The sequence below is a fragment of the Seleniivibrio woodruffii genome (assembly GCF_029267515.1).
Lineage (GTDB): Bacteria > Chrysiogenota > Deferribacteres > Deferribacterales > Geovibrionaceae > Seleniivibrio > Seleniivibrio woodruffii_A.
In genome coordinates, this window is the sequence record NZ_JAJUIS010000005.1 from 57672 (window position 1) to 173014 (window position 115343).

At 48.8% G+C, this 115343-nt stretch carries 99 protein-coding genes (1 of these 99 only partly in view); 26 read left to right on the plus strand and 73 right to left on the minus strand.

What is annotated here, in order from left to right; all coding sequences use genetic code 11:
• The 6 genes from Q7P67_RS06770 to Q7P67_RS06795 all read right to left on the minus strand — a co-directional run.
• Positions 1 to 207 carry the 5' portion of an RNA-binding S4 domain-containing protein gene (locus Q7P67_RS06770; RefSeq protein WP_303851193.1) on the minus strand. 63 nt of this gene lie to the left of the window's left edge, so 207 of the gene's 270 nt are visible here — the first part of the coding sequence; the start codon lies at positions 205 to 207; its stop codon lies off the left edge, out of view.
• A complete protein-coding gene (locus Q7P67_RS06775) occupies positions 197 to 1129 on the minus strand; it encodes a SurA N-terminal domain-containing protein (protein WP_303851194.1) in 933 nt (310 codons plus the stop codon). Before Q7P67_RS06775 ends, Q7P67_RS06770 begins: the two co-directional genes overlap by 11 nt.
• A complete protein-coding gene (locus Q7P67_RS06780) occupies positions 1071 to 2042 on the minus strand; it encodes a peptidyl-prolyl cis-trans isomerase (RefSeq protein ID WP_303851195.1) in 972 nt (323 codons plus the stop codon). The genes Q7P67_RS06775 and Q7P67_RS06780 overlap by 59 nt, the downstream gene beginning before the upstream one ends.
• Before the next feature lie 41 nt (positions 2043 to 2083).
• Positions 2084 to 5392, minus strand: a complete 3309-nt coding sequence (gene mfd, locus Q7P67_RS06785) for a transcription-repair coupling factor (RefSeq protein WP_303851196.1) — start codon at positions 5390 to 5392, stop codon at positions 2084 to 2086.
• Positions 5392 to 5970, minus strand: coding sequence for a D-sedoheptulose 7-phosphate isomerase (gene gmhA, locus Q7P67_RS06790; protein ID WP_303851197.1), 579 nt, complete (start codon positions 5968 to 5970; stop codon positions 5392 to 5394). Before gmhA ends, mfd begins: the two co-directional genes overlap by 1 nt.
• Before the next feature lie 70 nt (positions 5971 to 6040).
• Positions 6041 to 6517: a rhodanese-like domain-containing protein gene (locus Q7P67_RS06795; protein ID WP_303851198.1), complete on the minus strand. Its 477-nt coding sequence runs from the start codon at positions 6515 to 6517 to the stop codon at positions 6041 to 6043.
• A gap of 108 nt (positions 6518 to 6625) precedes the next feature.
• Between Q7P67_RS06795 and Q7P67_RS06800 the strand changes: the two genes are divergently transcribed.
• On the plus strand, positions 6626 to 8611 hold the full coding sequence (locus Q7P67_RS06800) for a cache domain-containing protein (RefSeq protein WP_303851199.1): 1986 nt from the start codon (positions 6626 to 6628) through the stop codon (positions 8609 to 8611).
• On the opposite strand, the gene Q7P67_RS06805 is transcribed toward Q7P67_RS06800, so the two are convergent.
• On the minus strand, positions 8602 to 8919 hold the full coding sequence (locus Q7P67_RS06805) for a cupin domain-containing protein (protein ID WP_303851201.1): 318 nt from the start codon (positions 8917 to 8919) through the stop codon (positions 8602 to 8604). The two genes, Q7P67_RS06800 and Q7P67_RS06805, sit on opposite strands and share 10 nt — an antisense overlap.
• Before the next feature lie 168 nt (positions 8920 to 9087).
• On the opposite strand from Q7P67_RS06805, the gene Q7P67_RS06810 reads away from it, so the two are divergent.
• Positions 9088 to 10734 (plus strand): bacteriohemerythrin, encoded by a 1647-nt coding sequence (locus Q7P67_RS06810; protein WP_303851202.1) that lies wholly within the window; start codon positions 9088 to 9090, stop codon positions 10732 to 10734.
• A gap of 278 nt (positions 10735 to 11012) precedes the next feature.
• Here Q7P67_RS06810 and Q7P67_RS06815 read toward each other — a convergent pair whose 3' ends face one another.
• Genes Q7P67_RS06815 through selA form a run of 5 tightly spaced genes read right to left on the minus strand, consistent with a single transcriptional unit; the run spans position 11013 to position 19409 of the window.
• Positions 11013 to 11957 (minus strand): nitrogen regulation protein NR(II), encoded by a 945-nt coding sequence (locus Q7P67_RS06815; RefSeq protein WP_303851203.1) that lies wholly within the window; start codon positions 11955 to 11957, stop codon positions 11013 to 11015.
• 7 nt (positions 11958 to 11964) lie between these two features.
• On the minus strand, positions 11965 to 14244 hold the full coding sequence (locus Q7P67_RS06820) for a penicillin-binding protein 1A (protein ID WP_303851204.1): 2280 nt from the start codon (positions 14242 to 14244) through the stop codon (positions 11965 to 11967).
• A 13-nt stretch (positions 14245 to 14257) separates the two neighbouring features.
• A complete protein-coding gene (gene uvrB / locus Q7P67_RS06825) occupies positions 14258 to 16228 on the minus strand; it encodes an excinuclease ABC subunit UvrB (RefSeq protein WP_303851205.1) in 1971 nt (656 codons plus the stop codon).
• On the minus strand, positions 16225 to 18075 hold the full coding sequence (gene selB, locus Q7P67_RS06830; protein ID WP_303851206.1) for a selenocysteine-specific translation elongation factor: 1851 nt from the start codon (positions 18073 to 18075) through the stop codon (positions 16225 to 16227). The genes uvrB and selB overlap by 4 nt, the downstream gene beginning before the upstream one ends.
• The gene (gene selA / locus Q7P67_RS06835) at positions 18072 to 19409 is read right to left on the minus strand and encodes an L-seryl-tRNA(Sec) selenium transferase (RefSeq protein ID WP_303851207.1); all 1338 of its coding nucleotides are present in this window, start codon (positions 19407 to 19409) and stop codon (positions 18072 to 18074) included. Before selA ends, selB begins: the two co-directional genes overlap by 4 nt.
• A 147-nt stretch (positions 19410 to 19556) precedes the next feature.
• Here selA and Q7P67_RS06840 point away from each other — a divergent pair, with 147 nt between their 5' ends.
• From Q7P67_RS06840 to Q7P67_RS06865, 6 genes are read left to right on the plus strand one after another with little or no spacing between them, the layout of a single operon-like run.
• Positions 19557 to 20657 carry a M20 family metallopeptidase gene (locus Q7P67_RS06840; protein ID WP_303851209.1) on the plus strand — a complete coding sequence of 367 codons (1101 nt, stop codon included), beginning with the start codon at positions 19557 to 19559 and terminating at the stop codon, positions 20655 to 20657.
• 4 nt (positions 20658 to 20661) lie between these two features.
• Entirely contained in the window at positions 20662 to 21789 is a 1128-nt protein-coding gene (gene dprA, locus Q7P67_RS06845) for a DNA-processing protein DprA (protein WP_303851210.1), read from the plus strand.
• On the plus strand, positions 21764 to 22180 hold the full coding sequence (locus tag Q7P67_RS06850; protein WP_303851211.1) for a DUF494 family protein: 417 nt from the start codon (positions 21764 to 21766) through the stop codon (positions 22178 to 22180). The genes dprA and Q7P67_RS06850 overlap by 26 nt, the downstream gene beginning before the upstream one ends.
• A gap of 13 nt (positions 22181 to 22193) precedes the next feature.
• Entirely contained in the window at positions 22194 to 24539 is a 2346-nt protein-coding gene (topA, locus tag Q7P67_RS06855; protein WP_303851213.1) for a type I DNA topoisomerase, read from the plus strand.
• On the plus strand, positions 24539 to 25837 hold the full coding sequence (trmFO, locus tag Q7P67_RS06860; protein ID WP_303851215.1) for a methylenetetrahydrofolate--tRNA-(uracil(54)-C(5))-methyltransferase (FADH(2)-oxidizing) TrmFO: 1299 nt from the start codon (positions 24539 to 24541) through the stop codon (positions 25835 to 25837). The genes topA and trmFO overlap by 1 nt, the downstream gene beginning before the upstream one ends.
• Before the next feature lie 59 nt (positions 25838 to 25896).
• Complete coding sequence (locus Q7P67_RS06865) at positions 25897 to 27684, plus strand: diguanylate cyclase (RefSeq protein WP_303851216.1); 1788 nt, start codon at positions 25897 to 25899, stop codon at positions 27682 to 27684.
• Here Q7P67_RS06865 and Q7P67_RS06870 read toward each other — a convergent pair.
• The 5 genes from Q7P67_RS06870 to mtaB form a co-directional block, all read right to left on the minus strand.
• Positions 27659 to 28207, minus strand: a complete 549-nt coding sequence (locus Q7P67_RS06870) for a flavodoxin domain-containing protein (RefSeq protein WP_303851217.1) — start codon at positions 28205 to 28207, stop codon at positions 27659 to 27661. The genes Q7P67_RS06865 and Q7P67_RS06870 overlap by 26 nt on opposite strands.
• Positions 28204 to 30315, minus strand: coding sequence for a sensor domain-containing diguanylate cyclase (locus tag Q7P67_RS06875; RefSeq protein ID WP_303851218.1), 2112 nt, complete (start codon positions 30313 to 30315; stop codon positions 28204 to 28206). Before Q7P67_RS06875 ends, Q7P67_RS06870 begins: the two co-directional genes overlap by 4 nt.
• Positions 30316 to 30471: 156 nt before the next feature.
• Positions 30472 to 31350 (minus strand): phosphoribosylaminoimidazolesuccinocarboxamide synthase, encoded by an 879-nt coding sequence (locus Q7P67_RS06880; RefSeq protein WP_303851219.1) that lies wholly within the window; start codon positions 31348 to 31350, stop codon positions 30472 to 30474.
• Between the two features lie 17 nt (positions 31351 to 31367).
• Positions 31368 to 33020 carry an FAD-dependent oxidoreductase gene (locus Q7P67_RS06885; RefSeq protein WP_303851220.1) on the minus strand — a complete coding sequence of 551 codons (1653 nt, stop codon included), beginning with the start codon at positions 33018 to 33020 and terminating at the stop codon, positions 31368 to 31370.
• Positions 33010 to 34284, minus strand: coding sequence for a tRNA (N(6)-L-threonylcarbamoyladenosine(37)-C(2))-methylthiotransferase MtaB (gene mtaB / locus Q7P67_RS06890; protein ID WP_303851221.1), 1275 nt, complete (start codon positions 34282 to 34284; stop codon positions 33010 to 33012). The genes Q7P67_RS06885 and mtaB overlap by 11 nt, the downstream gene beginning before the upstream one ends.
• Positions 34285 to 34431: 147 nt before the next feature.
• Between mtaB and fliL the strand changes: the two genes are divergently transcribed.
• The 3 genes from fliL to Q7P67_RS06905 all read left to right on the plus strand — a co-directional run bounded on the left by fliL (position 34432) and on the right by Q7P67_RS06905 (position 39010).
• Positions 34432 to 34890, plus strand: a complete 459-nt coding sequence (fliL, locus tag Q7P67_RS06895) for a flagellar basal body-associated protein FliL (protein ID WP_303851222.1) — start codon at positions 34432 to 34434, stop codon at positions 34888 to 34890.
• Between the two features lie 120 nt (positions 34891 to 35010).
• Positions 35011 to 37590, plus strand: a complete 2580-nt coding sequence (gene glnD / locus Q7P67_RS06900) for a [protein-PII] uridylyltransferase (RefSeq protein ID WP_303851223.1) — start codon at positions 35011 to 35013, stop codon at positions 37588 to 37590.
• The gene (locus Q7P67_RS06905; protein ID WP_303851224.1) at positions 37583 to 39010 is read left to right on the plus strand and encodes a PAS domain-containing protein; all 1428 of its coding nucleotides are present in this window, start codon (positions 37583 to 37585) and stop codon (positions 39008 to 39010) included. The genes glnD and Q7P67_RS06905 overlap by 8 nt, the downstream gene beginning before the upstream one ends.
• Before the next feature lie 60 nt (positions 39011 to 39070).
• Here Q7P67_RS06905 and Q7P67_RS06910 read toward each other — a convergent pair whose 3' ends face one another.
• From Q7P67_RS06910 to Q7P67_RS06960, 11 genes are all read right to left on the minus strand, one after another.
• The gene (locus tag Q7P67_RS06910; protein WP_303851225.1) at positions 39071 to 39820 is read right to left on the minus strand and encodes a TerC family protein; all 750 of its coding nucleotides are present in this window, start codon (positions 39818 to 39820) and stop codon (positions 39071 to 39073) included.
• A gap of 119 nt (positions 39821 to 39939) precedes the next feature.
• Positions 39940 to 40620: a hypothetical protein gene (locus Q7P67_RS06915; RefSeq protein WP_303851226.1), complete on the minus strand. Its 681-nt coding sequence runs from the start codon at positions 40618 to 40620 to the stop codon at positions 39940 to 39942.
• A gap of 85 nt (positions 40621 to 40705) precedes the next feature.
• Positions 40706 to 41014: an addiction module antidote protein gene (locus tag Q7P67_RS06920; RefSeq protein ID WP_277656522.1), complete on the minus strand. Its 309-nt coding sequence runs from the start codon at positions 41012 to 41014 to the stop codon at positions 40706 to 40708.
• Positions 41001 to 41321, minus strand: coding sequence for a type II toxin-antitoxin system RelE/ParE family toxin (locus Q7P67_RS06925; protein WP_303851227.1), 321 nt, complete (start codon positions 41319 to 41321; stop codon positions 41001 to 41003). Before Q7P67_RS06925 ends, Q7P67_RS06920 begins: the two co-directional genes overlap by 14 nt.
• Positions 41322 to 41611: 290 nt before the next feature.
• Positions 41612 to 42319, minus strand: coding sequence for a succinate dehydrogenase iron-sulfur subunit (locus tag Q7P67_RS06930; RefSeq protein ID WP_303851228.1), 708 nt, complete (start codon positions 42317 to 42319; stop codon positions 41612 to 41614).
• 14 nt (positions 42320 to 42333) lie between these two features.
• A complete protein-coding gene (sdhA, locus tag Q7P67_RS06935; protein WP_303851229.1) occupies positions 42334 to 44103 on the minus strand; it encodes a succinate dehydrogenase flavoprotein subunit in 1770 nt (589 codons plus the stop codon).
• 14 nt (positions 44104 to 44117) lie between these two features.
• Entirely contained in the window at positions 44118 to 44423 is a 306-nt protein-coding gene (locus Q7P67_RS06940; protein WP_303851230.1) for a succinate dehydrogenase, hydrophobic membrane anchor protein, read from the minus strand.
• 12 nt (positions 44424 to 44435) lie between these two features.
• Entirely contained in the window at positions 44436 to 44792 is a 357-nt protein-coding gene (locus Q7P67_RS06945; protein WP_303851231.1) for a succinate dehydrogenase, read from the minus strand.
• A 319-nt stretch (positions 44793 to 45111) separates the two neighbouring features.
• Positions 45112 to 46215 carry a DUF935 family protein gene (locus Q7P67_RS06950; protein WP_303851232.1) on the minus strand — a complete coding sequence of 368 codons (1104 nt, stop codon included), beginning with the start codon at positions 46213 to 46215 and terminating at the stop codon, positions 45112 to 45114.
• Positions 46216 to 46225: 10 nt separating this feature from the next.
• A complete protein-coding gene (gene terL, locus Q7P67_RS06955; protein ID WP_303851233.1) occupies positions 46226 to 47626 on the minus strand; it encodes a phage terminase large subunit in 1401 nt (466 codons plus the stop codon).
• Entirely contained in the window at positions 47604 to 48044 is a 441-nt protein-coding gene (locus Q7P67_RS06960) for a hypothetical protein (RefSeq protein ID WP_303851234.1), read from the minus strand. Before Q7P67_RS06960 ends, terL begins: the two co-directional genes overlap by 23 nt.
• A 188-nt stretch (positions 48045 to 48232) precedes the next feature.
• Here Q7P67_RS06960 and Q7P67_RS06965 point away from each other — a divergent pair, with 188 nt between their 5' ends.
• The gene (locus tag Q7P67_RS06965) at positions 48233 to 49324 is read left to right on the plus strand and encodes a Fic family protein (protein ID WP_303851235.1); all 1092 of its coding nucleotides are present in this window, start codon (positions 48233 to 48235) and stop codon (positions 49322 to 49324) included.
• Between the two features lie 2 nt (positions 49325 to 49326).
• Entirely contained in the window at positions 49327 to 50217 is an 891-nt protein-coding gene (locus Q7P67_RS06970; protein WP_303851236.1) for an ROK family protein, read from the plus strand.
• Here Q7P67_RS06970 and Q7P67_RS06975 read toward each other — a convergent pair.
• From Q7P67_RS06975 to Q7P67_RS07035, 13 genes are all read right to left on the minus strand, one after another.
• A complete protein-coding gene (locus tag Q7P67_RS06975; protein ID WP_303851237.1) occupies positions 50201 to 50518 on the minus strand; it encodes a helix-turn-helix domain-containing protein in 318 nt (105 codons plus the stop codon). The genes Q7P67_RS06970 and Q7P67_RS06975 overlap by 17 nt on opposite strands.
• A gap of 298 nt (positions 50519 to 50816) precedes the next feature.
• Complete coding sequence (locus Q7P67_RS06980) at positions 50817 to 51410, minus strand: lysine exporter LysO family protein (protein ID WP_303851239.1); 594 nt, start codon at positions 51408 to 51410, stop codon at positions 50817 to 50819.
• Positions 51407 to 51643, minus strand: coding sequence for a LysO family transporter (locus Q7P67_RS06985; RefSeq protein ID WP_303851240.1), 237 nt, complete (start codon positions 51641 to 51643; stop codon positions 51407 to 51409). Before Q7P67_RS06985 ends, Q7P67_RS06980 begins: the two co-directional genes overlap by 4 nt.
• Positions 51600 to 52238, minus strand: a complete 639-nt coding sequence (locus tag Q7P67_RS06990; protein ID WP_303851241.1) for a phosphoribosyltransferase family protein — start codon at positions 52236 to 52238, stop codon at positions 51600 to 51602. The genes Q7P67_RS06985 and Q7P67_RS06990 overlap by 44 nt, the downstream gene beginning before the upstream one ends.
• Complete coding sequence (locus Q7P67_RS06995; protein WP_303851242.1) at positions 52235 to 53155, minus strand: ABC transporter permease; 921 nt, start codon at positions 53153 to 53155, stop codon at positions 52235 to 52237. Before Q7P67_RS06995 ends, Q7P67_RS06990 begins: the two co-directional genes overlap by 4 nt.
• Positions 53152 to 54210, minus strand: coding sequence for an ABC transporter permease (locus Q7P67_RS07000; RefSeq protein ID WP_303851243.1), 1059 nt, complete (start codon positions 54208 to 54210; stop codon positions 53152 to 53154). Before Q7P67_RS07000 ends, Q7P67_RS06995 begins: the two co-directional genes overlap by 4 nt.
• The gene (locus tag Q7P67_RS07005; protein ID WP_303851244.1) at positions 54207 to 55715 is read right to left on the minus strand and encodes an ABC transporter ATP-binding protein; all 1509 of its coding nucleotides are present in this window, start codon (positions 55713 to 55715) and stop codon (positions 54207 to 54209) included. The genes Q7P67_RS07000 and Q7P67_RS07005 overlap by 4 nt, the downstream gene beginning before the upstream one ends.
• Before the next feature lie 72 nt (positions 55716 to 55787).
• On the minus strand, positions 55788 to 56912 hold the full coding sequence (locus Q7P67_RS07010; protein ID WP_303851245.1) for a BMP family ABC transporter substrate-binding protein: 1125 nt from the start codon (positions 56910 to 56912) through the stop codon (positions 55788 to 55790).
• Positions 56913 to 56974: 62 nt separating this feature from the next.
• The gene (locus Q7P67_RS07015) at positions 56975 to 57481 is read right to left on the minus strand and encodes a hypothetical protein (protein ID WP_303851246.1); all 507 of its coding nucleotides are present in this window, start codon (positions 57479 to 57481) and stop codon (positions 56975 to 56977) included.
• Between the two features lie 57 nt (positions 57482 to 57538).
• Positions 57539 to 59020, minus strand: coding sequence for an iron chelate uptake ABC transporter family permease subunit (locus Q7P67_RS07020; protein WP_303851247.1), 1482 nt, complete (start codon positions 59018 to 59020; stop codon positions 57539 to 57541).
• A 4-nt stretch (positions 59021 to 59024) separates the two neighbouring features.
• Positions 59025 to 59774: a metal ABC transporter ATP-binding protein gene (locus Q7P67_RS07025; RefSeq protein ID WP_369696011.1), complete on the minus strand. Its 750-nt coding sequence runs from the start codon at positions 59772 to 59774 to the stop codon at positions 59025 to 59027.
• The gene (locus Q7P67_RS07030) at positions 59761 to 60237 is read right to left on the minus strand and encodes a hypothetical protein (protein WP_303851249.1); all 477 of its coding nucleotides are present in this window, start codon (positions 60235 to 60237) and stop codon (positions 59761 to 59763) included. Before Q7P67_RS07030 ends, Q7P67_RS07025 begins: the two co-directional genes overlap by 14 nt.
• Positions 60234 to 61118, minus strand: a complete 885-nt coding sequence (locus Q7P67_RS07035) for a metal ABC transporter solute-binding protein, Zn/Mn family (protein WP_303851250.1) — start codon at positions 61116 to 61118, stop codon at positions 60234 to 60236. Before Q7P67_RS07035 ends, Q7P67_RS07030 begins: the two co-directional genes overlap by 4 nt.
• A 123-nt stretch (positions 61119 to 61241) precedes the next feature.
• Here Q7P67_RS07035 and Q7P67_RS07040 point away from each other — a divergent pair, with 123 nt between their 5' ends.
• Positions 61242 to 61643, plus strand: a complete 402-nt coding sequence (locus tag Q7P67_RS07040) for a Fur family transcriptional regulator (protein WP_303851251.1) — start codon at positions 61242 to 61244, stop codon at positions 61641 to 61643.
• 57 nt (positions 61644 to 61700) lie between these two features.
• Here Q7P67_RS07040 and Q7P67_RS07045 read toward each other — a convergent pair whose 3' ends face one another.
• The 11 genes from Q7P67_RS07045 to Q7P67_RS07095 all read right to left on the minus strand — a co-directional run bounded on the left by Q7P67_RS07045 (position 61701) and on the right by Q7P67_RS07095 (position 75822).
• Positions 61701 to 63065: a diguanylate cyclase gene (locus tag Q7P67_RS07045; RefSeq protein WP_303851252.1), complete on the minus strand. Its 1365-nt coding sequence runs from the start codon at positions 63063 to 63065 to the stop codon at positions 61701 to 61703.
• A gap of 59 nt (positions 63066 to 63124) precedes the next feature.
• Positions 63125 to 64072 carry a biotin synthase BioB gene (gene bioB / locus Q7P67_RS07050; protein ID WP_303851253.1) on the minus strand — a complete coding sequence of 316 codons (948 nt, stop codon included), beginning with the start codon at positions 64070 to 64072 and terminating at the stop codon, positions 63125 to 63127.
• Complete coding sequence (locus tag Q7P67_RS07055) at positions 64069 to 65235, minus strand: PLP-dependent aspartate aminotransferase family protein (protein WP_303851255.1); 1167 nt, start codon at positions 65233 to 65235, stop codon at positions 64069 to 64071. The genes bioB and Q7P67_RS07055 overlap by 4 nt, the downstream gene beginning before the upstream one ends.
• Positions 65228 to 66379: a PLP-dependent aspartate aminotransferase family protein gene (locus Q7P67_RS07060; RefSeq protein ID WP_303851256.1), complete on the minus strand. Its 1152-nt coding sequence runs from the start codon at positions 66377 to 66379 to the stop codon at positions 65228 to 65230. The genes Q7P67_RS07055 and Q7P67_RS07060 overlap by 8 nt, the downstream gene beginning before the upstream one ends.
• A gap of 25 nt (positions 66380 to 66404) precedes the next feature.
• On the minus strand, positions 66405 to 67340 hold the full coding sequence (cysK, locus tag Q7P67_RS07065; RefSeq protein WP_303851257.1) for a cysteine synthase A: 936 nt from the start codon (positions 67338 to 67340) through the stop codon (positions 66405 to 66407).
• A 135-nt stretch (positions 67341 to 67475) separates the two neighbouring features.
• The gene (locus Q7P67_RS07070; protein WP_303851258.1) at positions 67476 to 70604 is read right to left on the minus strand and encodes an efflux RND transporter permease subunit; all 3129 of its coding nucleotides are present in this window, start codon (positions 70602 to 70604) and stop codon (positions 67476 to 67478) included.
• On the minus strand, positions 70604 to 71725 hold the full coding sequence (locus tag Q7P67_RS07075; RefSeq protein ID WP_303851259.1) for an efflux RND transporter periplasmic adaptor subunit: 1122 nt from the start codon (positions 71723 to 71725) through the stop codon (positions 70604 to 70606). Before Q7P67_RS07075 ends, Q7P67_RS07070 begins: the two co-directional genes overlap by 1 nt.
• Entirely contained in the window at positions 71703 to 72959 is a 1257-nt protein-coding gene (locus Q7P67_RS07080; RefSeq protein WP_303851260.1) for a TolC family protein, read from the minus strand. The genes Q7P67_RS07075 and Q7P67_RS07080 overlap by 23 nt, the downstream gene beginning before the upstream one ends.
• Before the next feature lie 52 nt (positions 72960 to 73011).
• Positions 73012 to 73404 carry a FixH family protein gene (locus Q7P67_RS07085; protein ID WP_303851261.1) on the minus strand — a complete coding sequence of 131 codons (393 nt, stop codon included), beginning with the start codon at positions 73402 to 73404 and terminating at the stop codon, positions 73012 to 73014.
• Between the two features lie 227 nt (positions 73405 to 73631).
• Positions 73632 to 74708 (minus strand): tRNA 2-thiouridine(34) synthase MnmA, encoded by a 1077-nt coding sequence (mnmA, locus tag Q7P67_RS07090; protein WP_303851262.1) that lies wholly within the window; start codon positions 74706 to 74708, stop codon positions 73632 to 73634.
• Positions 74698 to 75822, minus strand: a complete 1125-nt coding sequence (locus Q7P67_RS07095) for a cysteine desulfurase family protein (protein ID WP_369696008.1) — start codon at positions 75820 to 75822, stop codon at positions 74698 to 74700. The genes mnmA and Q7P67_RS07095 overlap by 11 nt, the downstream gene beginning before the upstream one ends.
• Before the next feature lie 135 nt (positions 75823 to 75957).
• Between Q7P67_RS07095 and Q7P67_RS07100 the strand changes: the two genes are divergently transcribed.
• A complete protein-coding gene (locus Q7P67_RS07100; RefSeq protein ID WP_303851263.1) occupies positions 75958 to 76434 on the plus strand; it encodes a hypothetical protein in 477 nt (158 codons plus the stop codon).
• Here the strand turns inward: Q7P67_RS07100 and Q7P67_RS07105 are convergent.
• On the minus strand, positions 76427 to 76888 hold the full coding sequence (locus Q7P67_RS07105) for an Rrf2 family transcriptional regulator (RefSeq protein WP_303851264.1): 462 nt from the start codon (positions 76886 to 76888) through the stop codon (positions 76427 to 76429). The genes Q7P67_RS07100 and Q7P67_RS07105 overlap by 8 nt on opposite strands.
• Before the next feature lie 209 nt (positions 76889 to 77097).
• Between Q7P67_RS07105 and Q7P67_RS07110 the strand changes: the two genes are divergently transcribed.
• The 4 genes from Q7P67_RS07110 to Q7P67_RS07125 all read left to right on the plus strand — a co-directional run bounded on the left by Q7P67_RS07110 (position 77098) and on the right by Q7P67_RS07125 (position 85533).
• Positions 77098 to 78135 (plus strand): hypothetical protein, encoded by a 1038-nt coding sequence (locus tag Q7P67_RS07110; RefSeq protein ID WP_303851265.1) that lies wholly within the window; start codon positions 77098 to 77100, stop codon positions 78133 to 78135.
• A 67-nt stretch (positions 78136 to 78202) separates the two neighbouring features.
• Positions 78203 to 79885: a PAS domain S-box protein gene (locus Q7P67_RS07115; RefSeq protein ID WP_303851266.1), complete on the plus strand. Its 1683-nt coding sequence runs from the start codon at positions 78203 to 78205 to the stop codon at positions 79883 to 79885.
• An 89-nt stretch (positions 79886 to 79974) separates the two neighbouring features.
• Positions 79975 to 81165: an efflux RND transporter periplasmic adaptor subunit gene (locus tag Q7P67_RS07120; RefSeq protein ID WP_303851268.1), complete on the plus strand. Its 1191-nt coding sequence runs from the start codon at positions 79975 to 79977 to the stop codon at positions 81163 to 81165.
• 9 nt (positions 81166 to 81174) lie between these two features.
• Positions 81175 to 85533, plus strand: a complete 4359-nt coding sequence (locus tag Q7P67_RS07125) for an efflux RND transporter permease subunit (protein WP_303851269.1) — start codon at positions 81175 to 81177, stop codon at positions 85531 to 85533.
• 1 nt (position 85534) lies between these two features.
• Here Q7P67_RS07125 and Q7P67_RS07130 read toward each other — a convergent pair whose 3' ends face one another.
• From Q7P67_RS07130 to Q7P67_RS07160, 7 genes are all read right to left on the minus strand, one after another.
• Positions 85535 to 86383 (minus strand): AraC family transcriptional regulator, encoded by an 849-nt coding sequence (locus tag Q7P67_RS07130; RefSeq protein WP_303851270.1) that lies wholly within the window; start codon positions 86381 to 86383, stop codon positions 85535 to 85537.
• Positions 86384 to 86385: 2 nt separating this feature from the next.
• The gene (locus Q7P67_RS07135; RefSeq protein WP_303851271.1) at positions 86386 to 87282 is read right to left on the minus strand and encodes an alpha/beta hydrolase; all 897 of its coding nucleotides are present in this window, start codon (positions 87280 to 87282) and stop codon (positions 86386 to 86388) included.
• A gap of 54 nt (positions 87283 to 87336) precedes the next feature.
• Positions 87337 to 89385 (minus strand): TonB-dependent receptor domain-containing protein, encoded by a 2049-nt coding sequence (locus Q7P67_RS07140; RefSeq protein WP_303851272.1) that lies wholly within the window; start codon positions 89383 to 89385, stop codon positions 87337 to 87339.
• 133 nt (positions 89386 to 89518) lie between these two features.
• Positions 89519 to 90433, minus strand: coding sequence for a siderophore ABC transporter substrate-binding protein (locus Q7P67_RS07145; RefSeq protein ID WP_303851273.1), 915 nt, complete (start codon positions 90431 to 90433; stop codon positions 89519 to 89521).
• Positions 90434 to 90446: 13 nt separating this feature from the next.
• Complete coding sequence (locus tag Q7P67_RS07150; RefSeq protein WP_303851274.1) at positions 90447 to 91205, minus strand: ABC transporter ATP-binding protein; 759 nt, start codon at positions 91203 to 91205, stop codon at positions 90447 to 90449.
• The gene (locus tag Q7P67_RS07155; protein WP_303851275.1) at positions 91202 to 92146 is read right to left on the minus strand and encodes an iron chelate uptake ABC transporter family permease subunit; all 945 of its coding nucleotides are present in this window, start codon (positions 92144 to 92146) and stop codon (positions 91202 to 91204) included. The genes Q7P67_RS07150 and Q7P67_RS07155 overlap by 4 nt, the downstream gene beginning before the upstream one ends.
• Positions 92136 to 93089 carry an ABC transporter permease gene (locus Q7P67_RS07160; RefSeq protein WP_303851276.1) on the minus strand — a complete coding sequence of 318 codons (954 nt, stop codon included), beginning with the start codon at positions 93087 to 93089 and terminating at the stop codon, positions 92136 to 92138. Before Q7P67_RS07160 ends, Q7P67_RS07155 begins: the two co-directional genes overlap by 11 nt.
• 156 nt (positions 93090 to 93245) lie before the next feature.
• On the opposite strand from Q7P67_RS07160, the gene exbB (Q7P67_RS07165) reads away from it, so the two are divergent.
• The 6 genes from exbB (Q7P67_RS07165) (at position 93246) to Q7P67_RS07190 (ending at position 96413) form a co-directional block, all read left to right on the plus strand.
• A complete protein-coding gene (exbB, locus tag Q7P67_RS07165) occupies positions 93246 to 93680 on the plus strand; it encodes a TonB-system energizer ExbB (protein ID WP_303851277.1) in 435 nt (144 codons plus the stop codon).
• A complete protein-coding gene (locus Q7P67_RS07170; protein ID WP_303851278.1) occupies positions 93661 to 94035 on the plus strand; it encodes a biopolymer transporter ExbD in 375 nt (124 codons plus the stop codon). Before exbB (Q7P67_RS07165) ends, Q7P67_RS07170 begins: the two co-directional genes overlap by 20 nt.
• 3 nt (positions 94036 to 94038) lie before the next feature.
• The gene (locus Q7P67_RS07175) at positions 94039 to 94770 is read left to right on the plus strand and encodes an energy transducer TonB (RefSeq protein ID WP_303851279.1); all 732 of its coding nucleotides are present in this window, start codon (positions 94039 to 94041) and stop codon (positions 94768 to 94770) included.
• 110 nt (positions 94771 to 94880) lie between these two features.
• Complete coding sequence (exbB, locus tag Q7P67_RS07180) at positions 94881 to 95306, plus strand: TonB-system energizer ExbB (protein ID WP_303851280.1); 426 nt, start codon at positions 94881 to 94883, stop codon at positions 95304 to 95306.
• A complete protein-coding gene (locus Q7P67_RS07185; protein WP_303851281.1) occupies positions 95296 to 95667 on the plus strand; it encodes a biopolymer transporter ExbD in 372 nt (123 codons plus the stop codon). Before exbB (Q7P67_RS07180) ends, Q7P67_RS07185 begins: the two co-directional genes overlap by 11 nt.
• Positions 95668 to 95669: 2 nt before the next feature.
• The gene (locus Q7P67_RS07190) at positions 95670 to 96413 is read left to right on the plus strand and encodes an energy transducer TonB (protein ID WP_303851282.1); all 744 of its coding nucleotides are present in this window, start codon (positions 95670 to 95672) and stop codon (positions 96411 to 96413) included.
• Here Q7P67_RS07190 and Q7P67_RS07195 read toward each other — a convergent pair whose 3' ends face one another.
• The 10 genes from Q7P67_RS07195 to Q7P67_RS07240 form a co-directional block, all read right to left on the minus strand.
• Positions 96414 to 98405 carry a TonB-dependent receptor gene (locus Q7P67_RS07195; RefSeq protein ID WP_303851283.1) on the minus strand — a complete coding sequence of 664 codons (1992 nt, stop codon included), beginning with the start codon at positions 98403 to 98405 and terminating at the stop codon, positions 96414 to 96416.
• 116 nt (positions 98406 to 98521) lie between these two features.
• On the minus strand, positions 98522 to 100411 hold the full coding sequence (locus Q7P67_RS07200) for a 5'-nucleotidase C-terminal domain-containing protein (protein WP_303851284.1): 1890 nt from the start codon (positions 100409 to 100411) through the stop codon (positions 98522 to 98524).
• Positions 100412 to 100617: 206 nt separating this feature from the next.
• Positions 100618 to 101151: a chemotaxis protein CheD gene (locus tag Q7P67_RS07205; protein WP_303851285.1), complete on the minus strand. Its 534-nt coding sequence runs from the start codon at positions 101149 to 101151 to the stop codon at positions 100618 to 100620.
• A 1-nt stretch (position 101152) separates the two neighbouring features.
• Positions 101153 to 102016, minus strand: a complete 864-nt coding sequence (locus tag Q7P67_RS07210; RefSeq protein WP_303851286.1) for a protein-glutamate O-methyltransferase CheR — start codon at positions 102014 to 102016, stop codon at positions 101153 to 101155.
• Between the two features lie 9 nt (positions 102017 to 102025).
• Positions 102026 to 102532: a chemotaxis protein CheW gene (locus Q7P67_RS07215; RefSeq protein WP_303851287.1), complete on the minus strand. Its 507-nt coding sequence runs from the start codon at positions 102530 to 102532 to the stop codon at positions 102026 to 102028.
• 11 nt (positions 102533 to 102543) lie between these two features.
• Positions 102544 to 104421 (minus strand): methyl-accepting chemotaxis protein, encoded by a 1878-nt coding sequence (locus Q7P67_RS07220; RefSeq protein ID WP_303851288.1) that lies wholly within the window; start codon positions 104419 to 104421, stop codon positions 102544 to 102546.
• 11 nt (positions 104422 to 104432) lie between these two features.
• Positions 104433 to 106496 (minus strand): chemotaxis protein CheA, encoded by a 2064-nt coding sequence (locus Q7P67_RS07225; protein WP_303851289.1) that lies wholly within the window; start codon positions 106494 to 106496, stop codon positions 104433 to 104435.
• Positions 106497 to 106499: 3 nt separating this feature from the next.
• On the minus strand, positions 106500 to 106865 hold the full coding sequence (locus Q7P67_RS07230; RefSeq protein WP_303851290.1) for a response regulator: 366 nt from the start codon (positions 106863 to 106865) through the stop codon (positions 106500 to 106502).
• Positions 106858 to 107205, minus strand: coding sequence for a lipid asymmetry maintenance protein MlaB (locus Q7P67_RS07235; RefSeq protein ID WP_303851291.1), 348 nt, complete (start codon positions 107203 to 107205; stop codon positions 106858 to 106860). The genes Q7P67_RS07230 and Q7P67_RS07235 overlap by 8 nt, the downstream gene beginning before the upstream one ends.
• Positions 107206 to 107223: 18 nt before the next feature.
• Positions 107224 to 108429 (minus strand): methyl-accepting chemotaxis protein, encoded by a 1206-nt coding sequence (locus Q7P67_RS07240; protein WP_303851292.1) that lies wholly within the window; start codon positions 108427 to 108429, stop codon positions 107224 to 107226.
• 1056 nt (positions 108430 to 109485) lie between these two features.
• Between Q7P67_RS07240 and Q7P67_RS07245 the strand changes: the two genes are divergently transcribed.
• On the plus strand, positions 109486 to 110880 hold the full coding sequence (locus tag Q7P67_RS07245) for a sigma-54 dependent transcriptional regulator (RefSeq protein ID WP_303851293.1): 1395 nt from the start codon (positions 109486 to 109488) through the stop codon (positions 110878 to 110880).
• Positions 110881 to 110917: 37 nt separating this feature from the next.
• On the opposite strand, the gene Q7P67_RS07250 is transcribed toward Q7P67_RS07245, so the two are convergent.
• From Q7P67_RS07250 to Q7P67_RS07260, 3 genes are read right to left on the minus strand one after another with little or no spacing between them, the layout of a single operon-like run.
• Positions 110918 to 112837 (minus strand): methyl-accepting chemotaxis protein, encoded by a 1920-nt coding sequence (locus Q7P67_RS07250; protein ID WP_303851294.1) that lies wholly within the window; start codon positions 112835 to 112837, stop codon positions 110918 to 110920.
• Complete coding sequence (locus Q7P67_RS07255; protein WP_303851295.1) at positions 112834 to 113793, minus strand: hydrogenase small subunit; 960 nt, start codon at positions 113791 to 113793, stop codon at positions 112834 to 112836. Before Q7P67_RS07255 ends, Q7P67_RS07250 begins: the two co-directional genes overlap by 4 nt.
• 9 nt (positions 113794 to 113802) lie before the next feature.
• On the minus strand, positions 113803 to 115242 hold the full coding sequence (locus tag Q7P67_RS07260) for a nickel-dependent hydrogenase large subunit (RefSeq protein ID WP_303851296.1): 1440 nt from the start codon (positions 115240 to 115242) through the stop codon (positions 113803 to 113805).
• Positions 115243 to 115343: the final 101 nt, after the last annotated feature.

Consider the following 115343-nt stretch of genomic DNA (forward strand, 5'->3'; position numbering starts at 1 on the left):
AACACTGCCCTTATCCGGCAGAGCGGTTATTTCCAGCTTTTTATACATGTTCCATGTGTCAATTTCAAGAATATCGCCTGTTTTAAGCTGAGCAGAGGGCTTTGCGATGCGTCCGTTGAGCTTAACAAACCCCTCGTCCGCCATCTCGTTTGCCACAGAGCGGCGCTTTATAAGCATCATCACCTTGAGAAACTTATCAACCCGCATATTTCCTCTGTATGAAAATCTCGTCTTTTTTATCAGCGAGCCACTGTTCGAAAGCCTCTTTAGCTTTCTTATCTTTCATTGCTTTGATGATGTTCTCTTTTTTATCGCTTTCAACTTCGGATTTGTCTCTGTATCCCTCAACGTAAAAAACTCTGAAGCCGTCCACGTCCTCTATGGGTTTTGTGATTCCCTGTTTCATATCGCCGATAAGCCCGCGTATCTTGGGGTCAAGGAAACCGAGTTCAACCCAGCCCAGATAGCCGCCGTTTTCAGCCAGCTTGTCCTCTGAATATTTCATAGCTGTATCACGGAAGCTCTTGTGTTCTTCATAATCCTTCATAGCCTCGTCCAGCTTCTCCTTTGATGTGAATTTCATCATGCGAAGCTCGTACATATCGGACAGATCAAGAGTTTTTTCGTGTTCTGCAACATAGTTCTTAAAATCATCATCAGTAACGACAACTTTCGGACGGAAAACAGAGGACATCAGTCTTGTTGTAAGGATATCCACTTTGATTTTCCATTTATACTGCTCATATGTCTGGTGCTGAGCAGCGAGAAGTTCTTCCAGTTGCTCTTTGTTGACGTTGTTTCTGTGCATGATATCCTGAAGCGCGCCTTCAACCTCCGCATCGGAAACCCGAACGCCCTCTTCTGCGGCGGCAATTTCAACAACGTAGTTATCGATGAGATTTTCCAGATTATCGCGGTAGAAATCGTTGAGCTGCTGCTTTCTCTCGTCACCTTTAAACTTGGTGTAGATGAGTTTAAGACGCTGAGGGTTCAGCGATTCAACATCGTACTGTGTGATTGCCTTATCTCCGACAACTGCGAAGACGCGGTTTATGACCTCCGCGCTTGCGCTACTGTAAGCCAGAACCGAGAGAAGAGCCGTCAGCAAAAACAATTTCAGATTTTTCATATAAGCCATCGATATAGTCCTTTAATTTTTTTTCCTGTTTTATTCCGTAAAGCTCGTCTTTCAACTGAGCCTTATAATAGTCGAACGAATTTACCTTTCCTTTAATATCAACCAGGCGGAAGATATGGTATCCGAACTCGGATTTAAGAACGCCGCTGGTCTGCCCCGGTTTCAGTTTAAGCGCCTCGGAAAAGACATCCGGATAGGAAGAAACGTCAATATACCCAAGATCGCCGCCCTGTTCCGCTTCCGGTGCGATGGAATATTTCTGCGCAACCTCCGCAAAACTTATACCTTTATTCATCATAGTGAGGGCTTCGCGTGCTTTCTTCTCATCTGCGGTAACTATATGGAGTATATGAGCAAGCGCGACATCCGAAAGTTCACTTTTGCGTTTTTCATAGTATTCTTTCAGTTCCCTGTCGGAAACGGTTATATTGCCGGTTTCGTCGCTGAGCAGTTCCGTAACGATAACCCTCTGACGCAGCAGTTCCTCAATTTTGCCGAAATCAAGGTCATACTGTTTCTGCATCTCTGTTATGGTCTGTTCGCCCTGTTCTTTTTTAAAAGTATCAAGAAGCTCTTTGAATTTCTTTTCGTCAATCTTTACGCCCTCTTTCTTCGCCTGCTGCAAAAGAAGCCTGTGGCGTATGAAATCTTCTTTAAGAGAATCCAGCACAGCCTTATTGTCTCTGTTTTCAGGATCCATCATGGCGTTTGTATAGGATATGAAATCTTTGAAATCCCCTTTGGTAAAAACCTCTTTATTGATTGTTACGAAGGGTTTTGAAAGGTCTTCAGTGTCCTCTGTCTTTGTGTCCTGTTCCCGCGCATTCTCTTTCTCTTTCTTTCCGCATCCTGCGAAAATAATCAGCGAGGCAATTATAAGGATAATGAAAGGTAGTCTCTTCATAGCAACAGATTACTTAATAGCTAACCAATTTGCAATAGTCTTTATTCCCGTACCGGAGCTATGAGTGAGAGGAACACAGCGGCTGACGGAAGCGTTTTCTCTGCCTTTTCAAAAAGCAGCGACAGGGTAAATTCATCGTCAAATTTAAGCATACCGCCGCATTGTGAAGCGCTGTCCATAAGAACAGGAGGCGAAACAAGGCTGTTTTTCGTAAATTTCATTTTAATGCGGTTGGAATAGATAAATATTTTTTCGATATTCGCCCTTCCGGCAAGGTTTTTCAGAAGCATTATACGGGCAAAGTTTTTTGTCTGCTCGCCTGTCCCTCCGAACATCCCCTCCATCTCCTCAAGAAGTCCCGCCACCTCTTCCTCTGTGACGACATATGAAAACTTGCGGTAGTAATCAAGCCTGAGCCGCGTATCCTCAATGTAGTCGGCTGGAATATAATGCGGAACGGCTGTGATTATCTCGGTGTCCGTAAAGATATCCGTTATTCCTTTAAGTTCTTTCACAGCCTCATCTATCATGGCGATGAAAAGTTCATAGCCAACCTTCACCACAAAGCCGGACTGATCAGCCCCCAGCAGGTCGCCTGCACCACGGAGCTGCAGGTCATAGAAAGCAATCTTAACCCCGCTGCCGAGGTCTGAAAGCTGCTGGATGATTTTAAGACGCTTCTGGGCAACCTGTGAAAGACCGGAGAAGTTCGGCACCACAAGATAGCAGTAGCCGCGGCGCACGGAACGCCCGACCCTTCCTTTAAGCTGATAAATCTGCGCCAGCCCCAGATGGGCGGCATCGTTTATCACTATTGTATTAACGTTGGGGATGTCTATCCCGTTCTCGATAATAGCTGTGCAAACCAGAATATCCGTCTCTCCGGCATAAAAGTCCATCAGTATCTTTTCCAGCGTCTGCGCGTCCATCTGCCCGTGGGCAAACGTTACGCGGGCACCGGGAAGCATACTGCGCACGCCGGCAGTTACCTGTTCAATATCTTCAACCTTGTTATGCAGATAGAAAACCTGCCCTCCGCGCTCAAGCTCGCGCTGAATTGCGGTCTTAATCTCCTCGTCCTTCTTGACAACCTTAGTTATAACGGGCAGCCTGTCCACAGGCGGAGTATCTATAACGGAGATGTCACGTATTCCGGAAAGCGAAAGCTGTAATGTCCTGGGAATAGGCGTAGCGGAAAGATATAGAACATCCACATTGGTTTTCATGGCTTTAATCTTCTCCTTGTGGGAGACGCCGAACCGCTGTTCCTCATCGATGATGAGCAGACCGAGGTCGGAAAACTCAACCTCTTTGCCCAGCATTTTGTGGGTGCCGACAAGGATGTCCACCTGTCCTTTGGAAAGCCTTTCCAGAATGTCACGAACCTCTTTCGCAGTGCGGAAACGGCTTATGTATTCAACGTTTATAGGCATTTCGCCGAAACGCTTTTTAAATGTCAGATAGTGCTGACGGGCAAGAACCGTTGTCGGAACCAGCACCGCAACCTGTTTGCCGCCCGCCACAGCCTTACATGCGGCGCGCATGGCAACCTCAGTCTTTCCGAAACCGACGTCGCCGCAGACCAGTCTCTCCATTGGGAGTTGGTTCTCCATGTCGTTGTATACGTCGTGTATTGCGGTAAGCTGGTCGTCGGTCTCATCAAATTCGAACAACTGCTCAAACTCCTCCGTCATCTTCCCGTCATCATGAAAAGCAAAACCTTTTTCCAGTTTTCGCTTGGCATAAAGCTGGAGAAGGTCAAAGGCTATCTTCTTGGCGCGTGTGCGCGCCTGCGCTTTCAGCTTTTTCCACGTCTGTGTCTGGAGCGAGCTTATGCGGGGTCTGCCCCCTTCGGAGCCGATGTATTTCTGCAACTGCCCTATGGATGACAAAGGCACATACAGAAATTCACCGTTCTCGTATTCAAGCTGTAAGAAATCCCCCTCAACACCGCCGATGCTCTGATGCACCAGCCCCTTGTATATGCCGATACCGTAGTCTACGTGGACGACGTAATCGCCGCTTTCAAGGTCTGATATGGAGGTCGAATAAACCTCTTTCCTGCCACGTTTCGGTTTTTTGCGGGCAACGCCGAAAATGTCCTCGTCGCTGAACACTGCCAGCAGCCGTTTTTCGTCTATGAAACCGCCCCGAAGTTTCTCATTAAGGACATAAAGCCCGGCGTGGGTCACTTCGGCATGAACGGAAATTTTCTGTGCGCTGTAGCCGTAGTCCACGGAAAAATTCGTGAACAGTTCAAGCAGTCTGCCGCTCTCTATGGCACAGACAACCCTGTACCCTTTCTCCGTATGGTTCCTTATGGTGTCCATAGCCGCCGCCATGGACTGATATACGTTCCCTTTTTTTCCTCCGAGAAGCATTGCACTGCTCTTATAAGGCACTGTCACCGCGCCCTCGGTAACGATATCCGCCAGAACAAGCCGTTCGTGTTCGTCGTATTCCGGATAGATTATAGAGGGGTTTATAAAGTTATGTGTGAAAAATTCGCCTTCAGGTCTGCGTCTGTCCGCCAAAGAAAGCATATCTGTGAAGTGAGTTTTGTAATCCTCTGTAAAGAAAACGAAATTATAGCTGTTGCCTGCATATTCGAGAATATTGGACATCCGCCCGTAAATGGCCGGAGCTAACCAGTGACACCCGGCATATTTGCCGTAAAGCTCTGTTTTATCCAATATGTCTTTGTCGGTTATATGCTTTTTGATATCTTCCGCATCGAAAAGCGCCTCTGACGCAGGGAGCAGGGTCGCGTGCTTCATGGTCTTTACCGGTCGGCGGGTACTTTTGTCCACAACGGAGATGCGCTCCGCTTCATCACCGAAAAATTCTATCAGGCATGGATTTTCAAAATCAGCCGGAAAAACTTCAAGGATATCTCCTCGGAAGGCATACTCTCCCTGACCGTCAACAAGCTCCACATGAACGTAGCCGGCGTAGTTCAGAAGGTATTCAAGCTCCTGTCTGTCATAGTCCTGTCCCACATTGATATTTATAACTGCACTTTTAAATACTTCCGCAGGTGGCAGACCTTTCAGAAGGGCATACGGAGTCGTAACCACGATGCAGGGCGCATCGGAGTTAAGCAGTGTATTCAGTGTCGCGGCACGTGAGGATATTATCTCCGGAAGAACCCTCGCCTCTTCAAAAGGTTCCTGAGTGTATTCCGGAAATCCTATTACAGCGGAACGGGAAAAGAAATATCTGGTCTCCTGAAGGACTAACTCGTATTCCCTCCGGTTTGCCGCCACAAAGAAAGTAACCCGCCCCTCCGGTCTTTTGTTATAAAAGTACCAGACTGAGGAGCATCCCCAGAGACCGCAAAACTTCTGCATCAGGCAAATTTGCCGAACATCATCTCATCCACAAGCTGACAGATTATATGTGCCGCCGCTATGTGGATTTCCTGTATTCTTGCGGTGTTGTCCGTGGGCGACTGGAAAAGGATGTCGCAGAGACCTTTCATCTTTCCGCCGTCTCGTCCTGTGAAACCGATTATGCGGACTTTCATCCTGTCCGCCTCGCGCAGAGCTCTTACGACGTTTTCAGAGTTGCCGCTGGTGGATATACCCCAGAGGATGTCCTTTTCGCTGCCGAGCGCACTGACCTGTTTCAGAAATATATCGTTGAACTCGTAATCGTTCCCTATTGATGTGATGATGGAGGTGTCCGTTGTAAGGGCTATCGCCGGAAGTGGCGGGCGCTCCATCTTAAACCTGTTCACAAACTCCGCTGCAATATGCTGCGCATCCGCCGCAGAACCTCCGTTTCCGCAGATAAGCAGTTTCCCGCCGTTCTCGAAACACTGGGTTATTTCCGTTGCAATGGCTATCAGAACAGGGGTGCTCTCGGTGATAAACCTCGTCTGCACCTCTTTCATCTCTTCAAAAATCGACGCAATATATTTATCCATATGCCGTCCCTGTTAAAGCATTTACACAATTAATATATGCCTGACGAAAAGATAGCAATAGAAATCGTGTTTATCTTATTATAAGAGCGTCTTTTCCATATTTAACTTTTGCTATGAGATAGTACATGCCATGCGGGTCAAGTCCGCATCCGCCATCTTCAACAGGATCTGTGAGGTCATAGAACATCTCTTCCGCACGGGGACCGAACGGGCAAACGAAGATTATCTTTTTGCCTTCAGGAAGCTGAGGAACTATTTTTTCACACGCTCCGTCCTCTTCAAAAAGGGCAACGGGGATGTTGGGCATACCGTCGGTATGCTTCTTCTCATATTCCTGCGGGGTTCTGACATCTACGACAAGATAGTCCGCGGGCAGACCTTCATAAAACAAAGGTGCCGCGTTTTCAACGGTTACTTTTCCGCTTTCCGGCATAGGCAGGGGATTTGCGACCTTTCTTGATGTATTCGAAACGTAAAAATATGCTCCGCCGCCAATAACAAGAAGCCCGACAACAACGCAAACTACAATAAGTATTATTCTTTTCATGTCTCCTCCTCAGATTAATCCATATACTCTATTTCACATATAATCAATATAAACATCTAGGTTGCACCTGTTAAAATGCAGTAGTAAAATTAAGCAACCGGAGCAAAAATGACTCAAAATAAAGAAAAACTCAAAAGATATTACTTTCTGACAACATTCGCAGTGATAGCTTTTATAATCATGTCTATCGCCGTCGGATTTGTCATAGAAGAACATAACAATTTTGAGAAAACACTCCGGACAAACAAGCAAAACCTAATGGACAGTAAAAAACAGACGCTGAAAGGAATAGTGGACAGCGTTGCCCAACAGGTGCGGCTTACTATATCAGAATCGGAAAACGATCTTAAAGAACGCATAAATGAACGGCTCAACCTTGCGTATTCCGCCGCTGAGGCCACATATGAAGAATCCGGAACCGTAAAGGAAGCCATGAACGACGTCAAAGCGGCTCTTTCCGGCATGGTCTGGGGCAAAAATTATATATTTATCTTCGACATGAACGGTTATGTCATAAGCTCGCCGCTGCAGAAGCATCTGGAAGGCAGAAATATCCTTGAAAGTCCAAACAAAGCTCCTAAAAAAGCTATGACAGAAGCGCTTGCCAAACTTAAAAATGCCGATACCGCAGAGTTTACCACATCATGGATGAATACAGGCGGTGCCCAAACGTCGGTCAAACAGATAAAGCTGCGTAAATTCGCACCCCTCAACTGGGTCATAGGCTACGGGGAATACTGCGACGACTTCACTCTGGAGGTTCAGGGAAAGATCATAACCCAGCTTGAATCCATAAAACTTCCTGAAGACGGATATATCTTCATGTCCGACTACAACGGAACTTCTCTTACAAAACCCGCGCGCAACAAATTTATGCTGAATGTTCAGGACTCCAACGGGAAGTACATAGTTCAGGATATGATAAAACTGGCAAAGAACGGAGGCGGATTTTACGAATACGTCATGCCCCCCTTTCCCGGAATGAAACCTGAGAAAAAACTCAGCTATGTGACAGGCATAAACGGCTGGAACTGGTACATAGGCACCGGAATATACCTTACTGATTTTGAAAATGAATACGCAAAAAGGATGCAGGCCGAAAAACAGGATTCCGTGAAAGAGCTTGGGGTGGTTCTTCTGCTGCTCTCGGCAGTGCTTGCTCTGGCAGGGCTCATCACCTTCGTAATGTCCAACCGTATGGAAAAGCTCATCGACAGGCACAATCAGGAGATAAAAAGAAAGAACGAGGAACTCAGATCACTCAACATATCTCTGGAATCAAAAGTTGCCGAAAAGACGGCAGAGCTTACGGCTCTTAACGCTTCTTTGGAACTGCGGGTCAAAGACGAGGTAGAAAAAAACAGGGAACAGGAACACATCATGTTCCAGCAGGGAAGACTTGCAGCTATGGGAGAAATGCTTTCAAACATAGCCCACCAGTGGCGGCAGCCGCTCAACAATATAGGACTCTATATTCAGGATATTCAGGATGCTCAGGATGCCGGCGAACTTTCAAAAGAATATCTGGATAAATCCGTGCTGACCTGTCTCAATATAATCCAGCACATGTCCGCAACCATAGACAACTTCCGTGACTTTTTCAAGCCGGACAAGGAACGGGTGCTTTTCGACGTGAACGACTGCGTTAACCAGAGCCTTACACTTCTTCGCGCAGGCATAGAAAACAGCCGCATAGAGATCAGAACCGAGCTCGAATCCTGCGGCAAAGTGGCTGGCGTTCCCGGCGAATATTCTCAGGTACTGGTGAATATAATAACTAACGCAAAAGACGCTCTCATAGAGCACAACGTAAAAAACCCGTGCATAACAATCAGAAGCTGGAGCGAAAACCATATCGCCGCAGTATCCATTGAAAACAACGGGCTTGGTATACCGGACAATATCTCTGAAAAGATTTTCGAGCCGTATTTTACCACCAAAGAAGAGGGAAAAGGCACAGGGATAGGGCTTTACTTCTCAAAGATAATTATTGAGAAAAACATGGGCGGTAAAATCACGTTCAAAAACATACAAAACGGAGTTGTCTTCATCGTTTCACTTCCTGAAGCGGACGAGAACCCTTCCTATCTGTAATCCTCACGCACGGGATAGAATACGTCCAAAAGCTCACAGTCGGTTATCGCCCTGCCTTTATGGGAGACACCCGAAGGTATCATGGCAACATCGCTGTGGGTGAGCACCTTCACCTCGTCTCCGACAGTCAGTTCGAAAACACCGTTTATTAATTTTGTCATTTGCTCATGAGGGTGCGAATGTTCGGGAAGCTCGGAACCTGACTCGAAGCGCCATAACGACATCGTCATATTTTCAGAATGAACGAAACGGGCTTTCGCCCCTTTAAACATTTCTTTTTCAAGTTTTTCAGTATGAATAAAAGACATTTTAGCTCCTAATTTGCAATTTCATTAAAAATACACATATAGAAACAGCATTAAAACTACCATTTCTGGTAAATATTATACTAATTCCAAAAAAAACTAACAGATTTATTTACATCACAGATTATATAGGTTAATATTTTTTGTATTTTATTTTGTTCAGGAGTCATAATGAGTCAGATTAAAACTAACCATCTGATGCCAAAGGTTATATTCATTCTTTTACTACAGGGTTTCACAGCTCTCCTCATTTTCTGGTTTAACTACAGAAAAATTTCACAAGCGTTAAAGATGGAGCCTGAAACGGCAAAAGCTCTCCTTGAAAACTCATCGGGGTCGATACTGATAATCTCTCTGGGGCTTCTCGTATTCGGACTTCTGATAGCGATTGCAGTCGCAACACTATTCCACGGATCATACTCAGGCAGCGTGAGCAACATTTCCGATGTTCTCAGAAGTGTCAAAAACGGAGACCTGCGGATGCGGGTTGACGAAAAAGCCGCCAAGGCGATGCCGGAACTGGGGGATTCAATAAACTCCGCTGTGGAGGACTTTGAAACAACCATCGCAAGTTTCGGATTCGCATCAAACAACATCAAAAGCGCTTCAAAAAACCTCATCGAAATCTACACCAACGTCGGACACAGAATAAGCATAGTAAACGACAACGTAGTAAGCGTGAGCTCCGCGGCGGAAGAGCTATCCTCAACAGGCTACAATGTGCTTGAAAAATGCCGGACATCATTTGAAAGCATAAGCAAATGCAACGATGACGTGCTCAAAGGCAAAAAGATAGTAACACAGAGCAAAGAGAGCATGGAGGAGATAGCCGGAAGCATCAACTCCATAGTGGACGTCGTTTCAGGATTTCAGAAACAGTCGCAGGAGATAGGACAGATAGTAATCTCAATCAACGATATTGCCGAGCAGACGAACATGCTGGCGCTTAACGCCGCCATCGAAGCGGCAAGAGCAGGAGAACACGGCAAAGGTTTTGCGGTTGTTGCGGATGAAGTTCGCAAACTGGCTGGTAAGACATCCGAATCCACCAAAAAGATTGAGGATGTAATTAAAGAGCTCCAGATGCGCATCAAAACCGTTTCCGAATCGGTACACAGTTCCGTTGAGATGGTTGAAAAAGGTATCGAACTTTCCGGCGAATCAGTGGCATCCATTGACGCCATAGACAACAATATCAAACACGTTGCACAGCAGATCGAGGGTATCGTTCATTCGAAAGAAGAGGAATCCCTTGCGCTGGCTGATGTTACTAAGAGCACAACAGAGATAAGCTCTGAAACTTCGGAAATAGTCGCCACCGTTGAAGAATCGTTCAGCGCCGGTCAGAACCTTGTTGACCTTTCAGACGGACTCAGCAGTAAGGTTAAAAAATACAAATCTGACAAGATGAACGTATATATGCCATGGAGCCGCGACCTTGAGCTTGGCATAAAGGTCTTTGACGACCAGCACAAGAAGCTGATAGATATGATAAACCAGCTCTATGATGCCATAAGGGACAACAAGGTAAGGTCAACGATAGACCGGATACTTAACGACCTCGTTTCATACACCGTTTACCACTTCAACACGGAAGAGGAAGCGTTTAAAAGATACGGATACCCCGATTTTGCGAAACACAGGGAGATACACGAAAACCTTAAAAAGACCGTGGGCGAGGTCAAGGCAAAACTCGATTCCGGCAAAGAAGTTATCGGGTTTAACATCATATCGTTCCTTGAAAACTGGGTAAAAAACCACATTATGGTGGAAGACAAGAAATACGCACCGTTCCTCAAAAAGAACGGCATGGAATAAAACAGAAACCCGCTCAGCCGAGCGGGTTTTTTTATAAAAAGATAAGATTGCCGCGTCGCAAAGATCCTCGCGAAGACGAAAAGAAATTCCGTCTCTGCAAACCCGTTTAGGGGTGAAGCAGTCTCGTCTTTAATTAAGTCAGCAGCAATTTTAGGTATCGCCGTTTTAATGCAAGCAGTACAAGGAAGTTTTTCCGAAAGGGCTGCGAGCATACACGTAAGTATGTGAGCAGTTCCGAGAAAAAACTGACGACGTAATGCGATGCATAAAAGCGGCGATTAAGGTTTTATCATGGGGATGTATATACTAAAGGTCGTCCCCATGCCCATAGTAGACTGCACCTCAATCCTGCCCTTATGCTTCTCGGTTATCTCTTTGGCTATGACCAGCCCAAGCCCTGTTCCTCTGTTCTTTGTCGTAAAAAACGGAGTGAACAGCTTTGTAAGCGTCTCTTCCGGTATGCCAGACCCAGTGTCGCTTATGGATATCTTCATCATAGGCACTGCCTGTCCGCTGGCTTTGCACACATATTTTATAGTGGGGTCCAGCCCTATATGCAGGGCGACCTGACCGGATTTCTGTGCTTCACATGCGTTTTTCAGTATGTTGTTTACAGCCATGAACAGCTTTTTTTTATCCGCATAAACGGAGCTAAGGTTCGGTTCCACCTGAACGGACAGTTTTATGTCGGGAAAGAGGACGGACAGCGAGTTCAGCATCTCTTCGAGGAAGCTCTTGACCTCAAACTCTGCATATTCGAGAACCATACCTGAAAGGAGCCTGATGTTCTGGAGCATGTGCTTTATGCGCTGTGTTTCGTTAAGGATTATCCCCGCACATTTTTTGATATAGTCGTCGGAAGCCTTTGCGAGGATAAGCTGGGATGTGCCGTCAATGACGGTCAGGGGGTTCTTCATCTCGTGCTGGAAAGAGCTGATGTCAAAAAGCTCCTCCAGACTTGGGCGGAACTCATCCAGCCCGAAAACCAGTACCCTGAGCGGAGTTGAAGGCGTAATAACCTTGATTCCGAACTCTCTGTGCTGAAGCCTGATGCTTACATCGCCGGCGGCAATACGGTCTGCCAGCATCTTTTTAAAATTTTTGATACCCGCCTCATACGCGAGATGCAGAAGTTTTTCGGCGGCAGGGTTCATATCCGTAACCCTGCCGTCGCGCAGCTCGAAAAAGGCGATATTCAGGTCATTGACACTGCAATCGCTCATATATTCTTTACTCCGTTATGCTCATAGGGCGGTCATAGGGTTCGAATGTGAATTCGTCACTGTAACCGTCTGTAATCTGCTTTGTCTCCGCATCCACACGGAAGTATGAAACGTCTTTGGCAACGGGAAACATCTTCCTTCCGAATTTTGTGTAAACCTTTCCCGTGTACCGCACCCATTGAGGCAGGGCGGCGTTTGAGCCGGAAGCGCCTCTGGGAAGGGCTTTGAAGTCGTCGAAACCGACCCACGAACCGGAAACAAGGTCAGACATGAAACCGACGAACCATGTATCCTTGCTGTCGTTTGTGGTTCCTGTTTTGCCGCCCACAACGCGCGGTATGGCGAGTGCGCGGCGCCCAGTACCGTGATCAACAACGTTTATAAGCGTGTCGGTGATTATCTGTGCGGTGCTGTCCTTAATAACGGGGATGGAATCCGATGGTGCAAACTCTTTAACGAGTTTTCCGTCGGGATAAACTATTTTTGTAACAAAATAAGGCTTGTACCTCACACCCATGTTGGGAAATACACTGAACGCGTACACCATCTCCTGCAAGGTGACTGAACCTGAACCGATACTGACGGCAAGCTCTCTGGGCATCTCGCCTTCGAGACCGAATTTGCGTGCGAGGTCGATTATCTTGCCGATGCCGACCTGCTCCGCCAGTTTAATGGTGACAAGGTTGCGGGAATGGGTCAGCGCATCTTTAAGTGTTGTATTTCCGAAATATTCTCCTGACGAGTTTTTGGGTTTCCAAACCTCGCCTTCATCGTTTATCTGTTTTTCTATGGGGGCGTCAAGCACCTGCGACATCATGTCCATCCCGTTTTCAAGTGCCGCGGAATAGACGATGGGTTTCAGCAGCGAACCAGCCTGACGCTTCGCCTGATACGCCCTGTTGAACATGGAGCGTCTGTAGTCGAAACCGCCAACCATTGCGTATATGCCGCCGTCTGAGGGTGAAACGGAGAGGATTGCTCCCTCAAGGGGCGGATCCTGCACCAGTCTGTAGCGTCCGTTTTTCTTCTTAACATATATAATGTCATTATCATGAAATATATCAGAGAAATTATTCAGTCTGCCGCCTTTCCCTTCGGCGGGTCTTGCCCAGCGGCAATCTTCAATCCGGAGTTCGGACTCCTCGGAAAGCGTGGTTATGTATGCAACAGACTGAGTTACCTTTGTTACCAGCGCTTTTTCAAACTCAAGCTCCGCAAGATAGGTCTTATCCATTTTAAGCTGTTTGCTGAGATCACCGTTTTCCGTCAGAAATTTTGCGACGGGTCCGTAATATCCGGTCTGCTCGGAGAGTTCCAGCAGGTTATCCTTAACCGCCTCTTCCGCCTTCATCTGCATGTCAAGATCAAGGGTGGTGTAAATAGCCATACCGGAGTTGTCTATATCTTCAAGATTCTCCGAAGCGGAAAGATATTTTTTAACGTAATCCACAAAATAGCCTGCAAGGAGGTTTTTGGGCGGTACCTTATCAACTATGACCGGCATTTCTCTTGCTGCTTCCTTATACTGAGCCTCTGTGATGTAGCCAACTTCCGCCATGCGGTAAAGGACGTGGTTGCGGCGTTTTATGGATTTTTCAAGCCCGAGGTGCGGGGCATAGATGCCGGGGGCTTTCGGTATACCGGCTATCATAGCACATTCAGCAAGGGTCAGGTCGGCAACGTCCTTTCCGAAATAGTTCTGCGCCGCAGCCTGAACTCCGTATGCTCCCCTTCCGAAATAGACCTGATTAAGGTACATCAGAAGTATTTCCTTTTTAGAGAGCGCCTTATCGATTTTATAAGCAAGTATCTGCTCTTTAACCTTTCTTTTCAGTTTCTTTTCGGGTGTGAGATAGAGAATTTTTACGAGCTGCTGGGTCAGCGTACTTCCGCCCTCAACAACCCTTCCTGCACGGATATTAGTTACGAACGCGCGCATGATGCCCATCATATCAACGCCGCCGTGTTCATAAAAACGTGCATCCTCAACGGCTACAACAGCGTTTTGCAGGTTTTCGGGTATTTTGTCCAGAGTAACAGGGTATCTCCGTTCCTCGCCAAGCTCGGCTATCTGTTTGCCGTTGCGATCATAGATCATTGTCGGCATTTTATATTTGTAATTTTTCAGTTCCTCGGTGGAAGGAAGTTCGCGGCTCATCATAAAGAAATAAACCGCAAGGGCAATCGCACCGAGAAGGCAGACGGCAAGCACTGCCAGAACGGCAGCAAGAATAATCTGCCCAGCCGTGAGGCTTTTAAAGTCGAACTCTTTTAAATTGAATTTCATATAAGGGTGTCCTCTATTTCACGGAAAGCTCAAAAAGCATGTCGCGTATCTTCGCCGCCTTTTCAAATTCAAGATTTTTGGCGTGTTCCTGCATCTGCTTTTTCAGCTTTTCAATATCTTTTTCTTTATTCCCCGATAATGTTATACCTATATCCGTATCAATATCAACCGTTACATAATCCTTTTCATAAATAGATTCAAGAATGTTTGTTATCTCGTTCTTAACTGTCTGCGGAGTGATGCCGTTTTCCTCGTTGTACTTCTGCTGTTTCGCCCTTCTGCGGGCTGTTTCATCCATTGCGGACTGCATTGAGCGGGTGATTGTGTCCGCATAGAAGATGGCGCGTCCGTTAACGTTACGCGCGGCTCGTCCGACAGTCTGGATAAGAGCCTTGGAGGAGCGTAGAAATCCTTCCTTGTCCGCATCCAGAACGGCGACAAGAGAAACTTCGGGCAGGTCAAGACCCTCCCGCAGAAGGTTGATGCCCACCAGAACGTCAAATTCGCCCATTCTGAGCGACCGCAGTATTTTTATCCTTTCGATGGTATCGATGTCCGAGTGGAGATATTTCACCCGAACGCCCATACCGTCGTAATATTTCGTAAGCTCCTCCGCCATGCGCTTGGTAAGAGTGGTGACAAGCACCCGCCCGCCATCGGCAGTAACTTTCACCACCTCGGCATAAAGGTCGTCCACCTGGCTTCTGGAAGGTCGGACGTCTATGGGCGGATCAATAAGCCCTGTGGGGCGGATAATCTGTTCCGCAAGAAGCCCATGCGAATCTTCCATCTCATAAGCGTCCGGTGTTGCGGAAACATACATCACGCGGTGCACCCGTTCGCGGAACTCCTCAAATTTCAAAGGTCTGTTGTCAAGCGCAGCGGGCAGACGGAAGCCGTATTCCACCAGAGTGGTCTTGCGGCTGCGGTCGCCGTTGTACATGCCGCGTATCTGCGGAACTGTCATGTGTGATTCGTCTATGATGACAAGTGCGTCCTTTGGCAGATAGCTCAGAAGCGTGGGGGGCGCGTCGCCGGGCTTCCGGTTCTCGAAAAACCGTGAATAGTTTTCAATACCGCTGCAATAGCCCGTTTCCATTATCATTTCGATATCGAACATGGTGCGCTGTGTAAGGCGCTGGCTTTCAAGGATTTTATTTTCATTATCAAGCTGGGTGCAGCGCACTGCAAGCTCGCTTTTTATCTGCGCAATGGCATCGTCACGGCTGACGGCTGTGGTAACATAGTGGGTGTTGGGATAGATAGCAATCTTGGGACGGTTGCGGATGGTCTTGCCTGTCAGCGGGTCAAACTCGGATATCCTGTCCACCTCGTCACCGAAAAACTCTATTCGGTATGCAACGCTGTCCTCGTGGGCGGGAAACACTTCCAGCGTGTCGCCTTTCATGCGGTATGTTCCGCGGTGAAAGTCGTAATCATTTCGGTCGTACTGTATCTCAACCAGTTTTGAAAGCACGCTGTCAATCTCCACTGTGTCGTTAACCTCAAGCACAACCAGCATACCGGAATATGCCTCAGGCGAACCGAGACCGTAGATGCAGGAAACGGAAGCGACGATAACCACGTCGCGGCGTTCCAGAAGGCTTCTGGTGGCGCTGTGGCGCAGCTTATCGATGTCCTCGTTTATGGACGAATCCTTCTCTATGAACGTATCCGTCTGGGGTTTATAGGCTTCCGGCTGGTAATAGTCGTAGTAGCTGACGAAGTATTCCACAGCATTTTCCGGAAAGAATTTTTTAAATTCACCATAGAGCTGCGCCGCCAGGGTCTTGTTGTGGGCAATTATTAGGGTTGGCACGTCAAGCTGCTGAATAACGTTCGCCATGGTATAGGTTTTACCCGAACCGGTGACACCGAGAAGCACCTGCGCGTTGGCTCCGTCGTTGTAATTTGCAACCAACTGACGTACAGCCTCCGGCTGGTCGCCCGCCATTTCGTATTCTGAAACAAGTTTAAAGCTCATCTGTTTTTAAGTATCCTCGTGTTGCCGCGGTTTATGAAAAGCCCCGATTTATCAAGCTGTTCCATCAGAGGTATCAGCAGTTTGCGCGGCAGATCAAAGCACTCTTTCATGCGGTTTATATCAACCCCGCCGTTTTTTGCAGCCTCAGCCTCTGCTTTTTCCGTGAAGTTATTTATAAGCTCCATCGTCAGGTAAACGTTCTTGTCCACCCGCCTTGCAAGGCTTCTGTTGCACAGATAAAGCAGGCATTTCTGAACCTTTTCCTCACTCATGCCGGTTTTTCCGGCTATCAGCACAGGATTGGAAAGTCCCGCCTCCTGCTTCATAGCGGCAAGCACCATCATGGCATCGTCCTGAAACGGGTCTTTGAAGTTAAGTTTCAGCATATGCCCGTCGAAGATATAGCCCAGCTTCTGCCCGCTTTCAATTATGCGGTTGACAATGTCGTGCCGCACCTGTTCCGGCAGGGTGCAGTCGAGTTTAAGAGTGTTTATGGCGAGTGTTCCCCGTTCTTTCAGCCTGTCCAGCGACCCCTTGACGAACGAATCTATCATTCCGGCATCCATCAGGAAGCCGTAGTAGTTGACAATATTAAGCTGAGCCAGCTTTTCAGCAAGCTCGTTCCGGAAAAGACCTGAAAACTGTATTGGTTCGTTCATGTTAAAGCCGCAGGCGTATATTTTCATTATGGATCGTATAGCTGCATCGTAGTCATAGCGGCTCATATGCTCTATTATCTCACGGCTGGCTTTTCTGTCGGGATATGTCTGCTCAAGTCCAAGCACCCTGCCGCCAGCGACGCTTCTCTGCGGACTGGAGGAACGGATTACGAACGGTTCGTTAAAAAAGGCTGTTGCCGGTTTATCCAGCTTTATGAAACATATAGTTTCGTGCGACTCCTCAAGCACTTTTTCATCGTAAAATATGACGCGCCCTTCATAGGTCTCCGATCCGAGAATGACCGGATAGGTTTTGTTGTGGCGGATAAGACCGGAATCCGGGCAGCCGCCGAACGCCTTTATAACTGCGTATATACCGTTTGTATCCGTAATCTTGCTGTTTTCAGAGATGATGTCTCCGCGTTTTATATCCTCTGCGGAGAAATCCGGCAGATTGAGAGCCGTTCGCTGTCCTGCAACAGATTTTTCCGCGAACCGCTCGTGCACCTGAATCCCTTTGACGCGCGCCTTTCCTCCGGTTCTGAGGTTATAGACGATGTTCTCAACGGCTATTTTTCCGAAAAGCGACGTGCCCGTTACCACAGTGCCATGTCCCTTTATGTTGAAAACCCTGTCCACGCGCATAACATAGCATCTGTTCTGTGTTTTCGGCATAACGCGCACCGCACAGTCTGAAACAGCCTGTTTAAGCGCCTCTATGGACTGCGGGTCGTGTATCGAAGTGCGTACAACCGCCGTCAAAGCCACTCCTCCGCCTTCGAAAAGTTCCCTTACTGCGGCTTCCGTCCGCTCAATCTCTTCCTCTGTACATTTGTCAGTCATGGTCACAGCCGCAACGGCATATTTTACGCCGATGGTGTCTATAATGCTGAAATGCTCACGGGTCTGGGGCATTATGCCCTCGCGCCCGTCAATGCAGAAGAGAGCTGAATCGAACCCTACGGAACCTGATATCATGGTCTTCACGAGTTTTTCGTGTCCGGGAACGTCGATGAAGGACACCAGAGCCGTTTCAAGCTCCAGCCCGGCATAGCCAAGCTCAATGGTTATGCCTTTCTGTTTCTCCTGTACCAGCCTGTCCGGGTCTTTGCCCGTAAGTGCCTTTATGAGTGAGGATTTGCCGTGGTCAATGTGTCCGGCGGTTCCCATTATTATGTTCTTTTTCATTTTAAAGCACCCAGCGCATCTAAAATGATACCGAAATCTTTTTCGTCAAGGGTTCTCACGTCAAAATATACACGTTCACCCACACGGGCTATTATTGGAGTTTCCCAGCGGCGCAGATGCCTGTCCAGAGAGGACTCCGACATCCCTTTTATCTTGACGGCAACGCCGAAGGACTTCATTTCCGCAAGGGGACAGCTTCCGCCGCCCACTGTGGATTTTGTGGCGATTATCTCGCCGCCTGTGAGCGCAGCAAGTTTCGCCGCCCTAAGACCTATACTCTCTATACTCTCGGATATCATGCGCTGTGCCGGAATTTCATTATATATACCAGTCAGATATAGCCTAAAAACCGATTGCAGAACGGCGAGAGTCATTTTATCCACACGCAGCATACGCATGAGCTGATTTTTTTTGATTTTGTTTATCAGATGCTTCTTACCGACGATTATTCCCGCCTGACAGCCCCCCGTCATCTTATCTCCGCTGAACGACACGAGGTCGAAACCGGACGCAATGTCTTCCGGAATGGTTCTGTCACGGCATATCTCATCCGGCAGATGCTTTATGAACTGCCCGCTCCCCGCATCGTAATATGACACGCATCCCGCTTCACGGGCGGACTGTGCGACGTCCGCAAGAGAGGCTTCTTCAGAGAAGCCGACTATCTCGTAATTGCTCCTGTGTACCTTCATCATAACGGCGGTTTTCTGCGTAACTGCATTGTCATAGTCCGCCTTGCGGGTCTTGTTGGTTGTGCCCACTTCAACCATCTTCGCACCGCTCTGTTTCATAACGTCCGGCACGCGGAACGAACCGCCTATTTCCACCAGTTCGCCTCGGCTGACAACCGCCTCTTTACCTTTGGCAAATGTGTTCAGCACCAGAAACACGGCTGAAGCATTGTTGTTTACAACAACGGCATCCTCCGCACCGGTGAGCATACGCAGATATTCGGAAACGTGATGATACCTGTCTCCCCGTTTTCCGCTCTCTGTGTCATATTCCAGATTGGAGTAACCGCACACCAGCTCTTTCAGCTCGTCAGCGGCACATTCGGGCAGGGGCGAGCGCCCAAGATTCGTATGTATTGGGACTCCGGTGGCGTTTATGACGCGCCGCAGGCTTCCCTTTTCAATATCGCGGTATATCTTTTCCGTATGTTCGATAATGCCTTGGATATCAGGTTCCTTGCCCTTTTCAGCCTGAATGCGCGCATCCGCCACAGCACGCGTTGCCGCCTCTTTCAGAATCACACGGCCGAAACCGGCAAATCGCTCATCACTCAGTATCTTATCCATTTTCGGGAGTTTTTTCAGAAGGTTGATGCTGTCCATCAGATTATATTAAGCAAAAATGAAGAAATTATAAATAGGTATTTAAATTAAAACTCAGGGTGGGTATTATAGATAAAAATTTTAGACTGCCGCGTCGCTGCGCTCTACGCAGAGACAACAGCACGTCTTTGCGGAGAACAGAGTTTCATGGATGCAATTAATGCAAAACAGGCACAGACAGACCTAAAAGAACTTTTCGAGAGGGCGGAGCCTTCATTTCAGGAGCATAAGACCTCCGAATATATAAAATCCCGTCTGAACGGTATGGGGCTGACAGGTTACAAAACCGTCGGCACGGGGATTTTCGGCACCATAGACGCTGGCAGAGAGAAGACCGTTGCCCTGCGCTCGGATATGGACGCACTCCCGTTCAACGCCGAAAAGACAGAATACAGGCACCTTTGCGGACATCATGCGAACATGACCACACTGCTGGGCGTTCTGGATTACGCGTCCGCGAATAAAGATAAACTCAGATACAACATCCGCTATATTTTCCAACCCGCGGAAGAGGTTATCGGCGGAGCTGTCACCATGATAGAGGCTGGATGCCTTGAAGATGTCAGCGAGATATTCGCAACCCACACCGGACCCGATGCTGAACTCGGCTCCGTGGCGCTCATCGCAGGGGACTGCATGGCAGGCTCAAACCATTTTGAAATAAAGATAAATGGCAAATCTACCCACGCAGCGCATCCTAACCTCGGAACGGATACCGTGACCGCCGCATGTGAGTATGTGATGTCCTGTCAGACCATTATCTCCCGACTGAAAGACCCTGTGGAGACAGGGCTTATCTCTTTCGGCATGATAAACGGCGGCACGGCTTCAAACATTCTGCCGGAAACGGTGGAACTGCACGGCACTTTCCGCCACTTCGACCCTGCAGTAAAAGTATTGATAGAAAAAGCAATGCGCACACGCCTGAAAGCCATTGAGGAGTTTTACGGCGTAACCTGTGAAATGAACATCAGCGACGGCACGCCCCCTGTCAGGTGCGATAAGGGACTTGTGGACAGGCTCCGTCAGGTCTGCACAGAACAGAATATTCCCGTATCCGGTTTCGATACAAAGAGCATGGGCGGAGAGGATTTCGCGTTCTATCTTGAAAAAGTGCCCGGCGCTTTCGTATGGCAGGGCGTAGCCACAGGCGGATATCAGCCGCCTCTGCACAACAAAGAATATAGAGTGCCCGATGAGGCGGTTTATCCGTGCATAAAACTGCTCACGGCGTACATAACGGAATAATGAATTGATAAGCTCTAAAGCCGTCAACACATTAAAGCTGAAATGCGTCAGAGGGATAACCGATCAGGCGATATCAAGGATATATGCCGCCTGCGGAAGCCTTGAGGGTGCGTTCTCACTGGATTTCGGCTCGCTGACGGGACTGGGGATAAAAAAGGAGACGGCGGAGAACATCATTACCGCCGATATTGACGAAAAACTCCTTGAGCGTGAGTTTGAATCCGCCGACAAAAAGCAGGCGGACATCATCTGCATAGACGATGCCGAGTATCCGCCTCTTCTGCGGGAGACCGAGGGCGCACCAGCTCTTCTCTTCGTCCGCGGAAGACGCGAGGCGCTGTTAAAGCCGTCCATAGCCGTTGTCGGTTCCCGTAACGCCACCAGACAGGCTTGCGATTTTGCAAAGAAGCTGTCGCAGGATCTGGCAGAGGTCGGTTTCAACGTGGTCAGCGGGTTTGCACACGGCATAGACGTATACGCCCATGCCGGCGCAATAAACAAAGGTCTGACCACCGCCGTAATGGGCTGCGGGATAAACAATTTCTATCCGGAGGCGAACAAACGGTATGAGCCGACGGTGCTTAAAAGCGGCTGCATCGTTACGGAGTTTTTCTCCGACATGCCTGCACTGGCTGGTAATTTTCCCCAGAGAAATCGCATCATCAGCGGCATGTCCCACGGCGTTGTGGTTGTCGAGGCATCCGCACGCAGCGGCAGCCTGATAACCGCCCGCTATGCCGGTGAACAGGGGCGAGAGGTATACGCTGTTCCCGCCTTTCCAATGTCAAAAAATTGTGCGACAAACAAACTCATAAAGGACGGGGCACGGCTTACAGAGAGCTATTACGACATTCTGGATGAACTGCGCTACCGCATCGACGGTCTTAAAGAGGTTGACAAGCCCGAACCTGTTAGGCTACAGTTTGGTAACCCAGATGACGCGAGACTCTATTCGTTACTAGAGAATGGTATGCTGAACCCGGATGAACTCAGCACCCTTTCAGGGATGGATATCGGCAGTGTCACAATAAGCCTTGTGCAGATGGAGCTTGAGGGTTATGTTATCAGGGAAATCGACGGTAAGTACCGGGCTGCCGGAGGAAACTATGGACAAAATAGTCATAGCTCTTAATCTCGTGATTGACTTTCTGGAATCCAGCGACAAGATCAGTGAAAAAAGCATAAAAGATTATTTATTTAATACAGGGTTCGACGACCACGTTATCAGACAGGTGATGACCGTGCTGGATATCAGCAACTTTGACGGAAACATCTGGTTCCGCGTTTTTACGAAAAAAGAAAAGAACATGCTCAGTGCCGACGCCATAAGCTACCTTCAGAAACTCCATCTGACAGGTATCCTTGATCCGCTGGGACTGGAAGATGTAATAGAAAACGCCATGACCTCCGAGGCTTTCAAGGTGGACGTGGAAACTGTTAAAAATCTCGTGCTGTACTCCCTTATGGAGAGAAAATCCCTCTACGCTTCCGGTGTTGAGGACGAAGAGGAATACCTGCACTGATACGGGAATATAAATGCCGAAAAATCTAGTTATTGTGGAATCACCTGCGAAAGCAAGGACAATCGAAAAATACCTCGGAAAAGACTTTAAGGTTCTCGCCAGCGTCGGGCATGTAAAAGACCTGCCCGCAAAAGATCTCGGCGTGGACATCGAAAATGGTTTCGAACCGAAATACTCTGTCATCAAAGGCAAAAAGAAGGTCATAGACGACCTGAAGAAAGAAGCCAACGTTGCCGAAACAATCTATCTCGCGCCTGACCCCGACCGCGAAGGGGAAGCCATAGCATGGCACATAGCCGAAGAGCTTGGTAAAAAAAATGCGCAGAAGATACACCGCGTTCTCTTCAACGAAATCACTAAAAAGGGTATCGAAGAAGGTATCAAACACACGGGTCCTGTCAACGAAAACCGCGTGAATGCACAGCAGGCGCGCCGTATCCTTGACCGCCTCGTGGGATATCTCGTAAGCCCACTGCTCTGGAAACCCCTGAAATACGGTCTTTCCGCGGGACGCGTTCAATCCGTCGCCCTTCGCCTGCTCGTTGAGCGCGAAGAGGAGATAGAAAAGTTCAAACCCGAAGAATACTGGCTCATCGACGTTACCTTCGACAAGAAGGAACAGGGCAAGCTGAAAGCCAGACTGGAAAAGAAAGACGACAAAAAATATAAGGTCGAAAACGAAGAGGAAGCCAAAACGGTTCTTGCTGAACTGAAAGCAGGCGAATATATAGTCGCCGACGTTCTGAAAAAAGAGGTGCCGGAAAAGGCTCCCCTGCCCTTCATAACATCCAAGCTCCAGCAGGAAGCCAGCCGCAAGCTGAACTTCTCCGCTAAAAAAACAATGATGGTGGCTCAGAGACTTTACGAGGGTGTTGACCTCGGAAAAGAGGGTCCCGTGGGTCTCATCACCTATATGCGTACCGACTCAACAAGGATATCCCCCGAAGCTCAGGCAGAGGCGGCGGAATACGTTAAAAAGGAGTTCGGCGAAAAATTCCTCTCAAAAGGCACAAAAACGGCGGCGAAAAAGAAGAACGTTCAGGATGCCCACGAGGCTATCCGCCCCACGTCCGTTCTGCGTACGCCGGAAAGCGTCAAAAGCAAACTGGACAACGACCAGTACAGACTCTACAAACTCATATGGGACAGATTCGTTGCCAGCAACATGGCTGACGCTATCTATGACCAGAACACAATAAACATAAATAACGGCGCGTACGGGCTTAAATCTCAGGGCAAGGTTATCAAATTCCCCGGTTTCCGCACCCTTTACATCGAGGGAACGGACGAAACCGCAGAGAAGGATCAGGAGATAATCTTCGAAACAGCCGCAGGCGAAAAGCTGAAAGCCACAAAGCATGACAGCAAGCAGATGTTCACTCAGCCGCCGGCACGCTATTCCGAAGCAACCCTTGTTAAAACCCTTGAACAGGAAGGCATCGGGCGACCCAGCACATACGCATCCATCATTTCAACTCTCATTGACCGTGAGTATGCAGAAATGGTTGAAAAACGCTTCAAGCCCACAGAGCTTGGACGCGTTGTATGGAGCCTTCTCCTTGCAAACTTCGACAAGTTCTTCGCCACCAAATTCACAGCGAACATGGAAGAAGAACTTGATGGCGTTGAAGAGGGCAAAAACACATGGAAGGGCGTTCTGGAGAATTTCTTCAAAAAATTCAAACCGGAACTGACAAAGGCGGAGAAAAAATTCACCGTTGACCTGAAACTCGATCTGAAATGCCCCATATGTGGCAAGGAACTCATAATCAAACACGGGCGCAACGGCTCTTTCGCCGCATGTACGTCCTACCCTGACTGCAAATTCACCTCTAACTACGAAAGGCTTGAGGACGGAACATTCCGCCTCACAGAGAAACAGGGCGACGAACCCAGCGGCATCGAGTGTGAAAAATGCGGCAGAGAGATGGTGTTTAAATCCACCCGATTCGGAAAAGTTCTGGCATGTCCGGGATACCCTGAATGTAAGAACATAAAGAACTACGTCAAACTTGCCGACGGTTCCATAAAGATCCTCGCAACCGGTGAGGAAGCGGCTGTTCCGTGCCCCAAATGCGGAAACAAGCTAACCGTTAAAGCGGGACGTAACGGCATGTTCATCGGCTGTTCCAACTATCCCCAGTGCGATTTCACAGCGAACATGAAGGTTACTGAAACAGGGGAGATAATGCCCCATACCGACAAAGTTGACGAAAATGTGGTATGTGAAAAATGCGGCAAAAAGATGGCTCTGCGCAAAGGTCCCAGAGGCAGATTTTTTGCGTGCACAGGCTATCCTGAATGTAAAAATATCAAATCCACAAAGGTTCTTGAAGACGGAACCATCACTGTAAAATAATGCAAAAAGTTACGATAATCGGCGGCGGGCTTGCCGGATGCGAGTCCGCCTTTTTTCTTGCCGAAAGAGGCTTTCAGGTGGTCATGTATGAAATGAGACCATCCGCTATGACTCCTGCCCACGAGACAAAATTTCTCGGCGAACTTGTCTGTTCAAACTCCCTTAAAAGCACAGCGGAAGACACCTCCAGCGGACTTCTGAAAAGTGAAATGCGCCTTATAGGCAGCGTTGTTCTGCGCGCGGCGGATAAAACTTCCGTTCCGGCAGGAAACGCCCTCGCCGTTGACAGAGAAAACTTCGCGGCGGAGCTTGACAGCATCATACGCAACCATCCAAACATCACCGTCATAGAAAAAGAGATAACCGAAATACCCGCAGACCGCCCCTGCATCATCGCCACAGGTCCTTTGACCAGCGATGCTTTCGCGCAGCAGATTAAGTCGCGGTTCGGCGGCGGACTGTACTTTTTCGATGCCATAGCCCCCGTTATATCAAAAGACAGCATAGACATGAGCCGGGCGTTCTTCAAAAGCCGCTGGGAAAAAGGCGACAACGACTATCTGAACATCGGCATGAATAAAGAACAGTATGAGCATTTTTATAACGAACTCGTGGCTTCCGACAAAGTTGCATTTGAAGATTTCGAAAAGCTCAACGTTTACGAAGGCTGTATGCCCATTGAAGAGATGGCGGCGCGGGGCATAAAGACCCTGACGTTCGGACCATTCCGTCCCGTCGGGCTTCGCCACCCCGATACAAACGAAAAATACGCCGCTGTTCTCCAGATGCGCATGGAGAATAAAGAGGGTACAGCTTACAATCTCGTCGGCTGTCAGACAAAAATGAAAATAAGCGAACAGAAACGTGTCTTCGGGCTTATTCCGGGACTTGAGAACGCAGAATTTCTCCGATACGGCAGCATACACAGAAACACTTATATCCACGCACCGAAGGCGCTTGACCGCTGTTTCCGAGTTAAAGGTGACGAACAGCTTTACTTCGCGGGACAGATAACCGGTGTGGAAGGCTATATGGAATCGGCTGCAAGCGGGCTTCTCGCAGCATTCTCACTCGTAAATCCTGATTTTAAAGGATTTTCGGAGCTGACGGCTCTGGGTGCGCTCGCACGCCATGTCTCAGGAGAACTTGCAGAGAACAAAAAAGAATACGTTCCCAGTAACTTCCATTTCGGGATGGTACCCCAGTTCGAACACCGCATACGCGATAAAAAAGAGAAAAAAGCAGCATACGCAAAACGCGCAATTGATGCGCTTAAAGCAGATTTAGAAAAATTGTAAAATAGTCTGATTTCCGTTGACTGTCGGCTGTATTATGTCACAATTGTTAACGGAGTTTTATGTATAAATACTTCTATATTTTTCTTCTGGTGTTAACAGCCGCCCTGCCCGCTTTTGCAGATGTTATAACAGACGGCAGCAACGACAGCGACGACAGCACGGTGTACCTTTATACGGGCGATTCTTCTGTCAAAGACCCGAAAGCTCTCGACTCGTCAAAATTCACCCCCATGCCCGACCGCTTCTCACTCGGATATACGCGGGAGCCTCACTGGTTCAGGATTTCCGTTACATCCGAATCCGATAAGCCCATTCTGCGGTACATTCTGCTGGAAGACGGGTTTATGTTTGACAGAGTTGATTTTTTTCAGTTCAGCTCCGGAAAACTGATTAAAACGACCAGAGACGGCGTTTATGTCCCAGCCGATAAAAAAGAGGTGTTTTATCACGGAGCAGTAAGTGTTCTGAAAAACGAAGGCAAGGGCAGAACAGACATATATGTGCGCACGGAAACGAAAACTCCATGCGTCATAAACCTCCAGATACGCACCGATTCAGAATTTCAGCACAACGAAAAACTCAGGCTTTTCCTTCTTTCCCTGCTGACAGGAGCAATGCTTGCAATAGCCTTTTACAACCTTTTTATCTATCTGAGTCTCCGCTCGCGGGAATATGTCTATTACTTCATATATGTCATCAGCGCCGTTATCTTCATGCAGGCACAGACCGGATTTGTCATAGACATGTACGGCTTTTACGGCGACATGCGCACGAATCTTTTCATCAGCGTATATATGATGAGCGTATTTCTCCTGCTCTTCACTCAGCAGGTTCTTGAAACTAAAAAACACCTGCCTGTATTCCATAAGATATTCAATGCAATTATCTTTATAGATGTTTCGGGCATTGCCGCCGCCCTTGTTTTCGGGATGAAAGAGACCCTTTTTCTGCAAACCCCCTTCGTTCAGATAACGTCCGTGGCGATGGCTGTTCTCAGCATCGCCGCCATTATGAAGCGAATCCACTCCGCATGGTATTATTTCATTGCTGTGGGAATCTCTATTGTAACAATTTTCATATCGTCCATGCTGCTGCTCGGCAGGACAGAGTATACCCTGTTCACCCGCAACGCCTACTTTTTCGGCTGTGTTGCGGAGGCTATACTCCTTTCATGGCTGCTTTCATACCGCATAAACAGCCTTCGAAGTCAGACAATCCGCGCGCAGCAGGAACTTATCGATATGAAGGACAAGACAAACAGAGTGCTTGAGTCTCTGGTTTCCGAGCGCACAAAAGAGCTTGAAAAGAAGAATGAAGAGCTTGAGAATCTGGCTGTAATCGATGAGCTGACAGGACTTTACAACAGACGTGTTCTGCTTGCCACCTATGAGAAAAAACTGAAAAACTGCATAGAGGAGAAAAAACTTCTGGTGTTTATGATTCTGGATGTGGATTTCTTCAAGAAATACAACGACTTCTATGGTCATCACATGGGAGATGAAGTGCTTAGAAAGGTTGCGCAGGTGCTCACCCACAGTTTCAGACGAACTAACGACTCAGTTTTCCGCATAGGAGGCGAGGAGTTTGTCGTTCTTTTCATGGCTGATTCCGAGGATGAAGCCGGACAGACGGCGGAAAAACTCCGCGAGAATATAGAAAAAGCGGGAATTGAACACGTCCACGGCATTAACGGCAGAATAACCTGTTCCGTGGGAGTTTTCTGCGTTTCCTCCGAGGATACGCAGTTTTCATACGTTTACAGAATAGCTGACGAGCAGTTATACATAGCCAAAAACAGCGGCAGAAACCGCATATCCCTTTTTAAACCTTCCCAAGACAGTCTATGACCTCTTCCGCAAAATCCCAGCACTGCGCCTTGTTAAGCATTGTGCGCGGGTGCTTTCTGGTCGCCTGCTCCGACTCGCTCAGCGCAATCGAATGATAGAACTTCTCCAGCCTGTGCTTATCCGTTTCCGACAGCTTTTCAAATATCATCTCTCCGCCGAGAATCCTTCCCGCGACGCACCTCTGTCCCAGCATTGCCCCGTATCTTTCAAGCATTACGGTCCCGCCGTATGCGTTTCCCCTGCGGAAAAAAGTCTCAGTGCGCATGGCAACACCGAAAAGTGCGGTTTTGGTAAGCATAAGCGCATCTATATTAGAAGCTATGTACTGTTCCATCTCTGAAAGGAATTTGTGTGAATATATGCCGGAACCGAGCAGAACGGCATCGTAACCTCCGCATTCGGGATTTCCGGCAACGTTTTTACATTCGGCTGTATGCCCGCCGAGGATGAACCGTTCGTTTATCCACCCTGCAACCGTTTCCGTGGAACCGTATTTTGTCGCGTAAATAGTAAGAATTTTCATATTTCAACCCTGTTGCGTCCGTTCTGCTTCGCCCTGTACAAAGCCTCGTCCGCCCGTTTAACCATATTATCCGTTCCTGAATCGTCAACCTGCGCAACACCGAAACTGCAGGTGAGTCTGTCCACAGCGGGAAAAGAGAACATTTCAACCTTTTGTCTTAATTTCTCCGCAAGATTGTGCGCCCCGCTGATATCCGTTCCGCAGCAGATAACAAGGAACTCCTCGCCGCCCCAGCGCCCGAAGATGTCCGATTCCCTGATAGCCTGCTTAACAAGACGGGCGAGGGATTTCAGCACTTCGTCTCCTGCAAGGTGCCCGTAGGTGTCGTTCACCTTTTTAAAATAGTCAATGTCAAACATAATGACAGAGTAACTTTGTCCGTATCTCTTGAAACGTACAAATTCCGCACTCAAAACCTCGTCAAGCCTTATGCGGTTGTAAATTCCCGTAAGTTTATCTGTAACAGAGAGTATCTCTATACGTTTTTTATCCGTAACATCAGTTGATATTGAAAGAAAACCGGTGCGCACGCCGTTTTTGAATACCGGCTGTATCATGCTCTGAACCCAGACTATGTCGCCGCTCTTCGTAACTTTTTTTATCTCTCCGTTCCATATCCTGCCGGAAAGAATGGTCTCCATGACGATCGGCTGAACGTCTCTGAGAAACTCCTCATGGTTGATCATCATAGCCGGTTTCCCGATGAGTTCCTCTTCCGTATAACCGAAAAGACGGCAGAAAGCCGTACTGACAGAGGTCATATCCGCATTTTCGTCAGAACGTACAACCAGAACGTTCCCGTCAACTATAGATATATATTCCTGAAGCCTCTTTTCCGACTCAACCCTTTCTGTGATATCGTAAAATGCTATTATGCCCATATCGTCTATCACTGAATACAGAAAAACTATCTCTTTTGTCATACCGTTTTTGCAGGTAACAGTCGCCTGAATCGGATGAGCATTTTCACCCTTAATGATTTTTGCTGTATATTCCTTCCATCTGTCTCTGGAGTGGTTCCGGTACCCTTCATCAGGAAATGCCAGATTCCACCATGTTTTAACGGCATCCATGTCCCCAAGCTCATAACCGAATATCTCCGTGAACATTTTATTCACCAGAATAGGCTTGCTTCTGTCATCAATAAGGCATAATGGGATAGGCGACGCTTCAAAAAGCTGTCGGAGATGTTTTTCGCTGTCTTCCAGTCTGTCACGGTAAACCTTGATTTCCGAAACATCTCTGGTTGTCACCATGATAGTTGCGTTTGGGAGCATGGTCAGGTTCATCTGGACACTTACAAACGTGCCGTCCTTGCGGATGCAGCGTTTTTCAAACATATCGTAATAACCTTTTGCCATGAGCGTCTTCATCATCTCCATCGTGGCGGACAGGTCATCTTCATGTGTCAGCTCAAAACAGGATTTTGAAAGAAGCTCATCACGGGTGTAACCTGTCATAAGTTCATATGCACCATTAACGTCTATGAAATATGTCTCCATATCCAGTATGGCTATGCCGTCGCGAGACTGCCGGAACAGCATCTCGCGTTCCTGCTTCGCCTTAACCTGCTCCGTAACATCTTCAAGAAGCCCCTGCACGCCTCTGACAGTACCCTTCTTACAAAAAACAGGCACGCCGGTTAACTTTAAAAGCCTTTTGTCTTTTGCTGTTGCAAAGTAAATCAGAATATTCTTTCCAAAATGCGCGCATTGAACGAAGATGAAATCGTAAACGGAGGTTCTTTCGTCCTCCGCCACGGCATCTATAAAAGTTAAAGACGAAACATCCTTTTTACCGCCAAGTCCCAGAAAAGAAGCGGATTTATCTGACAGATAGAAGTTTTCCGTTTCCATACTCAGCTCGAAACTGCCGATACTGCCGACAGACTCCACTATTGAAAGAACGGCTGTTAACTTTTTGTTTGCAATCTCTCTGCGGTATTTAAGGAAGAGGACAAGAATGGCAAAAACAAGCAAGCCAGAGAAATAAAAAACAAGGTCACCGGATATCTGTCTGCTGTAAATAAAGAAATACGCAACTACCCCGCCAGATGCAAAAACGGCTAATAAAAGAAGAGTAAGAATATTGTCTCCGTGTTTTTTCATAAATACCCGCATTAGGTTATTCAATAAACATATCTATTTAAAAAATAGCATACATTTATAATTTTGCCATGGTAAAATTCTACTTTTTACGAATTATTTAATTAAAAGACGGGGATTAAAAAAAGCGGGTGCTTTGTACACCCGCTGTATTGACAGTTAACTTTTGAGAATGTCCGCTATTTTGCGGTAGATCGCTTCCGTGCCTTTGACTATCTCGTCAGGAAGCACAGGTCCGGGTGCTTTTTTGCCCCAGTCAAGTGTTTCAAGATAGTTTCTGACATACTGCTTGTCCATTCCCTGCTGGGGTTGTCCTGCGGCATAGTCCGCTTTGCTCCAGAATCTTGAAGAGTCAGGAGTAAGTATCTCGTCAATAAGTATTATTTCACCATTAAGCTCACCAAACTCAAATTTGGTATCGGCTATGATAATACCTTTTTCAAGGGCAAGGTCTCTTGCTGTTTCATATATTTTAACTGTGTAGTCCCTCAGTTTCTGAGCGGTTTCAGCACCAACCTTCTGTTTCATCTGCTCGAAAGAGATGTTTTCGTCGTGCTCGCCAAGCTCCGCTTTTGATGCGGGAGTGAAGAGGGTTTCGGGGAACCTTTCGGATTCTTTAAGTCCGGCAGGGAGTTTAATTCCGCATATTTCGCCGGTGGCAAGATAGTCTTTCCAGCCGGAACCTGTGATATAGCCTCTTGCGACGCATTCAACAGGATAGGGTTTACATTTGTGCACAAGCATTGTTCTGCCTTCAAGTATGTCGGCATACTGGCGGCATTCTTCGGGCATTTCGTTCACATCGGCTGTGATGAGGTGGTTTTTGATTATGTGTTTTGTCTTTTCAAACCAGAAGAGGGACAGTTCGGTGAGTATCTTGCCCTTGTTGGGGATGCCGTTGGGCATAATAACATCAAACGCCGAAATTCTGTCGGTGGTGACGATGAGCATCTTGTCGCCCATGTCGTAAATGTCTCTTACCTTGCCTCTTCCGAGGAGTTTAAGCCCTTTAAGCTCAGTGGAAAGAACCGTGTTCATTTATGTTACCTCTGTTTTCAGGAAATTTTCTTGACTCTGAAATATGCTTCTATGCCGCCTGTTATGTTATATGCCTCGAAACCAAGGTTTCTGAGGCTGCGCACGGCAAGATAGCCCCTGAATCCGACAGCACAATATACATAAACAGGACGGCTTCTGTCAATTTTATCCGTATTATTTCTCACATCGTTAACAAAAATATGCTGCGAACCTTCGATGGCGTAAGCCTTGTGTTCCGGCGCTGAGCGCACGTCGAGAAGCTGTAGTTTTTCGCCATTTTTTATTTTTTCATAGACAAATTCGGGGGTAACCGTGAAACCGGTATGCCGCAGAGTGTTCGATGCGACAAATCCGGCTATGTTCAGGTTGTCCTTTGCAGAAGCGAAGGGGGGTGCGTAGCAGAATTCAAGGTGTTCGAGGTCATATACCGTAAGTCCGGCATAGATGGCAACAGCCGCCTCGTCCGCCCTCTTCTCCGTGCCGCCGGCACCGCAGGCGGAAAGCCCCAGCAGTCTGCCGGTTTTTTTATCGTAAATGGTCATCATGAATATATACCCGTGTCCGGGGTAGTATGAGGAGGTGTTAACATCCTCTGTATAAACGTATTCGGCATCGAATCCGGCTGCGAGAGCCTGTTCGAATGTAAGACCGGTCTGTGCCGTGACGAAACCGTTAAAGCCCACAACTGAGGATCCTATCACACCTTTGAATATCATGTTCCCGCCGGCCATGTTGCATCCGGCAGCCCTGCCCTCACGGTTTGCGGGACCCGCAAGAGGCATCAGGACTTTCTTGCCTGTGATGAGGTTTGTCTTCTCAACAACATCGCCTGCGGCATAGATATCCCTTACGTTGGTCTCCATGCGCTCATTGGTGAGTATGCCGCCCCTCTCCCCGACAGCAACTCCTGCCGCCTCCGCAAGCTCCACAGACGGGCGAACCCCTGTGCAGAGAATGACCAGGTCGGTGTTGATTACTGTTCCGTCGGAAAGTTCAGCATGTATGCGGTCGCTCTGAGTCAGTTTCTTAACGTATTTCTTTATTATAACGTCGCAGCCGTCGGATATCATCTTTTCGCGAAGGTTCATGGCTATGATGCGCGGAAGATTGGGCATAATCTCGTCCAGTGCCTCCACAACAACGGGCTTGATCCCGCAGTGGAGCATAGCCTCAGCAGTTTCTATTCCTATGAAGCCGCCGCCTATGATGAGCGCGCTCTCAGGTTTTTTCGTCTCTATCCACTCTTTAACGCCGTCCGCATCGTCAACAGTGCGCATAGTGAAATAAGGCACGGTATCTATACCCTCTATTTTCGGAATGAAGGTCTTTGCGCCTGTGGCTATGAGCAGTTTGTCATAAGGGGTCTCAACCTGCCCTTTCTCTGTGGCAAAAAGCACCGTCTTTTTCACAGGGTCTATAGAAAGAGCCTCTGTGCGGGTCATTACGTTTGCGTTGAACCTGTCGCCGAACGTTTTTTTGGTATGCAGAAGTATGCTGTTTCTGGAGGCGATGGTGCCACCTGTGTAGTAAGGCAGACCGCAGTTTGCGAATGAAATATATTTTCCTTTTTCTGCCATTGTGATTGAGACGTCCTCGCTGGTGCGCCTCGCTTTTGCGGCCGCTGTCGCGCCTGCGGCGACCCCCCCGATGATAACTATCTTAGTGTTCATATCCAATAATCTCCGCTTTCAGTGTATTGTCGTTTCCGACACCTGTTATTAATACATCCAAAAGCTGATTCTGTTCAACCCCATTTGGGAATATGACCGTAAAAAAGTTGTCGGTAAGCCCTGTGTTGTCGTTTTGAGTGAGAACTTTCAGGCGTTTGCCCACCATGCGCTCTGCGGATGCGCGTTTCATCTCTTTCGCTATGTCGCGGAGTTCCTTCGCTCTGGCAGATTTTGTCTTTGCGTCCAGCTTGCCTTCCATAAGGCTTGCCTCTGTTCCGGAGCGGTCGGAGTAGCTGAAAACATGTATGTGGTCGATGCCAGCCATTCGCACAGTATTTACGGTTTCACGGAAATTTTCGTCAGTTTCCGAAGGGAAACCTACGATTATGTCCGCACCGATGGTGCAGTCCGGCACAAGTTTTTTCAGCATCCGAACCTTTTCAATATACTCATGGGCGGTATAGTGCCGTCTCATCTTTTTCAAAACATCTGTGGAACCGCTTTGAAGCGGAATGTGATAGTGGCGGCATATCCTGTCCTGATTCTCCGCCAGAAGAGAAACCATCCCGTCAGTAAGCTCGTTAAGCTCAATGGAGGTGAGTCTTATACGGAAACCGTCCATTTCATTAAGGAGGCGCTTAATAAGACTGCCGAGATTAACTCCCTCTTCAAGATCCAGCCCGTATTTGCCTACGTGGATACCTACGGGGACTATCTCTTTGTGTCCGCTTTCCACAAGATGCCGCACCTCATTCACGACTGAATCCATCCCGCGGCTGGAGGGTTTCCCGCGCAAAGAAGGGATTATGCAGTAGGCACAGAAGCTGTCACATCCGTCCTGAATTTTCACGAACGCACGGGTACGGGTTATCATTTTAGGATTTTCCGCCAGAACAAACTCATGCGGTTCCGAAATACTGCGCAGAAAATCTGAATTTTCAGAAATATACCGCAAAATGTCCATTTTTCCTGAGTTTGTGACCACTATATCAGCGCCTATATCCTTGAGTTTCTCTTTATCTTTCTCCGCTGCACAGCCTGTTGCGGCAATAACTACCGACGGATTGTCTTTTTTCAGTTTTTTTATAAGATTGCGGAATTTTTTCTCTGCGTTCTCTGTCACAGCGCAGCTGTTCAAGACCACCAGTTCCGCCTCATCGATATTGGTAACAGGAGTAAATCCGTGTTTTTCTGCATTATTCACAATATTTTCACTTTCCACTTGATTTACTTTGCATCCAAAGGTATAGATATATATATTCATTATTCAGGTGTATTCCCCTGTAGGTTTTAGATATAAAAAAGCACTTTCGGCAGGTTTGCGGAAGTGCTTTTTTCATTATGAGCAATATATCTGTTTTCATTCAAATGTATAGTGTTATATTGTAAAAAAACTTGCCCGGAGTTTTTTATGAAAAAATTTCTTCAGTTTGTTATTTTTTTATTATTCGTAGTTTTAATTGCGTTTCTTGTTTATATGTTTCGGGGTAATCTGTCGTTCAGTATCGCAAACGTCGGCTCAAAGAAAAACGCTTTCGAAGACTATACGGTTAGCACAAATTTCAGAAACGGCATCTTCCGCGTCGAAATCAACGATCTTGTAACCAGCACAGGTTCAGGCGGGAAACAGTATTACAGATACGACCTGTCATTTGAAACATATGACAAAAAGAGCGCAAAAGCCATCCAGAACAGAAAGGACGAAGTCGCCGTTATCATCAACTCTGTCATGACAGCACTTGCGCCGGAAGAGCTTGACACTGAAGCGGAACGGATGAGAGCGAAACAGCTCATCGCCGTTAAAATTGAGGAATATTACCCGGATATCAAAATTAAAGATTTGTATTTTACAAATTATGTATATAATTAAGATATTCATGCAAAGAATTATCTTTTAACACATTCTAAAATACACTATCAACGCAGGACTGTTACAAAGCCTTGGCGGTGTGTCTTTTTTTGCGTTTAAAGGTAAGGCAGAGAGAAGGTTATGTGTAATTCGCAGGCAATTAAAAAATACTATCAGGAAACGTGGGAAAATATAAAAAAGAACCGCTTTTCCTACTCCACATCATGGCAGCTAAGCCAGAGACTGACGGAACTTGCAGATGAGATAGTCATAAAGACCTGTCAGTCTGCCGGGGAGACGGACGGAATAGCCGTTCTTGCCCTCGGCGGATATGCCAGAGAACAGATGGCTCCGTTTTCCGACATCGACATCCTTATCCTCCACAAAGGGCGGATGAACAAGAACTATGAGCGGTTCATCAGCGAGTTCACAACTTTTATGTGGGACATCGGCGTCAACCCCGGTATCCAGGTTAAAGAGCTTAAAGAGGTCACAAAAGCGGCACTTGAAGACGAAGTTGTGCGCACCTCTTTCATAGACAACCGATTTCTTTTCGGCGCGCGGAAAGTTTACGAGGCGTTCCTCAAAATTATCAACGAAAAAGTCATGGAAAAGGGCAAACACGAGTTCCTTCTCATGAAAATAGACGGAGTACGCAACAGAAACAGCAAGTTCCGTGACTCCATCTTCCGCCTCCAGCCCAATATCAAAGAGGGCAACGGCGGGATGCGCGACATAAACACGATCTACTGGATATGCAAGATACTCTACAAGACAAAAAGCCTCCACGAAACTGTTAAGCACAACATCCTCACCCACGGCGAATATGAAAAACTCATCGAAAATGCCGAATTCCTTTTCCGTGTACGCAACGAACTGCACTATTACCACAATCGCAAATACGACGTTATGAGCCTTGAAGCACAGATGGAAATAGCAAAAAATCTCGGCTATACAGCCACGTCCAGCGTTCAGAGCGTAGAGATTTTCATGCGCGACTACTACATAATGGCGAAAACCACAGCGGAAATAACCCAGAAGGTGATCAACCGCACTCTGGCTGAACTTTCGCACAAGTGGTTCCAGAAGAAGGTGTTCTCGCTCCGCCTGTCCGACGGCTTCGTACAGTATGCGAATACCCTGACTGTTGAAAGCAAAAATATATTTGACGAGAACCCCAGAAAGCTCATATCCGTGTTCACATATGCGGCTAACAAGGGGCTGAAACTGGCTGATTCCACCATTGATCTTATAAAAGAGAAAACGTACCTCGTTGACGCCGAATTTACACAGAAATACGGCGCAGTTTTCCTTAAAGCCATCTCATCATTTCCGGATTCCAGCCGTATCGTATCAAACATGGCGAAATGCGGTGTTTTGCAGGCTATCATCCCCGAATTTGAATATATCATCTGCCGCGCGCAGTTCGACTATTACCATCACTATACAGTTGACGAGCACACCTATCTCGCACTCAGCTATCTGGACAAGCTCACAGGCAGCCTGCCGCCCCACCTTGAAAGGTATCAGGAGGCGTTCAACAGGCTTAAACGCAAAGACCTGCTGGCACTCTCTGTCCTTCTCCACGACATAGGCAAAGGACAGGGAAAAAACCACAGCATAGTCGGTTCCCAGATGGCGCGCTCGATATGCAAATTCCTCGGCATGGGGCTTGAGGACACGGACACTGTTTGCAGCATGGTGGAACATCACCTTCTTATGAGCCATATCGCCCAACGGAGAGATCTGCACAGCATTGACGTTATAAACCACTTCATAAGCTACGTTAACAACCAGCAGGAGTTGGACATCCTCTTCCTGCTCACCTATGCCGACATGAATGCGGTGGGCGGCGCAGCTTTCAACGAGTGGAAAAACAGCCTGCTTAAAGAACTGCACGAAAAGGCGGAACAGGCTCTGAACAACGAAGACCTCGTTCAGGAATACAACGCAGTGGTTAAACTGCGGCGGGAAAAACTGGAAGAGCGCTGCAAGCTCACGCCTGAAATATATGAGGCTTCAAAGACCCTTGACGACGAATTTATCTACGGCAACAAAGCAGGACAGATAATCAGCTATCTTTCCATGGCGCTGAAAATAAATGAGAAGAATCCCATCATCGTGGAAGTGGACACCAGAAAGGAACTTGACACCATGCAGATACTCGTCTGCACCTATGACCACGTCGGGCTTCTGCGCAAAATATGCGGCGCTCTGGCATCGCTGGGCTACAACATCAAATGGGCACAGATATACACCATGAACAACGACATAACCATCGACAACATCCTGGTGGACAACCCTTTTGCAGGGTCTAAAATACCTGACAACAAAAAGGAACTGCTTATAAACCGCATAATCGGCACCATCAACGGAGAAACGGATATTGAAAAGCTGATCGAGCGCTCTTCAAGCTCCATTCTGTCGCAGCCGAAACTCATGAGCAAAAAAGAGAAAATCACATTCGACAATGAAGTTTCTTCGCAGTACACTGTAATAGATATATACGCACAGGACAGACTGGGACTGCTTTACAGCATTCTGGGAGTGTTTAACCGCATGGGAATCAGCGTTGACAAGGCAAAAATATCAACCGACGTTGACCGTGTTGTGGACTCTTTCTATCTTACAGATACCGAAGGAAGAAAAATTACTGATTCCGCCATCCTCGAAGATATTAAAAAGGAGCTTTTAAAAGAAATTGAAAGCCGCAGTGTTTAAGAGGCTAAGCAATTTTAAGGAGCTGGACGCAGAGCTTGAAACCTGCTTCCGTATCACAGACGACCTTGACGAAGCCGACATAGTCGTTACGGATAATACGGAATTTATCAAAGAGAACAAGCTGAATATAATAATATCCGAAAACGTGCCGGAAAACCATGTAAGCATTAACCCAAACACCCCAACAGCTTATATGCTGGAAGACATTAAGCTGGTCATCAAAACGTATTCCATTTCGCCCCGTATCGACCGCATCAGTTTTCTTCAGGAACAGAACGCACTCCTTTCCGAAGCGAACAAAGGTCTTGTGGAGCTTTATAACCTGATAGACAATAAAAATCACCAGATAGAGTTTCTGAAAACCAAACTGGAAAATATAATTAATTCTGCCGGCGAAAGCATTGTCGAGCTGAATGAAGACCTGCTTATAACCTATGCGAATCAGAAATTCGCCGATACCACAGGTTACGACAGACAGGGCGCAGTTGGAAAGGATTTCATTTCACTGATACACGCGCAGGACACAGACAGCTTCAAAGATACTCTTAACCTCGTGGCAACAGAAAAGACCGCCAACCTCCAGATGCGGCTTAGAGCTGAAAACGGAGCATATATCACCGTTAACGCTTACGCCACGATGGTCACCAACTCTATCCCCCACTACGAGATAATCTTTGAAGATATCAGCAAAAAACTGCTTATTGAACAGCATATGAAGAAACTGGAAGAAAAAGCCATCGTTGCCGGATTTTCCAGACACCTTTCACACAATATACTGAACGCCCTCACCGTTGCAGCCGGGTTTCTGCGGAAGATACGCTCCGAGTCCGATGTTAACGAACAGCAGGCGCAGAAATGGAGCGTTGTTGAGCACAAGTGCAGACTGATAGAAGAAATCGTCACAGGCTACAACGACTATACGAACGCAATATCCATGCGTCTGGACGAAAATTTTGACGTGGCGGGCTTTCTTAGGTCAGTTATTGAAGAGGTGCGGGACAAGACCTTTTCAAAGAACTTCTCCGCATTCCTCTATAACTTCCTCGACCAGTACACAATGACAACAGAGTTTAAAGATAATAAAGAATTTTCTATGCAGGGCAGCCGTATGTTTCTCAAAATGGCGGTATGCTATATAATTAAGGATTCAATACGCTTCTTCGACGAATATGTGCCGCTCCGCTTCAAAATCACAACAGAAGAGCTTAAAGATAAACTCATCATAGAAATACGCCTGCACGACGTAGACGTTGATACGGCAATCATAAACACCATGCTCCAGCCTTGGAATCATCAGGTGCTTTCGCAGAGTTTTGACTACTGGGGAATCGTGATTTCAAACGTTATCGTGGAAAAACACGGCGGAGCCATGCACCTTCGCAAGGACTCCGCCGGTCTGAGTTTTATCATCGAATTCTGAAAAAGCGCGCCGTAATAACCTTTCTCTGCGAGGAGGCTTTAAAACGACGCGGTAATCTCATTAATCTTTACTGACAGCAGGAGCACGCAGCAGCACACTCTTCTGGTGCTTTTTGCGAACTTTCGTATTAAGCGCCTCAACAATGATTGAGAAGGTTATCGCAAAATACAGGTAGCCTTTGGGAATATGGAAATGAAGACCCTCGCCAACAAGGCTCATACCGATGAGCATCAGGAAGCTGAGAGCCAGCATCTTGAACGTTGGGTGCCCTTCGATGAAATCTGCTATGTATTTGCTGGTGAACATCATGACAGCAACGGATATTATTATCACCGCAACCATCATGGAAACGAATTTCACCATACCGACGGCAGTTATCACTGAATCTACGGAGAAAACAAGGTCTAGCATAAGAATTTGAATAACTATCCCCGTTATGTTTGCTGAGAGCTTAACCTCTTTCTCTTCATGTCCGCCGTCTTCGACGGAGTGGTGTATCTCCATCGTGCTTTTCGCCAGAAGGAACAGACCGCCCACGACAAGGATGATATCCTTCCATGATATCGCTTTTTCAAAAGCTGTGAACACGGGTTCAGTGAGTCCGATTACCCAAGAGATACCCATTACAAGCAGGATACGCATGACCATAGCAAGGGTAAGTCCCAGCTTGCGCACTTTTTCTCTTTTTTCTTCAGGGAGTTTGTTTGTCAGAACGCTGATAAAGATGATGTTGTCGATACCCAGAACGATTTCAAGCAGCAGAAGCACCGCAAAAGCAAACCATTGGGACGGATCGGCAAGCCATTCCATATATTTTTCACCTCAGTGTAATTTGCGCGGATTATATATTATCGCGCGTCAAAATGATAGCGGAACTAAGAAATTTTTTTACAGGAAAAGTTCAGAAAACAAGGTACAAAATTAATATATTAGCACTCTTCTTTATCTTCATATTCAGGGAGTGATATTTTTGGAAAGCCAGATGGTAATTCTTCTGCTATAGCTTGAACGCCTGTCACGATAGCAACTATTTCACGTATTCTATCGACAAAAGGTTTTGCATCACGTCCCAATTTACCTAACACAATACTCGCATCACCAACTAAGCCATAAAATCTATCTAAGTCAGACATTTTTTTGTGTAATTCGCTCTGAAGTCTTTCAAGTTTAACAAGCAATCTTCTTTTATGGTCTTCAGTTAACCCTCCTGATTCTCTAATAAAATCACGCAAATCGTTAATTTTTACTTGCAAATCAGATAATTGCTCGTCTGAAAACTCAAAAATGGCATCTTTACTAATAAAAGGATAGTTTGCAGATATCTGATCCAAGTGATATTGATTTTTTTCTTTTATGAATTTTTCATGGAATGCACTAAAGAGCTGGGTAAAAGCCTGCTTATTGGTACACTGGAAGTAATCCATATCTCTTTCTGAAATAAACCTAAATTTGGTATTCTGTAGTATAAATCTGATTACAGCTGCGCTTTCAGCACATTTATCTCTTCCAAAATCATTACTATTGGCATTTTTTAATGCTTGAAGAATTACTCTATCAATTGCCAAAATTGGACTTTTCTCATATATCTCCTGAAAATCATCACCAAACATAAACACCTCACCCAATAGACAAACTATCAAATTATTAACATTTATGCAACTGTCTATATCTATTCACACTATTTTGAATAATAAATTACGCACTCTGTTTTTTGAAATACAGCGAATATCCCAGTGCCGACAAAATTTCTTTGATGGTTTTCAGCTTCGGATTTCCCTTGCCTGAAAGAGTCTTATAAAGGGATTCTCTGGAAAGACCTGTTTCCTCTGCCAGTTTTGCAAAGCCTATACCTGCCTGTACAACCTGCCTTATAGCAAGAAGAAGCTCAGCCTCGTCGCCGGTTTCGACATAATCTTCCACTGCGATATCAAGATAAGCCGCACGGTTTTCAGGCGATGAAAGCCGTTCCTGAATTAAACTATCCAGTGTTCTATAAGTTCTCATTGTAATCTCTCCAAAACTCTTTTGCAGACTCAATATCTTTGCTCTGCGTCTTTTTGTTTCCACCGCATAAAAGAATAACTATTTTATTACCTTTTACACCGTAATACACTCTGTATCCGCCACCGTAAGTAAAACGAAGTTCGTTAACATAATCACCAACCGACCTACTATCTCCAAAATTGCCCAGTTTCAGCCTGTCAATTCTTTTAAGAACACGCATCTGGTCTTTAAAGTCTATACTTTCCAACCAGATACTAAACGGTTCTCTTCCGTTTTCGGTGTGATAGATTATGATTTCATATGTCATATATAAAAGTAGCCTTCAGGCTACTTTTTGTCAACATTTTCTATTTGGATAAGACTGCTTCGCCATATGCTCGCAGAGACAGAATAATAAGAAAATCCCTTCCAACATCCCTTTTATAAAGGGAGGAGCAGGATTTTGGTGCTTAGATGCAAGTTATACAAGGAAGGGCGAGAGAGAGGGCTGCGAGCATACATATAAGTATGTGAGCAGTGCCGAGCGAGAACTGACGAAGTAGAACGCCGCATATAAGCGCCAAAAGAAAAAAAAGGGGAGCCGAAGCTCCCCTTCTATTAAACCTGCTGATCCAGCAGCATTTTCCTGATGTTCATGATAGCTTCTGTGGGGTTCAGTTCTTTCGGACATGCCTCCACACAGTTGTAAATGGTGTGGCATCTCCACACGCCGTGCTTGTCGTTCAGGATAGGCAGACGCTCTTCCGCGCCCTCGTCTCTTGAGTCGACAATATATCTCCATGCGCGCAGTGCCGCGTTGGGTCCGAGATATTTTTTGTCTGCCCAGAAAGAGGGGCAAGAAGATGAGCAGCATCCGCAAAGGATACACTCATACAGTCCGTCCAGTTTCTTTCTGTCTTCCGGTGACTGATAGATTTCTTTATCAGGGTTCGGAGACTTTCTGATGAGGTAGGGTTTAACAGCTATGAACTTGTTGAAGAAATCATCGACATCGACAACAAGGTCTCTCATAACGTTCATACCGGGAAGGGGCTGAACAACTATGTGGTCTGCGCCCAGATCCTCAACTTTTGTCATACATGAAAGCATGTTAACGCCGTTAACGTTCAGACCGTCAGATCCGCAAACGCCTTCTCTGCAAGAGCGGCGGTATGTAAGGGTGGGGTCCTGCTCCCATTTTATCTGGTTAAGAGCGTCCAGCATAAGGTAGCCGGGTCTTCTCAGCTCAACCTTATATGTCTGGTAATAAGGCTCTTTATCCTTGTCAGGGTCGTATCTGAAAATTTCAAATGTTACTGTAGTCATATTTCCATCTCCCCTTAGTAAACTCTTGCCTTAGGCGGGAAAGTTTCAACAGTGAGAGGCTGAAGACGTACTTTTCTGTAGTCCACTCTCGGAGTTTTGCAGTCTTCTTCAAGATACACTTCTGTGTGTTTCAGGAAGTTGACATCGTCTCTGTCCGGATAGTCGTCACGGAAGTGACCGCCTCTTGACTCTTTTCTGAGGATAGCAGCCTGAGTACAAGCCTTGGCAACGAGGATCATGTTGTTAAGTTCAAGTGCCTCGATAAGGTCAAGGTTGTAAACGGAAGATTTATCGTTAACACGATAGTCGTCCATTTTGGCTTCCAGTTCAAGCAGAGTAGAGTAGCACTCTTTCATGAGTTTTTCAGTTCTGAAAACGCCCATTTTTGTCTGCATTGTTCTGGTCAGTTCGCCCCAGATTTCGCCGAAAGTGTATTTACCGTTTGCATTGGCATATTTCTGAAGATTAGCGAGACCTTCGGAGCCTGCATCGTCTTTAAGGGAAACGATGCTGTTTGCCATTGCATATTTTGCCGCCTGTTCGCCAGCCGTGCGTCCGAAGACAACGAGGTCGAGCAGAGAGTTTGTTCCGAGACGGTTTGCACCGTGAACGGAAGCCGAAGCGCACTCACCCGCAGCGAAGAATCCGGGAACGAATTCCTCTTTCTCCATGTTGCCTTTGATAACCTGAGACAGATATCCTGTGGGGATACCGCCGTTCTGGTAGTGGGCAGTGGGGTTAACGGGGATGGGCTCTTTCGTACAGTCAACACCAGCAAACACGAGAGCAAGCTCGTGGATACCGGGGAGTTTTTCCATAATGTTTGCCGCACCGATATGGTCGATTTTCAGCAGAGTGTGGTCTTTGAACTGACCGACGCCTCTTCCTTCAAGGACTTCTTTAGTCATTGAACGTGAAACGATGTCTCTGGGTGCAAGGTCTTTAATGGTGGGAGCATATCTTTCCATGAAGCGCTCTCCCTGAGCGTTAAGAAGGATACCGCCCTCACCGCGCACGCCCTCAGTAATAAGGTTTCCTGCGCCGTAGATACCTGTCGGGTGGAACTGGAAGAACTCGGCGTCACTCCATGAGAAGCCCTTGCGCATAGCAAGTGCCAGACCGTCACCGGTGTTGATGTGTGCGTTTGAGTTCGTCTGGAAGATACGGCAGTTACCGCCTGTCGCGAAAACAACTGCTTTCGCGTTGAAGATATGGAGTTCGCCGTTCTGTATGTCGAAGCAGAGAACGCCGTTTACTGCGCCGTCGTTTACAAGCAGTTCAAGCGCGTAAAACTCGCTGTAGAAGTGTGTTCCCTGTGCAACTGATTTTTCATAAAGCGTCTGCAGCATCGCGTGACCTGTACGGTCTGCGGCGTAGCAGGCTCTTTTAACAGCTCTTTTACCGAACTCGGCAGTGTGACCGCCGAAAGGACGCTGAGCTATTTTACCTTCGGGAGTTCTTGAAAAGGGCAGACCGATATGCTCAAGAGCGATGATCATTTCGGGAGCCTGTTTTGTCATGTACTCAGCGGCATCCTGATCGCAAAGGTAGTCTGAACCTTTAACCGTGTCATACATGTGCCAGTGCCAGTGGTCCTCTTCAAGGTTACCCAGAGCAGCGGAGATACCGCCCTGTGCCGAGATGGTGTGGCTTCTTGTGGGGTAAACTTCAGAGATAACGGCTGTTTTGCAGTACTGAGAAGCAACCTGAGCTGCGTTCAGACCTGCGCCGCCCGCACCGACAACCACAACGTCAAACTTATGATATTCTATTTTTACTGACATCCTTACAACTCCTCTTATATTTTAACGGCAAGAATCACAAGAGCGATTCCCAGCAGCCAGTAGATGCCGTAGATAACGCCGCGCCATCCTGCAGAAGCAACATAGTCGTCTGTGATCATTTTAAAGCCGTTAAAAGTATGGAATACGCCGAATGCAGCGATGGGACCTGTTACGATCTGCATCATGCCAGCCTCTCCGCCTTTCAGCATTGAGAAAAAGTGTGTAAACACAACGAGGATCAGGATTACTCCTGAAACTCTCTGCATTATCCATCCGATAGTTCCAGCGTCGCTGGTTCCGTTATACTTGTAATGTCTCATTGCTTTTCCCCCTTACGCTGCGAATATCGGAATTATTCCGATAACTGTGATTATAAGTGTGAGAAACACAACGGCCATAAAGTATTTCTTGAAAGATTCTCTTTCGGCTGCGGCTCCGAACTCCATAAGGACGATACGGACGCCATTAAAAGCGTGAAAAGAGAAGCTGGCAAGAAAGAGCGCTTTCACAACAGAAAGCTTTGTCACTTCCAGAAAGGGCGCCACTGTACCGGATACACCCAGAATGTGAAGTATCAGATAAAGTCCGATTATCACTCCTGTGCCACGGTGAAGAAGCCACGCCACCATTCCGGGGTGTTTGCGGTACCCTGTTTTCTTAGGGTAATTTTCAAGGTCTTTCCTCGGCATCTTACACTCCTGAAAAAAGTATTTAAGATACAAACACTGTTAAAATCTCAATTACAACAGTTATCATAATAGTGTTTCCATGTCAACCGGATTGTATACAATATACAGCAATAAAATGATAAACCACAGCGTAAACAGACTATTGCAGAGCGGGACGCAATATTTCATAAAAACATAAACTGTGTTATAAAATTATCAAATAGCCTGTCATAAGCCCGTCTTATTGACAAATTCGATATGCACAGAGGCTCAAAGTCTATTACAGCAACTGTTCATAACGGATTTACATGGAAAACGGCGGAGTTTTCCGCCGTCGGTATTATAAAGTCAAAGGTATGCCGAACCTTCTTGCAACTTCCTCTAAATCCACATTCATCCCCATTTCTTTGGCATCCTTAACAACATCCCACGAAGCCTCCGCCTGTGCCGCAAGCACAAACTCCGCCCCGCAAGCGCCTCCGAAATTCAGCTCCCACATCCAGTTTACCAGTGTTGCCGTGATTGTCTCCGCCGCCGCTCGCGCAATTTTTCTGCCTTTGCGTTCAAGAGTTGCCTGATGCTGCGCCGCAAGGGAATATGAACCCGTGGAACCTGTGTCGCTGGTGAGCACCTCGCCTGTTATCGCTTTGGAAATTTCAGTGTTGCACACCTGAACCAGCGAAGAGAAATCCGCCGAACTCCCTTTTGTTTCAAGCACCTGCACGCTGTCCACGTTTGCCAGTGCCACAGCCGCGTCGTTCTGGATATTGTACAGATTCTCCGCAAGCTCCCTTGCCCTTTCCCTCGACTCGTCGTCGTCCGAAGATTCAAACAGCGCCAGCACCGTGGGCACCCCGTATTTCTCCGCTACTGTAAGCCAATAGCGGAAGCCCGCCTTCTTAAACATCCATGGCCAGTAACATTTGGACAGAACGGGCGTTCCATAGGGATTTTCATCTTTAGGGCTGTTGCGGTGGACAATGAATTTATACTGCTCCTCAAGGGGCGCAGCCACGCTTCCATCCATAAGAGAAAGCTCTCCGTCGGGGGAAAAGGCGAACCTGTCAGCCCGTCTTCCCAGCGAGCGCACGGGCACCCAGTTTCCATCTTTCAACTCCCAGACTATCTCTGTTACGGAAAAGCCGTATTCCACGGCGGACAGAACATCCTGCAAAAGCCCCTGCACACCCAACCTGTTCAGACACCCTTTGATAAACGCCGCCTGCTCCGCCGATTTGCTGTCTGCGGGCTTAACGTCCCATTGCATTGAAAGCACGGTATCTTTGAGCTGTTCCAGTTTTGCATAGATATGCGCATCCTGAAGCATCTCGTCGAAAACGCTCATGCGCACTCCGCCCTTGCCGAAAAGAACGTCTGGATTGGGCATTATGTTTCCGAACCAGCTACCTGTTCCTGCCGTAAGTACGTTTGTAAGTCTTTTCATTTTTATCTCCTTAATACCTGTCTATTATCCTTCCAACGCCTCTGTTCAGACCGGAAAAAGCAGTCTTAGGCGTTGTTTTCTCCCTGCCTGATGAGAGCGCCTGCGTCATGGCATCCACCATATCGTCGTGCTTTCCTGAGGGAAAATACGCCGCCTCCTCTATCAACTGCTGAGAGAACGGGGCGTTCCGTTTCAGATATACGTTCCCCGCCTCAATAAGCGGGCAGACAGCGTTTGCCCGCGCCACCTTACCGCCCCGCGGGTTGACGGCTATCAGTCCGCCCACAGAACCTTTCAAAGCGGATATCACCGCCGGACCGTTCGCCTTGTCCTCAATATATTTCGCCGCCGCCTGGGGATATTGTTCCGAAAGAGCTCTCAAAGCCCTTAATGCCTGGGAAAAGTCCATGCGGTCGCGTATCTGGTCTATAAGGTAATAGTCCGCGCCTTTAACGCCCCACACCTGCCCCACCACAAAGTCCGCTCCCGCACTGTCTTTAAACGTCATATCCCACGACTGGAACAGCCTGAGACCTGTCGGCGGCTCATCATAAAACCGCCACCATTCCCGCCGGAATATAGCGCCGGACGCAGGAGCCGGACGCTGCTGATAGAGCGCGTTCCAGACACGGGAGCCGACGGCGCGCTCCATCCGTTTAAGAGCGTCTGTACCGTATTTGTCTGCCCAGAGCGGATCGCCTATGTTTCTGAACTGCTCGTTCTCTTCCGCTACGGCGGGGAAGCAGACCACCGTCCAGTCCTCTCCGCTCTGTTCCAAAAGCCTTCCGGCGAGGTCGTCCTCGTGCCATCGGGTGAGTATCACCAGTATCTTGCCGCCTTTTTCAATACGGGTGTACAGAGTGGACTGATACCACTCCCAAACCCTGTCGCGGTAGACTTCGGAATCCGCCTCCTCCTGATTTTTAAAGGGGTCGTCTATGATTAGCAGGTCGCCCCCCATCCCCGTTATGGAGCCGCCCACACCAGCGGAGACGTATGCCCCGCCCGCCGCCGTTTCCCATCTGTTTGCGGATTTCGCACCCTCTTTCAGCGCAAATCCGTTGAAAACCAGCCGGAAAACCCCGCTGTCGGCGATGTCGCGCACACGCCGCCCGAAGGTCTCCGCAAGGCGGGCGCTGTATGAAGTGGCTATCACTCTTTTCTGCGGGTTATGTCCGAGAAACCATGCAGGAAACCGCACCGAGGCGAGTTCCGATTTACCGTGGCGTGGCGGCATCAGCACCATAAGCCTGTCTATGCCGCCGTTCATAAGCTCCGTCAGCTTCTCCGCCAGCACTCTGTGGTGCCAGTTCGGGCGATAGCCCCTGCATGTGAGCACGGCGAAGGAGGCGAGGCTGTCCCCCGCCATCTTCAGCGCCGTCAGCTTGTCATGCGTTTTCAAGGACTGCACGGATATCCTCTTCCGACAGGTTTTCAAGCTCCGCCTGAAGCTCCGAAAGCGCCGGACGTTTCGAACTGTCAAACATTTCGTCCGTCGCCTTGCCAAGGCAGATATCGCGGTAGTTCTTAACCGTTTTGGAGTGCAGTTCCACATCCCGCAGACTGTCACACCCCGCCAGAAGGTCGTCCGCCTTTTTCAATCCCTCCATGGTGCTTGTGCAGATAGCCTGCAACATCTGTACGCGATGGGCTTTCAGTCTGCGCACCGTTCTGTCGGTCTCCGGTCGCTTCCAGTGCTTCTCCGCCGCATGTTTCCGCACGTCTTCAACCTCAGTTTCATAATGCAGGGCTATCTCGGAAAGGTCGTAAACGCCCTCCTCATAGTCCTGCTTCATCTGTCTCCACTTCTCCGCCGTAGGTCTTGCCATATACCTCTCCGTTTTCGTGGAATTATACGTCATAAGCCTTTTCTATATGTTTAAAGATGAAAACCTATGCGGGCTTGCATTGAAAAATCTATCTGATATAATCAGTTAGATTCAGATTACTTCACTCAGTCATCAAAGACGTCTCTGATGTAAGTAATACGAAGAAGCAGTCTCATTAAAGGGTTTTCATGATAAGAAAGGTAATAACGGACAACTATGAGAACGTTCATTTCAGCGATAAATACGACAGCGCAACCGTAGCGGTTCTTGTGCGGGAACTGGACGTGCGTGCATCCCATTTCACAAAACTGCCGATTGTGTCAGACGTCAGAGAATTTCTCACTGGAGAGCTTGTCACAGCATCAGTTTTCTCAACGGCGCTTATAGGCAGACCGGAACTTGAAGAATACGATGTCCGCGCTTTTATAAAAAACGAACCGAACAGACTGGACGAAAAACAGATAAGATTCGTAAACAACATAAAACGTGCATTCGAATACGTTGACCGCAACCACAAAACATTCGAAATGAATACGGAAGAACTGCGCAAGCTCCATATGATGTTCACTCTGGACACCGAAAATGCCCTGCCCGGCGTATTCCGCGACAGAAAACGTCAGGAGGGGAACAGGGACTACACCCCGCCGGCGGCATCCCTTAATCAGCTTACGGAAGATTTCTGCGTGTGGTTTGCATCCGAAGACATGAAAAAGCAGCATCCTGCGATACGGGCTTTCCTCGCCCATTACCATATCGGGATGCTCCAGCCGTTCACCAGCGGAAACGGCAGAACGGCGCGGGCTGTGGAGGCAATGCTTCTTAAACAGAGCGGGCACAGGTACCTGCACCATGCCCTTTCCCAGTATTACAGACGCAACAGAAAAGACTATATAAAAGCGTTCATACAGAACGAAAAGACGGGCGGATTCGATATGACTCCGTTCCTTGTCTTCTGTCTGGACGGCGCAGCGCGGGCATACAGACTGCTCACGGACATGGCTGTCAGCGGGCTGCGCGCAATCGGACTTAAAGACCACATCCGCGCTCTTCGCGCGCAGAAAAAAATAACCGATCGGCAGAAAGAACTGCTCGACATCCTTTTCGTATACGAGAAACCGTTCACCTTCGCGGATCTGCTCACCAATCCGATGTTCAGCGGGCTTTACAAAGGCTATACGGAAAACACAGCCAGAAACGATATCAAGAGACTGAAAGAACTGAATATTATAAACTCTGCTGACGGCAGGGAATTCACATTCAACCGTTTCGTGCTGGGCTGATTATGTATATCTGTTTTGATATAGGCGGAACAAACATTAAAACGGGGCTTTTCGGACATGATGGCGAGATGCTTGAAAAAATATCCGTAAAAACGCCCTCCGAATACGATGAGATACTTGACGTTCTGGTGCAGGCGGCTAAGAGCTTCAACGGCATATGTGCCTGTGCCGCGGCAGTACCCGGAACCTGTATGCCAAAGGACGGTCAGGTCATCTTCTGCCCGAATCTCACGGCACTTAACGGTCATAACATCAAACACGACCTTGAAAATGCACTGGACGTTCCGGTTTTCCTTGAAAACGATGGGAACATGGCGGCGCTTGGAGAGTATTTTTTCTTTGAACGCAACAACATAAAGAATATGATATTCCTTACTCTCGGAACGGGTGTCGGCGGCGGAGCTATCGTCAACGGACAGCTTCTGACATCTGACATCTCACTTTTCGAGGCGGGACACATAAACATCAATCCCGAAGGACCGAGATGCGGATGCGGAAAGCGCGGATGCCTTGAGACCTACGCAAACGTGGGCGGGCTTCTGCGCACATATGAGAACCTTTCTTCCGGCGGCATAAGACCTGAAGGAGCAAACAAAGTATATTCTCTTTATAAGTCAGGAGACAGAGTCGCGGCACTTAGTTTCAACGTTCTGGGCGGCTGTCTGGGAATCGGTATGGCTACGCTGGCTAATATCCTTGTTCCGGAAAAGATAAAAATAGGCGGCGGGCTTTCGGAGATGGCGGAAGCGTTTCTCCCCAATGCAATCAAGGTATTTTCAAAACACGTCTACCCTTCATACAGGGAGCGGGTCACAATCGAGCTTTCGGGCTTGCGAAACAACGCCGGTCTGTCCGGCTGCGCCGCAATCTGTATGCTCAACAGAAATCTTTGATGAAAAGATAGACCTTTTTGACGCTCTCTTCATCGGCTTTTTTGATGAAATCATGTATTTTACCCACAAGTACAGCCTTGTCAGCGATATGGTCTGTTTCCATAAGTTCATCACAGGAAACCCCCAGCGCTTCCGCTATCTCCAGAAGCACTGAAACAGAGATATTCACCTCTCCGCGTTCTATCTCGCCGACATACTTGGAGCTGATATTCGCTTTCACGGCAAGCCTTTCCTGTGACAGACCGCGCTTCTTTCTGAGTTCCCTTATTTTCAGTCCAAGTTTATCAAGCATGTCAGACATATTTCACCATAATATAATTATCGGTGTTTTTTCTATGGATAATACCTTCTTTAGGTGTTGACTTTGAATAAAATATGAACTATAGGTTTTATTATCAGGCTGTTTATAACCTATAGCATGTGATTGGTTCAAACTGTCCGGCTTATCTATACTACGGAGCAACTGGAGTATAAGGATGAAATATTTAATTATTATAGGGGTTTGCTCAGGCATGATAGTCTGGCTGTGCCTGCTGTTTGAAAGGATGAGTTTCAGGTACTTTATGTCTTATCTGATATCAATTATGACAATGTGAAAATCACAGGAACAGCGGTACAAAAACCGGAGCCAGAGCAGAAAGTATGACCCCGTGCACAAAGCCTACGATAGCGGCGCGTTTGCCTGCATATTTCTCTATTACAGGCAGAGTAACGTCCATCGTGGTTGCCCCGCCCGGCGCAACAGCGGCATAGGGTCCGAAATATTTCACAACGAACGGTACGCACAAAAGGGTTATTGTCTCTCTGAAAACGTTCGAAAGAAAAGCGATAGCTCCGAGGTCGCTGCCCTTCACCTGTGCAATCATAACAGCCGAAAACGAATACCAGCCGAAGCCGGAAGCGATGGCGAGCGCATCTTTCGGCGCAAGTACGGTTATGAAAGAAACGACGTAACCGCCGAAAAGCGTTCCCAGAATAGTCCCCACAGGCACAAGCACCGTAAATCTGTCCGCGGACATGAGGGTTTTCATGGACTGCTTGTTGTTCCCGATATCAAAACCGATGAGGAACAGCAGCAGGATAAGCGACCAGTCGGTGAGCGAACCGCTGAGATTTAATATATATTCAGGCAGATAGCCCAGATATGCCGCAGAAGCCCCCGCAAGGATGGCTATCATCATAATAACTATCATCTTTCCGCCTTTTTGAACAGCTTTGTAATGATAAGCACACCGATAATGCTGAAAATCACTACGGAAACGCTCATTATGCCTGAAATTATGCCGAAGTCGGCAATCTTAGACAGGATATCCCTGTCTTTTCCAAGGCTTACGCCCATGAAAAACAACAGAGCAAGAAGCGAAAAATTGAACAGAGTATTTTTAATTTTTGCCGCGAAGCCAGCAGCCAGCAGCATCCCCATCATCAGGCCCGCAGCCAAAGCCGCAACGTAAGCAAACATCGTCGTCCTCAATCTCCTGTGCGGCAAAAACCCGCTTTATCTCGTCCAGCGTAACTATGCTGAAAATATCTTCCCTGCCCGCCTTGTCTATTATGACGGCGCGCCCTGTTATAGTTGCGCCCGCCTGTTCCGCTATGGATTCTATGGCTTTCAGAGTATTCCCGCCTGCATAGAAATCATCGACAAAAAGCAGTCTGTCGCCCTTCTGCAAAACCTCTTCGGAAACGTGCAGTGTCGTCTCCTCCTGTTTTGTGAAGGAATAACTCTTTGCGGAGTAATGTCTTTCCATGGTCAGAGGAATCTTTTTCTTGGCATAAATCATATCGCAGCCTATGTACATTGCTGCTGCCATTGCCGGGATTATCCCGCTCGCCTCGACAGTGATGATCTTGTCAATGCTGGTTCCGGCATAATAGCGCGCGATATCCTGACCTATGTGTTTCACCAGATTGATATCTACGCAGTGGTTTAAAAACGTATCGACCTTAATAATGTTGTCTGTAACTTTTCCTTTGTTTCTCAAGGCTTTGATAAGAAGCCTTCTGGATTCTCTCGTCACTTTCTGTCCTCTCTGTCATATGGAGTGCCCAGTGCTTCTGGTTCCGGTGTGGAGCCTTTTTCAAGCCTCAGCGTGGCTATGACAAGTACCGCAATTGTAAATAAATAGGGAAGCATCATAAGCAGGTGCGGGGAAAGACTTGTTCCCATCGCCTGCATCCTGAGCTGAACGGCGTTTATACCGCCGAAAAGATAAGCCCCCGCCATTGCGCGGGTGCTGTTCCACTGGGCAAAGATAACCAGAGCAACGGCTATCCATCCTCTGCCCGCTGTCATGTTCTCCACCCAGAAAGGTGTGTATGCCAGCGAAAGATAGGCGCCGCCGAGCCCTGCAAGTCCCGAACCCACGAGAACGGCAGACATTCTGTACAGCCCGACGTTGATTCCCGACGTATCTGCCGCGCCGGGGTTTTCGCCCACAGAGCGCAGATACAGACCTGTTTTTGTTCTGTAAAAAAATATATGAATCGCTACAACCAGAAGTATCGAGAAATAAACGAGAACATCCTGATTAAAGAGCGCCTGACCGATGTAAGGTATCTTTGACAGCACGGGTATTTCAACCTTAGAAAACCCGGATATTGTAAGCCCCACAAAGGAACGCCCGAACAGCGACGTTATGCCTATTCCGAACATGGTGAGCGAAAGACCGCTCACTATCTGGTTCCCGCGCAGATACACGCATATGAAACCGTGTATGGCGCCCGCCGCCATAGCCGCGAAAAACGCCGTTATGACCCCCATAAAAAGGCTGTCTGTGGTATGCGCAGCAGCAAAGCCTGTCAGAGCGCCTACCAGCATAAGCCCCTCAACACCGAGGTTAATCACCCCCGAACGCTCCATAAGGATAGCGCCCAGAGTGGCAAAAAGCAGAGGCGTACCCGCCTTTATTGTTGCAAAGAGCAGTATCTCTATCATTTGCCGCTCCTTATAATGACGGGTCTGTTATGTATAAAAAAGTCTGAAGCAAGTATGAAAAACAGTATAAGCCCCTGAAACAGGTTAACAAAAGCAACCGGAAGCTGCATGAGTATCTGGAGGCTGTCGCCGCCCACAAGAATCACCGCCATTATCACGGAAACCACAAGAACGCCGATGGCGCTTCGTCCCGCAAGCCACGCAACGATTATAGCCGTGTATCCGTAGCCGTGGGAGATGCCCTCCTGAAGCCTGCCCTGAACGCCCGCAACCTCGCCGAAACCGGCAATGCCTGCCAGCGCACCGCTTAAAAACATCACGCCGATGATTTTTCTGTCTATGCTGATACCTGCGTATTTAGCGGCTTTAGGGTTGTTTCCGATGACCTTAATCTCATAACCCCAGACTGTCTTCTCCATGAAGATATACACAAAGGCAACCAGTGCAAGGGCAATTATGAACCCCGTGTGAAGTCTGGTGTTAAAGAACGTTGAAAGCACAAGATCCGGTGAAAAACGCGGTGTAAGCGGAAAATTGAACCCGTTTGGATCTTTCCAAGGTCCATAAACAAGATAAGACACCCACGCTATAGCGATGTAGTTCATAAGCAGGGTCACGATTATCTCGTTTACGTTCGCCTTGGCTTTAAGAAAGCCCGAAACTCCGGCCCAGAGTCCGCCTGTAACAGCGGCGGCGGCAAACATTGCCGCTATGCCTGTGAAACCTGTCAATCCGCTGTACAAAGCTACATATGACGCGCCCATGGCACCCATATAAAGCTGACCGTCCGCGCCGATGTTCCATATCTTCATGCGGAAGGCTATAGATACTCCCAGACCTGTCAGAATCAGCGGAGTTGATTTTACAAGTGTTTCGGAAACGCCGTAGAAGGAACCAAGCGACTCCTTTATCATTCCGGCGTATGCAGCTATGGGGTTTATACCTGCGAACAGCATTATCACTGCCGCGGTCACCAGAGCAAAAATCACGGACATGAACGGAGCAACGGCTGTAAAGAGTTTCGATGCGTCCTTGCGCTTTTCAAATCTTATCATTGCGCAGCCTCCCCGCTCATAAGAAGCCCGATCTCCTCGCGACTGGTATGTTCAGGATCAACTATACCTGTGATACGACCTCGGAACATCACAGCTATTCTGTCGGACAGCTTCAGCAGTTCGTCAAGGTCTTCCGATATTACAATTGTACTCATATCGTCCTTTCGAGCGTCCATGATGACCTTATGGACGTATTCCGCGGAACCCATGTCAAGCCCTCTGGTGGGATAAAGAGCAACCAGTACGCTTGGACGCATAGAGAGTTCCCGCGCGATGATAACTTTCTGTATGTTTCCGCCGGAAAGCAGTCTGATGGGCGTTCCTTTCGGTCCAGCCTTGATGGCAAAATCTGCAATCTGCTTCTCGGCGTTCTCTTTTATAGCTTTAAAATTCTGGAAGATGAACTTCCTGAACGGTTTTTCCTTGTAGCTTTTGAGTATCAGGTTCTCATCAACGGACATTTCAGGTGCTATACCCATGCTCTTTCTGTCTTCGGGAACATGGGCAATACCTGCAATGTACGCTTTGCGGCTGTCGGCGTTGGTGATATCCTTTCCGTCTGCATATATCTTTCCCGAAAGCGGCGGTTTAAGCCCTGTAAGAACCTCGGCAAGAGTCTTCTGACCGTTGCCGGCGACACCTGCGATGCCCAGTATCTCACCCTTTCTAAGTTCGAGGCTGAAATCTATCAGGTCGCTCATGTTCTTCTCTTTTTCAGCGAAAAGATGTTCAATGGAGAGCACCGTCTCCTTAAACTCCTTCCTTTCCTTCTCCCATACAGGTATCTCGTCGGTGCCGATCATAAGCCCCGCAAGGACGGTCTCATCGAACTCACCCCGAACAAGCTCCTTAACGGTGGTACCTTTTTTAAGCACCGTCACCCTGTCGGAAAGCTCCATGACCTCGCGCATCTTATGGCTGATGAAGATAACGGAGCGCCCCTCCTCTTTGAACTGTTTCAGAAATCCGAACAGTCTGTCGGATTCCTGCGGAGTAAGAACTGCCGTGGGTTCATCGAGGATAAGCACTTTGCAGTCGCGGATGAGCAGTTTGACAAGCTCAACCCACTGCTGCTGACCGATGGACAGCTTGCGGATTGGTTCGTCCAGTTCAATGTGCAGACCGAACCTGTCCAGTATCTCTTTTATACGTATGCGAAGTTTCTTTTTGTCCAGCCAGAAGGGAAGATCGGAAACGGCAAGTAGTATATTCTCAAATACAGTATTGTTGTAAACCAGCATAAAGTGCTGATGCACCATGCCGATACCCGCTTTTATGGAGTCTTTCGGCGACCTGAATACATACGGCTGACCGTTTATGCGCAGTGTTCCGCTGTCGGGGCTGTAAAGCCCGTTAAGTACGTTCATAAGGGTGGATTTTCCAGCTCCGTTTTCGCCAAGCAGAGTGTGTATCTCCCCCTGATAAATGTTAAGATTCACACCGTCCAGCGCCTTTACGCCGGGAAACGTTTTAACAACGGATTCTACCTTTAGTAATGCTTCCAATTTCTGTCCTTAAAAAACAAGTCCCCCCGTTTGTTTAAGCGGGGGGACTGTAAATTTATAAATATCTGCTGTTTATTTAGGGATAGTGCCCTGAACACCCTCAACGAGGAAGTTCATGCTGAGTTTTTCGTCGTCGGTGAGACTTTTGCCGGCTTCAACGACTACTTTGCCGGTATTGTCCTTTATGGGACCGGTGAATATCTCGTCCTTGCCGGAAGCAAGTTCAGCCTTTTTGGCGTTGACAAGTTCCTGAACGTCTGCTGGAACAAGTTTGCTCATAGGTGCAAGATCAACGAGGTTATGTTCAAGTCCGTACCAGATCTTGCCGGATTTCCATGTACCTTCGTGAACCTCTTTGGCTATCTCTTCATAGAGTGTGCCCCAGTTCCAAACGGGGGCGGTCAGCCATGCGCCGGGTATCTGTGAAGACATGTCGGAGTTGTAACCAATTGCAAAAGCACCTCTTTTTTCAGCAGCCTGAAGTGGTGCCGGAGTGTCCTGGTGCATTGTGATAACATCCGCTTTAACATCAAGCAGAGATTCCGCAGCATCGCGTTCCTTGCCGGGGTCAAACCATGTCTGCGTCCATACAACTTTTACAACCGCCTTGGGGTTAACGCTGCGCACGCCGAGTGTGAAAGCGTTGATACCTCTGATAACTTCGGGAATGGGGAAAGCCGCAACGTAGCCGATAACGTTGGTTTTTGTCATTTTACCTGCCACCATACCGGAAAGGTAGCGGGGCTGATAAATACGTCCGAAGTAAGTACCGACGTTTTCTGCCGTTTTATAGCCGGAACAGTGCATAAACACAACGTCGGGAAATTTTGAAGCCACTTCGATTGTGGGATCCATATATCCGAAGCTGGTTGTGAAAATCAGGTTATAACCTTTCTGAGCAAGGCTTGTGATGATCCTTGTGGATTCAGCGCCTTCCGGAACAGATTCGATGAAAGTCACATCTTTGACATAGGGAAGTTTCGCCATCATCTGTCTGCCAAGGTCGTGGGCAAATGTCCATCCGCCGTCGCCGACAGGACCGACATAAACGAATGCTGCCCTGATCTCTTTTCCTGCGGGAGCCGCAGTTGCAGCAGGAGCAGCCTCAGGAGCTTTCGTTTCCTCTTCCTTCTTTTTGGAACAGCCGGGAAGGATGAGAAACGAAGCGAGAACCGCCAATAATAACAGTTTTTTCATAAAACCACCTCTAAACGGTCTTAACCGTATTCATACATAATTCAGGCGATGCCGTCTGTCAATCAGTTTTGACCCCACGAATCGCCGCCTACGTCTATCACAAGCGAATACTCCAGCAGATTATTGTAAAGATATATCTGATTGTTGGAATATGTTACTTTATAAAGTTCGTAACCATCGGTATCGTAAACGGTTTTCGTTCTGCCGGACATAACGGTCTTTCCGAACATTTTGTTTTTGGACTTATAGGGATAGTCCCCTGCGAAATAGATAGCGAATATATCATTCTCAAGCTGCTTCATCTTATCTTCGTCAATGGGCAGGTTGCGGTATTTAACATGATACTGTCCGTTCTCATACTTTATCTCGGCATAGCCTCTGAAAAAGTCGGATTTCAGCTTTGCCGCGTAAAAGTCATCGTCAACGGCTGCCTCTGAATCCAGGGAAAGTGTCTGGTCTCCGCGGGTGACGCTGACTATCTGTTTTACGGAGGGTTTGTTCATGTAAAAGTCATAACCGCATCCGGTGAGTAAAAACGCCGTAAGCAAAGAAAACAGAATAAACTTCAAAATATGCCCCCTTGTGAAGCAAACACGGTAACAGATTTCGGACAAAAAATCAAAATATTATGACAAAAACCGTACAGTCATACTTTCGACCTCCGCCTCGGTCAGCGGTATGCGTTTCCCGTCCTTTTCCGCCGACCATCCGCCGTCAGTGTGGGTTATACGCACAACATCACCCGCTTCCAGTCCTTTGTCCGTTTCCACAGAAACTATTTCGACATCCTTATCCGAAAAACCGTAAACGGCTGTGAGACAGAACGAACCGTCGGAATACACAGGCGGAATCTTCGCGCCGTGCGGGTCGGTTTCGGGATATCCCATCTTCCCGTGGATATAGTCGATAGATTCAAGATCATTATAATGTTCAAGAATGTGAGCTTTTTTATGCAGCTCACTGTCGGGCACTCCCATATAGTGCAGATATGTCTCCCATACCCTATGCGCCTTTTTAAGCCGCATGGCTTCAGTTCTGCCCCTATCCGTCAGTTCATATATATCCGAACCAGATATAAGCCCTTCTTCCGTTAGAGACTTCATAGCGTTTCGCAGCATTTTTGGCTTTGTCTGAACGTATTTCGCAACGTCCCCTTCCGAAACGGGTTTAGCAGATTTGTACATGCTGGCGATAATATCCTCTATAACAGTCTGGGGAACCATGTTCCGTCTGCGCTGCCAGTCGGCGAGCAGTCCGTATCTGGGCGCGAATATCAGCACGGCAAGGAACTGCAAAGTGGCGAACAGCATCACCGCTCCGCCCCCTGCGGAGTTCAGCCAGACCGACAGATATAGCCCGCCCAGTATGCTTGTGAAGCCGAACAGAGCCGCCAGCGCCATCATCTTTTCAAGCCTGTCTGTGAGCAGGTAAGCAGTCGCCGCAGGAGTTATGAGAAGCCCCACGACGAGTATCACACCCACCATGCTTACTGCGGAAACAACGATGAGAGACACGCAGCCTGTGAAAACGTATTTGAACAGCAGAACCGGAATCCCTATGGACGCTGCCATAACAGGGTCGAAGCTGGTTATTTTAAAGTAGCGGAAAAACAGAATTATAACAGACAGCACAGCCGCAGCAACTATGGCGGAAACCACCATGTCGAAATCGGATATGCCCAGAATGTCGCCCATTATGAAGTGCATGAGATCTATGTGTATGTACTTTCCGAACACGGAAACGAGCACAACGCCCGCCGCGAACACGCCCGTGTACATTATACCTATCGAAGCATCCTCTTTAATGCGCGAAACCTTCGCCACGAAGCCTATCATAAAGACTGTGATGAAAGCCGAAATGAGCGAACCAACGAGCATTGCACCCGCCGCCGCCTCAACACCGAACACCAGCTTCATGAACAGATATCCGGCACCCACACCCGCTATCATGGCGTGGGAAAGGGCATCGCCGAGAAACGCCATTCTTTGCAGGATAACGAGGCAACCCGTAACGGCGCAAACAACGGCAACGATACTGCCGCCCGCAAGCGCTTTCAGGAAATATATTTTTGTGAGCGGGTCTATGAACAGCGTATATAGTGTATCCATGCCGTCACCCTTTCAGAAGGTCTGTGAAGACCTTCAGCCTGCCTTCGTAAACTTCGGAAAGAAGCTCCTGACGGAACACCAGACTTGGCGGTCCGGCGGCATAGAGCCTCTGCTTCACCAGAAGCAGCTTATCAAAATATTCGGAGGCGGTGGCAAGGTCGTGGTGCACCACAACAAGGGTTATGCCCGCCTTCTTCGCCTCGGCGAGAACGTCCAGTATGGCGCTCTCAGTGGCGGCATCAACGCCGGCAAAAGGTTCGTCCAGAAGAAGTATCTGTGCACCCTGCGCCAGCGCCCGCGCCATGAAAACGCGCTGCTGCTGACCGCCGGAAAGCTGTCCTATCTGACGCTTTTTAAAATCGCTCATGCGCACCATCTCAAGACATCTGTCAACTATTTCGGTATCCTTCTTTGAAGGATTGTACCACCATTTAAGATGTCCGTATCGCCCCATCATGGCGACGTCCGCCACCGTAACAGGGAAATCCCAGTCCACGGTACCCCGCTGGGGAACGTAGGCTATGGCTCCGCGGCACTGCTCAACAGGCTTGCCGAAGACAAGAACGTCCCCGATATCCCGTTTCACAAACCCCAGCATCGCCTTCATAAGTGTGGATTTTCCCGCACCGTTGGGACCTATGATGCCCACCAGTTCGCCCTTCTGAATCATGAAGCTCACATCCAGAAGCGCAGGCTTGGGACCGTAGCTCACCGTCAGGTTCCTGACCTGTATTGCGTAATCACTGCTGACCATTGTTCTTTCCTGTTTCAAACCGCAGTGCGGCGACAATTTCCTGCCCGTCGTCAAACCACTGCGTATCCTCGCTCAAAACGTTGCCGTCAGCCAGAACGCGTATACGAACGGCATTGGTTCCGCCGTCGGAAACTGGGCTTGCGTTAACGGTTATCTCGTGTGTGCCGTCCGCCGCACCAGCGGCTTTCAGCTCCAGCGGAACACCTTTTGTAACGCCGCTGTCGGTTTCATATATCTTTTTACCGTCCAGAAGGACGGTGAATCCCCTCTGCTTTTCGCCGATATCCAGAGCGAAGGGGTCTTTCGCAGTGGTGAAAGTTGTGGTTATATCTATTGTTACCTCCCGCTTTTCCCCTGCGAAGGTCTGAACATGTTCCGTACGCTCCGTGCCTCTGTATGCGAAGAAAAAAAAGACTATCCCCGCCGTAACTATCCAGACCGCTATGGTGAGTATGAACTTCATCTGAGCCCCCTCACTATTTTTATCACATTCTCGCGCATCATGCCTATGTATGTTTCCCCCGGCGTACCTTCATCCCCCATGGAGTCGGAATAGAGAGTACCGCCCACTCTAACGCCTGCATCCTTCGCGATCTCGCGTATCAGTTTGGGGTTTATGGTTGTTTCCACAAATATGGTCTTTACATTGTGCTGTCTGATGGAATTTACAGCCGCCTCCCGTCTCTGTGGTGTGACGCCGCCGCCAACTTCGCCACCTGTGGACCAGCCAACCGGAGCGGTGTTCACAAAGCCGTACTCATGTGCAAAATACCCGAATGCGTCGTGGTTTGTCACCAGTATGCGTTTTGATGGAGGTATCACCGACACCTCTTTGCGTATCCACGAATCAAGCGCACGCAGTTCTGCCAGATAAAGTTTTGCCCGCATTATGAAATTGTCTTTATGTTCAGGGGACAGCTTTATGAGCGCGCGGGTTATGTTATTGACGTATACAGCGGCATTTGCAGGGGTAAACCACGAATGGGGATCGTTTATCTTCTCGCCGCCCGTTTCAAGGGTAAGGGGTTTTACGCCGTCGGTGGCTGTGATTATTGGCTTTCTGGCATCCGCCGCAAGAGACTTCATCCAGTTCTTACCCTCAAGGTGAAAACCGTTCTCTATCAGCAGGTCGCTGGATTTCACCCTGTCCATGTCCGCCGGCACAGGGGTATAGGTGTGCGGATCCTGTCCGGGCGCAAGGATGGAAAACACCCGCACGTCGTCTCCGGCTACGTTCTTCGTTATATCGTATATCTGCGTAGTGGACACTGTTACGGTTTTAAGCGAGGCAGCAAAAACCGGAAAACAGAACATCAGTAGAAATAATGTTATTCTGATAAACATAGTCAACTCCGCAAAAAAAAGTATTGATATTTTTTCTCATGTTCGAATATTATAGCTACCATCCAAATATACAAGTTTTTTGCTTGTTTTTCGAGATTAATTAATTATTTGCGGAGAGTAGCAATGTACGACAGAATTTTAAGAGACAAAGAGCTGAAGGTCACTCCACAAAGGATATTCATCCTTGAGGAGATCAGAAAAATGGGTCACGCCGGCATCGAAGACCTGCACGACAGGGTTAAAGAGGTCTATTCCTCTGTGAGTCTTGCCACAATTTACAAGAACATCCACATTCTCGTTGAGGAGAACATTCTCAGAGAAGTGCCCGTTCACGGCAGAAAGCCCGTTTATGAAATAAACATCGGCGACCATGTGCATCTTTGCTGTTCAAAATGCGGGGAGATTTCCGACATCATGGACATTGACACTGCGCCCATGCTTCAGGAAGCGGAAAGACAGAGCGGTCACAAATATGAGCGCATCGCAGTCATGCTTCAGGGCGTCTGCAAGAAATGCAGTAACTGATAAAAAAACAAGGCACGCGAAAGCGTGCCTTTTCTTTAAACAGAAAGAGACATAAGGTCACTTAACACAAACCCTGTCCCGTCCGCCTTCCTTTGCACAATACATAGCTGTGTCCGCGCGCATAAGCATCGAATCGGCTGTGTCTTCGCCACTGAAAGTGGTCACCCCGATACTGACCGTATGCTCTTTCCCTGTTGCGAACATTGTGTTTTTAACTGCTATCCTGATGCGCTCCGCTATCACCTGAGCTGATTCGGAACCGGTTTCAGGGCATATCACCAGAAACTCCTCGCCGCCCCATCTGCCTATGTAGTCCGTCGTGCGTATGCTGCCGGACGCAGCCTTAACGAAATCTTTCAGAACTCTGTCACCCGTAAGGTGCCCGAACTCGTCGTTTATCCTTTTGAAATAGTCTATATCAAGCAGCATGATGGAAAGCTCTCTGCCGTATCTGCGCGCTCTGTCAAGCTCCTGTGCAAAAACAGCGTCAAGACGCGTTCGGTTGCATATCCCGGTGAGACTGTCTATCTGTGAAATACGCACCAGTTTGCGGTTAAGCCTGCGGATGCTTACTATCCAGAACCCTGCCAGAAGAGCGAAAACGGCAAATACTGCCGCTATCATCCCCACAAGCTCATAGTCCGTGCCCGTTTCCGCCTTAATATAAATGTGTCTGTTGACTATCTCCTGCCGCTCGGCATTGGTTATGCCGCCCACGCCGAAATCCAGTATCTCAGCCAGTGCGGGTTCGCTCTTTATCACGCCGATTCGGAGCTCGTTCGTATAATCGGGGAGCTGTCCCGATATTTTCAAGTTAAAAAGTCCTTCATCTTTAATGGTATATGCCGCCATAATGAGCGACCGCATGGTCATGTCCGCTTTTCTGTCGGAAACCATCTGAAAGGCTTCCCGTTCACTTTCGCAGGTAATGATACGCAGCTCAGGATAGTCTCTGCGGATAAGTTCCTCCATGGCGGTTCCGGCAGGAAAAACGATGGTTTCACCGGAAAGTTCGGCAGGATCGGGGATATATCTGTGTTCCTCGCGGGTTACGAAGACGTTGACATCGGTGAAGATCGGTCGTGTGAAATTAAGCCATGTGTCGCGTTCCGGCGTGCTGTTGAGAAAACTGAGCACTTCGCATCTGCCGCTCTGGGCAAACGCAAGACTTTCGTCCCAGTTTGCAGTGCGGACTATTTCAAGCGTGACGCCCGCTTTTTTCGCGGCAAGACGCAGAAGATCCGCAGCGATACCCACATGATCGCCCTTTTCGTTGAGCATTTCGAAAGGATACCAGTCGGGGTCAACGCAAACTTTTACCACCCCGTTTTTTTGTATATAGTCCTTCTGAGCTGCCGACAATCCGTCAGAATGTGCGAAAAACGGCAGAAGAACCGAAAAAAGAATCAGAAACCTGACCAAATCAGTACCCCGTGGAAAACATGTTTATAAATGGATTCTATTTCCACTGAGCGGATTTGTCAACCGTGTTTACCTTTAATGAACTCCATATCTTCGGAAATATCAGTTCCACGAACAGTAAGATAGTCGCCGACCATGACTCCGCTGGCTCCCGCCAGAAAAGTTTTCCGCGCACCCTCCGTTTTAAACACAGCGTTGCGACCTCCGCAGATACGCAGTACACGGTCGGGCAGAATAAATCTGTAAAGTGAGATTATGCGCATCGCCTCCTCTTCGGGAAGAACATCCGTACCCTCTTTGGGTGTTCCCGCCACGGGGTTTAGAAAGTTAATCGGCACGGACTGAACGCCCAGTTCCCGCAGAAGCACAGCAAGTTCATACCTGTCCTCCCAGCTCTCCCCTATGCCGAATATACCGCCGCAGCAAACCTCTATTCCGGCGCGCAGAGCCTCTTTAACGGCGTTAACGTCTTCGTCGTAGCTGTGCGTTGTGCAGATATTCGGAAAGAAACTGCGTGAAGTTTCAAGATTGTGGTGATATGAAGCAAGCCCAGCCTGTTTCAGCTCAACAAGACGCTCATACGAGAGGCAGCCGACGGAAACATCCGCCTGCAAACCCAGGGCGGAGACCACTGAAACAGCCTGCTTTATCTTCTCAAACTCTTCCGGAGTGGGTGAAAGACCGCTGGAAACTATGCTGAACCTCTCCACACCGAGTTCTTTGACGCGTTTTGCCGCGCGCTCAATCTCGGAAAGGTCTATGAAAGGGAATACCGGAGCCTGAGTGCCGTAATGTGCTGACTGTGCGCAGAAAATGCAGTCTTCGCTGCAATGTCCGCTTCTGGCGTTCACAATGGCGCAGGTCTTAACTGATGTGCCTGTGAATCTGTCCCGCAGTCTTACCGCGTAATCCGTAAGCTCTGAAAGCTCGGCATCTATGAGCGCGCAGGTATCCGTAAGGCATATCAGCTCCCCTGCGAGAGCTTTTTCGTATATTTTTTCAATCATTTCTTTTTACAGTACAGTTCGATTATATTCAGTATATCTTCGAGCACGTCCTCAACGTCCTCAACGCCAAGGGACAGACGCACAAGGCTGTCACTTATTCCCCTTGCGGCACGTTCCTCTGCGGGCATAGCCGCGTGTGACATCTTCGCCGGATAGGAGATGATGCTCTCCACACCGCCGAGACTCACGGCGAAAGCCGCATATTTGGCATTTTCCAGCAGTTTACGGGCAAGTTCCGGCGTTTCCAACTCAAAAGAGAGCACAGCGCCTGCGCCGTCCGCCTGTTTTCTGTTAATTTCATATCCCGGGTGGCTCTCAAGACCGGGGTAGTAAACCTTTTTGATCTTAGGATGTTCCGAAAGCGCCTTGGCTATTATACCCGCGGAACGCTGTCCAGCCTCCATCCGCACGCCAAGTGTTTTAAGTCCCCGTATCACAAGCCAGCAGTCGTTGGGAGGAAGCACCGAACCGACTGCGTTCTGTATATATTTAATACGTTTTGCAAGGTCTTTATCCGCCGTAACGGCGAACCCGCAGAGGACATCACTGTGTCCGTTAATAAATTTTGTGCCGCTGTGGACGACAATATCGCATCCAAGCTCGATGGGTCTTTGCAGATAGGGACTCATGAACGTGTTGTCCACAATGGTGATAAGCCCGTGTTTTTTCGCAAGCTGCGCCATTGCCTTCAGGTCGGTTATTTTAAGAAGCGGGTTAGAAGGCGTTTCCAGATAGAGCGCCTTGGTATTCGGTTTGATAGCCGCTTCGAAAGTGTCAACAGACGTTGCGTCGGCAAAGGTCGCCTCTATTCCGAAACGGGACAGAAGCCCTGTAAGAACGCGCCATGTGCCGCCGTACACGTCTTCGCATACGACTATGTGGTCGCCGGGGGAAAATATCATCAGCACGGCTGAAATTGCCGCCATGCCGGATGCGAACGCGTATCCGTGGTTTCCGCTTTCAAGCTCCGCTATAATAGTTTCAAGCGCCTCTCTGGTGGGATTTCCGGAGCGGGAATAGTCATACCGTCCGAAGCTGTCGGCGGAAATCTGTGCAAAGGTGGAGGCGTGCACCAACGGAACGCTCAGCGCCCCCGTTGCCGGATCTATGCCGAATCCGTTATGCACCAGTCTTGTGTTCCTGCCCGCTTTTTTCTTAGCCATCTGTTCCTCCCTGAAGCGCCTGCGCGAGATCGTTTATAAGGTCTTCGGCGTTCTCCACGCCTACGGAAATTCTGAGCAGCCTGTCTGTCACACCCAGCCTTTCCCGGACTTCCGGTTCAATGTCCGCATGGGTCTGAACCGCAGGAAAAGTTATCAGCGATTCCACACCGCCGAGGCTCTCCGCAAACAGGAACACCCCGACCCGCTCAAGCACCAGAGGCACCAGTGCCGCATCAGCAACCTCGAATGACACCATGGCACCGAAACCCTTTGCCTGTTCTTTCAGTATATTATATCCGCAGTGATTTTTAAGCCCCGGATAATTTACCTTTATCACAAGTGGATGATGTTCAAGAAATTTCGCTATTTCCAGCGCGTTCTTCTCCTGCTGTTTAACGCGAAGGTGCAGGGTCTTCATCCCCCGCAGAACGAGCCATGCGTCGTTTGGCCCCAGCACTGAACCGACGGCATTCTGATAGAATGCCAGCTTTTCGCCCAGTTCCGCATCCTTCACCGCCAGCACCCCCGCCACAACGTCGTTGTGACCGCCAAGATATTTCGTTGCGCTGTGCAGAACTATATCCGCACCGAGATCCAGCGGGTTTTGCAGGCAGGGCGACAGAAATGTGTTGTCCACAACCGTAAGCACACCCTTTGCGGATGCGGCGGCTGAGATAGCTTTTATGTCGGCAACTTTCAACATGGGATTTGTGGGGTTTTCAACGAATATCATTTTAACGGCATTATCGTTAAGCGCGCCTTTTACGGATGCGATATCGGATGTGTCAACATATTGCGCCTTTATGCCGTAAACAGCGTAAACCTGCTGAAAAAGTCTGTAGGTACCACCGTAGAGGTCTTCCGTAACGACTATTTTATCATCAGGTTTCAGAAGCCTGAGAACGTTGTCGATTGCCGCCAGACCCGATGAAAACGCAAGTCCCCGCGCGCCGTTCTCCGCATCGGCAACAGCATCCTCAAGCGCCTGTCTGGTGGGGTTCTTTGAGCGTGAATAGTCATATCCGGTGCTCTGCCCCAGCGCAGGGTGCCTGTACGTTGCCGAATTATACACCGGAACCGTCACGGCTCCGGTGGAGGGATCGCGTCTGCTGCCCGACTGGGCAAGCCTCGTTTCGATATTCATATAAAAAACCTCTCCCCTGTTGATTTTACGCCGTAGGTTCGCTGAAAAGAACTGTTGAAAGGTATCTCTCTCCGGTGTCGGGCAGGATAACCACTATCAGCTTGCCTTTGTTTTCGGGTCTTTTTGAAATTTCGTATGCAGCATGGAATGCCGCGCCGGATGATATACCAACCAGAAGCCCGTCCTCTTTTGCCAGTTTGCGTGCGGCTGCCAGTGCTTCCTCGCTCTGCACCTGATAAATTTCAGATATCACGTTTCTGTCCAGCACACCGGGAACAAATCCGGCACCGATACCCTGAATTTTGTGGGGACCGGGGTTTCCGCCGGAAAGTACGGGTGATTCCACAGGTTCAACGGCGATAACCTGAAGCTCCGGTCTGCGCTCTTTAAGCACCTGACCGATACCTGTGATGGTTCCGCCTGTGCCCACGCCGCCCACAACTATGTCAACCTTACCGTCGGTATCTCTCCAAATCTCTTCCGCCGTGGTGGCTCTGTGGATTGCGGGGTTTGCAAGGTTGTTGAACTGCTGGGGAACGAACGAATTGGGTGTTTCCGCAGCAAGCTCCTCCGCCTTTTGCACTGCACCTTTCATACCGAGCGCGCCGGGGGTGAGAACTATCTCAGCGCCGTATGCTTTCAGCAGTGAACGGCGTTCGACGCTCATGGTTTCGGGCATTGTCAGGATAAGTCTGTAGCCGCGTGCGGCAGAAACCAGCGCCAGCGCGATACCCGTATTTCCGCTGGTGGGTTCAATGATAACCGTGTCCTTGGTGATAAGTCCTTTCTTCTCTGCGTCTTCAATCATCGCGAATCCGATACGGTCTTTAACGCTTCCGCCGGGGTTGAATGATTCCACCTTAGCAACAATCTCTGCTCCCGCACCCTCTGCTGCTCTGTTGATTTTAAGCAGCGGTGTGTTTCCTATAAGGTCTGTCAGTGTGTTTGCTATCCTTGCCATAATATCCTCTCCTCTATTTATCATATTACCTATCGATTTACTAGATTAATTGGATAATATTACCGCGAAGGGCGTATGTCAACAGGATATTTTAATGAAAAAGCCCCTTCTGCGGATGCAAAAGGGGCAAATTATTTATACTGTGCGCTTTTTAATTTCCCACTTTTTCCATGAGAAATATAGAGCAGGTATTATCACAAGGGTGAGTATAGTGGAAGTAACCATACCTCCTATCATTGGAGCGGCTATGCGCTTCATAACGTCCGCGCCGCTTCCAGTTGCCCACATGATAGGCACCAGACCAATGATAAGTGTTGCAACGGTCATGACCTTTGGACGCACCCTCTGCACCGCGCCGTAAACCACTGCGGCTTTAAGGTCTTCGTCGTTGTTCATCTGCCCGCGCGCAGTCCATTCGTCATACGCTTCGTCCAGATAAACTATCATAACAACCCCCGTCTCGGCGGCGACTCCGGCAAGGGCTATCAGCCCCACCCAGACCGCCACGGACATATTGTACCCCAGAAAATAGAGGTATAAAAATCCGCCCACCAGCGCGAACGGCACCGAAAGCATGACTATTGCCGTTTTTGTCACCGAACGGAAGTTCAGATACAGCAGCATGAATATCAGTCCAAGCGTAAGGGGTACCGCGAGTTTCAGCTTCTCCTTTACCCTCTGCATGGATTCGTATTCGCCGCTCCATCTCAGGGTGTAGCCCTGCGGCAGTTTTATCGTTTTGTCCGTCTGTTCCATGGCTCGTTTGACATAGCTTCCCACGTCAACGCCCTGTTTCAGATCGACATAAACGTATGAAACCAGCATTCCGTTCTCCTCTTTCAGCATGTCGGGACCGGACTTCAGGTATACGTCGGCAACATCGCCAAGCGGAATGTAGTTTGCCTGTCCGTTCATGCCGCCGACTGGCACCAGAACGTTCTTTATGGACTCAACGTCGTTGCGGAACGCCTTCTTATAGCGCACTGCGACGGGGTAACGCTCTCTGCCTTCGACTGTTTTTGTCACGGGCATACCGCCTATAGCTGATTCTATCACCATGTTCACGTCCTCAACGGTGATTCCGTATCTGGACATTCTGAACATATCCGGCTCTATGTAAAGATAGTAACCGCCGTCAGTCCGCTCGGAATAGACGCTTCGGGTACCGTCCACGTTCATAAGAGAGCTTTCAAGCTGTTGCCCTATCTTCTGGAGTTCGGCAGGGTCTGCACCGAAAACCTTTATTCCCACAGGTGTTTTGATACCCGTTGAGAGCATGTCGATACGCGCCTTAATGGGCATGGTCCACGAGTTGACCCATCCTGCGACCTTAACCTTGTCGTTCAGCTCGTCGGTGAGTTTTTCAAATGTCATGCCCTTTCGCCACTGGTCGTGGGGTTTCAGGGTTATGACAGTTTCCGCCATGGAAAGCCCGGCGGGGTCTGTTGCCGTGGTGGCGTTGCCCGCCTTTCCGAATACGGCATCAACCTCCGGAACGCTCTTTATCAGTCCGTTCTGCGCCTGCAGGCTTTTCGCCGCCTCAGATGCGGATATCCCCGGCAGAGTTGTGGGCATATAGAATATGGTACCCTCGTTCAGCACAGGCATGAACTCCGAACCGAGTTTTCTTACCACGGGATAGGTTGCGACCATGGAAATAACAGCCAGCGCCATCACAAGATACCTGTATTTAAGCGCGAACTGAACGAACGGGTTATACAGGAAAACCAGTGCCTTTGTTATGGGGTTGTCCTGTTCGTGGCGTATCTTTCCTTTTATGAATATCACCATCAGCGCCGGAACAAGCGTAACCGACAGGATGGATGCAAACATCATTGAAAAGGTCTTGGTGTAGGCAAGCGGCTTGAACAGCCTGCCCTCCTGCGCCTCCAGAGCGAAGACGGGAAGGAACGAAACCGTTATTATCAGCAGCGAGAAAAAGAGCGGCTTGCCCACCTTCTGCGCGGCGGCGATTATAACCTCTTTCCTGTCCGCGTCGGGATTATGTTCAAGCTGCTTGTGGGCGTTCTCCACCATAACTATTGCCGCGTCGACCATAGCTCCGATGGCGATTGCTATACCGCCCAGCGACATTATGTTGGACGTAATTCCCAGCCAGCGGAACATTATGAAAGACATCACTATTGCCACAGGCAGAGTGAGTATCGCCACCAGTGCCGAGCGGAAGTGGAACAGGAACACTATACACACAAGGCTGACGATGATAATTTCCTCTATCAGCTTGTCGCGCAGGGTCTTTATTGAATCGACAATCAGGGTTGAGCGGTCGTATACGGGGACTATCTCAACGCCTTCCGGCAGTGACGGTTTCAGTGCCTCTATCTTCTCTTTGACGTTGTTTATGACATTCAGGGCGTTTTCCCCGTAGCGCATGACCACCACGCCGCCCACAGCTTCACCTTCGCCGTTGAAATCCGCTATACCTCTGCGCATTGCGGGTCCTGTTTCAACGGACGCAACGTCGCTCACCAGCACAGGAACGCCCATTCCGTCGTTCTTTATTACTATGTTGCCGATATCGTCCGGATTTTTAATATAACCGATGCCCTTCACCATAAAATCCCGTCCGGAAAGCTCAACGGAGCGTCCGCCGGTGTCGCGGTTGCTGTCGCGCACCGCATCAACTATCCGGTTCAGGCTTATGCCGTACCCCCGCAGTTTGTCGGGGTCTATGTTTATCTGATACTCTTTCACCTGCCCGCCGACGGATGCTAACTCCGCAACACCCTTAACCTCTTCCAGAGCGTATTTCAGGTACCAGTCCTGATATGAACGCAGTTCGCTGAGGTCGTGTCTGCCGGATTTGTCCACCAGCGCATACTGGTATATCCAGCCCACACCCGTTGCATCGGGTCCCAGAGCAGGATTGACGTCCGGCGGCAGTTTCCCGCTTATCTTGCTTATGTTCTCCAGAACCCTGCTGCGCGCCCAGTAAATATCCGTTCCGTCGTCGAAGATCGCATAGACGTAGGAGAACCCGAAGAACGAGTATCCGCGCACCACCTTAACCTTTGGAGCGGCAAGGAGACTGCTTACTATAGGGTATGTTATCTGGTCTTCAACAAGGTCGGGGGAGCGCCCCGACCACTCTGTAAAGACTATGACCTGAACGTCGCTGAGATCGGGTATCGCATCCAGAGGGGTCTTTTTCGCAGACCACAACCCAGCACCCACCGCCGCCAGAATGAACAGTATCACCAGAAACTTGTTTCTGGCGGAAAAACCGATAAGTTTCTCAATCATCACTGCACCTTGGCAGGTTTAATACCTTTAAGCTGCGCCTCGGAATCTAACAGGAAGTTCGCGCCCCTTGCCACAACGTCGTTGGCTTTCAGACCCCTGCGTATCTCGTAGAAACCGTCGGCTTTCGCTCCGGTGACTATCACGCGGGGTTCAAATTTTCCTGCACCCTTTGAAACGAAAACTATCTTGCGCCTGCCGTCGTCCATAACCGCATCCTCTTCAACTTTAAGCACTTTCCCTGACTTAACGCTGAGTACCACGTCGCCGTACATGGCGGGTTTAAGCATGTTTTTGCGGTTATTCACCGGAAAACGGACTTTCAGAGTTCTGCTGCTGGGGGACATTTCCGGATAGATGTAGTCAGCCCGAATGTCAAACGCAGTATCCGGCTGGTTTGCCGGAGTGAATTTCGCTGTTGCGCCCTGACGGATGAATTTCATATCCTCTTCGTAAACGTCAGCTATCACCCACATACGGTCGGTCGATGCAAGCGTAAAGAGTGCCATACCAGGCTGAACCATCATTCCTGCGGAAACGTTTTTTGCAAGTACGTATCCGTTCGAGGGGCTGTATACGGAAACCGTGCGGCGGGGTTTTCCAGTGCGCTCAAGCTCGCGTATCTGCGCTTCGCTCATGTCCCAATATTTAAGCCTTGCCCGCGCACCTGCCGCAAGCTGGTTCGCATCGTTTGCAAACACGCCGCTGTATGCGTCCTGCTGCTGTCCTTTAAGTCCGTTGGCATGGCGCAGAAAAGAGAGATATTCCTCCTGTACTGCAACCATTTCAGGACTGTATACCTCGGCTATCTTCGCGCCTCTGCCCACGGTTTTTCCCGTATAGTCCAGATACAGCCGTTCAATCCAGCCGCCGAACTTCGTATTTACAGTGAAAGTGGACGTTTCGTCAGTGTTCACGATTCCAGGCAGCTTTATGGATTTTGTGCTGTCGCCGTATTTCACTTTTGTAAGGCGCACACCCATTTTCTGAAGAATGGCGGGCTTTATCTCAAGGAGCTTCTGCTCGTCAAAAGCGTCGAACTCGTCCGCAAAAGCGGACAGAGCCAGCGCAAACAGCGCAAAAAGCGTCAGTGCGTATATCTTAATCCCCGATGTTCGTTCCATAGAGCTTCCCTCCCGTAAGCACGTTGAGCCTGCTGAGACTCTTTTGTCTCTCGGAATATTTTTCGAGATATTTCATTCTGTATTCGACGGACGTGTTCACAGCGGCGATAACGTCCGCTGCGGAACCTCTGCCCTGCCTGTATGCGGCGAGCGCCGCGTCTCTCGTCTGGTCAGCTTTGGCTGAAATGCCTGACTGATAGATGTCCATGATGCGCTTTGAAGCGTCTGAGGATGCAGTAAGCTCCGTTATCATGCTTCTCAGCTCGTGGCGCATGTTGTAATAGGTCGCGTCCGCTTTGAGCTTCTGCGCTTTCGCCTCGTTTATGGCGGGAAGCTGGCGCGTTTTATAGTAAAGAGGGATGTTAAAACCTATGCTTGCGGAATATACGTCGGACATTGTGTATCCGGGTCTTGGTTCATAGCCGAGGCTGACCGTGAAGTCGGGATATTTTTCCAGTTCCTTCATTTTCAGGTTCGCCTCCATGGCACTGACCTCGTTCTTCATACTTTTGAGGGTGACGGAGCTTTCCACCGCCATCTGATAAAGGTTCTGCCCGTCGAGGTTAATCTCTTTTTCCGGCAGAAGGGCAAATTCACCGAAATCGTCGGAATCCATGCCCGTAACATGGGCGAGGGAGCTTTTCAGCATCCGCTCTTTTTCGTTCATCATCTCAAGCGCTTCAATCACCATATATTTTTCGCGCTGAACCATCAGAACGTCCTTTGAATCCATCATGCCGGAGCTGTATTTCGCCTGTGCGGAACTCTCCGTCATCTGTATCAGCTTCATCTTTGTGTTCAGCAGTTTTTTCGATTCCTGAACGGTATAAAGGTCGAGGTAGAGTGACATGACGGAATTTACAACCTCCAGCTTTTCTGCGCGTATGCTCTCGCGCAGAGCCTGAGTTTTATATTTCGCCTCAAGCTGTTTCGCGTCCAGCTTGCCGAAGAACGGGAACATCTGGCTCACCATAACGGTGTATCTGGACATCCCTTCCCTGCCGACTGTGTAGTTTGTGCCCTCGTTAACTATGCCGAGGGTGACCATGGGGTCGTTCAGGCTTCCGGCATAGCTTTCGGCTGACTCCGAAGCGCTCACTCCGTATTTCAATGATTCCAGCTTTATATTTTTTGAAAGGGCGGTTTCGGTAAGGCTGTTAATATCCGCCGTTTCAGCCTGTGCCACCCCTGCCATAAGAATGAAAATTGTTAACAGATATGCTTGTATCATCATGTTTTCCTCCGCGGAAAAAAAGGGGAGACAAAACCTCCCCCGCTATACGTAACTATCTTGCGTCGACGGAATAAGAGGTCTGCTGAACCTCTTTTGAACCGGGCAGAATAAATTTCACATCAACGTTCCACGGACCTGACATGCCAAGATCCAACACTGCGGAATAAACGCCGCCCTTACCTCCCGCTATCACCTTGTAGTCCATTGCAGGCATACCGGACATTGCGGGCATGGAGTAGTAAACGGCTACCTTAGCGCCCTCAACAGCTTTCGCGCCGTCTTTGATGGTGATATTCACCTTGTTCTTGCCTGTTGTGGCAGGATTTTTGTCGAAAACTGAAACAACAGTGTAGTTTCCTGTTTTCTTAGTGATGCTGAGGGGTGCCGCGAAAGCAAACGCCGCAACGCAAAGGATAAGGGACAGTGTCATAACGATCTTTTTCATTAGATCTCCTCCTGAAATGAATTCTCCCGGAACATTAACATTAAACATGCCAAGCTGTTACGGGATGCAGCAAAGACAGCAAAAAGATTTAAGTATTAAAGATTTAACAGAAAAGCAGGAATATAATAAAGGGGTTACAGGGAGTGCTTAGATGCTGACTATTCTCCATAGGGGAACGTGCCGATGTATAATTTTCGACACCGGTTTCAGAGCAGCAGCCAAAAAAATTAAAAAGAAGTGATTATGCGTCCGCGACCGAGCACCCTTTCACCGTCGAAAAGCACCACCGCCTGACCGGGAGCTATTGCTGAAACAGGTTCGGTAAAGTCCACCCTGCCCCTGCCATCGCCGAGATAAGTATATGAAGCGTCAACAGGTCTCTGTCTGTAGCGCACCTGTGCCTGACACCTGACGCTTTCGCCGACAGGATATTCGTAAACAGTGACCATCCCATCCGCCGTCAGACCGCTTTCAAAAAGTGCCGCACTGTCGTCTGTGACCGTCACTGTGTTTCCGCTGATAGCCTTAACCCAATAGGTCTTGTGGGTGTTCAGATTAAGCCCGCGCCGCTGACCCACGGTGAATCTGTGGATGCCCTCATGGGGCGCAATCTTTGCACCTTTGCCGTCCACCACATCCCCTTTCAGAGCAGTTCCGCCGAACCTGTGGCGCAGCATCTCCGAAAAACTGCCATATGCACCAACAAGGCACGCATCCTGACTGTCTGGGGTTTCCGCGCTTGGGATATCATGAATACGGGCGTACTCCCGCACCTGCGGCTTGGTCATTTCGCCAAGCGGAAACAGTACCCTTCTGAGCTGTTCGCGGGAGAGTCCCGCAAGAAAATATGACTGGTCTTTATTGGCATCCAGACCGCGCATAAGGCATGTCACGCCGTTTTCATCCGTAAAAGTGCGCGAATAGTGCCCCGTGGCGATAAAGTCCGCGTCCAGTTCGTCGGCAAACTTCATCAGCAGCCCGAACTTGACCTTTTCGTTGCAGTTCAGGCACGGGCTTGGAGTTCTGCCCTGTGAATATTCGTCCCACGCTGGTCTGAGTATCATCTCCTCAAAATCCTTAACGCAGTCATAGACGTAGTGGCGTATACCCAGCTTCGCGCAGGCGGCGGATGCTTTCAGTATGCCGTCAACTCCGCAGCAGGAGGGGCTTTCCTCCGTGTCGGAACATTCGCGCAGTTTCATGGTCACGCCTATCATTTCGTATCCCTGCTCTGCCAGCATATAAGTCACGGCGGAAGAATCCACCCCGCCGCTCATAGCGGCTATAACACGTTTATTTTGCAAGTCTTTTCCTCATACGACCGACGACATCACCTATTTTAGCCACAGCCTGAAATATCTCCTCTTCGGTGTTGTATCTGCTGAACGAAAAGCGCACGGAGGAGCGCGCCTCCGCAGAGGACATGCACATGGCTGTAAGAACGTGAGAAGCCTCTTTTTTGGCGGCACTGCAAGCGGCACCTGTTGAGGCGGCTATATTTTCAAGGTCGAGATTTATAACGATTGCCTGATTTTCAAGCCCTTTAAAACCTATATTTGACGTGTTAGGCACGCGAAGAGCATCTTTACCGTTGACGAAGGAATCCGGTACGGAAGCCAGAATCATCTCCTCGAACATGTCCCGCAGTCTGCTGTCGCAGAGGTACTGACCGGCAAGCTCGCAAGCCTTTCCCAGCCCTGCTATGGCAAGAATGTTCTCCGTTCCCGGACGCATGGCATGTTCCTGTGTTCCGCCGAGATGGACAGGGGATACCTTCACGCCGCCGCGGATGTACAGAGCGCCTATCCCTTTGGGTCCGTGGAACTTATGGGCGGAGATGCTGAGCATGTCCACACCCAGCTCGTCAACGTTCAGCGGGATCTTTCCGGCAGCCTGAACAGCGTCTGTATGCACGATAAGTCCCTGTTCCTTTGCAACGGCGGCAAGCTCCTTTATCGGCTGGATAACGCCTGTTTCGTTGTTAGCCGTCATTATGGTAAGAAGACCTTTATTTATGCTGCGAACGGCACCCATGGCGTCTTTTGCGTTTATGCGTCCATCGCCGTCCGGCAGAAGTTTTATTACGGTACGCCCGTTCTCCTCAAGCCTGCACACAGGCTTCAGAACCGCTGAATGTTCTATTGCGGTGGTAATAAACGCGCCTTCAGGCTCGGAAAGTGCATAGCCTGTGACGGCTATATTGTCCGCCTCCGTTCCGCTTCCGGTAAAAACAATCTCCTCCGGACGAGCACAGATGAAGTCTGCCACCCGTCTTCTTGCAGTCTCTATAACCTGTCTGGATCTCTGCCCCTCGATGTGGAGGCTGGAAGGGTTGCCGAATATGTCGAAACAGGACGCCATTTCGTCCTTAACCTCTTTTGCCAGAGGCGTTGTTGCGTTGTTGTCGAAATAGATCATAAGATCACCAATAAAAATATCAGAATTTTGATAGCATTTATAGATAATATAGACAGCCGCCACGCCTGTCAAGGTTCAGTGAACTATTTAAAACCGCATATGTCTTAACATCATAAAACATGAACGGGGGACAGAATGACATTTAAGGCTTCTTTTATTGCGGTTATGATGATGCTCTGCGCATGGGTGGCGCAGGCGGCACAGAAAGAACCGGAGATACCCTCCGTTGCCGGATGCTCCATTATCGCCGAGCGCTCCGGACGCACCGCACTCACCGAAATTGCATATCTTCACAGAAAACAGATAGATGCCAAAGACGCCTATTCCGCAGAATACAAATGCGCGGACGGAAGCCTGTATGTGTGGGCTTCCTTCTCAGAAAACAACCTGAAAGCACAGCAGCTTTACAAAGACATGGACGTTAAGATGCCCCAGAGCAAGGTTTTCAGCGACATGAAAAAGATGAAGGTGGACGGCATGAACATTACGAAGGTTCAGGGCATGGGTATGGACAACTATTACTTCATGAAGGACACAGGAAACTATTGGGTATCGGTTAAAGACGCCGACAGCATGAAGTATCTGAAAGCGTTTCTGAAATCAATTAAATAGTGTAGTTTATCAGACCTTTGGAATTCTGTATTGCTTCCTCGGTCATGGTCTGCATATCCTGAAGGGTTCTGCTGCGCAGAGACAGCGTAAACTCTTCTGTGAGACCCGTCATAATCAGCCGCACCCCGCACACGGAACTGTCGTCGCAGTATTCGCATTTCGAGCCTGTCTCTTCATAAACGCACGGCACAAGAGCCAGAGGACCTTCGAGCGCGGAAACCACACGCTCCATGGTTATGGACGAAGGCGGAAACGCAAGCTGATATCCGCCGCCCTTGCCTATCTTGCTGGTGAGCAGTCCTTCGTTTTTCAGCGTCAGAAGAATTGTTTCAAGGAATTTTTTAGGTATCTTCCCGTGTTCGGCAATCTCAGAGATAAGCAGATACTCGCTGGCACCCCTTGATGCCATAAACTGCAATGCTTTCAGCCCGTATACCGTCTTCATAGAGAACATTTCGCACATCCTGTTTTCATTCAACCAACAAGATATATGTATTATATAGAATATTCAACAAAAAAAGGTTAATCGAATAATACGTTATTTTCCATTGTAAATATTACAAAGTTCTCCCAGTCTGTTGCATTATTGCTGCGATATTGCACAAAGACGGAGTGTTGACGAGGCTGCTGGACGGGGTCTATCATGCAGAAAGAGGGGAAAAAATGATTAAAGTTGAAAAAGTCAATATATGGGGAAGAGTAACAAAATGCGCCCACCGCTGCCGCTACTGTTTGCAGGGGGAACAGTCGCAGCCGCTTCTGAACTGGGACACATATGTAAAAACAGTTGAAAGATACGTCAGGTGGGGAAATGAGAACGATATGCGCATCGGGTTTGAGCTTGCCGGCAACTTTGACCTTACCCTTGAACAGTATAAAAAATATCTTGAGCTGTCGTCTCTCTGTGGAAAATTCTCCGACAGCCTCCTTATGGGCGGAATGCGCATGAGAACAGAGGACGAAATGCGCATTTGGCTGGCAGAGCGGCAAGAGATGGGGCTTAAAAAAGTGATATTCTCCATGGGCGGCACAGAACAGCACCACGATGCCATGAACAGGCGGAAAGGGGATTTTCAGTATCTGCTTGGCGCACAGAGAGCCGCGTTCATCCTTGGACTCAGCGTCGAACAGCGGATATTCATCACAAAAGAGAACATGCAATCAATGGACGGACTCTGCCGTGTTCTGGACGATATCGGAGTACCGTTCCGGCGTAGTATCTATCCACTGCATTTCCGCGGAAACGCAATGGACATGGAAAATGTACGTCTGGATGAAAACGACGTAAAATGTATCCCCGAAAACGTAATGAGATATATGATGCCGGACATGCTCCTTTCAGAAAGGCAGTGGGCAAGTCAGCTTTGCGGTTCAACAGAGCAAAACCCTGAAAAGATAGGTTTTTTCCTCTATATGGATACCAAAAACACTGAAAAACTGCTTTCAGGCGACTGCAAAGAAATAATTGAAAGCGCGGGGAAAGAGGTTGCGGAAGAATATGCAAAAATGCCCACACTGGCGGAACTTTGCAGAAGATATGCTGATACGTCATGCCGAAAAATACACGAGGGAAAGAGCAAGGTATACGCGCTCTGGTTCGAAAGATACATCGCAGATACTGAAAACGGGGTTACTCCGCGGAAAGCGGCAGTCCTGCACAGCATTTTCCCTGCAAAGAAGTCCGTTATACATAAAATCTGAATCGTTCTGTTGTGGCGGCACTTATTATGTTATACTATGACATATATCAACCTCAGCAGAGTGATTTGTGAAAAACAGAATAGAAAACAGCGATCAATTCCGGAAACTTTATTTTGAAGCTCTGCAATCCAACCCTTATCTGCCTGTCTTATGGATAGATGCGGACAGCCTTATCTTTAAAATCAACAACGCAACCGAAATTTATCTTGGGTATACGGAAGAGGAGCTCGTCGGAAAACACATCAGCTTCATCGACGCGGCGAAAAGCGACAGGGAGGTTGACGAGATTTCCTGCTTTCTCCGCAAGAACATGGTCAACAGGTTCATAACTCAGCACAGAAAAAAGGACGGCTCCCTGGTTGATGTTGAGGTCATACACGGATATCACGTCATCGACGGCGTCGGCTTCTCCATTAACTACGTTTTCGACATCACCCAGAAGGTTCAGCTTGAAAAAGACCTCATGAAAGCCGTTGACGAAAAAACCGCCGCACTGTCAAAAAAGATAGATGAACTGGAACGCTCCAAAGAGTTGGCGCGCCACAACGAAGAGATGTTCATAAACGCTTTCCGCACCAGTCAGGACGCCATAAACCTTAACGACATAGAGACCGGAATATATATTCAGGTGAACGAAGGCTTTTCAAAGATAATGGGCTACAGCACCGAAGACGTGGTGGGAAAATCGTCCATAGAGCTTAATATCTGGAAAAATCCCGAAGACAGAAAACAGCTCATTGATGCCGTTAAAAAATACGGTTTCTGCCACAACCACGAGGCGGACTTTGTCCGCAGAGACGGTTCCATAGTACACGGTATAATGTCCGCCAGTATTCAGGAATACAGAGGCAGAAAGGTTCTGCTGAACGTTTCAAAGGACATAACACGCATAAAAAAGCTGGAAAACGAGCTGAAAGAGCTGAACAGCAGACTGAGAACCCGTGTCGAGGAAGAGGTCGCAGTAATCCGCAAGCAGCAGGAGATTATCTTTGAACAGAAGAAACTTGCGGACATGGGGATGATGATAAACGCCATAGCCCACCAGTGGCGGCAGCCGCTGAACATCATAGGGCTTATGACCCAGAATCTCGCCGACTGCTACCGCGACAAAACCCTTACAGCCGACGACGTGGACGAGTTTGAAGAGAAACAACTGGGCACACTGGACTATCTCTCATCCACCATCGACGATTTCCGCACCTTCTTCAAACCGGACGACAAAGAGAGCGAATTCGACGCTAGCAATGAGATAATCGCACTTCTCCGGCTGGTGGAAATTCAGATGCTGGCAAAGGGCATAAAGCCTTACGTTTCGTATGTCAGTCCAACAAAAAAGCTGGACAGCGTGAGCATCGGGGAGATACCGAGATCCGTCAACGCCGAAACCGTTGTGAAGGGGTACAGAGGCGAATTTAAACAGGTTATCACCAATCTGGTGTATAACTCGATCTATGCAATTGAGGAGCGGCTGAAAGAGGGCAAAAACCGCGAAGGCTTCATACATATCAGGATAAAAAGAGCAAAGAACCTCGTCACCATAAATATCGAAGACACAGGCGGAGGCATAGACGAAGAGATTAAACCGCATGTCTTCAACCCGTATTTCACCACGAAAACCGACGGAAAAGGCACAGGACTTGGGCTTTATCTGGCGAAACTCATAATCCACAACCATATGAACGGCACCATAACCGTAAGCAACACGCCTCTGGGCGCTGATTTCGAAATTATCCTTCCCGCCGTCGATTAAAAATCATTTTAAGCCCTGTTGACGCATTATAATTTACATACTAACCTAGTTATAGTAGCGATTATCACGGAGCCTGGCTGGAGCGGAACATGAAATTTTTCAGAAATATTTTACTTATTTTGTCAATACTTTCTCTGGCTGCCTGCGGCGGCGAAAAGAAACAGGAGACCCGCAAACCGCTGTCTGTAAGAGTTTCACCAGTAAAGCAAGTTGACGATACATACAAAATTAGCGCATCCGGTGTGATAACCTCACAGGATAACCCTTCAAAGGTATCGTTCATGGTGAGCGGACGGGTGATTAAGGCTATTCCCAGAGAGGGTGACTACGTTCGGGCTGGGCAGGTTCTGGCGGAGCTTGAGGCGGCAGATTACAAAAGCAGTCTGGACAAGGCGAACGCCGCCGCCGACATGGCACAGGCGGCATATATGAAAGCAAAATCCCCGGCACGCGCCGAGCAGCTTGCACAGGCGAAGATAGCATATGACAGAGCTGCTGACGAGTACAGCCGGATGAAAATGCTTTATGACAACAAGAGCCTAGCACCCAACGACTTTGAAAAGTTTCAGGCGGCATATGAATCGGCAAAGCAGCAGTATGATATGGCGAAAACAGGCGCACAGCCTGAGGACAAGGCACAGGCGAAAGCCGGATATGAACAGGCTATGGCATATGTCAGCATCGCACGGAAGGCGCTGAACGACACTGTGCTTAAAGCCCCTGTAAGCGGGTTTGTGACAAAGCGCCTCTGCGAAGCGGGGGAAACCATACAGGCGGGCTATCCCGTGTTTGAGATATCGCCTCTGGATCCTGTTGAAGTGAACGCAGGTATAGCTGAAACGGATATCCGTTTTGCATCCGTTGGTCAGGCGGCTCAGGTTTCAGTTCCTGCACTTGCCGATAAAAAATTCAGCGGAACAGTCCGCGTGATAAACGTTTCCGCGGATCCCGCCACCAGAACCTATATGACGAGAATCACAGTGCCCAACCCCGACAAAATACTGCGTCTGGGGATGGTGGCTGAGATCACGATAGATACGAAACAGCCGTTCAAAGCAATGACGGTGCCTCTTAACGCTGTCCTGCGCGACCCGCAGGGCGCAGCCATTGTCTACGTCTATTATCCTGACAAAAAGAAGGCGTATTCAAAGCAGGTGGAAACAGGCTCGGTATACGGACAGGAGGCTGTCATAAAATCAGGTCTTAAAGGTAACGAGCTTATTGTAATCGCCGGACAAAACAAACTTGCCGACGGGCTGGATGTCAGCCCTGTTAAATAGAGGTTTGTCATGAACCTCGTAAAATCATCGCTGAAATACCCATCAGTCGCGCTTTTCATGGCGTTTCTGCTGCTCTGCACCGGATTGTATGCGTTCTTTACCATGCCAAAGACCGAAGACCCGTCCATCACTATCCGCACCGGACTTGTAATAGCGTCATACCCCGGCGCAACCACCGAAGAGGTTGAAAAGCAGGTTACGAAGGTGCTTGAAAAGCACATCTTCAAATATCAGGAGGTCTACAAGGCTAAGACCTATTCCACCAGCCGCCCCGGCATTGTCATAATCAACGTGGAACTGGAGGACAGCGTTAAAAACGCAGACCTGTTCTGGGCGGAACTCCGCCACGAGATGAACGAAGCCGCTTTCACGGAGCTTCCGCGCGGGGTGCGCGGGGTTATGGTGGTGTCGGATTTCGGCGACACTGTGGCGATGCTCATTGCAGTCCACGGCGAAAACTACACATACGCACAGCTTAAAGACTATGCCGACAGGATTCAGGACGAGATGCGCACAGTGCGGGAAGTGGGCAAGCTGGCGCTTTACGGCGACAAAGAGGAACAGATACGCATCACTGGCGACCTGAAACGGATGGCGCAATTCTCAGTTACGCCCTCCGCCATGATTCAAACGGTGCAGGCGCACAACGTAACAGGCGCGGCAGGCACTCTGGACACTGACACAACATCCGTACCCGTTAAGACAAACGGCGAATACGCATCCCTTGACGACATACGCAATACGCTGATAAACGTGTCCCCGACAGGTCAGCCTCTTTATGTCAGAGACATAGCCGACGTTACGAGAACCTACGAAGATTCTGATTTTAAGGTGCGCTACGACGGGAAGCCCTGTGTGATAATCTCCGTTGAGATGCAGAAGGGCAACAACATCGTGAAGCTGGGCGAAAGCCTTTCGGGTGTGTTCGACAGGCTGAACAGAATCCTCCCCCCAGACATAAAGCTGGATCTCATAGCCGACCAGCCGCAGGTGGTTTCCGACAGGATGGAGTCCCTCACTCACGAATTTCTTCTGGCGATAGCCTCAGTAATAATCGTAACAATAATACTTCTCCCAATCAGAGTCGCCCTTATAGCGGCTCTTGCCATACCTGTAACACTGCTGACAACAATTGCGATGATGAACTTCTTCGACATAGCGCTCCATCAGGTGTCCATCGCGTCCCTTATCCTTGTGCTGGGCATAGTGGTTGACGACGCCATAGTGATAGCCGACAACTACGTCGATCTGCTAGACAGAAAGGTGACGGGGGAAGAGGTGGGCTGGCGCGCTGTCGGCGAGGTGCTGATTCCCGTTCTGACAGCCACCGTAACCATCATCTGCGCGTTCCTGCCGATGCTGATTCTGACAGGTTCCGTGGGCGAGTTCATACAGGCGTTGCCGCTCACCGTAACCATAGCTCTCACAACGTCTTTCATCGTGGCGACCATGCTCACCCCAATAATCTGCCGTTTCTTCATCAAAAAGGGACTGCACTCTGAAACCAAAGAGAAAAAATTCAGCCTTCTGGACTCCTTACAGTCCATGTACGGTCAGAACATGCGCTTTTTCATGCGCTATAAATCATTAGCCATAACCATCGGCATAGTCTCATTTGCCTGCGGGCTTTACCTCTACATGCACATCCCGCAGGAGTTCTTCCCGTCCGCGGAACGCAATCAGTTCACCATAGACGTGTGGATGCCGCAGGGCACCAAAACCGACAGCACCGACGAAGCCGTTGCCAGCATCGAAAATATCCTTAAAGACACGTCGGGCGTTAAGCATTACGCTTCGTTCATAGGGCAGAGCGCGCCGCGTTTCTACTATAACGTAAACCCCCAGCAGCCGGACACAGCTTATGCTCAGATAATCGTAAACACCGAATCGGTGGAAGCCACAAAGAAACTGGTTGGCAGTCTGAGCGGCGAGCTTGACAGGGAGATACCCGAAGCGCTCGTGCTGGTGAAGGAACTGCAGCAGGGACAGCAGATGGAGGCACCTATAGAGGTGCGTATCTCAGGCTATGACCTGCCGACACTCAAGAAAACCGCAGAGGACGTTTCTGAAATAATGCGCAAAGTTCCATACAGCAGAGACATATACACCAACTATTTCAACGATTCAGGTATGGCTGACGTGCAGGTGAACAACGAGCTTGCAAACCGCCTCGGTGTTACGAACTACGGCGTATCCGGTACTCTGGATGCCGCTCTGGACGGGCAGATAATCAGCATCTACCACGAGGGCGACAGAACCATCCCCATAATATTCAGGCTGCCGGAGGACAAACGCAAATCCTTCGGCGATATCAGCGATTCATACGTTGCGTCCTCCGTTACGGGCAAAGGGATAGCCGTTAAGGCGTTTGCCGACATCAGACCCGAATGGCAGACAAGCCGTCTTGTGCGGCGCAACGGCGTGCGCACCATAACAATCAACGCGTTCATCAGGAAGGGGCACTATGCCTCGGAGATGCTGAACGAAATCCGACCTGAAATAGAGCGGCTCAACCTGCCGGAAGGCTATAAAATAAGCTACGGCGGCGAAAACTCCAATCAGGAGGAGACCATGCCGCAGATGATAAAGGCGCTGGGCATAAGCCTTCTTGCAATATTCATCGTAATGCTGGTGCAGTTCCGCAATTTCAGCGAACCGCTTATAGTAATGTCGTCGATACCTCTCTCCATCCTTGGTGCAATGGCGGGGCTTTTCATAACGGGCAACCCGTTCGGCTTCACCGCCTTTATGGGTGTGATAAGCCTGAGCGGCATAGTGGTCAGAAACTCCATCATACTGGTGGACTACATAAAAGACCGGATTGCGGAGGGGCACCCCATCGAGCTTGCAGCTATGGAGGCGGGACAGCGCAGACTGCGCCCCATCTTCCTTACGACGATGGCGGCAGCGGTTGGAGTTATTCCCATGATACTCTCCGGATCGACCCTGTGGAGTCCCCTTGCAAGCGTTATGGCTGTGGGGCTGATATTCTCCATGTTCTTCACACTGCTTGTGGTGCCCGTGCTTTATGTCATTGTTATGACTAAGAAATCAAAAAATATCACGGCTGCCGTAATCGCCCTCTTCCTGCTGGCACCCGCCGCACACGCGGAAACTATAAATATGACACTGGAACAGGCGCTGGCAGCGGCAATGGAAAACAGCCGCGTGATAAAGATAGCCAAGGCTCGAATAGATGAGGCGGAGGGCAAGTTGACAGGCGCGCAGGCGGATTACTTTCCGCAGGTGAGGATATCCGGTTCGTACACAGACACGCTTCAGGACAATCTGGCGGTCATTCCAGCAGGCGACCTTGGTTCCGTGGCTGGTTTCTCACTTCCAGCATCTGACTATGACATAGACTCATCCGGCGGCACTGCAATGGCATATGGCATAATCGCACAGCCGCTCACCCAGCTTCTCAGGATAAAAGAGAACGTCGGCGCAGCGAACGCAGACAAAAAAATATCAGAAGCCGATATGAAAAAAGCCCGCAGCGAGATAGCTTATGCGGTGAAAAACCTCTATTACGGACTTCTTATAGCAGACGCACAGAAATCTGCGGCACAGGCAGGACAGAACGCCGCACAGCTCGCCCTGAAAGAGGCGCAGGATGGAGTGAATTCCGGCAGTGTCCTCGATGTTGCGGTCATTGAGGCACGGGCGGCGCTTCTGCAAAGCAGACAAAACCTGATGGCGGCGCAGAACAGTTATGAAAACTATAACGCAGACCTCAACACCCTGACAGGACAGCCAGCGGGCACCTTTATTGTTCCATCGGAAGTAACTCAGGAGTTCGCAGAGACAGCCAGCCGTAGGGAATACATGGACATGGCTGCGGCTTCCAACCCCGACGTGCTGGCGGCGAAAGAGACTCTGGCAAAAGCGCGCCACGGGCAGAAAGCCGCGGTTTACGAATACATACCCGACGTTACCCTGTTTGCGGCGGACATATATACAGACGGCGTTTCATACCTTAACGACAACATAACCGTGGTCGGGGTGAAAATGGACTGGAATATTCTTGACTGGGGTAAAAAGCGCGGGAACAAAATATCACGCGATTCTCAGGCGGCTCAGGCATCCCAGAATCTTCTGAGGGTGCGGGAACAGACGAAAGCTGACATCATAAAGGCATATAACAGGATACGGCAGACTGAGCAGATGACGGAAGTTGCGGGGGAAGCGTTGAAACTAAGCGAGGAGCAACTCAGGATAAACGCGGACAGATACGCCGCTGGAGTTATAAGCGAGGCGGCATACGCTAAGGCGCAGGCGTATGTTGAAAAGGCGCGGGCGGAAAGCATCGGTGCAGAGCTTAACTATCTGCTTGCAATAGACAATATCGACAAGCTCACTGCAAAATAACTCAGCCAGTGGTGCGCAGCAGCGAACATCCGCCGTCGTTTCTGAAACGCTCCCTTATGGCGCTTGGCGACGCTCCGAAGCGTTTTCTGAACATCCGGCTGAAATACAGCGGGTCGGTATATCCGGCACTGCCTGCTATCTCGCTTACGTTCGCATCGCTGGTGATAAGCATATCACGCGCCCTGTTCAGCCTGTATGTGTTCAGATAGTCACCCGGTCCCACTCCTGCAAATTTACTGAATATATAGAAAAGTCTGTTCTCATTGACACCGAACTGTTCAGCAAGCTCGCGCACTGACAGCGGGTCGGTGTAATGCTCGTGTATATACTGGGAAACACTGCCGAAAAGCTCCTTTGCGTCACAGTTCTGCCGTCCTCCGGCACAGACGAACATTTCCTCCAGCACACACCGGAAAAGCATCTCCGACCGGAACACCGACAATGTATCGGGATGGGTATACGCCCGCCACAGCCTCCAGAGTAGCTCCGTCAGCCGCGGGCTGTTGCCCGTTGAAATCTCAAAGTGCATGTCACCCATACGCATATTCTCAGGTTCAGACGTAACAGCTTCATAAAAAACGATTATATATTCCCACCTGCTTTTCCCCAGCACCAGCTTGTCAAGGGTCATGTTCGCCCCGCCGTGAACCACCGTACCTGGTGAGATTATGTACGGCGTGCCGTTAAAGGTGAACCGCGCCTTGCCAGCCAGCGGAAAAACGAACACCGGAAACGGTGCGCTCATCTGTGTGTGGGAACATCCCGCCCCTTTGGTGTGGTGATGCACACCCATAACCTTATACGAAACGGTTGAAAAATAGTTTATCAGGTTGCTCTGCTCAACGTGCATTGTCAGTCACCTTTTAAAAAAAGCGCCGCTTCCAGCGAAACGGAGAAAAGCGGACCGTGTGAAAGATATCCGTATTCGCTGTACTGCGTTTTCATTCCTGCCGCCGAAAGCGCCCTTGTCACTTTCAGTGCGGCATCCTCCGGCGCATATGAATAAAGCCGCTTTCTGAGCGCCACCCTTTCGCTGTCGCCCTGCGCAGGGGTATACCCATCCGCAGCGGCTCCTTTCAGCATCAGCAAAGTACCGTTAAGCCCTGTCAGTCCGGTTATTCTGTCATAAAAGGCTCCCCTCTCCCACCAGAGTGAAGGATCGGCGGAAACGTATCTGCTGAAAAGCTGCGGACGCGCAGACAGAGCAGAAAGAACGAACAGTCCTCCGTAGGAATGACCGAAAAGTACCCTTCTGTCCCTGTCAATGTGCGCCCTTTTCTCCGACAGGGGGAAAACCGTTCTCTCTATAAAATCGATGAATTGTTCCGCGCCGCCGCCTGTGCGGGCGGGGTCAAGCTCATCCTGAACAGGCCTGCCGTCCGCAGACGGTGTGAAATCAAAAGTTCTCGACGGCATATGGAAAAGCACGTCCTCGTCATACCCTATCGCCACTATCACGGGCGGGTCGTTTTCAGACAGCTTTTTAAGCTGCCCGTCTGTGATATGGTGAATCACAGCGTTCCCGTCAACAGCGTATACCGCGCGGTATCCCTTTTCGGAAGCCGCCGCCTTCGGCACTCCGGTTATTATCCTGTATCTTCTCCCGCCGTCCGCGGAAACAGCTTTGTCGTAATAAAACGTGTAATACTGGGAATCCCGTCCGTCTGTGTATTTCGCTTTCTCAAACATCGGTTCCGCCCAAACGGTACATGCCGCCAGAAGAACATACAGAAAAACAACGTATCTCATTAATACTCCTGAAAAAAACTGCCGCGTTCCTGCGCGGCAGTCTCACATTTATCATCAGAATCTGAGTGTCATATCCGCCGCAACGCGCAGACCTTCGTCAACCATCCAGTTGCCGTCCAGCCCGCCCGTACGGGTGCGGTCGTCCACTGCCACCTTTTTGTCGGTGATGTTGAGCACCGCCAGTTTGAAAGCAACGTATTTGTTAACGTCGTAAACACCGCCTATATCATAGGTAGCAGCGCCCGGACGGGTTCTTGAGTTCATCGCGCCGTTGCGGAACGCTGACCAGTACTGCTTGCTCACAACGTTTGCCCTTGTGTAGAGCGAAAGTGATTTAACCGGTTTCCAGTCGAGCTGTGCATTGAACATGTGCTCCGGCGTTTTGTCCAGCGGTTTTCCGTCCAGAGAACTGCCGTCGTATGCGGGTTCGCCGCCTTTACGCTCGGAATCGGTATAAGTGTAGTTAGCACCGAATTTCAACTTTTTTGTGAGCGGCATATTGAATGTGACCTCAACGCCTCTCATGTTCACTTCGTCTATGTTGTCATAAACGTAGATATATCTGCTGGGCACCAGCGGGTCAACCACGCCTGTGCTGAAGCTGGAGACCTTGTCTTTAAGGTCGTTGTTGTACACTGTGAAACCAAAGTTCATTCCGGTTGGCGCATCGTATCTGATACCCACTTCCTCTGTGACGCTTGTTTCGGGGTCAAGGTCGGAATTGCCGCAAAGGGTTCCCGCCTGCTGTGTTCCGCCTCCTGTGGTCATACAATATCCTTCGGTGGTCTGGCGCACTGTGGGAGCCTTAAAGCCCATTGCAACGCCGCCTCTCAGCGTCCATCTGTCGGTGAGTTTATATACAGTGTACACTCTGGGTGTCCAGTTGGAGCCGTATCTCTCGTCGTCGTCCATACGCACGCCTGCTGTGATAGCAAGTTTATCCGTAAGGAAATATTCGTCCTCAAGATACAGCGCATATGAATCTATGGATACGTCGTCGGTGTTCGTCGGATATCCTGAAATTGAATCCTGCTTGCCTATGCCCTCAATCTCCGCTTTCATAAGCTGCCCGCCTGTGCGCAGGGTGTGCTTTGTAAAGTTATATGACAGTCCCGCGTCCAGTGTTGAGTTGGTGAGTTCCGGAACAACGGCGCTCTTCGTGCCGTCTGTCCAGTTTTCAAGCTCCGCTATCTCCTGAGACAGCACGAGGCTTGTTGTCGCGCTGCCGTATTTACCGTCGTGGCTCACAGACCAGTGTTTTCTGGTGTGTTCAGACTTTGTGGATGCCGCCGTGTCCGCAAGGGATTTTCCGGCTGTGCGTTCATATGTCAGCGTGTCGTATCCGCCCTCAACGTTTATCTCGTTGCGGCTGTCGGGTGTTATGGTGAACTTCGCAGTGATATTTTCGTCCTCTTTCCCGTTGCTGCCGCTTGTGGCGGAACCGGGATAGTAAACGTCGTCCTCATTGCGGTCGTTCATCTCGCCGTAAAGCTGGAATCCCACCTTGTCTTTAACTATGGGACCTCCTATCCAGAACTGTCTGTTGAACGTAGTTCCGATGTCGCCGTCCTTTGGCTGTACAGTGCCGAGGGTGAGCGATCCACTCCATTTTTCAGGCACCTTTTTGGTGATGATGTTGATAACACCACCCATCGCCTCTGAACCGTATACAGCGGACATGGGACCTCTGACAACCTCTATGCGCTCAATGGCTTCCAGCGGCGGAATCATGTTCGACTGAACGCCGCCTGTGCCTCTGTTCATCGTTTCTCTGGTGTTCTGACGTTTGCCGTCAACCAGAATCAGCGTATATTCGCCCGGCATACCCCTTATAACGATATCGGTATCGTTGGGCGAGGAACCTGTGATGCTCACGCCCTCCACGTTTTTAAGCAGGTCTGTCACAGAGGATGCGGGAACTTTCGCGATATCCTCTTTCGTTATCACGCTGATGCTTGCCGGAGCATCAGCAATATACTGCTCGTAGCCTGTAGCCGTCACAACGACGGGCTTAACCTCCACAGCGTCCTCTGCGTGCGCCGCAAAAGTACCGAGCGCCATAGACACGGCGAAAATAAAACTCCCGCGTCTGAATAAATTCATTGGCTTCATCTTTCCTCCAAAACAATTCGGTATTGATAATCAGTATCAACTTGCGGCGAAGTATAGCAAAATGTTTTAAACAATGGAATGGAACTTTCCTTAAATTTACATGGATTATTCCTGAAATTTTGTATCAGGCGGAAGTTTTGCTCACTATGCTGCGGATGTCTTTCAGCATAAACATCATGGACTTTGCCCCGCCGTTGGCGAGATACCAGTAGTCAGCGGGAAGATAGGCTATCCTGCCGTTCCGGTAAGCGTTCGTGGTGCGGATGAGTTTATTTTCAACGTCTTTTTTCACTGCGGATTTCCCTGTTACAACGGAATCCCTGTCCACCACGAACAGAAAATCAGGGTTGAGCTTCGCGATGTATTCGCTGTTCACGCTTTTGCCGTGGGTGGAGACCAGAATATTGCCGTCCGCCTGTTTAAGTCCAAGCACGTCGTGCACTATGCCGAATCTGGAACCCTTGCCGTATGCGCTGAACTTGCCCGCGTTATAAAGTGTGATCAGCCCTCTGCCCTGCTCTTTCGATATGATGGAGCGCAGTCTGTCCGCCTCTGTTTCGAATTTTTCAACTATCTGCTTCGCCTGTGCATCTTTTCCCCATATCCTGCCGAGGAGCATCGTGTTTGTTTTAAATGAACCGACGTAGTTGTTGTTGTCGATGTTTATATTCACCGTGGGCGCTATGCGCGACAGTTTTTCGTGCATCCGCTGCTGTCTGGCGCTTATGATGATGAGGTCCGGGGACATTCTGTATATCTTCTCTATATCAAAATCCATCACACCGCCCACGTCCGCATATTTCTTATCTTTGAACTCGCCCAGATACGCGGGCAGATTGCCCTTTGGCACAGCAGCAACAACGGAGGCAAGCCCAAGCTCCTGCATGGTGTCCAGAGAGCTGTAGTCCATGACGACAACTTTTTTAGGGCTTACCGGAACCTGATTAGCCACCTTACCTTTAAAAAGCAGCGTGTAGTCCGCCGCAAAAACGGCCTGTGCAGCCAGCAGTAGAACTGCGGCAAAAAACAGCTTTTTCATATCTTTACCTCGTCTATGTATAATACAGGCAGATCCTGCTGCCGTTCATCTCCCGCACGTCAAATTCCATCCCGAAGATGTCTTTGAGTATTCCGCTCTCGATCATCTGCTCCACCTTGCCGAATCCGGCGAGTTTGCCGTCTTTCAGCGCCGCAATATAATCCGAATAACAGGAGGCGAAGTTTATATCATGGATAACCAGTACAACGGTTTTCCCAAGTTCGTCCGTCAGCCTGCGCAGGGTCTTCATTATCTGCACCGAGTGTTTCATATCCAGATTGTTCAGCGGCTCGTCCAGCAGAATACAGTCCGTATCCTGCGCAATTATCATTGCGATGAAAGCCCTCTGCCTCTGTCCGCCGCTGAGTGTGTCGATGTACTTATTCTCCGATTCCGTCAGATCCATATAGCCTATGGCGCGTGAAACGATATCCTCATCCTCCTGCGTAAGCCGTCCGCCGCTGTATGGAAACCTGCCGAAAGAGACAAGCTCCCGCACCGTGAGTCTTATGTTGATATGGCTGGACTGTTTCAGTATGGATACCCGCTTTGCAAGCTCACTGTCCTCAATGTCCGTTATTGGCATTCCGTCGAGGTATACCTTGCCGTCTGACTGTTTAATAAGCCGGCTCATTATTGACAAAAGAGTGCTTTTGCCTGCGCCGTTGCTGCCTATGAAAGAGGTTATCTTTCCTTTTGGAATATCGACGCTGACCCCTTCAACAACCGCCTTTTCGTCATAGAATTTAGATATATTCTCCGTTCTCATCATCGTTTGCTCTCCCTTGTGAGAAGATAGATAAAGTAGATACCTCCGGTGAAATTGATTATCACCGATATGGTTATATTAAAGTAGAACACGCGCTCAAGGATGAACTGCCCGCCCGCTATGGCAATGATTGAAAATAGGGAGGCGCACGCTATAACATACCCGTGCTTATAAGTTTTCATGGTTTCATACGCAAGGTTGCTTACAATTATGCCCAGAAAGGTCATCTGCCCAACAAGAGCCGTGGGTATCGCCACCAGCAGGGTTATGATTATCAGAGATTTTTTCACCAGAACGTCATAGGAGATACCGAGGTTGACGGCGTGCTCCCTGCCCAGAAGCATAACATCCAGCTTTCTCAGCATCGGCACGCAAAACAGCGCCACCAACGCGATTATTACAGCAGAAACACCTATGAGGTCGGCGCGGACGTTATTAAAGCTGGCAAACATGGTGTCCTGCACTATCGAGTATTCGTTTGGGTCTATGAGCATCTGCATAAAGACAGTGAGACTGCGGAACAGCGTCCACATGACGACACCCACCAGCATCAGAAAGAATACGTTCCCTTTGCGCACGAAAACCAGCCTGTAGAGAAAAAACGTAAACAGCATCAGACTTGCCGCAGATACGGTGAAGTTGAAGACCTCGTTCACCATCATGAACCCGCCGCCGCCGAATAAGAACAGCGCCACGGTTTGCAGAAAAAGATATACCGCATCGAATCCCATCACCGAAGGCGTGAGGATGCGGTTGAACGTTATCGTCTGGAAAATCACAGAGGAATAAGCCACCGCAACGCCTGTCAGCACCATAGCGGCTACCTTTGCGCCCCGTTCGGGCAGTATGAAAGAGAGGTCGCTTCCCGCATCGTAAAAGATGAACAGGAGCACACAGACAAGTGAAGCCGCAAAAAGCACGGCGAGTTTTACACTATCCCGCATTTACGCGCCTCCCCAGAATGAGATAAAGGAAAATCGCACCGCCGATTATCCCCACCATCACGCTTACGGATATCTCATAGGGCGCCATCAGTGTTCTGCCGAGAATATCGCACACAAGAAGGAACGCCGCACCGGAAAGCGCTGTCAGCGGAAGGGTTTTCCGCAGGTTATCGCCGTACAGGATGCTGATTATGTTCGGCACGATAAGCCCGACAAAGGGTATCATCCCCACCGTGAGCACTATCACCGCCGTCACGCATGAAACTATCACCAGCCCCAGCCGGAACATAGTATTGTAGTTCATGCCGAGATTAACTGCGAAGCTCTTTCCCATGCCCATCAGGGTGAACCTGTCCGCATAGATATAAGCCGCCGCCAGAAGCGGGATGCTGACGTACATTATTTCGTAGCGTCCCTGCATAACAGACGAGAAATCACCGTGGAGCCAGGATGCCATACTGTGCACCACATTGAACTGGAGACCGATAAAGGTGGTCACCGAATCCAGAATGTTGCCGAAAATTATCCCCAAAAGGGGCACGAACACCAGATTTTTAAATTTTATCCGCTCCGCCATGGTCATAAACACCGCCGAAGCAAGAAGAGTCACGCCAAGGGAAACGGAAAGCCGCTGATACGTCCCGCCATCCGGAAAGATGAGCATCGAGAGCATTATTCCAAGCGCCGCCGCATCCATTGTGCCCGCCGTTGTGAGGGAAACGAATCTGTTGTGGGACATCTGCTGCATTATCACCCCGCAGATACTCATGGACGCACCCGCGATTATAACCGCGGCGAGCCGCGGGATACGGCTTGCGACCATTACAAGGGACTGACGGTCTGACATTGTGAAGATATCCGAAACGGAAATTTCCGTGTACCCAATGAAAAGCGACCAGCACCCAAGAAGGATAACCACCGCCAGCAAAACAATAAATTTCATTTGATTAAATCACCGGATATTGATATTCAATTTCAGGCAATAGTTACCGTATTATCTTTTTTTGTCAAGCACTCATTGCATTTTTTATTTTAAGTTGACTCAGAGAAAAATATCTGATATCGAATATCGTTATCGCTTATTTTCGGAGATGAGATCATGAATATGCTCGGACATATGGTGGACTACGGAATCATCGGATTACTTGTTATACTAAGTATTGTCGCAATAGCCATCGCAATCGAAAGATACCGCTTTTATAAGAATACAGACGTAGAGTCGTACCAGACCTCTCAGGAGTTGGAGTCAGCTCTGACAGGGCGTCTGCATATTGTCGCAACCATAGGCAGCAACGCCCCTTATATCGGGCTTCTCGGAACTGTTCTTGGCATCATGCAGACCTTTTATTCCATGGGAACAGGCGGCACAACAAACGTGAACGACATCATGGCGGGTCTTGCGCTGGCGCTGAAAGCCACCGCGGCGGGACTTCTCGTGGCGATACCATCCATCGTGCTCTACAACATGCTCCACAGAAAGGTCAATGTGCTGATGCTTGCAAAAGAGGCTCAGAATGAAAGAAAAAAGTTTTGACACGATAAACGTCGTCCCTTTCATCGACATAATGCTGGTGCTGCTCACAATAGTGCTTGCAACGGCAACCTTCATAGCCAAAGGCTCAATCCCCGTCGAACTGCCGAAAGCGTCCCAGACGGAGAGCGCGAAACAGGGGATAACCATCGACGTTTCAAAAGACGGAAAATATTACTACGACGGCAAAAGCTATTCCATACAGGGGCTTTCTGAAACACTCTCCTCTCTCGATAAGGAAAGCCCCATAGTTCTCAGGGCAGACAGAAACTCTGTTATCCAGAACTTTGTGGACATCATGAATATGCTGAAACTTGCCGGATTTAAAAACGTAAACCTCGAAACAGAGAAGGAATAGGATATGAGAAAAGCAACTGTTCAGTCACTTGCGATTCACGGTCTATTACTCGGCGCACTGTTTTACGCATCAACTATCACAGGACTGGGTCCGAAACCCGAAACGCAGGTCATAGACCTCTCCGCATATTTCAAAGAGCTGGCACCGCCGCCATCCGTTGAACAGCCGCTGGCTCCCGCAACATCTCCCGAACCTGTTCAGCAGCAGAAAGCGGAAGCGCCTGCCCCCGTCCCTCCCAAACCAGTACAGAAACAGGTCACTGCTCAGAAACCTGTTGAAAATAAGATATTTGAATCGGTGAATTCAGCCGCTGTTGCGGAAATTGCCGCTCCGGCTGCGCCAGCACCCATTGCGGCAGAACCTGTGAAATCAGCGCCAGTTGCCGCAGCCGCTCCCGCGGTTCAGTCCGCGCCCCCGTCATCGTCTGCACCCGTTGCGTCGGCAAGACCGGAGTTTGACTATTCAGCTTACCAGTCAACCCTTAACTCACGGCTGGAAAAGAATAAATACTACCCCATGATGGCAAGACGAAGAGGCATGGAAGGAACTGTTAAGATGAAACTGGTGATAGCACCAAACGGCTCTCTGGTGGAATCACAAGTGGTAGCTTCCAGCGGATACGACATTCTCGACGGAGAAGCTCTGAAACTGGTGCGCTCAGTGTTCCCCATTAAGCACAATTCAGATAAACAGATTTCCGTTGTCGTTCCTGTAACATACAAACTTCAGGGCTGATAACTGCTCCCTTGACAAGAGTAATACTTTTATTTAAAATTTAATACTTGAGTCTGCAGCTAAATCGTTATATAAATAACAGCATAACGATTTCTCAGGGGGAGCTGAATATGGAATGGTTATCAAATCTTATCGATTACGGCGTTATCGGTCTTCTTATTGTTCTCTGTTTCGTTGCCGTTATGCTTGCCGTTGAGCGGGCACTCTTTTACAAAAAGACCGATCCCTCCGCATACAAATCCAGAAAAGAACTTGAACTCGCACTGTCAAAAAACCTGCCGTTCATAGGCACAGTAGCCAGCAACGCGCCCTATATCGGGCTTCTGGGGACTGTTCTGGGCATAATGCTCACATTTTACAAGGTCGGAGTGACAGGCAATATAGAGGCGGGAGAGATAATGGTCAGCCTTTCCCTCGCGCTTAAAGCCACGGCTGTGGGACTTGTGGTTGCCATCGTCGCCGTTGTGCTTTTCAACGCCCTCAACGGCAGCGCCAGAAAGATGCTCATAAGATGGGACATCCACAATGAAGGATAATTTCACCGATATAAATGTCATTCCTCTGGTGGATATAATGCTGGTGCTTCTCACTATAGTCCTTGTTACGGCTAACTTCATCGCAAGGGGGGTGATTCCGGTGAACCTGCCGAAAGCTGACGCAGAGAACCCGTCTATAAAAGAATCCATCACGGTTGATATGACAAAGGACGGAGCGCTGTTTCTTAAAGGCGAACCTGTCACCATTGAAGAGCTGAAAGCGGCTCTGGCAGGCGAAGATAAAAATACACCCATATTAATCAGCGCCGACAGGGACGCAACAGTCCAGCCGTTTGTCACAGCGGTGGAAGCCGTTAAGGACAGCGGATTTACAAAAGTAAGCATACAGACAGAACACTGAACATGAACTACTTCAAAGGATTTTTTGTTTCGTTCGTTCTGCACGCGCTGGTGATACTCGCCCTTTTCGCGGGCAGAGCCAATATGAAAGCGGTTGCCGACGAACCTGAAACTATAGACATATCGACGTATACGGTCGCAAAAGCAGAACCTGTTAAAACAGAAACACCCGCTTTGCCGGCACCTAAAAAAGAACCCGTAAAAAGTGCGCCTGTAAAACCCGTTGCCGCACCACCTGTTTCGGCACCGCCTATGGTTGCAAAAGAACCTGTAAAGGCGACAGAACCGAAAGTGGTAAGCGATTTCGGGCAGAAGGAATACGTCCCCGTCAGCGTGCCGGATGCTCAAAAACTGCCCGCATATTCAGGAGAGGGAACAGTGGGTGCCAAAGAGGAACCCGCACAGGGAACAGGCATAAAACAGGCGGGAGCACAGAACACATCAAATACCGACAGCGCAGCCGCCACAGCGGAATATATGCGGATAAATCTTTCAGGGATAAGAAAAAAGATATACGATAAGCTCAGTTATCCCTCATCCGCCAGAAGGATGGGGATGAGAGGAGCCGCCAGCATAAAGTTCAGGATACACGAAAACGGCACGGTGGACAACGCCACAGTGCACAAGTCCAGCGGTTTCGACGTGCTGGACGAGGCGGCAAAACAGGCCGTTCTTGATGCCGCCCCTCTTCCATCACCTTCCGAAACGGTAAACGTTGTCCTGTCGGTGAATTTCGCCCTGAGATAATCAGTATTTAGCCGACAGCGTTGCGGAATAGGTTCTGCCCGCCAGCGGATAATACTGCTTTATCTCATAATTCTCGTCGAAAATGTTATTTGCGCCGACAGACACTGAAAAGTTCTTATTGATATCGTATGTCGCTTTCAGGCTCAAAAGTGTATAACTGCTGAGTTTGTCTATGCCCTCAGCGTCGGCGTATCTTGAATCGATATATTCCACTCTGGGGGTAATGGTCAGATTTTTAACCGGAGCAACAGTAATATAGCCGCTGGTGGTTATTTCGGGATAGTAGTCTATCTCGTTTACCGTGATGTCAGCGCTTTTTCCTATCTCATATTTATTTATCGAGAACGCCGCACCGCCTGAAACGTATCTGTTAAAGAACGCTTCCGCCGCAAGCTCGTATCCGTAGAAGGTCACTTCATCTATGTTCAGCGAGAAATCCACGGTGGTGGTGGGATAGGTGGGATCCGGAATCTCTATGGTCGCTATCTTATCTTTAAGCACGCTGTAATAAACGGCAGTGTTAACGTTGTATTTTCCGAAATCACCTTTGTATCCGAACTCATAATGGTCAGCGACCTCAGGCTGAAGCTGCGGGTTCGGCAGCTCAGTTCCGAAGCGGGTTGAATATCTCTGTGACATATTGGGGAAGTGGTTCTTCCGCGCATATGTAAGGCGCAGTTCGTGATTGTCCGCAACCTCATAAAAGAATCCCAGCTGACCTTTAATGAGCCATTCGCTGTCTGTCTGAACAGTGTATTCATCCATTCCTATAAACTGCGCAAAATCGTTGGATTTGCTCCAGAAATTCTGCGGCTGAAGTGTATCGTAGCCGACGCCGCCGACTACAGTGAGTTTTTTCACAGGAACGTATGTATATTCAGCGCCAAACGAATAGGTGTCCTCTTTGATGGAGATATCTTTGATATCTTTAGTGTATCCGTCATGCTGTTCGCGCTTGAAGGTTGCGGCGAACTCTATTTTATTCTGCGGATTGAAAGTCCATCCGGCGGCTATGCGACCGCCGACTGCATATTCGTCATAGTCCGAAGCGGGTTTATGTACGCCCGCGTTGTATGCGGGAAGATTGTAGTATTCAAGGAGTCTGTTGTCGTATTTGTCATAATGAATAAGGGTTTCCAGCGTAAAACGTCCCGAACGGTATTCGCTCGCCAAAGAAAAACTTTTGCGTTCCCATTCAGGCCAGTCCCAGATGGAAGCACCTGCGATGGTAGTTTCAGGCGGAGAAACGCCCTTGTCCGCATCCTGATAGATGTAGGTTGCCCAGATGTCCAGATTTGAAGACGGGGTAACGCCCGCAACCAGCGTATATTTTGAATCTTTGGAATCGGAGAACAGTCTTTCGCCATCTTTCTGGGGGTTAACGGATGTCGGCTCAAAATCTTCGGAAAGCCTGAAATGGTCAACATCCCTGCGCTGAACCGTTCCCTTGATATAGAATTTTTCCTGTCTTGTGCCGAGGCTTGCGAGATAATAATTTGACGCACGCTTGAATATGCTGTCAAACTCCATGGTAGTATCCAGCCTCGCCTCAAACTCTTTAGCGGGTTTTGCGGTCTTCATCAGTATTGCGCCGCCGAGAGTGTTTGCACCGAGCAGCATGGAGCTGTATCCCTTCTGAATGGTTACGCTCTCAAGGTCGCCCGTAAGGATACGCGCCGCGTCCCCCTCGCCTCTGTACGGGTTGGCGATTATAACGCCGTCAACGAATATCGGCACGCTGTCAGCACCGAAACCTCTGACAGTAAAGGATGAATCGTTGCGCTGTCCGCCGCCGGAAAGTATCACGCCGGGGGTGTAGCGCACCGCCTCCCAAAGGTCATGGGCGTTGTCGCGCTCCATATCCTCCTGAGTTATAACACTGCCCTTGTCCGACTCTTTGCTCTCAACCTTGTTAATCTCAAGCATGTAGGTATCCGCAGCATACGCCGCGAAGGAAAACAGCAATAATGCCGGAATTACAAATCTCTTCATCTCCGCCCCCTGATAAACATTTGAAAACGGGAGACAACAATCTCCCTGTTTCAAATCACTATAAATATGAATCGGAAATCAGCCCTCCCGCCAAAAACAGGAGGGCTGAAGAAATGCTACTGAAGCATATATGATGTCTGGTCGTAGGGAGCAACCCAGTCGAGTGCACCTTTTTTCCATCCGGGAGTCTGAAGCGGAACGCCGCCGATAAGCGCCACGCGCCCGTCAAGATAGGGAGTGACCTTGGCCATCTCATAGATATAGTTGGAAACGGCTTCCCACAGATATTCTGTCTTATCTGTTCTGTTTGTGCCCTGAAGGAATACGAGATAACCCTCGTTTCCGTCAGCAAGATAAGAGGTTGTTGCTATTCTGTATGTAGCAGTAGGGTTGATATCCTGACCGTTGATTTTCAGAGTGCCGTCCTTAATCCATCCGTACTGGTACTGGCTGGAATCGGTTGAAGAGAGAGCTGTCGTGCCGTCCCATGTCGTATCGTCCCACGTTTTGTACTGAATGGTGTAGTTCACAGCATCTGAAACCATGGCAAAAGCACCTGTGTTCTTGCTGCCGCGTCCGGTGTGCACAACTGCCGCAGCCGTACGGAACAGGTCTATGACCTGACTGCCTGTCAGGGTTATGATTGTCAGCGTGTCTTCCAGAGATTCGGATGGTATCATGCGCAGCATTGAGCCTACGGTTATCTTGCCCTGCGCTATGGGACCTTCAATGTAGCCGCCGTTGAGGAATACGAAATCAACGTTCTCGTATTTGTCCGCAACGTACCATGCAGTACCGTCGCAGAACAGATTGCCCAGAGCTGTTTCTTTAAATCGGGTGAGACGGTCGCTTGATCTTCCGGTGGGGAAGAACGCGCTCGCGGGAACGTCCTCTGCGAAGATGTATTCTCCGGCAGCAGTGCCGAGTTCAAAGTCGATATCTGAAAAATCTATGGGGGCTGCCGCTGCTTTCGAAGCAGGGATTGCAGATCCGATAGAGGCGTATGCAGATTCGCCCTGACTGTTGACAGCTTTAACTGAAAAATAGTAAGTCGCGCCGTTCGTAAGCCCTGTCACCATCTGCGTAACAGTGCCGCTCTGCGCGTCAACAGCAACCTCAACAGCATCGCCCGCAGCCTTTGCGTTTCCGGCAGTGGTTGAATATTTCAGCATATAGCTTGAGGCATAAGGAACAGCCGTCCAGCTTACGGATACTGTTTTGCTGCCTGTAACCGCCGAAAAGCCTGTTGACGTTGCAACAGCAGGAACAGCAGTCGCCGCAGCGGGTGTTATGTCCGCCGTGTCATATCCGGAGGCTCCGGCGTTGTTTATCGCCTGAACCCAGACGCGGTATGCAGAACCGTTTGGAGTGTCTTTGATAAGGATTCTTGAGTCGGAGACCACAGCACCGTCAGCATCGGCATCCGGAGTTGCGGATGAGGAACCCTGTTTCCAGTAAACTTTATACTCTGCCGCATATGGCACGTCGTCCCACACCACTTCGAGCATATTTTCATAGCCTGAATCGGAGGATATCACAGGAGAAGCCGGAGCGGGAACCGGTATCCCTGCCATAGCGTCGCTCAGTTCTGCCTGACCTACGCCGGGATAGTATGCCCTGAGCCTGATATAGTAGGTATTGGTATTAACCAGCGGTGTACCGTCGGCAAGGGTTGAAACTGTACAGGAAACGAGATTTCCGGCAATAGTCGGGACTATGTCCGTTTTCTGTGTGTTATCGGCTGATGTGCCTATCCACACTTCATAGGTCGCGTCCACCTCAAGAACGGAAGGAAGTTTTGTCCATGCGATGTCCAGTTTTCCGCTTTTCGGTGTAATAACAAAGTTTTTGGGGCTTGAAAGCGGGATGCTTCCTGTGCCGCCGTCATCGCTGCTGCCTGAGCCGCCGCCGGAGCCGCAGCTGTAAAGCATAACAGAGAGAGCCATGACCGCAAGAAGGGTCCATACGTGTCTGAATAGGGATTTTCCCAGTTGAACTGATTTCATATTCTCACCCGTTATATAAGATTATACATAACGGTTATAGAAAAGATGTCCGGAAAATGCAATAGAAAATTTTGCTTATCTGATAAAACCTTACGCTCCAAATACGATCGGTTATTCGTTCGTTATTTATAAACGGTAAGAGAACGGGAAAAAGAACGGAAAAATTTCCCCTGCGTTTGAATTTGCAATGTGGCAAAACTATGAAATTATTCGGGAAAAATTGCGAACTGTCTTCCGCGTATTGAACAGACGGGCGTTTCATCCTGAAAAACGGTTGTTCTTTTGATATTTACTATTCCGTTTGATAAACTGAACGATAGGTTTCTTGTATAGCTTCCGCCTGTGTCGCTTTTCATTATGCAGTATCCGAGACTGCGCAGAAGAGATTCCGCCGCGTGCACATTTTTTACACCTATGCCGTTGGTTTCGCTTTCAACGCTGAACATGGCACTGCCGCCGAACAGTTTCACCTCTGTTTCGCGTTTTTCCGCACCACAGCCGGACATCTTTTTGTGCATATACAAAATAGCGCAGTCAACGTATTTCATGGCGTCCTCTCCGCGCTTTATGGCGCCCAGAGCAGTCGGCAGTACACAATGGCTTATCATTCCGGCTTTCAGTCTCGGAACGTACATCGTTATGCTGACGCATGATCCCAGAACGGTATTGACGACCGTGTGCCTGTCGCTGAAAAATATCTCACCCGGTTTAAGGTATACGCGTCCGAAACTGCAATACATTTTATATCCTTCTGAGAATAGTCGGTGCTGTCGGTCTGGCGGCTATATTCATGCCGTGCACCGATTCCGAATGTCCGAGGAAAACGTAGCCACCCTCCGCGGTGCATCTGCATATCCTGTTTATGATGCTCTCCTGAGTCGGCTGATCGAAATATATTATCACGTTGCGACAGAACGAAACGTCCATCTGAACAGGAAGCCTGTAAAAATCGTCCATAAGGTTCAGCCTGAAGAACGAGACCTTTTCACGCAGTTCAGGTCTTATACGGACTATGGTGTTGTCAGTCTTCGATCGCATCAGATATTTCTTTTTAAAATCCGCAGGTATCGCCGCCGCCTTATCTATCCTGTATATCCCGTTAACAGCCTTTTCCAGCACAGTGCAGTTTATGTCGCTGGCATAAATACGGAAATTTCCGTCTGTCCCGAAAAACTCCGCAAGCACCATGGCAAGCGTATAGGGTTCTTCCCCTGTCGAACAGGCGCTGCTCCACACGTTCAGACATCTTTTCGTTCCTGCGCCCTCGTCCGCAAAAGCCGGAAGCAGTTTTTCCGTCAGATAAGTAAAATGGTTAGGCTCACGAAAGAAATCGGTCTTGTTGGTGGTGATGGCGTCTATAAGCCTCAGTTTTTCATCGTCTCCGGCCGGATTGGAGTCGCTGAACACCATCGACAGATATTCTGTATATGAGCCTAATCCAAGCGTTTTCAACCGTTTGCGGAGCCTCCCCTCCACCATGTTCTTTTTGGTGATGGGGAGCTTTATCCCGCAGTTATCATGTATGAACACCTGTATTCTGGCAAACTCGTCGGGTGCAAGTTTCTGCCCGTAAATATCTGCGTCAGAATAAACAGTTGTATCCATATTTTCCTATTATCCCGCAGCGGTTTCTGCCGCTGCTCCGGTACACGCACCAATCTCCGTCATGGAGAATACCGCGTTCACATCCAGAATTATCACAAAACCGTTGTCTTTTTTCGCCATTCCGGCGATGAAATCCGTGTTCAGGTGCGTGCCTATTCTCGGCGCATCCTCTATGGTTTCGTGTTCGAACTCCACAACCTCCTGAACGGAATCGGCAAGGGCTCCGAGAACCGTCGATTCGTTATCTATCACCACCTCTACGATGATGATACAGGTGTTTACAGTTCTTTCTGTGTCCCCCAGACGGAATTTCTTTTTCAGATCCACCACCGGAACGACATTTCCCCGCAGGTTTATCACACCGACCATAAAGTCGGGGGTATGGGGAACTTTTGTGACGCTGGAAAAATCCAGCACCTCACGGACAGACATTATGTCCACCCCGTAAACCTCATCAGCCAGTTTAAAGGTTAGCACCTGACTTATGTCAGTGCCTCCTGTAACTTTTTCTTCCATTACGCACCGCCTCAGAAACTTTCAAAATCGGCATCAACGCGGTCTTTTTTGCCGTCTGTCATATCAAGTGAAATACCCTCTGTCTCTTTTCCGTTCTTTTTATGGGATGGGAAAACGGGCTTGTCGAAGTGGGGCACATGCGAAACCGATGTCTTTTTGACGGGTTTTGCCGGTGCGTGTCTGACAGCTCCGTCGGACTTCATTTTAAAGAACGAGACAGCCTGCTGAAGCGCCTCGGACTGGCTGGAAAGCTCTTCTGCCGTCGCCGCCATCTCCTCAGATGCGCCCGCGTTCTTCTGTATGACCTGATCAAGCTGCTGTATGGCAGTGTTTATCTGCTCGCCGCCAGTACGCATTTCATTGCTGCCTGCGGTTATCTCCTGAACCAGTTCGGATGTTTTCTGTATATCGGGAAGTATCTGCATCAGCAGAACGCCGGCTTTTTCGGCTATATCGACGCTGGAAGAGGACAGGTCGCTTATCTCCCGTGCCGCCTCCTGACTGCGCTCAGCCAGTTTACGCACTTCCGATGCCACAACGGCGAAACCTTTTCCGTGTTCGCCCGCTCTCGCCGCTTCAATAGCCGCGTTCAGAGCCAGAAGATTCGTCTGTCTGGCTATCTCCTCAATGATAGATATTTTGTCGGCTATATCTTTCATGGCTTTCACAGTCTTCTGCACAGCCTCGCCGCCTTCCTTTGCGTCGCCGGACGCTTTCAGAGCTATTTTTTCTGTTTGAAGGGCGTTGTCTGCGTTCTGGTTGATGTTGGAAGCCATCTCCTCCATGGAAGCGGACGCCTCTTCTGCGCTCGCCGCCTGTTCAGTTGCGCCCTGAGACATATCCTGTGCGGCGCTTGAAAGTTCGCGGCTGCCTATGGCGACGTTGTCCGCAGAGACACGCACTTCGGTGATGATGCTTTTAAGTTTGTCCACCATGTTTTTAAGAGCTTCCGCAAGCTGACCGACCTCGTCTTTCTGATCGATGTCCAGTTTCGCGTCAAGATTTCCCTCGGAAAGTTCTTTCGCAAAGGCGACTCCTTTCGAAACGGGACCGGTTATGCCTTTGGTAATTACTATTGCGGCTATGATACCCACAACCACTGCACCGATAATTATGATTATTATCATGCTAGTAACTGATTTAAACGCGGCAAGCATCTCTTCGGTGCTGGCTGCATTCTCGCTTTCAGCAAGTTTCTGAGCGATTGCACCTGATTCAACCATCCCTTTATCAACTTCACCCTGCCTGTTGATTGAATCAATTACGACATTCAGCTTTTCTTTATATGAATCCAAAGATGTTACAGCCTGCGGGACACCTGCCAGCATCCCCCTTACGATATCATAATCCTTGTCTATTTTGTCTAGCAGGGAAAGATCCCCTGTATAATAAACGTCTCTGATGAGAACTCTTATGTTCATAAATTCGCTCATTGTTTTGCCGTCAGCACCAGCCTCTTCAAGTTTTGCTTTTACGTTTGCACCATCCAAAGCCATCTGCTCAAAGGCTGCTTTTTTGGTGTTTGTTGCTTTAACATATTCATCAAAGCCCGATTTATAATCGTTTATTGCTTTTATCAGCTCATCAAGTGTTTTATCCTGCTCTTCCGAACCAATCACTTTTGCCTCTTCAGCTTTTTTTACAGCTTCCGCAAGAGATTCTATAGTTGCATCAATAGATTCCTGAGTCCCTCTTAGCCTGTAATCCCTAAGAGCCATTCTGGCATTCTTATAGTTGATGGTTACGGAAGATAATCCGTCGGAATACTTCGCACCGTTTAAAACAACATTAAGACCGTTATAGGAAACAAGCCCCACTATAATGGTAAGGGCGATGACAAGTCCGAAACCCATCATCAGCTTCACACCGATTTTAAGATTCTTGAACATAAAGCCTCCTTTTAACCTATATCATTGTAAATCTTCATAATATCTATGATCAGAGCCACCGAACCGTCGCCAAGGACGGACGCGCCGGAGATACAGTCGATATCCTTGAATGCTTTTCCCAGAGATTTGATCACCGTCTGGTGGTCGCCCACAACGCTGTCCACAACAAACCCCACGCGTCTGCCGTCAACGCTTATGATGACTATCTGCTGTATCTCCGGTTCCTCACCCCTGATATCGAAGAAACCGCGCAGGGGCACATAAGGCACCAGTTCATTACGAACCATGATGATTCTGCGCCCCGAACCGCTTCTGTTCTCCGAACGGTTAAATTCGATGCACTCGTTGACAATGGAGAGCGGCAGTATGAAGAACTGACCGCCGATGGTCACAAGGAGTCCGTCGATTATCGCCAGCGTCAGAGGGAGTTTCAGAACAATGGTCGTTCCGGTTCCCTCCGCACTGTTTATCTCAATCGTGCCCCGCAAAGCCTCAATATTTCTCCGCACAACGTCCATCCCAACTCCTCTTCCCGAAACGCTGGAAACAGAAGCCGCCGTGGAAAAACCGGAGGCAAATATCAAATCATATATATCTCTGTCGGAAAGTTCGGCGTTCTCGGAAACAAGCCCTTTCGCTTTTGCTTTTTCAAGCACCGCCTTCCTGTTTATTCCTCTTCCGTCGTCGGTTATCTCAATAAGCACGCTGTCGCCGGAATGGCTTGCCTGTAGGCTTATATGCCCCTTCGCCGGTTTTCCAGCCGCAATCCTGTCCTCCGGTTTTTCAATGCCGTGGTCTATGCTGTTGCGTATAAGGTGCACCAGAGGATCGCCCAGTTTTTCAATGACCGTTTTGTCTATCTCCGTCTCGCCTCCGAATGTGACAAGCTCAATTTCCTTGCCAAGCTCAGCCGAAAGATCGCGCACAAGTCTTTTAAATCTGTTGAAAGTGGAACCTATCTCAAGCATCCGTATGCTCATGGTGTTATCGCGCAGTTCCCAGACGAGGCGTTCCACCTCTTCAGCAACTTTCAGCATGTCCTGATCGTTCTTCCGTGAGGCAACCTGACTGAGCCTCGCCTGCACAGTTACAAGCTCGCCGACAAGATCAACAAGAGAATCCAGTCTCTCCGAAGGAACTCTTATGGATGAAGCGGTAACTTCCGCAGAAAGGGTCTTTTTTTCATTAACGTTCTTAACGTGAACCTGCTCCATAAGAGCGGCTTCCACAGCTCCTTCCGAAACAATCCCCTTCTCAACCATTAATTCGCCGAGGCGCTTCTTTTCGTTCAGAACTTCGCCGAGCTGTTCCTGAGTAAGGCATCCGCGCTCAAGCAGTATTTCGCCCAGCTTCTTTTCACGATCGTCGAAAGTTTCCGCCACAGGCTGTATGGTTATCTCCGCATCGTCCTCCACAAAAATAAAAACGTCGCGGATATCGTTCTCCGGTTTGTCCGTGGTCAGAATAATATCCCATGACAGATAGCAGCCCTCCGGCTGAATCTCGTTAAGCTCCGGAACGTCCGCAGTGTGTGCTACGACTGTTGCGGAACCCATCTCCGCAAGTTCTTTCAGAAGCAGAGAGGGGTTTGTGCCGTTCATCATAATGTTGTGTGAAGGTCTGAAAGTTATCCGGTATGTCCGCAATACTCCGTCTGCAGTTTTATACGGCTGTTTTTCAGTCTGCACCTGCTGTTTCTGTATGTTCGCCGCCCGCGTAAAAAACTCAGATATCTCAACCGCAACAGGCGAATCAGCCCGCATTTCCGGGTCACTCAGCATTTCCCGGATTATGTCGCAAGCCTTCAGAGAATAGTCCAGCATTGGCTTGGTGACGCATATTACATTGCTGCGCACCATATCGTATGCGGTCTCTATGCTGTGTACCAGCGCGGCAATATTATCGAATCCGAACATCGCGCCGGAGCCCTTTATGGTGTGCATGGCACGGAAAACACGGGCTATAAGCTCTGCGCTGTCCGGTGTGTTTTCCAGTTCCAGAAGCGATTCCTCCAGTTCCTGAAGCAACTCCGTAGCCTCGTTAACAAATACCTGCTGGTTTGAATCCAATGTCATAGATTAACCCAGAACCTTTTTGACAACGGTCACAAGCTGTTCCGGCTTAAAAGGTTTCACAATCCATCCGGTCGCTCCGGCAGATTTGCCCTCCTGCTTTTTAGAATCCTGTGACTCTGTTGTCAGCATTATGATAGGAACAAAACGAAACTCCGGTTTCTGCCTGAGCTCTTTTATAAGTGAAATACCGTCCATATTTGGCATATTGAGGTCGGTAACAACCATGTCGCATTTACTCACGGCTGTCTTTGCCAGGGCATCCTTCCCATCGCAAGCCTCAATAACGTTGTAACCCTCTTTGTTCAGTGTAAACTTAACCATCTGGCGGATACTTGCCGAATCATCGACGGATAGAATAGTTTTAGACATCAGACCTCTCCTTAACCAATGCACAGTTGTTGTATCTGTCTATCACACAGCCTTTAACTCTGGTGAATCCCGTAAAGCAGTCCATGCAAAGAAGCTCATTCTTTTTTCCGGTGACGTCAAACCGCTTGTCTTTAGAAAGCGCCGCTCTGTGGGCGGAGCAAAAAAGCTGCAAAAGCGTCAGATCGGCTCTTTCCACATCGCCAACCTTTATCTCAACCGAATCCGAACTCTGGAGAGCCTCCCTTAAAACAGAGTGAAGCTCTATCACATAACCGACTGTCAGATCGCCTGAAATTTCTATAACCGTTTTGTCTTCCTCTACTGAAGTTTCAATACTCACTTTTTCTCTCCCGCCTGATCAGAATAGTTCCACGTTGTCGTCTGCCAGAGAAGCAGCCTTCACTCCGGCATTTCCGGCTTTGCGCTCTGTCATGACCCTTCTTTCCGACTCCATGGTATAAAGCAGCTTCACATGCTCGCTGAGGCTCTTCAGCTCTTTGCTGAAATCCATTTTTGAAACATCGCGAAGCCCTGCTGAAATTCTTCCGAGGTCATTTTTCATGATGTCCATAGGGTCTATAACGTGCTCAAGCCTCTGCCTGTTTATGTCCTGATACTGCATGGAAACAACCATATCGTTGATATCCGAAGCAAGGTTGATGGAACTTTGCCTCAGCCCCGCCATGATGCCGTTCGCGTCAAGAATCGCTCTGTCTAGGATATTAAGCGCCGTATCAACCTCTTCATGGGATTTTGCGGATGTATCTTTTATGAAATTGACATCCTCAACGGATTTGTCGTGTATATCGTTTATCTGTCCGGCGATGTCGTCCACCGCGACCCGTATCTCATATGCGAATTTGTTTGATTTTTCCGACAGCTTGCGTATCTCGTCGGCAACAACGGCAAAACCTCTGCCGTGTTCCCCCGCCCTTGCCGCTTCTATTGCAGCATTCAACGCAAGAAGGTTTGTCTGGTCGGCGATATATTCCACGTTTGAAACTATCACCTTTATCCCCTGTATCTCGTCTATCACCGCCGAAAGACGGCTGTTGGTCTCTTTGGCGTATTCTCCTGTCTGTTCCAGTTCCCGTATTACCAAAACAAGCGCACGTCTGCTGGTATCCACAAAATTTCCGCCGTTTTTTGCAGACGTAAAGCTGTTCAGTGCTCGCCCAGCTTCGTCTGACTGCTCTGTCGCTTTGTCCGCTATGCTCCCGAAATTTGCTGAAATGATGTTGTTTGCCTCTTCACTGTCGGCGATGACCTTTTTCATCTGTTCCTGAAAAACCGTAAGAATTGACGAATAGTCGGCAACAATGGCGCTGACCGGAACGAGATCTCTGTTTATGCCATCAATCTGACCAAGAAGATTCTTCTCCCTGTCGGTTTTGACCCTTTCCAAAGCATCAGAGACAACTGCTCTTAACATGACAGCGGTCAGCACGAGTATCGGTATGCTTGCTATAAGACGGATGTGGATGGAATCAAGGCAAATTACCCCCGCCTGAATGAATATCAGGATGATAAGTAAAGAAAGTTTTTTTCTGTCAAACAAACTCATTAATAAAGCTCCGTTGGATATCTGAAAAACGGAGTTTGCGATTTCATCAATAAGCGGGCGTAAACCGGAACAACAGGGTATTATGAAAACAATATTATTAAAAAAACCGATAGATGCGCCGAAAACCTGTTTCCCCTCATAACATAAAAAAATCCGTTATGAACTTACCGACAAAAACCTCCATTTCATGTCCGGATTTTTTGCAATATCAATGCCAACTCAATACACATTATTTATGAGCCTGTCCGAGAAAGTGCGTAAAAAAAATTTGTAAAAAGATATTACAATAATTATCTAATCGTCAGACAATATTGAGTAAATATTTAAGTGTAAAAAATATTTACAGTTACACAGACGCATCCGTCAAAAATAATTCGTTGCCAATAATACAAATTTCAACTAATAAAGACTAATAACCAATAAAAATGTTCGGCTGTTTTTATTCAGACGACTGTAATTTTATGGAGCACACGGACTATGACAGTAAAAAGCACCTTTTATTCGCAATTATTATCCATAAAAAATAACACTCTATTTTCCAAATACTTACAAGATTCAAAAAAATCAGATGAAAACCCGCTGCCAACAGCAGAAAGAATATGCGGTTCATGTTCAATACCGGACATCGGCACATTATTTAAATCTGTAATATCTCTTTTCAATCTGAAACCGTATGTAAATCACGAAAATACCGAGCCGAGGCACAGGCTGTGACCTTTTTTCGGTTTTTCTCCGGACAGGGAAAACCCTGCGGAAACACTGCACACACGGAAGTATAGACAGATATTGAGATTTATTTTTCACACCTGAACAGATGCCTTCAGATTATTGGCATATGGTTTGGTAGTACACTGTATAGCTGTTAATAAACCTGTTGACTATTTTAACTTATTTTGACTGCTTACAGGCAAAATTAAGAGAAACTTAGTCTTATTAACGGGTTTATTTTTTAGTCTGAATACGCGGTTTTGCTGATTAACTAATTATGAGCTTCCGCATAAATACAATATGATAAAGGGGTATGAGGAAACGGTTTTTCCTCTGTCATTACTTTCAATGATCTCACAAGTTGTTATAATTGATGATGAAAAAGAACTGACAGACATATATGTCAGGTATCTGGGACACATTGGCGTCAACGACATCTCAGCCATAAACGACTCCAGAGAGTTTTTTAAAACGGCAGAAAGGCTTAATCCTGCCATAATCCTTCTCGATATGAATATGCCTTATCACAACGGCGAAGAAGTTCTTGATTTTATCATGCAAAAGATACCGGAAGCCTCGGTTGTTATGATGATAGAAAAGAACGAAACGGAATCGACGGTCAGATGTCTCCAAAAAGGAGCGGTCAGCTTTATAGTCAAACCTGTGGACAAGGACGCTCTTGCAAACGTTATTCTGCGTGCACTGGAAGCGAACAGAGGGTTCCACGGAAAGAGAGTGATAAACTTTTCCGAAAACCGCGAAGAGTACCCGTTTTTCAACGATATCGTAACAGGCAACTCCAAAATGCTTGAAATATTCCGGTATCTCAACTTCATTTCAGAAAGCAGCTTTCCCGTTCTTATTACAGGCGAAACGGGAACCGGAAAGGAGCTTTTTGCCGAGGCTGTCCATAAAGCAAGCGGGCGCAGAGGTCCTTATGTTGCGGTAAATATATCCGGTCTTGACGACAACATGTTCACCGATACCCTTTTCGGGCATGTGAAAGGAGCCTTCACAGGGGCGGACAAAGCCCGCAAAGGACTCGTTGCCGAAGCGGACAACGGAACCCTGTTTCTGGACGAGATAGGCGATCTGCACGAATCGGCACAGATAAAGCTGCTGCGGCTTTTGCAGGAAAAGGTGTATATGCCGCTGGGTTCCGACAGGAACACGCGGGCGAACGTACGCATTATCGCCGCCACCAGCGTAAACCTGAAAAATAATGTTAAGACAGGAAAATTCAGGAAGGATCTGCTGTTCAGAATATCTACCCACTGCATCACCATCCCGCCGCTGCGGGAAAGAAAGGACGACATAGAGATACTTGCGCTGAACTTTTATAACAAAGCGCTTCTGGAATCAGGCTGTCAGATGTCCGCTTCTCTGCCCCATGGCATAGGCGAAATTCTGAAAAACTACAGCTTTCCGGGCAACGTGCGTCAGCTTCAGGCGATAATGAACGACCTCGCCCTTATCACCAGAGGAAGGCATCTCAGCGGACGCGATATGATATCTTTCATGCGCAGGCACGACATAGGCGTAAGGATAGGCGCGAAGGAACATACTTTGGAACCGTTCTGCTATTCAGGAGAATTTCCGACCATAAAAAGAATGGAATCGCTCCTCGTAAGCTCCGCCATAAGTCACAGCAAAGGCAACATAACAGACGCAGCTAAGATTCTTGGCATCACGCGGCAGACTCTCCACAGACTTATCAAAAACCTAGACAAGCTGCAGACATAAAAAAAGGCAACCGCTTCTGCCGATTGCCCTCTTATCTTTACATAAATCTTTCTATCACGCCGTTCATCAGAGAAACTATCTTCTCCGTCTCCGCCTGAAGCTCCGAAAGCTCGCCGTCAACCGCTTCGCCTCTGGCTATCTTTCCCCGTATCCTCTCTGCCATGTCATGTAGACTGCGGTGGACGGTTTCAATCTCTCTGTAGTCAGGATCGCTGCCGAACATCTCATATCCGCGCCCTCTGTAAAAGTCAGTAAACGCGCAGTTCTCGTGACTGTCTATGATTATCGGACGCTTATACATTGCGCCGTGGTATATGTTCTTGGTCATAAGGACGTGGCTGACCTTCGCATGGATAACAGGCAGAACGGAGGAGCTGAGAGTAAACTTTTTAAGCTCTTTCTCCGATTCGTCCAGAAGCCCGACAACGGTGTCAACACCGCTGACCATTGATTCTATACTGCCTGAGTTCACGTCGCTCATCCTTGCCACCTCCTCAATGTTCGCCGCAATCTGGGTCATGGCGGCGGACTGCTGCTGAACGGAGGATGCGATATGGGTGATGTTCGCGCTGAGATCGTCCACAGAGCTTTGTATCGTGCCGAACATGCTGTTTGCGTCGTTAACCTTTTCAAGCTGTACACCGACTTTATTCGTAACAGTCTCGGCATTATCTACTGCGTTCTGCACTTTAAGCTGCATGGATTTGACCACAGAAGATATATTCGAAGCGGATTCGTTGGTCTTCTCCGCCAGTTTACGCACCTCGTCCGCAACAACTGCGAAACCGCGTCCGGCATCTCCTGCGCGCGCCGCCTCAATGGCTGCGTTAAGTGCCAGCAGGTTCGTCTGTTCCGTTATATCTGTGATTACCTTCACTATCTCGCCCACCTCACGGGACGACTCCAGAAGTTCTCCCATCTCACCAGCCAGAAGTTTAACGATACCGCCAACCTCATTGGATATGGCAGTGGTTTCCTGCATTACATCCAGCCCTTTTCTGGACATCTCAAGGGTCTGCTCCGCCTTTACGGACGAATCACTTATATTCTCTGCTGAATCCCGAACGGTTGTGCTTATCTCTTCGCTTGCCGCGGCAACCTCGCCGGCAAGCCTCATAGTCTCTGTATTCATCTGTTTAATCTGCATACTGGTGAGGGTCAGCGGTAACACCTGTTCCATCATATTTGAAATAGACCTGAAAGTATGAAGTATGTCCGTTCCTATGGTCTGCATGAATTTATTGTATCTGTCCGATATCTCGCCCATCTCGTCGTTGGTTTTAATGTCCGATTCCAGGCTAAGGTCAAGGTTCTCAGCCGCCTGAACTATAGTGTCCTGCAATCTTCCGACGTTGCGTATCACCAGTTTTGAAACAAGGAAATATATGATGTAAATCATCAGACAGCCGCTGATTATGACGAATATATCCGATATCAGCGACATACTCTGAACGTTATTCAGGGATTTGCGGCTGAGCTTCACGTAATAATATGAGTTTACAGACCCTTCCTGCCATTCAGTGTGGCAGCGCATACAGTATCCTATTGTTTTAACCGGAAACAGGTATACGTTATTGTCCCCTTCAGGGTGCATGTCCTCTTTATCTGTGAGTATGTACGCGTCAACTTTGGTGTTCACGCGCTTATCCTGCGATGAATAGGTGATTGTGCCGTCGGGCTTTATAAGGGAAAACTCCGTTACGTCCTCATATTTTCCTATCTCCTCGATAAGACTGTTAAAGGTCATCATGTTGCCCTTTTTCAGTGCGTCGAAGGTGGACATATATATCATGTCTTTAAGGTAATTCATGTACCGGTTGAGCGATTTCTCAACCATCCTGAGCTTTATGCTTTCAAAGATGATTGTACCGAATATGGTGAACGCTATGATGATCACCGTGGCGATAGCCATCTTGTGTTTGAGAGATAAACGGTATTTTCTGTCAATGTTCATCATTTTCTGCCACCCCCAAGCACGTTCTTTTTAAAGTCGTTCCACGGAAGATCTTCGATATTCCGCGATTCGTAATAGATATTCTCTTTGAAGGGCCATCCGTTGTGGGTACAGCCGACGCAGGGAGCGTTGCTTTCAACGCATACGCTCACGCCTCCGTTCCAGCGCCTTGTTGGGCAGTCGGACTTCGTTATGGTACCGCGGCACCCTTTTTTCAGCAGACACGAGTGTTTATCCGCATCAAAATCCTTCAGGTAGATATCCTGTGAAAAATACTGAAAGCGACCGCAGTTGTTATGAATGAGGTTGCCGAAATACTGCTGAGGTACGCCGTCTTTCATTGGCGGCATTTTTCCGCTGCCGAGGATATAGGCGACCGTACCCATGAGCCTGTCGGGGTGCGCCGGACAGCCGGGAATTTTTATCAGCGGCTTGCTGATACCCTGCTTACGCATATACTGCTCAATATCTATTGCTCCGGTCTCGTTCCTGCCGGAAGCAGGTATCCCGCCGGAAACCGCGCAGGTTCCGCAGGCAACAACAGCATAAGCCTTCTGAATGTGCTTTTTCAACGCTTCGTAGAGTGGTTCCTCTCCCAGCAGGCAGGCTTTTTTCATACGCTGCGGGATGCTTCCTTCAAGGACAAGGACGTGTCCGCCTGCGGATGTGACCTCCTCAAGCTGCTGAATGTACCCATGCCCCTGACTGAAAGACAGGTTAGGATGCACCTGCACTCTCACCAGCCGAGTAACAAAATCTATGAAATCGGTCTCGTTGCCGTATGTCATGGAGACGGAACAGCCTGTGCAGCTCTGCCCCTGAACAAACACTATCTGCGGGCGCTTCGAAGCGGCAATTCTCATGAACCCCTCGGCTATATCCGCCGCAAAAACCTCCGCGCCGATTACCGCCACCGATATATCTCTGCATCTTTTGATGAAATCTCTTCTTGTCAGCATGTTTCCACCTCAATGAACCGAACAGGCGGTGCAGGGATCGAAACTTCTTATGACCCTGCCGACCTCTATGGAACCGCTGTCGCCGCCGAAGCGCACCGGAGTTCCAAGAACCGCCTTCTCCGCCACACCATGCTTTCCTGCTGCCGTGGGACCGAAGTTCCATGTTGACGGAACTATCATTTTATATTCGGTCACTCTGCCGTCGTATGCCTTTATGTGGTGGATGAGCGCGCCGCGCGCCGCCAGCGAGAAGCCTATGCCCTCACCCGTCAGCTTCTTTTGCAGGTCAACGTGGGCGATAGTGGGCTTGCCCAGGACGAAATCCTCAGAACGCTCGAACAGATAGTTGCATATTTTGCGCGATTCGTAAGCCCGCGCCAGAAGCCTGCCCATCACTGACGAGCGGATGGAGTTCTGACCGAATCTCGCAAGAAGCTGTCTGAATCCTGAATCGTTGGACACCGCAGCCCGCGCCAGAGGTCCCGTTTCAAGGGGAAAACCGTTATAGCGCGGAGCCTTTATCCAACTGTAAGCACCCTTTGCCGATTCGTTGGGGCTGCCGTCCGGATTGTAATATGAGGAGTTCAGGAACTCCTTAACCATCTTATAGTCAAAGGCTCTCTTTTCGCCGCTGACGATTACGCCGGAGGTGAAGAGATATCCCTTTTTGCTTTTAAGTGAATCATGAGCATAAAAGGTGTCGTATGCCCCGCCTATTCTGAAATATTCAGGGTACCGCTCCGCAAGCTCCATCACGTCAGGGATGAAAGCCTCGTTAACAAACGCCGCAGTATCGCTGAGCACCCGGTAATATTTCATAAGTGTGTCGGTGGTTATCTCCGTTGTGATTCCGCCCGGCAGAAGCGCATGAATAAAGGGCACTTTTCCGCCGATGAGAGCCAGACCGGAAGCCGCTTCGGCGCGTATCTTCAGCGTCTGAAAATAGTGCAGGGCAAAGCGTCTCGCCGTGCCTTTGTCGCGCACATAATCTCCTGGGGTTTTGTTTATGACAAATTTGGTGCCGGAAGAACCTATCCAGTCGGATATGTTTCTCATCTCCGCGTCGTTGCCGGTGTACCCGGCGGCGGCTGTGTAGTCTATATAGTCGGGGGAACAGAGATTGTAGAAATGGAGAAGGTGGTCGGTGACGATGTGCAGCCCAAGTATCATGTCCCTGAGAACCTGACCGTTGTGGGGCGGCACAACTCTGTATATCTGCTCCAGAGCGGTTATGGAGGAGATACCGTGAACCTCGTGACATACCCCGCAAACACGCTGTGCAATGCGGGCGGAATCAACGGGATGGCGGTTTAAAAGTAGCCTTTCAAGCCCGCGGTACATATTTCCGGCGATGCGCACTTTTGAGACCCTGCCTCCATCAACAACAGTGCTGACACTCATGTGTCCTTCAATGCGGCTGACAGGGTCAACAGACAATAAGTTAGACATAGAAGTCCTCTGAAAGTTGGATTACCAATAAAAAACAAATAATATTATGTGTATTAAATCAAAATCAGCATACGTTCAAAAATACTTGTGTTAAGCAACTA

What these genes read in the sequence shown, in the direction of transcription:
- topA (WP_303851213.1), top strand. Translation starts at nt 22,194, where the DNA reads ATGCCGAAAAATCTAGTTATTGTGGAATCACCTGCGAAAGCAAGGACA.
- Q7P67_RS06960 (WP_303851234.1), bottom strand. Translation starts at nt 48,044, where the DNA reads ATGGCAAGACCTACGGCGGAGAAGTGGAGACAGATGAAGCAGGACTAT.
- cysK (WP_303851257.1), bottom strand. Translation starts at nt 67,340, where the DNA reads ATGGCAAGGATAGCAAACACACTGACAGACCTTATAGGAAACACACCG.
- Q7P67_RS06920 (WP_277656522.1), bottom strand. Translation starts at nt 41,014, where the DNA reads ATGAGAACTTATAGAACACTGGATAGTTTAATTCAGGAACGGCTTTCA.
- Q7P67_RS06980 (WP_303851239.1), bottom strand. Translation starts at nt 51,410, where the DNA reads ATGATAGTTATTATGATGATAGCCATCCTTGCGGGGGCTTCTGCGGCA.
- Q7P67_RS07120 (WP_303851268.1), top strand. Translation starts at nt 79,975, where the DNA reads ATGAAATTTTTCAGAAATATTTTACTTATTTTGTCAATACTTTCTCTG.
- Q7P67_RS07260 (WP_303851296.1), bottom strand. Translation starts at nt 115,242, where the DNA reads ATGTCTAACTTATTGTCTGTTGACCCTGTCAGCCGCATTGAAGGACAC.
- Q7P67_RS06840 (WP_303851209.1), top strand. Translation starts at nt 19,557, where the DNA reads ATGGATGCAATTAATGCAAAACAGGCACAGACAGACCTAAAAGAACTT.
- Q7P67_RS07200 (WP_303851284.1), bottom strand. Translation starts at nt 100,411, where the DNA reads ATGAAATCAGTTCAACTGGGAAAATCCCTATTCAGACACGTATGGACC.
- Q7P67_RS07170 (WP_303851278.1), top strand. Translation starts at nt 93,661, where the DNA reads ATGAAAGAAAAAAGTTTTGACACGATAAACGTCGTCCCTTTCATCGAC.
- Q7P67_RS07245 (WP_303851293.1), top strand. Translation starts at nt 109,486, where the DNA reads ATGATCTCACAAGTTGTTATAATTGATGATGAAAAAGAACTGACAGAC.
- bioB (WP_303851253.1), bottom strand. Translation starts at nt 64,072, where the DNA reads ATGATTGAAAAAATATACGAAAAAGCTCTCGCAGGGGAGCTGATATGC.
- fliL (WP_303851222.1), top strand. Translation starts at nt 34,432, where the DNA reads ATGAAAAAATTTCTTCAGTTTGTTATTTTTTTATTATTCGTAGTTTTA.
- Q7P67_RS06970 (WP_303851236.1), top strand. Translation starts at nt 49,327, where the DNA reads ATGTATATCTGTTTTGATATAGGCGGAACAAACATTAAAACGGGGCTT.
- gmhA (WP_303851197.1), bottom strand. Translation starts at nt 5,970, where the DNA reads ATGGATAAATATATTGCGTCGATTTTTGAAGAGATGAAAGAGGTGCAG.
- Q7P67_RS06820 (WP_303851204.1), bottom strand. Translation starts at nt 14,244, where the DNA reads ATGAAATTCAATTTAAAAGAGTTCGACTTTAAAAGCCTCACGGCTGGG.
- exbB (WP_303851280.1), top strand. Translation starts at nt 94,881, where the DNA reads ATGGAATGGTTATCAAATCTTATCGATTACGGCGTTATCGGTCTTCTT.
- Q7P67_RS07000 (WP_303851243.1), bottom strand. Translation starts at nt 54,210, where the DNA reads ATGATAAGATTTGAAAAGCGCAAGGACGCATCGAAACTCTTTACAGCC.
- trmFO (WP_303851215.1), top strand. Translation starts at nt 24,539, where the DNA reads ATGCAAAAAGTTACGATAATCGGCGGCGGGCTTGCCGGATGCGAGTCC.
- Q7P67_RS06795 (WP_303851198.1), bottom strand. Translation starts at nt 6,517, where the DNA reads ATGAAAAGAATAATACTTATTGTAGTTTGCGTTGTTGTCGGGCTTCTT.
- Q7P67_RS07255 (WP_303851295.1), bottom strand. Translation starts at nt 113,793, where the DNA reads ATGCTGACAAGAAGAGATTTCATCAAAAGATGCAGAGATATATCGGTG.
- Q7P67_RS07135 (WP_303851271.1), bottom strand. Translation starts at nt 87,282, where the DNA reads ATGAGATACGTTGTTTTTCTGTATGTTCTTCTGGCGGCATGTACCGTT.
- Q7P67_RS07220 (WP_303851288.1), bottom strand. Translation starts at nt 104,421, where the DNA reads ATGTTCAAGAATCTTAAAATCGGTGTGAAGCTGATGATGGGTTTCGGA.
- Q7P67_RS07020 (WP_303851247.1), bottom strand. Translation starts at nt 59,020, where the DNA reads ATGGATACACTATATACGCTGTTCATAGACCCGCTCACAAAAATATAT.
- Q7P67_RS07055 (WP_303851255.1), bottom strand. Translation starts at nt 65,235, where the DNA reads ATGGCTAAGAAAAAAGCGGGCAGGAACACAAGACTGGTGCATAACGGA.
- Q7P67_RS07240 (WP_303851292.1), bottom strand. Translation starts at nt 108,429, where the DNA reads ATGAGTTTGTTTGACAGAAAAAAACTTTCTTTACTTATCATCCTGATA.
- Q7P67_RS07195 (WP_303851283.1), bottom strand. Translation starts at nt 98,405, where the DNA reads ATGAAGAGATTTGTAATTCCGGCATTATTGCTGTTTTCCTTCGCGGCG.
- Q7P67_RS06925 (WP_303851227.1), bottom strand. Translation starts at nt 41,321, where the DNA reads ATGACATATGAAATCATAATCTATCACACCGAAAACGGAAGAGAACCG.
- Q7P67_RS07155 (WP_303851275.1), bottom strand. Translation starts at nt 92,146, where the DNA reads ATGCGGGATAGTGTAAAACTCGCCGTGCTTTTTGCGGCTTCACTTGTC.
- Q7P67_RS06910 (WP_303851225.1), bottom strand. Translation starts at nt 39,820, where the DNA reads ATGGAATGGCTTGCCGATCCGTCCCAATGGTTTGCTTTTGCGGTGCTT.
- Q7P67_RS06930 (WP_303851228.1), bottom strand. Translation starts at nt 42,319, where the DNA reads ATGACTACAGTAACATTTGAAATTTTCAGATACGACCCTGACAAGGAT.
- Q7P67_RS07185 (WP_303851281.1), top strand. Translation starts at nt 95,296, where the DNA reads ATGAAGGATAATTTCACCGATATAAATGTCATTCCTCTGGTGGATATA.
- Q7P67_RS07225 (WP_303851289.1), bottom strand. Translation starts at nt 106,496, where the DNA reads ATGACATTGGATTCAAACCAGCAGGTATTTGTTAACGAGGCTACGGAG.
- Q7P67_RS06945 (WP_303851231.1), bottom strand. Translation starts at nt 44,792, where the DNA reads ATGCCGAGGAAAGACCTTGAAAATTACCCTAAGAAAACAGGGTACCGC.
- Q7P67_RS06950 (WP_303851232.1), bottom strand. Translation starts at nt 46,215, where the DNA reads ATGAAAAGACTTACAAACGTACTTACGGCAGGAACAGGTAGCTGGTTC.
- Q7P67_RS07030 (WP_303851249.1), bottom strand. Translation starts at nt 60,237, where the DNA reads ATGAAGTTCATACTCACCATAGCGGTCTGGATAGTTACGGCGGGGATA.
- Q7P67_RS06875 (WP_303851218.1), bottom strand. Translation starts at nt 30,315, where the DNA reads ATGAAAAAACACGGAGACAATATTCTTACTCTTCTTTTATTAGCCGTT.
- Q7P67_RS06965 (WP_303851235.1), top strand. Translation starts at nt 48,233, where the DNA reads ATGATAAGAAAGGTAATAACGGACAACTATGAGAACGTTCATTTCAGC.
- Q7P67_RS07075 (WP_303851259.1), bottom strand. Translation starts at nt 71,725, where the DNA reads ATGGAACGAACATCGGGGATTAAGATATACGCACTGACGCTTTTTGCG.
- Q7P67_RS07215 (WP_303851287.1), bottom strand. Translation starts at nt 102,532, where the DNA reads ATGGAAGAAAAAGTTACAGGAGGCACTGACATAAGTCAGGTGCTAACC.
- Q7P67_RS07250 (WP_303851294.1), bottom strand. Translation starts at nt 112,837, where the DNA reads ATGATGAACATTGACAGAAAATACCGTTTATCTCTCAAACACAAGATG.
- Q7P67_RS06975 (WP_303851237.1), bottom strand. Translation starts at nt 50,518, where the DNA reads ATGTCTGACATGCTTGATAAACTTGGACTGAAAATAAGGGAACTCAGA.
- Q7P67_RS07175 (WP_303851279.1), top strand. Translation starts at nt 94,039, where the DNA reads ATGAGAAAAGCAACTGTTCAGTCACTTGCGATTCACGGTCTATTACTC.
- glnD (WP_303851223.1), top strand. Translation starts at nt 35,011, where the DNA reads ATGTGTAATTCGCAGGCAATTAAAAAATACTATCAGGAAACGTGGGAA.
- exbB (WP_303851277.1), top strand. Translation starts at nt 93,246, where the DNA reads ATGAATATGCTCGGACATATGGTGGACTACGGAATCATCGGATTACTT.
- Q7P67_RS07190 (WP_303851282.1), top strand. Translation starts at nt 95,670, where the DNA reads ATGAACTACTTCAAAGGATTTTTTGTTTCGTTCGTTCTGCACGCGCTG.
- Q7P67_RS06780 (WP_303851195.1), bottom strand. Translation starts at nt 2,042, where the DNA reads ATGAAGAGACTACCTTTCATTATCCTTATAATTGCCTCGCTGATTATT.
- sdhA (WP_303851229.1), bottom strand. Translation starts at nt 44,103, where the DNA reads ATGTCAGTAAAAATAGAATATCATAAGTTTGACGTTGTGGTTGTCGGT.
- Q7P67_RS07125 (WP_303851269.1), top strand. Translation starts at nt 81,175, where the DNA reads ATGAACCTCGTAAAATCATCGCTGAAATACCCATCAGTCGCGCTTTTC.
- Q7P67_RS06940 (WP_303851230.1), bottom strand. Translation starts at nt 44,423, where the DNA reads ATGAGACATTACAAGTATAACGGAACCAGCGACGCTGGAACTATCGGA.
- Q7P67_RS07035 (WP_303851250.1), bottom strand. Translation starts at nt 61,118, where the DNA reads ATGTTTATCAGAATAACATTATTTCTACTGATGTTCTGTTTTCCGGTT.
- Q7P67_RS07110 (WP_303851265.1), top strand. Translation starts at nt 77,098, where the DNA reads ATGATTAAAGTTGAAAAAGTCAATATATGGGGAAGAGTAACAAAATGC.
- Q7P67_RS07060 (WP_303851256.1), bottom strand. Translation starts at nt 66,379, where the DNA reads ATGAATATCGAAACGAGGCTTGCCCAGTCGGGCAGCAGACGCGATCCC.
- Q7P67_RS07025 (WP_369696011.1), bottom strand. Translation starts at nt 59,774, where the DNA reads ATGGTCAGCAGTGATTACGCAATACAGGTCAGGAACCTGACGGTGAGC.
- Q7P67_RS07085 (WP_303851261.1), bottom strand. Translation starts at nt 73,404, where the DNA reads ATGAAAAAGATCGTTATGACACTGTCCCTTATCCTTTGCGTTGCGGCG.
- Q7P67_RS07080 (WP_303851260.1), bottom strand. Translation starts at nt 72,959, where the DNA reads ATGATGATACAAGCATATCTGTTAACAATTTTCATTCTTATGGCAGGG.
- Q7P67_RS06805 (WP_303851201.1), bottom strand. Translation starts at nt 8,919, where the DNA reads ATGTCTTTTATTCATACTGAAAAACTTGAAAAAGAAATGTTTAAAGGG.
- Q7P67_RS06850 (WP_303851211.1), top strand. Translation starts at nt 21,764, where the DNA reads ATGGACAAAATAGTCATAGCTCTTAATCTCGTGATTGACTTTCTGGAA.
- Q7P67_RS06985 (WP_303851240.1), bottom strand. Translation starts at nt 51,643, where the DNA reads ATGATGGGGATGCTGCTGGCTGCTGGCTTCGCGGCAAAAATTAAAAAT.
- Q7P67_RS06870 (WP_303851217.1), bottom strand. Translation starts at nt 28,207, where the DNA reads ATGAAAATTCTTACTATTTACGCGACAAAATACGGTTCCACGGAAACG.
- Q7P67_RS06815 (WP_303851203.1), bottom strand. Translation starts at nt 11,957, where the DNA reads ATGAGCGATTGCAGTGTCAATGACCTGAATATCGCCTTTTTCGAGCTG.
- selA (WP_303851207.1), bottom strand. Translation starts at nt 19,409, where the DNA reads ATGGACAGCATCAACCTTCTGAAAAAACTCCCGAAAATGGATAAGATA.
- Q7P67_RS07160 (WP_303851276.1), bottom strand. Translation starts at nt 93,089, where the DNA reads ATGAAATTTATTGTTTTGCTGGCGGTGGTTATCCTTCTTGGGTGCTGG.
- Q7P67_RS07130 (WP_303851270.1), bottom strand. Translation starts at nt 86,383, where the DNA reads ATGCACGTTGAGCAGAGCAACCTGATAAACTATTTTTCAACCGTTTCG.
- Q7P67_RS07010 (WP_303851245.1), bottom strand. Translation starts at nt 56,912, where the DNA reads ATGAAAAAACTGTTATTATTGGCGGTTCTCGCTTCGTTTCTCATCCTT.
- Q7P67_RS06800 (WP_303851199.1), top strand. Translation starts at nt 6,626, where the DNA reads ATGACTCAAAATAAAGAAAAACTCAAAAGATATTACTTTCTGACAACA.
- mfd (WP_303851196.1), bottom strand. Translation starts at nt 5,392, where the DNA reads ATGCAGAAGTTTTGCGGTCTCTGGGGATGCTCCTCAGTCTGGTACTTT.
- selB (WP_303851206.1), bottom strand. Translation starts at nt 18,075, where the DNA reads ATGAAAAAGAACATAATAATGGGAACCGCCGGACACATTGACCACGGC.
- Q7P67_RS07070 (WP_303851258.1), bottom strand. Translation starts at nt 70,604, where the DNA reads ATGATTGAGAAACTTATCGGTTTTTCCGCCAGAAACAAGTTTCTGGTG.
- Q7P67_RS07105 (WP_303851264.1), bottom strand. Translation starts at nt 76,888, where the DNA reads ATGTTCTCTATGAAGACGGTATACGGGCTGAAAGCATTGCAGTTTATG.
- Q7P67_RS07145 (WP_303851273.1), bottom strand. Translation starts at nt 90,433, where the DNA reads ATGAAAAAGCTGTTTTTTGCCGCAGTTCTACTGCTGGCTGCACAGGCC.
- Q7P67_RS06885 (WP_303851220.1), bottom strand. Translation starts at nt 33,020, where the DNA reads ATGAACACTAAGATAGTTATCATCGGGGGGGTCGCCGCAGGCGCGACA.
- Q7P67_RS06775 (WP_303851194.1), bottom strand. Translation starts at nt 1,129, where the DNA reads ATGAAAAATCTGAAATTGTTTTTGCTGACGGCTCTTCTCTCGGTTCTG.
- mtaB (WP_303851221.1), bottom strand. Translation starts at nt 34,284, where the DNA reads ATGAATATATATATCTATACCTTTGGATGCAAAGTAAATCAAGTGGAA.
- Q7P67_RS07210 (WP_303851286.1), bottom strand. Translation starts at nt 102,016, where the DNA reads ATGGATACAACTGTTTATTCTGACGCAGATATTTACGGGCAGAAACTT.
- Q7P67_RS07230 (WP_303851290.1), bottom strand. Translation starts at nt 106,865, where the DNA reads ATGTCTAAAACTATTCTATCCGTCGATGATTCGGCAAGTATCCGCCAG.
- Q7P67_RS07140 (WP_303851272.1), bottom strand. Translation starts at nt 89,385, where the DNA reads ATGAATTTATTCAGACGCGGGAGTTTTATTTTCGCCGTGTCTATGGCG.
- Q7P67_RS07100 (WP_303851263.1), top strand. Translation starts at nt 75,958, where the DNA reads ATGACATTTAAGGCTTCTTTTATTGCGGTTATGATGATGCTCTGCGCA.
- Q7P67_RS06995 (WP_303851242.1), bottom strand. Translation starts at nt 53,155, where the DNA reads ATGATAGAGATACTGCTCTTTGCAACAATAAAGGCGGGTACGCCTCTG.
- Q7P67_RS06915 (WP_303851226.1), bottom strand. Translation starts at nt 40,620, where the DNA reads ATGTTTGGTGATGATTTTCAGGAGATATATGAGAAAAGTCCAATTTTG.
- Q7P67_RS07040 (WP_303851251.1), top strand. Translation starts at nt 61,242, where the DNA reads ATGTACGACAGAATTTTAAGAGACAAAGAGCTGAAGGTCACTCCACAA.
- Q7P67_RS06880 (WP_303851219.1), bottom strand. Translation starts at nt 31,350, where the DNA reads ATGAACACGGTTCTTTCCACTGAGCTTAAAGGGCTTAAACTCCTCGGA.
- Q7P67_RS07095 (WP_369696008.1), bottom strand. Translation starts at nt 75,822, where the DNA reads ATGATCTATTTCGACAACAACGCAACAACGCCTCTGGCAAAAGAGGTT.
- Q7P67_RS06810 (WP_303851202.1), top strand. Translation starts at nt 9,088, where the DNA reads ATGAGTCAGATTAAAACTAACCATCTGATGCCAAAGGTTATATTCATT.
- uvrB (WP_303851205.1), bottom strand. Translation starts at nt 16,228, where the DNA reads ATGAGCTTTAAACTTGTTTCAGAATACGAAATGGCGGGCGACCAGCCG.
- Q7P67_RS07205 (WP_303851285.1), bottom strand. Translation starts at nt 101,151, where the DNA reads ATGTATTGCAGTTTCGGACGCGTATACCTTAAACCGGGTGAGATATTT.
- Q7P67_RS06865 (WP_303851216.1), top strand. Translation starts at nt 25,897, where the DNA reads ATGTATAAATACTTCTATATTTTTCTTCTGGTGTTAACAGCCGCCCTG.
- Q7P67_RS07150 (WP_303851274.1), bottom strand. Translation starts at nt 91,205, where the DNA reads ATGATGAGAACGGAGAATATATCTAAATTCTATGACGAAAAGGCGGTT.